A 111,819-nucleotide genomic window follows, 5' to 3' on the forward strand; every position below is an offset into this window, starting at 1 on the left:
GCCTCACTGCAAATGCGAGGGTGCTGGCTTCGCGCCAGGCCGCAGCCATGGAAAGCCACAGCCACGCCCAAAACGCGGCAACGCTGGACAGAAGCGGCAACGCCAACGCGGCGGGCGGGACGTTGCTGGCAGTCCGCAACCTCGGCGAGGGGTTGACCACACTGGCCACCGGTGGAAGCGAGACCCGGCCGCGCAACGTCGCTTATTACCCCCGAATTCACGCTTAGGCTACGCATGGATCCGAGGGTGATAGGCGACGTTCGTCCCACGGGTTTCACCCCCCCCTGTCTGTTCGATGTATGGCAACGAACCACCTGCGGGCCCCTTCTCGTAGAAGTTGTCCCCGCTAGCCTGGCCGCCAGCAAGCGTGTTTGCAGCGCCACCCACAGCGTAGAGCGTCGAGAACGGGGTTGCTGTATTCGTGCCGCGCACCCTGTGACCGTGCAGGCGCAACGCATCGTCCTGACGGCTGGCCATAGCTCTTGCATTTGCAGTGAGGCGGACGTCAAGCGTGAATACGAGGGTGGTAGGCCACGTTGCGCGGGCGCGTTTCAGCGGTGCCGGCGGCGTCGGTTGTCATGCCTGAGCCGTCGAGCAAGGCCCACGCCTGCTCGCCAGTGACGGCCTCAACGCGGTTCTGGCTGACGCGAAATCCGATGCTGTGCGCGTGCGGTTGAACAGCCTGCGCCTGGCGGCTCGCCAGCGCTCTCGCATTTGCAGTGAGGCAGACGTCAAGCATGGATACGAGGGTGATAGGCGGTGTTTCTCGGGCGAGTTTCACTGGCGGTCCTTGCGCCACCAGCGGCGGCCGAAAAGGTCAACTGGTCATCGGCCAACGGGCTTGCGTCCGTGGCCGATACCAGACGCGGCGAAGGGCTGCGCGCGCCGGCAGCGAAGCCAAACGCACCAGTAACTCCACTGTTGCCGACCAGGCTGTTTCCGTCGTTCAGGCGCCGAAACCCCAACGCGCCAGCAATCTGTTGCATCGCATCCGATTGCTTGCTACCCAGCGTCCTCGCATTTGCAGTGTCAGCGTCAGTTCCGGTGAAACGGCGGAACATATCGCGTAAATCAGGCACCCGGAATTGCGTGGCCGAGAAGTCCGAGAACCAATGCGCGCCGCGGTTCGCCTGCCAAATGGCCTCGGTCTTGACCAGGCCCTGCTCCTGGGCGTAGCCCCAGAGGCGGGCGTAGTCCGCTTTCGACAGCAACCCGCCGATCGCGTCGACCTCACTCACCAACGGGGTGGCTGTATGTCCATCCAGCGGTCGACCGCAAAGCGACGATCGGTAGCCGTTGAAATAGGCACTCGCCGACCAACGCCACACCTCTTCGCACTCGGTGACGATGATGGGGCCGATGTCCTGCGTGGGCAGTGCAGTAATGGAGAAGATAGGCGGCCGATTCCCCACGGCCGTGGTGATCAGCTTCTGGATCGCCTTGAGCAGCAAGGTGTTGTCGTTGCGATTCAACGTCTGGCCGCCCCCCAGGATGACGGACACAAGTTCTTCCTGCATACCGTTGAAGGCATAGGCGGGCCACTGCGTTGCGGGCTTGTTGGTAGCGGGGTTGCCGTCGGTCGCCCACCCGGGCGTGCCGGTCGCAGGTGCCGTATCGGCCTGCTCCTTGGTAACGGTGTATGGTGCAATCAGAAGGTCCATTCAGGTCTGCTCCGAATACGAGAAATTGAGCAATGTGTGCGCAGGCTTCGAAGCCAGCAGCTCACATTGCAGGACGTTGTTATTCCAGTAGGCGAAAGGGCCGCCAAACGAATCGCCGAAGTGAAGCCGGTTGACGGTAAAAGTAGGCGCATTCACCTGCCAGGCATGCGCCCAGTCTTCCCCACCAAAAGGCGTGCCGAAACGCTTTCCGAATCGGGATGGCATAAATTGCCTCACGACGACGTCATAGCCCAGACGGTTCGCCAACCCGGTGAAATACGGTATCGACTGCCCGCCCGTAGCCGTAAGCCTCGCGACAAGCTGCGCCCGGCGCGCCTGGATCGTCGGCGCCGGCCCGGCACATGGGTCCGGCAAGCCCAGAGTCAATTCCCACTCTGGAAGGAGTTCGTAGGTCGAGCCAGGAAAGGCATCAACCAGAAGTTGATTTGCGCGTGCCGTATTGACCTCGTAAACCGTTACCAGGCCAAGCAAAGCGCGACTCTGGACGCTGCTTGCATCCCGCGACCAAACCCGCCCCCGCGGCAGGAGGCTCATGAACGCCTGGAGGAAGTCTCCAGCTCGTAGTTTCAAGCCCATCCCTCACCCCTATAGGTACGTGACGCCACCAAGCGTTGGCAGCTGTCCAATCACGTTCGTGACGTTGCCGGGGTATACGGTCACAACGCCATTAACTGTGCCGGCGACCTCGACCAGAAGCCACCCCGAAGCGCCCGAGACGCTGTTAATCGCGCCCTCGATGTCATTGCGGTTGATCGTCCCGCCGCGGGCATCTCCAGTTCGAAACAGCACATCTGCCAGCGCGGCCGAAATCGCGCTTCGCGTCGCCGCACCGGCGCCAGAAAGTCCAGACAACTTGAAATGCAAGCTGTTATCCACTGGCGCGCACGCGAAGACCAGAGCGGTAACGGGCTGCAGGCCGATCAGCGCATCAGCCAACACCAACTGGTCGCCCGTTGCGACGGCGGCACGCGGCAAGCCGTCAGGCCCCTGATCATGCTGCGACACGCCGTTGTTTCCCTGGGGAAATCCACCGTGCGGAGCCTGTGCAGTATCCATCATGAACCGCACGACCACCGTGCCCGCCCCCATGCCGTTGGGCGAGCACCAGGCACGGCTTACCCCCGGGACGGCCAGCGCCCAGCGGACGTAGTCATCCGCGTTGCCACCGTGCGGCGTCTCCTGATAGGCGGCAATGACACGCTCGCTGTATGCGTCCGGGGACTCCACATCGGCGCCGGTAGCGATCGCGCCCACGACTGTGCCAGTGGATTGCAGGCCCGTGATGGTCGATGAAAGGGTCACAGGCGTGCCGGCCGGACAATTCCCCGCCGCTCCAGCCTCTGTAGCACGAAGGACGACAACCGCCTTTCCGTCCAGGCCGACCGCTTGAGTCGCATCGACCGTGTAGGCCGTTCCATCCGCCCGCTTGATTTCGACCCCGGCGCTGATGACCACCCCGGCCGTCCCAGTGAACTGGGCGGAAATCACGGCCGCCACGGCGTCCTTTCGGAATACATTCTTCATCGCCCCCCAGCCCGCCAGGTATTCGTCCGTCGCGGTCCAGGGGACTGCTTGCTTTGAGATCCAGTCGATATAGCCGAAGTGCAGGTGCGCAAGGCCGGCTTGAGCGACGCCCAGCACGCGCAGGACAGCTTTGCGCAGGAGCGCATTCGCTCCATCCAGGGTCGCGTTGATATCCGCCAGAACCTGATTTCTCAGCTCTGACAACGTTGGACGAGAAAATGGCATATCAGTTGATTCCGTTCCAGGCCCAAAGGTATTTCCCCGTGTGCAGGGAATCACCGCCAGGCGAATAGGCAATGATCTGGGCGCCGAGAAAGGACTCTCGGACCCACTCCACGCTGATGTCGAAGCGCGCCACAACCCCGTCGTCGATCAACCACTTCAGCGCCTCGGCCAGATAGTCGTAGGCACGGTTCAGCGTCGTCTGGGTCTGCTTCTCTCGCTGCAGGAGCCAGAGCTTGCTACCCAAAGGCGCGTCAGGGGCGAACTGGTCGCCCCACCAGCCACGAGGATCACCGGTTCCATCCGGGATGACGTCGTCGGGGGCTGCCATTGCGTCAGTGAAGACGCTTACCAGCATGGCCGTCGCAAGGTCCGCGCCGGTGACCAACGCGCCTTCGGACAGCAGCCAATCGCCGTGGGCAACGCCAGCATCCCAAACTGTGCGGATATCGCTCATTGAGCCTCCCCGGGCCTTTCCGATGTCACAGTCGAACCGCCACCCTGAACGTTCTTCACCGGATGATGGTGGTCGTTGTACACATCGCGCATGCCCTTCATGGTCCGATCGTTGGTCTCGAAGTTGTCTTGCATGTCGCCCGACGACTTGACCATAGGCGCCTGCAACTCGATCCCTCCAGGCGCAACGATGGTCAGCTTGCCGCTCAGGTTCCAGGTCACATCTTTCGCGTTGTTCACGACAACGTCCTGTCCGCCGGCATCAACCACGATCCCTCCAGCAGCAGTCAGGTAGACATACTTTCCGTCTTGGCTGTACAGCTTCGTTTCACCGGCCAGCAGACCGCGCGGCCGACTCCCTTGATGGTTGACGCCGACCACCATCGTGGACGATCGGTCGCCCGAAACCGCTGCCAGAGCAGCGTCAGATCCCACCGGAGGATTCGACGTAAGGCCGAATTCCTGCGGACGCACCCGCCTGTCCGCCACTTCCAACCCGCTGGCCCTCACCTGCATCAACTGCACCGGCCCACTGTCGTCCACAGCCGTGACGACACCGCGCCCGACCATCATCTGGAGCCGGCGCCACAGCCTTTCGATTGCTTGTTCCATATCACCCCACCACTTGATCCGGTGCGAATTGAGCCCAGATGAAGGGCTGCTGATAGAAGGCCTGCGGCGGCATCAGCAGAACGTCGCAGGTTGTACCTGCGCGTCCGCGGTTGTAGGTCGTCTCGGCGATCAACCACGAAACGGGAGCGGCCTCTGATCCCAGCTTCAAGGACGGAATCGCAAGGGAAGCCATTGTGTTGGGCGTGTACAGCGCGCCCGACGAGTCCCGCCAGCTGTCGGTGTTCAACCGGACAAAAAAAGACCGTCCCTGCCGCCGAGACATTTCCCACTTCGCCCTGTCTTCAGCCACCATGCTTCCGCCCAGAAGGTTCTCCGACAGCACAACCCGCGGCCGATATCGAGGCACGCTTTCATCCACCAGATGCGCGATCTGGTTCGGGGCGCCACCTACATCGCTGAACTGATCCAGCCCCTGATATATCGCGTAGTAGTCGCTGAACTTCTGATCCATCGAGTACGACGCGACGGCCGAACCGATATTCACGCCCTCCTGAAAGCCACTAGCCGCGGCCTGTAGCCCGATGCCCGACAGCAGAAGATCACCCGACGGTGTGTCGTACAGCAGGAGACCGCGGTATCGGCAAACCCGCTCCAGAATGTCATACGTACTCTCGCCCGCGATGATCACCACCTGCTCGATGGGTGCGCCTTGGTTCGTACCTTCAGCCAGGCTCGCCTTGATCCCGAACGGTGCGCAAAGCGTCTGAGCGATATACAGCGCGCTGGCATTGGTGAGCTGGAACCCATCGAATACCGCAGCGCAGTCCACGATGTCCTGGCACTTGCTGCGGCCCACCAGCGTGACCGAATGTGCGCCGTCGGTGAACGAAGGCACGAAGCGATCGACCCAGCCGGTGGAGACGCGATCGCCTCCGAGGAACACTTCGCAGTAATCCCCGGGCTGTACCTGCATATCCGGTCGCGTCGCGATGGGATAGCGGTCAGTCATCTTCACCAGGAAATCAGAGGGGCATCGCTCGATTCCCCTCGTGAACCGCACCTCCTGCCACCCCCCAAGAACGCGCGTATTGGACAGCTCATAGCCCCGTCCGACACGGGTCGAAGTGGACACACGCAGCGTCAGATCATCACTATTCATTTCGACAGTGCCTCAAACTCGGGCGGCATAAACGCCGGGTGGATAGGATTGACCTGGCGGACCAGTTCTCCGGCTCGCGTCGGATCCCGATAAATTCGGTTTGCCAACGTCAGCGAAGGTTGAGAAGCGTTGAAGGAGAACACCCCCATCTCGGCCAGATCTCCACCCCTCGATTGAAAATCGGCAACGACGGCTTTCCGCAGCTGACGCAGGGCGTCATAGCTGGCGTCGTCGCCGCCGTCACCGGCAATCAGGATCTCGGAATCGAGGATGCCCACGACCTCCGTCTGCACCCGCGATGCATCCTCCTGCGAGAATGGCTGATACTCCGCGGCCACTTGCGCCAGCGCAGCAATGGCCACGCGACGCAGGTGCGCCGAGCATGCGTCGTTCGCCGTCTTGATGGCGATGCCAATGGGAGACTCAGTCGACTCACCCGCGGGCTGGAAGGTGGCGAGTCGGCCGAGCATTGCCATCCCGTCCGCAGGGTCCACCGCGGTCGCGGCAACCGACTGCACAAACGCATTGGCAGCGTCGCCATACGCCGCGGTGTCGGCAATGTTTGCCGCGGCCTGCTGCAGCTTGACGCCAGCGGCGACCACTGCCGCACTTGCGGCCACGTTGGCAGCTAGCAAGTCCGCCGCCGATGCACCGCTGGATGCCTTGCGATTGGAAGTCAGAAAGCCTGAATTTCCACCACCAAACAGCCGGCCGAAGTTGCCGCGAAGGCTCGACACCGCGTTAAATACGCGACGCACACCATTTACGATGCCCACGGCCATCTGGTAGTAGCGCACAGCGGTATTCACAACCTGGCGAACCACCGCAACGCCCTGCTTGATCGCTGCAGCGACCCTGCGCGCCATGTCCAGCAGGCTGCCCTTCCGAACCGCGTCCGCTGCCTTGCTCACCTGGTCACCCGTCGATTCGCCGGCCTGCGGATACTTCCGCTCGCCGCTGACGATGAGCGACATGGTGAACTCGAACACCCGCCCCAGGTCCTTTCGCTCTTCCAGCTCCAGATCCAGGCAGACGACGTTGGCGACAGTCCCCAGCGTGGGATGAACCAACGTCTTCGGACCGGCGGTCTCGCAGACCGTCAGGAAAGCTTCCCGCTGGCCCACCACGCCCCCACCGCCGTATATGGCGCTGTCCTCGATGAGGAACCCATGGATCCGGAACTGCCGGGGCAGCTTCCCCTGATCCTCAGCCCACACTTCATCTCGATATGGGTAGACATGGACGGCCTGGCGGCGTCCGGCGTGCAAGCGCGCCCCGTTCACACCGAACGGGACGCCGCCATAGGACGCCTGCTGTAGCGAAGCTTCCCAGCTGCCGGCACCAGGCCCCAATAGGTCGCCAAGAGCGTTCGCGACGCCACCAATGCTGCCGGCTACCTTTACGACGTCCGAGATCTTCATGGCATAGCCCCCAGGCCCATTGAATAGTTCACGCGCGTCGACATCCCCGTGCCATCCCCACTTGTCGCATCGACGCGTGTACCCGGCGGTGCGGACACGTTGACTTGAAGCGTTAGCTTCTGCAGGGACGCATCGAGCGCATCCTTCAGGCCGTCAAACCCTGGGCCATTGCCCATCCCAGGCGCACCGGCGGCCGCGTTCGGCGGGGTGCTGCCCGATTGCGCAGATCCCGCGGCACCACCGTTCATGGCGCCGAAGATCCGGTCAGCCATAATCCCGCGACGGTACTTTTCCCCCTCCACGTCCGCAGGACGCTCGTGGTACTGCGACACGATGGCCGCGGCCCGATTGGCATCGGTCGCCCGCGCCAAGAGGTCACCCGCGACACGCTGCTGGCCGGGGCCGTTGCGCAGCTCCCAGTCAAAAAACTTCAGCTGGTCGTCCAGCGTGGAATCGCGAATGTCACGCTTGAACACGCGTTTGAAGTCCTCCTGGCGGTCTGGGTGCCACTGCCCGATCCCATACGCCTTGCCGCCATCCCCCACGCTAAAGGGATTTCCGCCGGACTCCTGAAGAATGTTCGCCGCGATACCTGCGGCCTGTTCCTTCGACCAACCCATACCCATGAACTTCTGGGCAATCTCCAGGATTTTCGGATCGCTCGTTCCGCCAGGCGCGTACTCCCCGGGACTCAAATAGCTCTTTCCCTGCGCCCGGCGAGCGCTCGCAAGCGTCGCATCTTCTCCGGCGTTTAGGTCCTTGCTGTAGAAGAGCGCGCCGGCACCAACCGCATACGGATTCAGGAATCGAGCCAGCCACGGCGCGCGTGCCGCAGCAGCTCCAGCGCCGGCGGCACCTGCTGCCCCTGCGCCGGCCGCACCGCCCGCCGTAGCCTTGAGCGCAGCCGCCGCAGCCTCTGCTGCCGTCAGGCTCGCCACAAGCGCCCCGATCGAAAGGCCCCAATCGGCCAACGTCGCCGCAAACTTGATTGCGACGATGCCAGCCAGCACGTTGCCCCAGCCGCCAAATGCATCGGCAATCTGGTTCACGCGGTCGTACCAAGCCCCCCAGTCGACGCTAGTGATCCAGGAAGTCAGTTTCCCGACCGCCTCAGCGAGCCTGTCTGCAATGTTCACGCGGTTCTCGTCCAGCCATGAGGTCAGCTTTTCGATCATGGGAGTCAAGACCGGGATGAGTTTGTCGCCGATGGTGTTTGCAAGGGCGCCCGTGCTGGCCTTCAGGCCGTTGATCTTGTCCTGGAACGCCGACGCGCGTTCAATCGCGTCTTCGCCGAAGATATAGCCACGCCTGCCAGCTTCGGCGCGGTCTGCGTCGAACGTACCGCGCTGAATCATTGGCAGTAAAGCGCCCATCCCGAGCGCATCCGCCGCCGTGCGCTGCCCCGCGGGGTTCTTGATCTTCCCCAGTGCGGCCAGGATGTCGTGCTGCGTTCGCTCGTAGTCGATCTGACCATCCTTGCCGCGGGAAATCCTCACGCCCAGGCGCTGCATCAGCATCATGGCCTGCGGGTTGGCCCCGAGCGCCGCCTCTCGGATGGTGTTCTGCGATGACAGCATGCTCTGGTCGAACTGCTCCGCCGTCACCCCAGCCCGCTTGGCGGCGTAGTGCCATGCTTGTAGCCCGCGCGTCGACATTCCCAGCTGGCGGGACGTCCGCTGCAGGCTCGATCCGAGGTCACCCCACCGCTGCGCCAGAGCGCCAACGCCGGCCGCCCCCGCCAGGCCGACAAGTGCCGACATGCCAGGAATGATCGACGAAATGCGATCAGCAGCAGTCCGGGCGCCCTGCGAAATCGAATTCAGGCCAGACGTGATCTTTCCCAGCGCAGTCGCGCCGGTCTTGCCGATGCTGGTCAGGCGTCCAGACATCCGCGCAGCTCTATCCCCAATACGCGAGAATGAGTCGCCGACCTTGTTGCCTACTTTCGACGCGTTGTCTATCGCCGAAATTCGGAATGCCAGTTCATTGGCCATGTTGTGCCTCCAAGCGCTCTGCCATGTCGTGCCACCACCGCAGCTCACTCAGCTGTAGCCCGAGAACGTCTCGCGGCGGCCAGGCGTAAAACTTCGCCGTCGCCGCCGCCATCAGCCCCCAATCAGGCACTGGCCGGACTACTTTCCCTCGCGGGATTCCTCGTTCTCGGCGTCGGCCTTGTCATCGTCGCCGGCCATGAACGACGTCAGGTAGTTGGCGGCGGTGGTGAAATCGCGCGCCCCGATGCGGTTGATCACCGCAATGGGCGTGCCGGACACTTTGGCGATGAGCTTGCGCAGCGCATCGCCAGCGTCCTTGCCGCTTTCCCTGTTGAAGGAAAGAACTTCTTCCACGATCGGTTCGCGGAGCGGCAGCTCGGTGAACGTTTCGGCGTCGGAGCCCTGGCCCAACGTGACGGGCTTGCGCAGGGTGATGGTCAGTTCGTCGGGGATCTCTTTTTTCGGCATGTCAGTTCGCAGTCTGTTCGGAAACGAGGGGACCTTCGAACTTGACGTCGAAGGTGGCTTCAGTGGTGTCGACCTCCTGCGCATCGACGCAGGCCATGCTGCGGCCCACCACGGTCTTGCCGTTGGCGAGCTGCAGCACCACCGTCGCATTGCGCATGCGGTTGAAGTCATAAACCGTCAGGCTCCCCGCATCGCGGGCAGTGAAGGAAATCGAGCCAGCGACCGGCATTTCCTTGACGCCGTGATAGCCGTCCTGGCCCACCAGGCTGGTGCGGGTAACGGTGGAGGGGCTGTACTTCGCCGCCCCTTCCAACATGTAGGAATTGCCGTCCACCGTGATTTGCGCGGTGCCGGCCAACAGATTCGCCATAATCGGCTCCTATAAATGAAAACGCCGCCCGAAGGCGGCGCTATGCCACAGCCACGCGGGCTTACGCGCTGGCGGCCTCGCTGGCCGGCACGATGTTGCTGAACTGCATGAGCAGGGCGAAGATGCGCAGCTGGTTGATCAGGATCGCCGGATACAGCACGTCCACCCGGTTGGGGTTGGTGCGGTTCTGCTCCACGATCAGGCCCTTGGCGAACACGTCCGCACCCTGCACCCAGCCGCTGTCGTCCTGCATGGACTGGTAGTCCGCAGTCAGGTCGGCACGGATGGTGCTGGGCGTAACGATGTTGGATCCGGGCGCCGGCCGCGTACCATTGGCCGCCAACTTCTTGCGGGCGTACTTGGAAGTCACCACCAGCTTCAGGCGCCGCAGGACCGCCGTCAACGTGTTCATCGTCTCGACTTCCAGATAGCTGTTGTCCGGCTGGCCGAACGCGTTCAGCTGGTAGGTCGTGATGAGGTTTTCGATCGCCACCGTACCGTCGTCCGCCACCGTGAACGTGCTGATGCCCGTATAGAGCAGCGTGTTGCGGTCGGTCAGCTGGAACCGCGACTCCAGCGGCGGCGGCAGGAAGCTCGCCAGCGGCACGGTCTGCATCGGCTGGGCCGGGTCTGCGCGGCACGATATCGCCGCTGCTGCCGTCAGATCAGCGGCCAGGATCCACGAGGGCGTCGGCGAATTGTTGAACCCCATGATGGATACATGCTCGTCGTTCCGGGTGGCGCCAAAGGTATGGCATTCACCCAGCGTTCCGCGGAAGCCGCCGTAGGCATGCCCATACAGGCCCTTGGACCAGCTCCAGCGGCCGGTCGTCGTGGACAGGAATGCCTTGACGGCATTCAGGGATGCGGCGTCGCTGTACGGCATGGCGATGAAGTCGAAGGTCATGTCGCCCAGGTTGGCCAGCGCAGTGGTCAGCGTCGGATTGACCTGACCGCCGGACATCGGGGTGATGGTGACGCCCAGCCCCACCGGGAGCGCTTCGCCACTCAGTGCGCCGTAGAAATTCAGGCGCACGTCGATGTCATTGCCCGATAGGCCCTTGTTCTTGGCCGTCAGGTTCACCTTCGTCGTGGTCCCTGCATCCACCGCAGCCGTCACCGGCAGGTCGGCCGCGGCATTGATCTGTGCCGCCAGAGCCGTCGCCAATTGCGCGGTCGTCATGCTGGGCGTGCAAACCAGCGACACCACCGGCGAACCGGAGAAAGCCGCAATGTAGAGGGACAGCACACCGGTGGCCGTCGCCGCCGCAGTGAAGCTGATAGCGCCCTTGGCTTCGGTGGCGGACGCATCGTCCGCCACAGGGAGATACCAGACCTCACCGAAGCTGTCACGCGCGCGATAGACGGCCGTCATGAGCGCCAGCATCGAACCCTGGCCGCCCAGCACCTTCGCTTCGTTGGCGCCCTGGGAAATCGCCGGCTTGCCGGGAACCGCGGTGCCAGCGGCCGTGATCTGACCGATGATCAGCGCCCGTTGGTTGATCTGACCGGTGTTTGCGCGACTCGGGTCGATATCGGCGTAGAAAAGCGGCACCCGCAGATTCTGCGGGATGTTGGGAAACGGGATCATTTACTTGCCCCCCTTATTGGGCGGTGCCGGCGGCACCTCGTTGGTGGCCGACTTTTGCGCGCCAGGGGCGTCCGCTTCGACCACGTCGCCGTCGCGCAAGCGCGCGGCCCAGTACAGGTCGTTTGCGTCCACGGGCATGCCGTCTTCAGGCATGAATTGTTTGCGTACCGGGTCGAACACCGTCAATCCCGGGCGAGGTTTGATGTACATGCGAAGCTCCTATTGCGGAAGGTCAATATCCAAGCCGGGGACAGCGGTGCCGTCAGGCACCTGAACACGTGTGTCCACCCCTTCAAGCGGGTTTGTGGGCACGGGGAAGAAATCCTCCGGCCCTTGCACGAACTCCAGGCCCAGTTCCACCAGGACGCCTCCCAGGTGTTCTGCGGCGTCTTCCGGCCCTCGCGTAATGCGCGTGCGAAAGTAGGAAAACTGGTTGAGTTCCTGCATGAGCGGCGGGTAGTTGATGACTGCGGCCTTGATCTGGTCCCGCAGCGTCTCCAGCTTGACCTGCAGGGCCGCTGCGCCGGCGTCGTCCAGCTCGCCGGCGTGGGTAGCCCTTGCTTCGATCACCAGCGCCGAGGTCACGGTGAAGGCCGGGGCTCCGCTTCGACCGAACGACACGCCATCCTCATCGTTCGTTCGCACGAACAGGACGGGATACTCCCCATCCCAGGTCGCCTGGTCGCGCGGCGAATATGCCCGCGAGCCCGCGTCAGTGGTGCCGGTCAACGCCTGCACGGCCAACGCACGTAGTTGGTTTGTCGTGGTCATAGCTTCTTCAGTTTCAGGTGAACCCAGCCCATGCCGTCCGGCTGCTGTTCGAAGACGAGGAACGATTCGCCCGTCTTCTTCCGGGTGATGCGGTCATCCTTCGCCGGCGGCCGCGGCAGATCGGCGAGGCGAAAGCCCGCACTCGGTGCGGTCGTCACCCAACCGACGCCGCCCTCGCCGTCCTGGAATGCCGTCTTATAGGCATCGGTAAAGACGCCGGGCACATCCTTGGCTTTGCCGCCGCCTGCAGGTTGATAAACCAGCTCTTCACCAAACGCCGTGTTAATGGCCTGGCTGACCTGGTCGTAATCAACCATGTCAGCCTCGGCGGATCTGCGGACCGGAGCCGGACCCGAAACGCGGACCGTTGCCCCGCTGAATCACCGGCGCATCCGGGTCTTCCAGGAAGCCGAGCTGCCGCAGCCGCTCGACCTCGTCTGCTGGCAGATCGACTTCGTCGCCGGCCACCAGCGACTTTCCGTCTTCAGCCTGCAGGACCCGCCCGCGCGCCACAATGGCCGTTACGGTCTTCGCTCCGGTCGGTCCCTTGTCCTTCTGATTCGTGGCGCCGCTCATCATTCCACCGCCGGATCGCAGACGTTGGCCGACAGGCAGGCATTCACCCGGCTGGGGATGATGATGGGGGACGACTGCATCATCAGCAGACGCTGGGCCGGGTCTTCCTGCACCCAGGTCTTGGGCGCGAACGGCAGCGATTGGTAGTTGAAGGCCGGATCCATGATCTGGCCGAACGCGCGGGTGCCCTGCAGGTTGGGGCCAGACATGATCAGGTCACCGTCGTACAGCATCGGCCGCTCGACGTTGTTCTCGTCCACAAACCAGTCGTTGTACAGCCACAGGTCGAACTGCCCCCACTTGCCCTTGTAAACGGCGCCATGCTTGATCTCGGCGCCAGGGTTGATCGCGTTGCCGAACGGCGCCTGGGCAGGCCAGACGATTGCCCCCTTCAGCGCCGGATCGAGGATGAATCCCGCCCACGAGCTGGGCGTAAACACCAGCTCCGATACCGTCGCGCCCGAGCGCTTGAGGACACGGGTCGCCCACGCCTCGATATCGCGGGTGGGAGAGGCTGTGCCCGCCGCGATGTTGCCGGCAGTCCACTTCCGCCCCAGAGTCAAGCCAACCGTCAGATCCGGCGCCCGGCCGAAGTCCACGATCACGGTTTCGAAACCTTCACCTTCGATGGTGACCTGGCCCAGACGCAGCGCGCTGGCGGCCATCCATTCCAGGCGGCGCGTCAGGATGTCAATCTGGTCCGTCATTTCGGCTTCCAGGTTGGCCATTTCACGCTCGATGCCCTTCAGGTCGCCACCGATTCGCTCGCCGATCATGCGTCGCACCGGCTTGAGCAGATCCGGTGCGCGCTTGTCCTTGATGTAGGCAGGCTTGAAGGTGTTGGTCTGGAAGCGGCGCTGTTCGACCAGCTTGCCTTCGACCAGAGGCGAAACAAACGGCGCCATGCGGCGCATGCCGATGTCAACGTCGATCGCGACCTCTTCGGTATCCGAAGTCACGAGGTTGGGGAAGAACCGGTCCAACAGGAAGGACTGAGCGGTTTTCAGGTTCGGAACGACCCCGATCAGGTCGATCGTGGTATAGGACAAAGAGGACATTCGTCATCTCCAAAAATTCTTGGCGGATACGAAAAAGGCCCCGCTGGGCGGGGCCTTTTCCATGCGTTGCGCTTGGGTTTAGGTCGGGTCGGCGGCCGAAACCGACGACTTGATGTGGATGGCGTACTGCCGCAGCGCCGCAGTCAGCGCGGGCAGCGTCCAGCTCGGGTCGTAGTGCAGCGCGCGGCCGTTGACCTCGACCTGCACATAGGCCCCGGCGTTGACAGGGCCGGCCGTGGCATCGGAGTAATCAGCCAGAATGGCCGAGGGGACCTGGCTGCCGTCGGTCGCCCCCTTCACCGAGAGGACGAACTGACCGACCGCGTCGTTGACGTCGATAACGAACGTGTCGCCGGCCGCGAACGCCGTGGCGCCTGCTGTGATGGTGAACCCCAGGCCGCCTTGCGTGTAGGCCGTCCCCACCGCCGCATTTGCGAGCGTGGTGCCTTCCGGGTCGACCACCTTGAACGTGGTCGCGGCGGTCGCGGTCAGCTGGTAATTCCCCAGCTTCGCACCGGCACCAACGACGACGGCCCCGATGGTTCCATTGCCCGTATTGGTGCCGGCGGCGGTAGCGACCGCGGTACTGCTCGTGATCATGCCCAACACCGCCCCGCGCGGCAGGTTGCCGGCCGCGAGGATGATGGGCTGCGAGACGATCTGCAGGCCGCCCGCGATAAGCTGATCGGGGACGAAGACATCTGCCCGGATGCCGGGCTGTTGGGGACTGTTCCCCACGGGGTTGACGGGAAGCGTCATGAGTATTGCTCCTGAATAGCTGAATTGCGGGGATCAAGCCTCGCCGCGGCGCTTCTTGCCGGCAGCGACGATCTTCTGGGCGAGGGTCATCTGGCTGTCGCCACCACCCGAACCCGGGTTGGGAATGGTCGTGCCTTGCATGCGCTCGGACAGGGTGCGGCGCGCTGACGGCGCCTGATCCGCTCGGCCAGCGTCCAGCGCTGCGATCGCGGCCTTGGACGACATGCCCGTGTCGAACGCGAAAACGCAAGCCTGGCGAGCGACGCCCAGCCGCAAGCCGTGGGCCACGATGCGGGCGCAACGCACCCGCTCGGCGGCCCTCGCGGCCTTCTTCGACTGATCTTTTTCCTTGTCGTCGCCGTCGTCTTCGGATTCGGCATCCGGGTCTTCCCCGTTTTCCAGCACATCGTCGCGCTCGTCGTCTTCGCGGTCGAGTTCTTCCATGCGCTTCGCATAGTCGTCGTCGGACTCGCCCTCCCGCTGCTTGCGCTCGTCGTCGGACTTGTCCTTGTCGTCCTCGTCGTCCTGTTCGGCGCGGGCGCTACGGGCGCGACCCAGGCTCAAGAGCGAGGCAAAGGGGGAAGAAGAGAAAGGTTTCTTCATTGCGGTAGTCTCACAGGTTGTTTACCGGCCCAGCAGGTCCAGCAGTTCAAGAAAAGCGGCGTCGGGCGCCATGACTGCGTCTGCCAAGCCGAGGCTGACGCCGGCCGCCCCCATGAAGCAGGCGGCTTGTGTTTCGCGCACGGAATCCGGCGCGATTTTTCGGTTGCGGGCGACGGTTCCCACGAACAGCTCGCCCATCGTGTTGATCTCGGCCTGAACGCTACTCAGGGCCGCTTCGGATAGCGGCAGCTCGGGGCGAAAATCCGCCTTATGGCTGCCGTAGGTGATGAACGTCACCGCCACCCCCGATGCAGTCAGCGCCTTGGAAAGATCGACGTGCATCACAATCACGCCGATCGAGCCCACCCCGCCGGTGCGAGGCACGATAATGCGGTCGGCGGCGCTGGCGATCGCATACCCGGCCGAATATGCGGATTCGGTCAGGATGGCCCAGATGGGCTTGTCACCCCGCAATCCATAAATGGTGTCGACGAGGTCGAAACAGCCAGCGACCTCCCCGCCCGGAGAGTCCACATCCAGCACGATCGCCTCGACAGCCGGATCCGCATGGGCGCTGAGAATGCTCTGCCTGATACCGTCATAGCCTGTCATGCCCGAGTAGGGCCGAAGCGATCCGAGCTTCTGCACCAGCGTGCCCTGCACCTTGATGCAGGCAACCGGGGTATCGCCCACCATGTCATAGCCAGCGTCCCGGATCGTCTCCCCGGGTTTGACCAGGTCATCGTCATAGTCGTCCCAGGCCATCGGACGCAAGTTCGCGCCGTCCAAGCGCATGATCTGACTGACGCCCAGACGCTCGGCAAGCGCAGCCATAATGACCTCGGCCTTGTCCTGACGAATCGCCAGCGGCGTGTTGAACAGCCGCTGGCCCAAGTGCGCAAAACGCATTTATTTTTCCTCCGGTAGTTGGGCGGCGTCTTTCGAATCCAACCCCTGAAGCACCGCGGGGACAGGCAAGCCCAGTCGCTCGTAGCGTTCGATTTCGATAGCTCGGCGGTCGGCCACGTCGCGCCAGTCGGTGCCGGATATCTCCGCGCATTCATCCTCAAGCGAGGACATGCCTCCGTCGATGCCCAACAACGCGCCCTGACGCTCTTTGACGATGTCGACCAACCCTCGTCCAGGCCCCATCCACTTGGCCCGCGCATACGCTGCACGCGCTTCAATGAATTCCGGGGCATTTCTCGGCATCGGGTAGTCATCCACGTCCATGGATTCCTCCAGCCATGCGCAATAAATCGGGTGGGCCTGGCCGGACGCGAAGCCAATCCGCCGACGGGCGAAGGTCTTCCACGCCTCCAGCATCGCGGACCGATACGCGCTGTAGTTCACTTCCGCCCAGTTCTGGCTGATCTGCTGCGCGGCCAGCCCCGTCCCAGCGGAGAAATGCCGCAACATGGCGCTTTCAAACGAAGCAAAGTTGCCGCTCGGCCGGCTCGATGCAACCGTGCCGATCGTCTCGCCCGGGTAGAGGTGCGTAACCCCGGCATCGCCCAGCCGAGTGCGACGCTCCTGGTGGAATTCCGAGCGCTCGCGCTGATACGCGCTGACCTTGTCCGACCCCGCCAGGGCTTCCTCAACGAGGTCAGTATCGAACGGGCTTTGAATGTACGCGGCAAAAAATGCGTTGATGATGGCCGCATCCAGCTCGGTGCTGTCGTACTTGATCAGCATCTTGAACCGCTGGATCACCGGCGTGAGAAAGCCGACCCCGCGGTGCTGCGACGCCCGATCATGATCGAAGCTATGCACCACAATCGGTCGACCCCAGTTCGTCTCGCGCGCAATGCGATCCCAGCGCACGCTATCACCCGCGCTGAACCAATCCCCCTGATGAGCGCGCCGGATGTGATACCAGGTTGGCACGCCGTAGCTATCGACTTCCACACCTCCGCGCAAAGCCTGTTGATCGAAGTTCTGCTGCGGATTGGATAGGCGGTCCGGGTCGATAATCTGCACCGCCGTCGCATACCTCGCGCGCCCGACCGCGATGCGATCAGGCAACCAATGCAGCATCGAAAGCGCATCACCGTCAATGAGGTGGTGCCGGAAGCCGAGCTGCATCATTTGCGGGAACGAGAGCATGCGCTCCGAATCGCAGTAGAAAAACGGATCATTCGCCCACGAACGCCAGTTCGCTTCCACCGCCTGGCCGAACTCGTCCGCCCAGCGGTGATCAAACGCCTTGATGCCGGTCACCGTGCGCAGCCAGCGATAGTCCGGCTTGGAAATTGGACGGAAATCCGGCCCGATGACATTGTCGACGGTCCGCATCACCGCAGCCGTTGCCCAGCCATCATTGCGGATCAGGTCTCGTGCCCGCGCCGCCAGGCGGTCGCGGTACATATTGACCTCACCGTCCGGCGAGGCGAGATAAGGATGCCAATCGCGAACGTGGCCGCCGTGCTGGTCAGCTGCGTCATAAGGCGCGTTGCCGCCAGGCGCCAGCATGGCCCCACGGCGGCGAACCGCGGGCATCGGCTTACCGTGCCTGTCCAGGATAGAAATTGAGTTTTCCATCAGCGCATCACGAAGTTAATCTGCCGGCGCCCCCGAGGGAGGATGCCGAGCAATTGCTGCAGGAGGGCGATTTCACCCTGGAGACGGCTCAAGTCGGTGGCCCTGTACGTGACCGACTTCGAGCCATCGGATTGCGCGTAGCTGGCGGCGGCCACCTGCTTACCCATCAGGAGTTCAAAATAGGCGGCCTTCAGGGCGGTCAGCCGCGCCTGCATATCCTCCCTGCTCATTCCGTCATAAACGCTCATGGCGTACCTCGTTATGCAAGTTTGCTTACCCGCGAGCGCCCGGAGCCTGCCGACTTGACCCGCACCGTCGGGCCGCTATGGCCCGAGCCAGTCGCGGGCGTCGGCGCGACCGACACCTCGCCGTCCGGCAAGGGCGGCGCCCCGTGTAGAACCTCCGCCAGATCCTCGACGGTTCGATTCAGCTTGAGACCGAAGTGGATCAATGCGCAGAGCGCGGCATATGCGTAGACGCGACAGTCCAACGCCTCGTTGGCGCGTCCCGATGGCAGTTCCCACACGCGGTACTTATGCCCGCTCGCTTCCTTGACCACGATCCGCTCGGATGTGAGCTGCGCGTAGTAGTTCAAGTCACGGTCCGCCGGGAAGTGCATGAATCCCGGACCTGGAGCGTCCTTGTTCAACCGGTTCCGGATCGTGTCCTTCGCCGTGTTGACGCCAATGATGGTCGGGCGATACGTGGCCTTGTTTCGTCGGCTGGGCACCTTCGTGGGCCAAACTGGCGACCGCTGCCCGTTCCGGGCGGATTCCCCCTTGATGGCGTAAATCCGTCTCCCCAATCGGGCCTTGGCGAACTCATACACGCGCTGCGTGTTGTGGCCACCGGAGTCGATACATGCAGCCGAAACGTTGTATGGCCGGCCATCGTGGCGATACCACGTCTTCAACAGGTAGGCGTCGACGCGTGCCCACAGTTCAGGCGTTTCCGGGTCGCCCTCGAATACCTCATAGTCGATAGACCAGCTTTCCTCATCCCGGCCCCAGCCAACCGCCTCGCACTCGACACGGTCAGGCTGGACGTCCAGTCCGGCGGTCACCACCCCAACGCCGAAGGGCACCTGCGCGGCCCAAAGTTCGCCGCGAGCAGCCAGTGTTTCCAGATTCAGATCCTTGCCGCTGTGCGCACGGTAGGGCAAACCCATCTGCGTGTTCCACCATGCCTGCTTCAGATCCTCGTCGTCCTTCGCTGCAAGCCACTTCGCCGCGATGTCCGCCGGCTTATCCTTGGTCCACGGGGAATACAGCTTGCTGGCCTGGAAGCCGGCATGCTGGTTATCAACGCCCCAACTTCCGCAGTCCGGACACTTCGCCCGGTACACCGCGTGGCGATCGCTGGCCCACCAGTCCCACACCGATTCCACTCCGGCGATGCCGCCGCTGCCAGGATCTGCGGCTTCCGCATCGCGCCAGGCGCGGTCGTACATTTCGAGGGGGACATGACGGCTACCGCAGCAGCTGAATGGCCGTGTCTGGTGCCACCGCACGGTTTGAAGTGCCCGCAGTCGATCTCCCTCCGACCAACCCAAGCCGCAGGCTTCACAGAAAATCCGCGCGGTCTTAGGGAAATGCTCCTGCACGACGCCCTTATCGTCCTTGCGCTTCTTCCAGTCGACATGACGGAAGAAGTCCAAGAACTGGCGATGCCCGCAGCTTGGGCAGCACACAGAGGCGCGTCGCTGGTCCGACGCCAGATAGCTCTTCTCGATGCGGCTTTCATCCTGCACGGTCGGCGAGCATGCACGCACCGACAACCAGTTGGCGCCGAAACTCGCGGTGCGTTCTTCCGCCAGCGAGATCGGGTCCCCCTCCCGGGTAACCGGATACTTGTCCACCTCGTCGGCGAGAATCACTCGCACCGGCCGGCGCGCGAGGTTGTCTGGGCTGCCGGCGCCCGCTAGCGCCAAGAAACCACCAGGGAACGACTTGAATAGCAGCGTCTCGTCCGCCGTGCGCGTCTTGCTGGAGCCAACCAGCTCGCGCAGCACGGGCGTCACCCGCACCATGGGATTGATGCGCTCTTTGCTGAACTGCTCCGCTGCGTCTTCCTTGGGCTGCAACAGCAGCATCGGACAAGGATCCAGATGCGCGAAGTACCCGAAGATGTTCTCCAGCAGTGCAGTCTTCAGCATCTGAGTGCTGACCATCGCCGTGATGACATGCACACCGGGTTCAGTGGGCGCGAGCATGGGGCCGCGCGCAACCTCCACCGTGCTGGTCGACCACTTCCCTGAGGTGCTGCCGGCTTCCTTCGCCAGCTTTCTGAAGCGGTCTGCCCATTCCGGCACGCTGATTCGCGGTGGCGGCGTCCACCCCTGGCGAGCCGCCCGCAGCAGCAAGGCGCGCTTATCCAGCGCTGAAGTCGGCGGCGGGTTCGCCAAGGTCTGAGATTTGTTTGTGGACATGCGCAGTCAAAGCCTCGGTGACCCGGTCGGCCTCTTCCAGCCCAAGTTCGGCGGCCAGCAGCGGACCAATCTTCGCGGGCCAGTTCAGCCACGCATCGCGCTGTCCCCGAGAGGCTTCGAAAAGTACGGCCTGGGCCACGGCAAGCTCCACCAGCGCCCCGGATTTCTGTTCATATTCCAGCTGCCGCAGTAGCGCCAGCCAGTTCTCCTTTCGACGCAGGGCCTCGGCGTAGTCGACCCCGGCACCCTCGTTCAACATCCGGGCGGCTTCTGCCTCCAGGGAGTCGTCGTCACCAGACGTCGACTCAGGGGAGCCTTGCGAGCCGACCGGCCGGCGAGACGACACCGGTCGCGCGGGCTTCGCGTCGGGCTTGGTGGCCGTCGCATTAGCTTGACGCCACGGAGAACCGATCAAGACCGGGTCAAGCGTTCCATCCTTCTTCGCCTTCAGCCGTCCCTGCGTGATCGCCCGCCGCACCAGCGTGTCGGAACATCCTTCTCGGCGGGCGAACTCTCGAATCGAAAGGCCCTTTTCCGTTTTTGCCATGGTGCGAACACCTCCAAGTTTCCTGTTCGCACCCCAATTTCAGACGCGATTGCAGCAGCGCGAACCGCTGCAAACCCGCGCAGGCATTGCGTTTCCGCTGACAGCGCGAACGGGCCAGTGCGAACAGAATGCGAATACCAGTGCAAACCGGTGTTCGCACCGCAGGAAATGCCCGAGAGCCGCACAAATGCGCGCTCTCAGCCGCTTTCTTGTGCTGGTGCGAACAGGGTGCGAACACCTTTAACACCTCAGCGCTGGGCACAAAACGCGGCGCGCAATGCCCGCGTTGCTTACCCCCCCAGAGGGGACCCGTCCCCTACCTCGCCGTCTTCAGCGCCTGAGCCAGCGCTGCGTCGAAGTCACCAGGGAAATGCCGCTCGACAATTTCGCGCGCGGTCGTACCGAAGTTCAGCTGCTTCTTGACGGGCAGCGCGTCGCCGAACCGGATCAGCAGCTTCAGACGGCCACCGCGGTTCTGCTGGTTCGCCAGCTGCCCCGTCGTCACCGCCTGGCGCCGCCCACCTGCCTTCACGCCGCGCGCCCGCTTGGGCGCAACACGCTGCCATACCCCATTTACGGCCTGGCCGTTGCGCGTGCGTATCGAGCCTACATAGACATCCGGCCTTGCCTTCAGACGCCCCATTGCGGCGCGCGGCAGGTTGCCGTAGCTATTCAGCTTCACCCCCTTGGGATTGAGCAGCGCCCGGCTGTTCAGCTTGTGGACGCCGCCCGTCTCGTAGGGCAGCAGGTAGGCGGCCGCGATCTTCTTGATGTAGACCACTGCCACCGGTGACGACTTGCGAGCCTTGCTCACCCCGACGGACTTCTGCGTGAATGGCGTCGGGTTTTCGAAGGTCGCCTTGATGTTGGCCTGTTCTGCGGCCTGGACACGCGCGGCAGTTGCGTTGATGGCCTGCGCCATCGCAAACGGCAGCTGCCTCGACGTGAAGGCGTCCATGCGCCGCAGGACATTTTTCAGGTTGGACGTGATCTTGATTTCAAGCACAGCCCCCCCTTTCATATGAGCTTGCCGGGTGCCACCAACTGCACACCGCCCGGCGGCGATGATCCCTACCCCGCGCGTCATGCCCAACGCGCGGCCCTCGGTGGCGAAGGTTCGGATTGAATAGCCCCGTCAGTCGGCCCAGCTCTTGATCAGCAGTTCAGCGCGCGGCACGCCCGCGCCACCGCCAACCGTGTAGCGGATGTCCAGCACCTGCATGGGGAAGCCCTTAAACGCTTCACGCATCTGCGGATGGTCGTTCACACTGACCAACGCACGGCCCTTCATCGAGCGCATGGCATCCGCCATCGCGGCGTACTGCTCGATGCCGAACTCCACGCCATAACCGGCGGTGTCCCAGTACGGCGGATCCATGTAAAACAACGTGTGCGGCCTGTCGTAGCGCTTCACGCAGTCCAGCCACGGCAGATGCTCGACGTAGATGCGCGCCAGTCGCAGGTGCGCGGCGGACAGCGTCTCTTCCATGCGCAGCAGGTTCAGGCCCGGTGGCGCCGTGGTCGCGGTGCCGAAAGTCTGCCCTTCCAGTTTGCCGGCGAAGCAGTTCTGCATCAGGTAGTAGAAGCGGGCCGCGCGCTGAATGTCGGTCAGCGTCTCGGGCCGCGTTTCCTTCTGCCACTTGAACATCTGCCGGCTGGTCAGCGCCCACTTGAACTGGCGCACGAACTCTTCCAGGTGGTGCTGCACCACGCGGTACAGGTTGACCAGATCGCCGTTGATGTCGTTCAGCACCTCGACCTTGGCCGGTTCCGGCCTGGCGAACAGCAGCGCCGCCCCGCCCGCGAATGGCTCGACGTAGCAGGAATGCTTGGGGAAATGGGGAAAAATCTTGTCGGCCAGGCGGCGCTTGCCACCCAACCAGGGAATGATCGGTTTTGCCACTTGTGAGCGTCCATGTAAACTGGCCCCCGCCTGTACAGGTGGGACGGCCTCGGGTCGTTCACGGGCTAGGTCCGTGTATCGGCTGACGGTCCAGCGGTTGCCGCCGTTGGACCGTCGCCGTCTTTTCTAAGCTTCTTGGAGAAATCGACCGTGCGAGACATCCCGCAGGATCACATCGTTACTTTCTTAGGTGGCCCACTTCACCGCTTCACCAATGTCATAGAGCCGAATAGCGGCGCTGCATATCTCGCCTACAGCGACGGCACCGGGAACTATGGGCAGGCAAATCGCGGGGCGCACTATGCCCGGCAAACCATTACCGGACAAACAGCTGAAGGGGACCAGGTGACCCGCGACTTCATGGTGCTGGTCGGCTGGGATGAAGATCCCAACGAATTCATAAAGCAGAATCCAGGCGTCCTTACGCTAACGCCCCTGGATGCCGCGTAAAAGCAAAAGCCCCGCCGGCATCCCGGTCGGGGCTTTTGCTTATCTGGATCGGTCAGGCGAATAGACTGCTCGCCGCGCACCACGCGGCTCCAATCCTAATTTGGTTGTGTGAACAGCGTGGCGGTAAAGATGGCCCCGCCCTGGAGAAAAGCTGCAATCGCGGCCATTCCTGCGGCCCATGCGTTCAGCCGGCCTTGCCGTCGGGCCGTGGCAACAACGTCGATCCACTTTCCGTCGGCCTCAAGCGAAATAGGACCTCTACCGCCGCGGAAGTTGAGGAAGCTCGCGTCCGCCGGTATGGCGCCTTTGTAATCCGAGCGGATGTACACCACCGATGCGCAGAACCACAGCACAGCCGCGGCGAAAGCGAATATCGCGGAACAAACGTTGAGATAGGTGACCATGGCCTGAACGCAATAAAGCCCCGGCTTCTATTCCGGGGCTTTTTGGGCGGACTTCTGAGGAAATCCAATAGAACGGATTTTGAACCCCAAAAGTTCTCGCGTCAAGGATTAAGGAATAAATCCACCGTCGCGCAACAATTTCTCCGCGGCTGCGTGCGCCCCCTGCTCGATCCCATACACCGCAGGCTCGCTGGTCTTGGCCTTGCGCGCCCCCTTGATCCAGCTCGCTGTCTTGGCGCTGGCCCGCTTGCTGGTGGACAGGCTGCAATCATGGCGTTTCGCCAGATCCTCCAACCCCACGCCGTCCTTTCCCTCGAAGTGGCGGCGCAGCAGGTCCATCCGCATTTCGCTGTTGACGCTGGGCATGGCGAGGAATTCCGCCAGCTCGGCGGCGAGCGCACGAATCGCCGTCAGCCATTCCAGATGATCACCAGCGCACCCGCAGTATTTGCAGGGCGACTTGCGCTGACCATACCGGGCGCGCAGCACGGCGAAATGCAACGGGGCGAGGCCGCGCTCCAGGAACTTTCGGGCAGTGCCGGTCTCGGCTGCGCCGTCAATTCCGGAGAACGGCCCGGGTTCGCCCAGGCGTGCGTCCGCAGCTCTTGCCATCGCAGGGCGCCCAGCAGTATGGCGCTCGTCGGTGAAGGCGTAGTCCAGCGCCACGGCTATGCGCGGGAAAGGCGTTGCGCGGTCCATCACTGCCCCTCCACAGTCGGGTCGGGCAGGTACACCGGCTCCGCTTCATCACTGCCCGCCACGATGCGCAGCCAGGTGTACAGCTGTTCGCGCGCATCCGCGTCGTGACGAGGATGGCCCGCCCACATCAACACCCATTGGCCGCGCTCGACTTCGCCCAGCGTCATCAGGTGCTTGGCAAGCAGGCGGTCGTACATGGGCCGGTCGGCGAGCGCCACGCCCCCGCGGCAGCGCCAGCATCGGCACGGGGCGTAGGACGCGGCCAGGCTCCGCAATTGGTTCTGAATGATGCGGCCGGCATCGGCCTGCGGGGTCGGCTTGGGTTCCTCGTAGGGAAGCTCCAGCCAGGTTTCGGGGTCTTGGTGATCGAGCATGATCAATCCTTCAAACGATTCCAGAGTTGTAGGGAGGGACGCGCAACAGCCGCGCCACAAGCTCAACCGCAGAACCGTCCAGGACGGCGCCCTCGGTAAAGCGCAACACCTTCCAGCCCGCGAGGGTGGCGGCGTTGTACTTCTCGCAATCAGCGACGAATCCGGATCCCCGGGTGTGACGCCCGTTCGTCCATACGCCGCCTTCAATCTCAACCGCCACCTTCTGGGCGGGCCACGCAAAATCAATGCGCCACATGCGCGGGGGGGCAAACCGATACTCCCGCTCCGGCGCCGGCACCTTCACCGCACGCAGGTCACGCGCGAAACGCTCCTCCAGTTGGCTGGGCGCCCCCGGGAGGAATCTGGAGGGCTTCTTCGGCGCCGTCGGCCGTGCAGGACGGGTCACCATCACAAGGCCCCCAAGCGCTTCAGCGCCCTGTCGTGGCAGTTCACGAGGATCCCGTGCCATTCGCCCCGCCGATCCCAGTACGTGCGCCGGCACAGGGCGACTTCGTCAAGGTTGAATTCCTTCATCTGCACCAGCTCCGTCAGCCGATTCTCGATCTTGGCCGGCAGCGCCTTTGTGTTCTTCTGTTCCGTCATCTCTTCATTCCCTCTGTAGGCATGAACCCGAGCTGGACAGACCCCGCCTTTCCTGTGGGGCCTTCACATGAACCGTCGCCGTTCCATGACCCGTCAGCCTTTTCGATCCCAGGGTGCTAACCTCGCCGCCCTTGCTCCTGTTTCAGATCTATCCCACGGTAGGAGCCTCTTCCCCGCGTCGCCGCCGTTACGCTATGTCCGACCGACGCGGGTGCTGCCTGCTGGCGCTACGTCGCCATGGCGGCCCTCCTGGCGGCGCCAAGCTTGAGAGCGACCGCCAACAGTCCGGCACGCTGGTGCAGGTCGTTAGCGTCCTCGCCCATCACGTCGCTCATGCAGTACGCCAACCCCGCCGCCTGGACGGCACGCTCACCTGCGCCGCTTTCGTCGTTGTCGGCAAAGGCATACTTGCGCCCCGGTATCAATCCAGCGACGTGCCGCAAATTGATGTCGCTGAAGCACACCAGGACGGACGCATTCAGGCGCATTTGCTTCACGGCCGCGTCAACGGACAGCCCGGTGGCGTACCCCTCGCAAAGCACCGTTTCCAGGGCGCGAGGCGGCCCCAGGCGAAGCACTGCCCCCGTTGCGCGCATGCCATAGGCCATCTTCTTGGCCCACTCACGCTTGTCCCCATCCCACCGGATACGCTGCACCCCAACGATTCGGTTGTCGGACACGTCCCGCATGGGAATCACCAGCGAGTCGTCCTCGGCGATCAGCCCTTTCAGCGCCGGGAACCCTTTGCGATGCAGATAGCCATGCAGGCCGGGCACGCATGAACGGATCAGCGCCTCAGCCTGGAGCGCCGCTCGCTGCTGGCGCGCCTTCTGGCGCTGCTGTTCGGCGGCACGCTTCCGGCCCCAGGCCCGCTTCTCTTCTTCGGTCCAGGGCTTGAACTCGCCCCCGTACCAATGCACCTCGCCGTCGCCGTCCCAGGCCATGACCCATCCGCGCTGGCCGTCCCAGAAATAGGCGCCGTTCTTGCTGCGCTCGTGCGCCGTGGTGGCGCATCGGCGGATGCGTTCACTCGGATAAAGGTCTCCCACCAGGACACCGCAGGCCCGCGCGAATTCGCTAAACGTCTGCATTCGCGCCCCCCTTGGCCTTGCCTTTCAGGTAGGCGAGACGAAGCTGTGTGATCTTGCCCAGCGTGTTGCGGCTGGGCGCTGTGTTCGGCATGTCGTGAAACTTCCAATCCCAAGAGGGCCAATCGCCCGTGATGTCGTGAAAGAGCGCCCGCGCGCGCTTCTCCTGCTTGTCCTCGGTGGACTTCTCGCGGGCGAAGGTGCAAAGCTGCTCGTAGAGGTGGCGCCGGTCATCGGCCAGCTTCTTGTTGCCCAGCATCACCGGCTGCATTTCGCCGGCCTCGACCTCGACCAGGGCCTGTTTCTGCGGCTCGAAGCCGCAGGCCATGCAGCGGCGCGCGAATGGCGTATGGCCGCAGGACGGGCACCCTTCGCGCTCGGCGTCCTTGGTTTCTCGACGGATTTCCTTGTCGAGCTTCTCGCCCAGGTCCAGGGCGATCAGGCCGTTGTAGAAAATGTTCTCGAAATCCTTCAGGAACCGGATGAAGTTGCCGGAGTGGTCCAGCAGGATGCAATCCACCTTGCCCGTCTCGGGCGATCCGCGCAGACCACGCCCCCACATCTGAATGGCCGTGGATAACGACTTTCGCAAGGGGCGGCAGTCGATCACGCAGCCCACGTCCTTGACGTCAAAGCCCTTAGCCAGGGCCTCCACGCTGATCAGTACCCGGATGATCGAGTCGGGCTTCTTGTATTCGGCCAGGAGCATTTCGCGCTCGGCCGGCGTGGTGTTCTGGCTGAATACCGCGGCGTGGACGCCCGCCTCATTGAACTGGCGGCACAGCTCTTCGCAGTGGGCGATGGTCGAGCCAAAGCAGATGGTCTTGCGCCCTTCGCCGTGCCGGATCCATTCCGACACAACGTCGCCGACGATCTTCATACCGCGCTCGGCTGCGGAAGACTCGGTCCACTCGCCCCCGGCGGTGTTGGCGCCTTCCATGTTGATGCGCTTGGCGCTCAACACCCGCATAGGGACCAGGATCCCCTGTTGCGTCAGGTCGTTCATGGTCGCTGCGTTCACCAGGTTGGTGAACAACTTCCCCAGGCCAGGCGAGAACGGTGTCGCGGATAGCCCGACCACCGATGCGGTGCAATTCTGGATATGCTCGGTCCACACGCCCAGCTGCGTGTGCGCCTCGTCGATGATGATGACGTCAGATGCCGGCCAGCCGCGGCTCGCCAAGGTCTGCGCGCTGGCGATCTGAAATGGCAGGCTGGGATTGACACGCCAATGGTTCGCTTGGATGACCCCGTGGTTGCTCAGACCGTAGCTGTCTGCGGCTTCGCTGGTCTGGTTAATCAGCGTCACGCGATCGCACACGAACGTCGCGCGTTTGCCGCGCTGCAGCGCCTCATTGGCGATCCGCAGGCCCAGGTAGGTCTTGCCCGCCCCCGTGGGCGCCATGATCAGCTGGTTCTTGTGGCCGGCCCGGCGGCCTTCCCGTAGCAACTCGTGCGCTGTCTGCTGGAACGGTCGCGGCGGCGGGAAAGACGTGGCAGCTGCGCTGGCTTCGGTCTCGGGAAATAGCGTGTTGTTCATGCCGTGCCCGTCCTCTTTTCCAGCGCATCCAGCTTGCGCTTGTAGGTCTTGGCCGTCTTCACCGCGGCGTCCTTCTCGCCGATCAGGCCATTGACGCGCGTGGTCAGAACCCGGTTTTCCTCCGTCAGACGGACCACTTCCGCCACTGCGGCGGCCAGCCTGTCGTCCGCTTCGAACACGCGGGCCATCATCTGGTTGTCCGCATTCAGCCGCTCGTAGTCCGCCAGCATCTCGGCTTGCGCGTCGTCGCCGCCCGCGCTGTCGGCCTGGCCGGAAATTGGCGGCGCTGCCTCGGGCGCAGCCGGTGCAGCTTTCGCCGCTTTGGAGCGGGCAGCCTTTTTGATCGCCTCCGGGCCTTCAGCGGCGAGCGCAACCTGCTCTTCCTGCGGCAGACTGGCGACAACCGCGGCGTCCTTCAATGACAGCGCGCCCGCCTTCACAGCGTCCTTGATTTCGGGCGCGGCCTTTCGGCTGACACTCTTGGCCTGCTCGATTGACCTGACGCTCACCCCGGCGGACGCCGCCATGTCCGCAGCCGACTTCGCGGCTAATTCCGCACCCGGTGCGGAGTTACGCTCGGCATCCTGATATTCCGCACCGGGTGCGGAATTAGCGCTCGCAGGCTTGCCAGCCGAGCGCCACTGCCACAGCTCGGTCTCAATCAGCGCCCAGGCACCGGCGGACAGGTGGCGGCGTTCCTTGTTCTGCGCCTTCACGAAGTCCACCGGGTCCACGTCGGGCGGCAGCTCGCGCTCGGGGCAAGGCATGCCCAGTTCTTGGCTGGCGCTGTAGCGGTGCCACCCGTCAATCACCATTCCCTCGTGGAGGGTGATCGCGTTTTGCACACCGATGCACTCGATGCTGTCCTTCAGCGCCTGGAAGTCAGCCGCGCTCATCGCCGGGAAGGCGGCGGACAAGGGGTGTTGGTGAAATGTCACAGTGACGAATCTCCACGCACGAGGCGCTTCAGCGGCGCAATGGCGCGCTGAAAGTACCTCTCAATCGTCGTAGTCCATAGGCCACGACTGATCAGCTCTTCCCGAGCCCAGTTCGCGTAATTGAATTCACGACTACGGCGCTCATCCTTCGGTATGCCGCCCTGGTCGTGGGCGCGATGCAGATCCGGGCAAAGGGGAAAGCACAGGCTGTCGCACGCCTTCATGCCACCGCCTTTGTCGAAGTTCGGATGGCACGCCTGCGCCGGCTTGCCGGTGATGAGGCAACCCAAGGCCGCCACGTTGCGGCGGTGCGTTTCGGACCGCAGCAGACTTGCCTCTTTGCGGGCTGCGGGGCGGCCGCCCCCGAGCGCTTTGGTGACCTTGTGGCCCAGGCCCTCAGCGCGCGAAGGCTTGGCACGCTTCATGGGTTGCCGGGCGCGCAGCGGTTGGCCGCGCTTCATGGGTTTCGATCGCTTCAGCATGCGCACCCCGTATTGCCGCGCACCCGTACCCATGGCCTGTAGGCCCAGCCGTAGCCGCCCCCGCGCCGAATGAGACCGGCTCGGGATGCATCGAACAGGAACGAGTCCACCGCATTCGCTGCCGCGAGATCACGCGGGCTGCTCGCCCAGGGACTGACGGCGATCATGTCGGCCGCGACCACGGCCCGAAGGGCAAACACGTCGACCGCGCCCCGCGTGTCGAGAATCGCCTGGCGCACGCGCTCAACCGTTTCGGCGGGAACGCGGTAACCACGGAAGGTATGGAGACACGCTGCCATCACGCGTCACCCGAGCCGATCCAGATCGCACCAGGCGCAGGCGGCGTTCTGGTGTCACCAGGGACGTGATGCGCGAAGGTCCAAGGGCGGAGGCCGGTGTATTGATCCGATTGCGTTTCGGCGCCCGTCGCGACGGGCATACCTGCGTCGGCGGCGCGCTGGCCCTGGGCAAAGTCGGCGCTAGGCATTGGTCGCCTCCCGCTGCCCCACCTCGCGCATCGTGTCCAGCAATGCACGCAGCGCTTCCAGAGTACGGCTACGGACGTCGTTCCGTTTGCCGCGTTCGATGGCGCTTACAGCCCCCTGTGTAATGCCGATCGCCTGACCTATTTCGCTCTGAGACAATCCCGCGTCCCGCAAGCGAACGACTATTTGTTGGGCTTCCATGCCAACTCCAATAGCAAAGTATTGGAGAAAATAATAGCATAGTATTTTTTAAAGGTGGGAGAATGAATACATGAGTACTCTCGGCGATCGGATCAAAGAAGCAAGACTGAGCCTCGGCATGTCGCAGGCGCAGCTCGCTCGCAAAATTGGCGTTTCTCAGGGCGCTATCGGCCACCTTGAGCGCGGGCGCACGCAGGCATCGTCGTTGCTTTTGCGATTGGCGTCGGCGCTCGGTGTCAGTCCCGTGTGGCTGGAATCGGGCGATGTGCCCTTCTCCACGTCGGACGACGAAGCCCTTGCATCCCGCCTCCGCCACGTTTCGGCGCAACCATTTGGCTCTGGCACCAATGTCGCACCAGGGCCTGACCTCTACACGCCCATTCCACTTATCTCGTGGGTTCAGGCCGGCGACTGGTGTACGGTCGTGGACAATTTCGCCCCCGGCGACGCCGAAGAATGGCTGCCGTGCCCCCGCGCTCACAGCCCGTCTGCATTCGCCTTACGAGTACGGGGTGTCAGCATGGAGCCGAAGTACCAAGACGGCGACATCATCTTCGTGGATCCAGAAGTTCAGGCGAATCACGGCCGCAACGTCGTGGTCAGGCTCGACAATGACGAGGCGGCCACCTTCAAGCAGTTGGTCGAGGAAGGCAACAAGCGGTATCTGCGCCCCCTAAATCCCGATTGGCCCGGCCCCAAACTCATCCCCATCAACGGCAATGCAACGATCTGCGGCGTCGTAATCGGGAAGTTTGTTCCGGAGTAGGCTCAGTCCTATCCGACCGTAGCGCCCACCAGGGCGCTATTTTTTTTTGCCAATCAAGTACTTTGGTATTGACTGACTATTAATAGTAAAGTATTGTTCAATACCAAATGAAAGCCCCGCACCTGTTGACGCAGGTCGGGGCTTCGGAAGTACCGCAGTTGACGCTGCGGCCCTCAAACCTGGACTACCTGGAGACCTATCCATGTCCAAGTCAAAAATCCGCCCGCAAGGCGCGGAGGGGATTTCTCATCCTCGCAATGTAGCAAAGTCATCGTTGACCGTCAACGATTCGTCAACGCCCCCGGCCACCTTTGCCCGCCGCACGCGTGGCAAACCCCACTCCACCGCTGGGGGTGCGGCATGAGAAAGTTCCTCACCCTCTCCCATCAGCAATACCGGGAATTCGCGGAATTGTGCAAGACCGAAGCAGGTCAGGCCCTGGAGGTGTCCAGCACCGACGCGATGAACGGAAACTGGGCAATGTCGGGGTTCATGGCCTGGGAGGTCATTGCCGATGTTCGTGCCAAGGAAGCTTCCTTCGCCATGGAAGTCTCCCGAATCGAACTGGCGGATTCCATCGTTGTAGGTGACTTTCGCCGCGCCGGCCGGTCACGCCCCGAGACCAACTGGGACGCGCTGACCGATGACGAGATCTATCCATTCATCGTTTGGCACGAGATCGGACACCGCCGCGACAACTTCAACATGCTCGACGTGATGTTGGCGCGCGGCAACTTCCCGGAGGAAGTGGTCAGGCGGCTTCGGTGGATCAACGAGGTGCTGGCGGACCGCTTCGCGTGGGCACAGATCCGTCCTGGCGAAATGCTGGTCAAGACCGACGCGGGCAAACGCGACGCGCAACTGATCGAAGACACGATCGAGTACCTAGCCCGCTACTGCAAGCGCGCCAAGTTCAAGCCCCGCGCCATCCCTTTGGGCCAGTACGCCCACATCTCACCGCGGATGCTTGAAAGCGCACAGTTGGCAGCCTTCGTCGGCCCCGACGTCCATCCCGAGTTGCTGGCGCACTACATCTTGAAACGCGCCAATCGTCTCGACTACGGCCAGGGCCGACGCGCATCCCGAATCCCGAGTGGCGAGGTGGTTGCATGACGAAGCCACGCAATCCCACCGAGCAACTGGCCGCCGCCACGCGCGGGCGCTCCCTGTACATCCGCCTGTATGACAACGCCACGGCCGAGCTGGGCAAGGCGAAGGCAGAGCTGCAGGACGAGCGCATCCGACACGCGCAGGCCCTCTCCACGCTCGCCAACGTGGCCCACGCCCTGGAGACCGGCACGCCTCCGGAAACCGTTCTGGCTCTCGTCCGCATCGCCTTGCGGCTCGCCCCCAACGGGCAGCCCCTGTAAGCGCCCCACATTCATCTGGATTCGGAGTAAGAAAATGTCTTCGCTGATTTCCTCTGAAAGCGCCAAGCCGCTGAACTACGTCTACACGTCCCGCGCCGCACTGAAAGCGGCCTTGCGTATCGCGGCCAAGCTGGATATCCGCTATTACCTCAACGGCGTCAACATTGAGGCCGACAGTACCTCCACTCGCCTGATCGCCACCGACGGCCACCGGATGCTCATCATCCATCGCGATGCCGAAAACAGCATCCAGGAGCCGGTGTCCTTCATCATCCCGCGCGACATCGTGCGCCAGATCATCGCGGGAGGCGGCAAGGCTCTCGCCAACGTTCAGATCGACATTCGCCCGGAAGGGCCTGGCCTGTGGTCCGCACCTTTGCTGCACATCGGGAATCGGACGCGCCTGACCTTCGCTCAGATCGAGGGGAAATTCCCGAACTGGCGCGCCGTCGTGCCGAAGACGATCAGCGGAAAGGCCGCGCAACTCAATCCTGAATACCTGGCGGAAATGAACGCTGCTGCCGCCGACCTGGGCAGCAGCCACGTCACGGTATCGCATAACGGCACGGAACCCGCTCTGGTTCTTCCGCAATCTCAGATCGCCGAGAAATTCATCGGCATCGTCATGCCTATGCGCGACGCAACCCTCCCCGCATGGACCCCGCCCACTTGGTGCGCAGCGCCCAAAAATTCCCAGGAGCAATCCCAATGAGCAACGCCACCGCACAAGCTTGGTTCAGGAACCTCCGAATTTTCCGCCTTTCGGGCACGTGGCCCCTTTCGGGCGAAGCCCTGGAAGAGGCGCTGAACCGAGCCGCCTTCCAACCCGGCAACAACCTTGAGATGCAATCGTTGGGCTGGGTCCCTCCACGCGAAGGCGGCGGCCTGGCTCACGTTGTCGGCGGACAGATCCTCCTGACCCTGCGCGCCGGCCAGAAGCTGCTGCCGGCCAAGGTGATCAACCAGGTCGCCAAGGCCCGCGCCCAGGAAATCGAAGAGCAGCAGGGCTACAAGCCGGGCCGCAAGCAGATGAAGGAAATCAAGGAGCGCGTCACCGACGAACTCCTGCCGCGCGCCTTCAACGTATATCGCGATACCCGCGTGTGGATCGACCCCGCCCACCGCTGGCTGGTCATAGACGCCGCTGCCTCGGCCAAGGCCGATGAGGTCGTCGGCCTCCTGTCCAAGTGCCTGGATCCGCTCCCGCTCGAAAACCTGTATGTCGTCCAGTCGCCGGCCTCGGCCATGACGGGCTGGCTTGCGGAAGACGAGGCGCCGTCCAACTTCAGCATCGACCAGGACACCGAGCTGCGTTCCTCGGGCGAAAGCGGCGCCGCCATCCGCTACGTCAAGCACTCCATCGACGCAGACGACGCCCGCCGACACATCCAGTCCGGCAAGCAATGCACCCGCCTCGCGCTGACCTGGGCCGACCGTATCTCGTTCGTGCTGACCGAGGAACTGGACATCAAGCGCGTCGCCCCCCTCGACGTCATCAAGGAAGGCCCCGGCGCCATCGCCACCAACGACGACGAAAAATTCGATTCGGATATGGCGCTCATGACCGGCGAACTCGCCAAGCTGTTGGCCGAACTGGTCGACGCGCTCGGCGGCGAAAAGCAATTCTGAGGACTACAACATGGCTAAGAAATCCAAAGATGTGTACGGCGCCGAAGGGCAAAGCAACCTGCTCACCTTCGACCCCGACAAGCTGGTGCTGGTGACCGACGAAGCCAGCCCGCTCTATGACCCCCGCGTGCACCTGCCCGTCGACGAAGCGATGGCGCGCAACATCGACTTCCAGGGCGTGCTGGAGCCGATCGGGATCTCCAAGAACCCGGAGACCGGCGAAACCGAAGTCGTCTTCGGCCGGCAGCGCGTCAAGGCTGCGCGCCTCGCTAACAAGTGGCGCTACGCCCGCGGCGAGGATCCGCGCCTGATTCCGGGCATTGTGTGGCACGGCGAGCGCAAAAACGCCCTGGATGCCATCGTCGGCGAGAACGAAGCGCGCACGGCCGACACGCCGCTCGGGCGCGCAGAGAAGATGCGCCGCCACCTCGCCCTGGGCAAGGGCGAAGACCAGATCGCGGTCATCTACAGCTGCTCCGTCGCCACGGTACGCGACACGCTCGCACTGCTGGATAGCCCGAGGGTAGTGCAGAACGCCGTTGAAGCCGGTCAGATCACCCTCACGCACGCCAAGGCACTTGCCAAGCTGCCGGTCGCCGAGCAGCGCACCAAGGTCGCCGAACTGGTCCAGGCGGGCCAAGGCGTCAAGGCGCACGAGCGCAGCCGCAAGCAAGCCGCCGTCATGGGCGAGCGCCCCCGCGTGAAGTCCCGCAAGCAGATCCAGGCCGCACTGGAACAGGCCCAGGGCGACTATGCCGCCGCCCTGCGTTGGGTTCTGGGCACTGAAGAAGGGGCCGCTGAATGAGCCACCTCAAACTCGCGCTGCCCGCTGGATGCGTGCTGGTGCCGGGGGCATCCCCCTCGGCAATCCTCGACGTCCTTGCGGAACGCCAGCGGCAGATCCAGGCCGAAGGATGGTCCACCGCGCACGACGATGAACACGATGCTGGCGACATGGCCGCCGCCGGCGCCTCCTATGCCCTGAACGCGGCTGACGTGCTGCACCCGTTCAGCCAGGGCGACGGTGGTGGCGACATGCCGGACTGCTGGCCGTGGGCCAGCGTGTGGTGGAAGCCCTCCACGCCCCGACGCGACCTGGTCAAGGCTTGCGCCCTCATCTTGGCTGAGATTGAGCGCATCGACCGTGCAGCCATCGCCGCCCAGCGGCAGGGGGATGCGTGATGGACCAAGCCGTACTAGACCCCTGCTGCGGCGGCCGGATGATGTGGTTTGACAGGAAGGACCAGCGCGCCCTCTTCGGCGATATCCGCAGCGAGAACCACACGCTGTGCGATGGACGGGCCTTCAGCATCACGCCCGACCTGAACATGGACTTCCGCGCGATGCCCTTCCCGGACGAATCTTTCCGGCTGGTGGCGTTCGATCCTCCGCACCTGCGGCACGCTGGACAGGATTCGTGGCTGCGCGCCAAGTATGGAATTCTGGGCGACGACTGGCAGGACGACCTGCGTCGCGGGTTCTCCGAGTGCTTCCGCGTCCTGAAGCCTGAAGGCGTCCTTATCTTCAAGTGGAACGCGATCCAGATCCGCACGCCGCAGATTCTGGCGCTGACGCCGCATAAGCCGCTATTCGGGCATCCCAGCGGGAAGCGGGCCGACACGCACTGGATGACGTTCATGAAGCCTGCCGCCCAGCAGGCAGAACAGGGCGCGGGGGGCTGATCATGCGGACTTATCTCGCCGGCCCCATGACGGGCCACCCCGAACTCAACTTCCCCTTGTTCCACGCCGAGGCCCAGCGCCTGCGCGACTACGGTCACGAAGTGGTCAACCCCGCGGAAATCAACATCGACCCCGCCAAGGGCTGGACCGAATGCATGCGTGCCGATATCGCCGAGCTGGTGAAGTGCGACGCCATCGCCATGCTGCCCGGCTGGCAGCAGTCCAAGGGCGCGACCTTGGAACACCACATTGCAACCCAGTTGGGCTTGGTGGTCATCCATCTGGCGCCCGCTCAAATGGAGCATTCAGAATGCTGACTCCCCAGCTTGTACTCGGCATCTCCGCCAAGATCGTCGTCGACATCTTCGCTGGCGGCGGTGGCTGGTCGACCGCCTACGAAATGGCCACCGGCCAGCACGTTCACATCGCCATCAACCACAATCCGGCCGCCCTGAGCATGCATCAGGTCAACCACCCCCAGGCCAAGCACCTCATCGCCGACGTGCGCGAGGTGTGCCCGCGCCAGGCGACGGGCGGCGCGGAAGTGGGCTGGCTGCACTTGTCGCCGGACTGCACCGATCACAGCCAGGCCAAGGGCGGCCAGCCGCGCAATAGGGCAATCCGCGCGCTCGCGTGGGTAACCGTGCGCTGGGCTGGGACCGTCACGCCCGACATCATCAGCCTGGAGAACGTGGTCCAGATATTGAAGTGGGGCCGGCTGGTCGCCAAGCGCTGCCCAAGCACCGGCCGCGTGGTCACGCTGGACATGGTGCCGGACGCCAGCGGTCGCATGGTGCACCGCGTGGCAGATCCAGGCGAGCGCGTACCGGTCGAGCAGCAGTACCTGGTCCCCGACCCCAAGCAACAGGGCAAGCACTGGCACCGCCTGGTGGCGATCCTGCGCGGCATGGGCTACATCGTCGAATGGCGTGAGCTGAATGCTGCCGACTATGGCGCTGGCACGACGCGCACCCGCCTTTTCATGATGGCGCGTCGGGATGGACAACCGATCGTCTGGCCTGCTGCGACCCACTTCAAGAATCCCAGCAAGGCCCAGCGCCAGCGGCGCGCAGCTGCGGACGGTATCGACTGGACCATCGAGGGCAAGAGCATCTTCAACCGCCCCCGCCCTCTCGCCGACGCCACCATGCGGCGCATCGCCCGCGGCATGAAGCGATACGTGCTGGACAGCGCGGATCCGTTCATCGTGCCGATCGCCAACTGGAGCCGGGACGGCTCCCATGCAGCAAGCCAGCCAATCAACACCATCACGGCAAAGCCCCGGGGCGGCTCGCATGCTGTCGTCGCGCCGGCGCTTGTTCCTGCCACGCACCACGGCGGCGACCGCATGCACGACATTCAGGGATCCGCGCCGACCATCACCGCCGCCCATCGAGGCGAACTGATGCTGTCGACTCCCGTGCTGATTCAAGCAGGGTATGGCGAGCGCAAGGGGCAGGCCCCGCGATGCCTCGACCTCCAACAGCCGATCGGGGTGGCTACGGCTGGCGGCGTCAAGCATGCAGTAGCCGCTGGCTATCTCGTTCAAGCCGGTCACGGCGAGGGCAAGCCGGGCGCCCGTCGCTGGAGTTACGGCTGCAACGACGCTGCCGATCCGGTGGGAACACTCACCGCGAGCAACGGCGGGTTTTCTGTCGCTACGGGCTTCATGGTCCAGGCCAACGGCGGATTCAACGCGACGCCGGCCCATGACCTGCGGCGACCGGCCTCCACGATCACCAACAGCGGCAGTCAGCAGCAACTCATCACGGCGCACCTGGTCACGAACACCAGCGGTCATCCCGGCCGCGGTGCGGCTGACGCGATGCCGACCATCACCACCGGCGGCCATCACGGCGTGGTGGCGGCGCACCTCGCCACCCTGCGGCACCACAGCACCGGCGCGGAACTGGCTGATTCCCTCGGCACGATGGCTGCGGCCGGCCAACACCACGCACTGGTCGAATACGACCTGTCGCCCGAGCATGAGGCGGGCGCCCTGCAGGTGGCCGCGTTCCTGATGCGCTACTACGGCGAAGGCGGCCAGCTGGGGGACCTGCGCGAGCCGGCCAGCACCGTCACCACCAAGGACCGCCTGGCGCTGGTGACCGTCTACATCAAGGGAGCCCCCTATGTCGTCGTGGACATCCGCCTGCGCATGCTCACGCCCGCCGAGCTTTACAACCTGCAGGGCTTCCCGCCGAGCTACATCATCGACCGAGGCCACGATGGCCGCCGGTTCACCAAGACCGAGCAGGTGCATATGGTCGGGAACAGCGTCAGCCCGCCCCCAGCCATCGCCCTGATCACCGCCAACGCCCCCCGCGAACTCTTCTTGAGGATGGCAGCATGACCAAGATGGTGTATAGCATCGGGGATCTGAAGGAACTGATCGGCCTGTCGAAGTGGACGGTTTACGACCTGATCAAGAAAGGCGAGTTTCCCCGGCCGGTTCAACTCAGCACGAACCGGGTGGGATGGCGCGATGCAGACGTCCGCCGGTGGCTTGACGAACGCCCCCAAACAACGGAGACCCTGCCGGGCTGACACATCCTCGACGTACCAACGAAAAAAGCCCCCCGAGTGCTAGGCACCGGGGGGCTTTTTGCAGGTGGTCCACATTTCGGTCCACCTGCGGGTCTATTTTCTGACGCTGGAACATCAGGACCCGCATGGATATTGGTCGGGGCGGCGGGATTCGAACTCGCGACCCTCTGCTCCCAAAGCAGATGCGCTACCAGGCTGCGCTACGCCCCGAGGGTCGCAACTATACCAGATACCGGCGCCCCGCCGTTCGATGCCGATGCCGCCCGGCGTTTCCAGGCCATGCCCGGCGAACCCCTGATTGACACCTATATAGTTGAAGCATAAATTAATTCGACATATCAAATAACGACATTCATCGGGAATCCAATGGCAAATGCCTCCTCTGCGTCCGCCTGGGCCACGCCCACGCGGACCACCTACACCGTGCTGTTCGTCTGCTGGCTGGCGATCCTGTTCGAAGGCTACGACGTCGGCGTCATGGGCGCGGTGCTGCCCGCCCTGGCCGACGACAAGAGCTGGAACCTGACGCCGATCGAACTCGGCATGCTGGGCAGCTACGCGCTGGCGGGCATGTTCGTCGGCTCGTTCGCCGTCGGCACGCTGTCCGACCTGCTGGGCCGCCGGCGCATGCTGCTGGCCTGCGTGACGCTATTCTCGCTGACCATGATCGGCGCGGCCTGGGCGCCGACGCCGACCTGGTTCGCCACCTTCCGCTTCATCGGCGGCCTGGGACTGGGCGGGGTCATTCCGGTGGCGGCGGCGCTGACGATCGAGTATTCCCCGCCCGCCAAACGGGGCTTCAACTACGGCGTGATGTATTCCGGCTATTCGCTCGGCATCCTGTGCTCCGCCGCGGTGGCCATGGCGGTGCTGCAGCACTGGGGCTGGCGCGCGGTGATCCTGGTGGGCGCGGCGCCGCTGCTGCTGGTGCCGGTGCTGGCGCGCCTGCTGCCTGAATCGCTCGAATACCTGCTGGCCAAAGGCGACGAGGCCGGCGCCCGCGCCATGGCGCAGCGCCTGGGCATTGCCTCGCTGGAACCGTTCCGCCCGCGCGAAGTGACGGGCGAAAAAGCCACGTGGCGCGACGTCATGGCCGCGGTATTCGCGCCGCGCCACCTGCGCGCCACGCTGTGCTTCTGGGGCGCGCTGTTCCTGGGCATGATGCTGGTGTATGGCCTGAACACCTGGCTGCCGCAGATCATGCGCAAGAACGGCTACGACCTGGGCTCGAGCATCTCGTTCCTGCTGGTCTTCAGCCTGGCCTCGGCCATCGGCGGCCTGGTGCTGGGCCAGTTCGCCGACAAGAGCGAGCCGCGCAAGATCGTGGCGCTGTTCTACCTGGTGGGCGCGATCGGCATCTACTGCCTCACCTACAACAATCCGCTGGCGGTCAATTACCTGTGGGTGGCGCTGGCCGGCATTGGCAGCATTTCGTCGTCGCTGATCCTGACCGGCTACCTGGCCGGCTACTACCCGGCGCACGCGCGCGGCGCGGCCACCGGCTGGGCGCTGTCGTTCGCTCGCATCGGCGCCATGAGCGGCCCCATCGTCGGCGGCTATCTGGCGGGATTGAAATTGCCGCTGGCGTGGAACTTCATCGCGTTCTCGTGCGCGGCGGTGCTGGCGGCCGTGTTCGTGATCCTGATCCCGGGCCGCTACGCGGGCGGCGCGTCGTCGCGGCCGGCCGCTGGCACGCGGCCCGTGGGGCAGCAGCAGTCCTGACACGCACAGTGTCCGGCGCCGCGGCGCTCGCCGCGGAATCGGACTGGCGGAAACGACAACGGCGCACCCGAAGGTGCGCCGTTGTTTCATGCGGGATCCAAGGCGGATCGCGCAGTCTGCCCGACAGGCAACCGTTTCGATGGACGCTCAGCCGAAACGGCCGGTGATGTAGTCCTCGGTTTCCTTGCGCGACGGCTTCACGAAGATCTGGTCGGTCTGGCCGAATTCCATCAGCTCGCCCAGGTACATGTAGGCGGTGAAATCCGAACAGCGAGCGGCCTGCTGCATGTTGTGGGTCACGATGACGACGGTGTAGTCGTTCTTCAGCTCGGCGATCAGTTCCTCGATCTTGGCGGTCGAGATCGGATCCAGCGCCGAACACGGCTCGTCCAGCAGCAGCACTTCCGGCTTGATGGCCACGCCGCGCGCGATGCACAGGCGCTGTTGCTGGCCGCCCGACAGGCTGTTGCCGCTCTGGTGCAGCTTGTCCTTCACTTCGTTCCACAGCGCGGCCTTGCTCAGCGCCCATTCCACGCGCTCGTCCATCTCGCCCTTGGACAGGCGCTCGAACAGGCGCACGCCGAAGGCGATGTTGTCGTAGATGCTCATGGGGAACGGCGTGGGCTTCTGGAACACCATGCCGACCTTGGCGCGGATCAGCGAGATGTCCGTCTTGGCGGTCAGCAGGTTTTCGCCGTCCAGGATGATTTCGCCCTCGGCGCGCTGGCCCGGATACAGCTCGAACATGCGGTTGAAGGTGCGCAGCAGCGTCGACTTGCCGCAGCCCGACGGGCCGATGAAGGCGGTGACCTTCTTCTCCTGGATCGACATGTTCACATTGCGGATCGCATGGAACTTGCCGTAGTAGAAGTTCAGGTTCTTGACCTCGATCTTGTTCTTGACGGCGGTAGCGGTGTTTTCCATTTGGTTTCCCTAGGTCCGGCGCGGCAAGCGCGCCGGCAAAGCGATCTTTATTTGCGGAACATGTTGCGGGCAATGATGTTGATGCCCAGCACCAGCAGCGTAATCAGGGTGGCGCCGGCCCACGCCAGGTCGTTCCAGTCCTTGAAGGGGCTGGCGGCGTATTGGTAGATCACAACCGGCAGGTTGGCCATCGGGCCGTTCATGTTGGTCGACATGAACTGGTTCGACAGCGCGGTGAACAGCAGCGGCGCGGTTTCTCCCGAGATGCGGGCAATCGCCAGCAGCACGCCGGTGATGATGCCGGTCTTGGCGGCGCGATAGCACACCAGGGTGATCATGCGCCACTTGGGGCAGCCCAGCGCGGCCGCGGCTTCGCGCAGGCTGTTGGGCACCAGCAGCAGCATGTTGTCGGTGGTGCGCACCACCACCGGGATCACCAGGATCGACAGCGCGATGGCGCCGGCCCAGCCCGAGTAGTGCCCGACCTGCGCCACGTACACGGCATAGATGAACAGGCCGATGATGATGGACGGCGCCGACAGCAGCACGTCGTTCAGGAAGCGCGTGGCCGGCGCCAGCCAGCCGCGCTGGCCGTATTCGGCCAGGTAGGTGCCGGCCAGGATGCCCACCGGCGTGCCGATCAGCGTGCCCACGCCCGCCATCATCACGCTGCCGAAGATGGCGTTGACCAGGCCGCCGGACTGTCCCGGCGGCGGCGTGATTTCGGTGAAGAGCGTGTACGACAGCGCCGGCGCGCCCTTGAACAGCAGGGTCTGGATGATCCAGAACAGCCAGAACAGCCCGAACACCAGCGTGGCCAGCGAGATGGTCAGCATGATGCGGTTGACCACCCGGCGCCGGCGATACACGCCGTTCTGCATATTGAGTACGGAGACAGCCATGATCTTTTCCTTGTGGGCCGGGGTCAGGATTTCTTGCCTTCACCGGCCGACAGGCGGACCAGCAGCATTTTCGCCAGGGCCAGCACGATCGTGGTGATCAGGAACAGGATCAGGCCCAGTTCCAGCAGCGCCGACTTCTGGATGCCACCCGCCTCATTGAATTCGTTGGCCAGCGCCGAGGCGATCGAGTTGCCCGGCGAGAACAGCGAACCGGACCACTTGAAGGCGTTGCCGATCACGAAGGTCACCGCCATGGTCTCGCCCAGCGCGCGTCCCAGGCCCAGCATGATGCCGCCGATGACGCCCGACTTGGTGAAGGGCAGCACCACGCGCCACATCACTTCCCAGGTCGTGCTGCCCAGGCCGTAGGCCGATTCCTTCAGCATGGCCGGCACCAGTTCGAACACGTCGCGCATCACCGCGGCGATGAACGGGATGATCATGATCGACAGGATCAGGCCGGCGGTGAAGATACCGATACCGAACGGCGGCCCGGCGAACATGCCGCCAATGATGGGCACGCTGCCCAGCGTGGCGATCAGGAACGGCTGCACGTACTGCTGGAACACCGGCACGAAGACGAACAGGCCCCACATGCCGTAGATGATCGACGGAATCGCCGCCAGCATCTCGACCGCGGTGCCCAGGGGGCGGCGCAGCCAGGTCGGCGACAGTTCGGTCAGGAAGATGGCGATGCCGAACGACACCGGCACCGCGATGATCAGGGCGATGGCCGACGTCAGCAGCGTGCCGATGATAGGCACCACCGCGCCGTAGTTCTGCTTGACCGGATCCCAGTCGTTCAGCCACAGGAACGACAGGCCGTACTTGGCCAGCGATTCGCGGCTGCCGTAGATCAGGGATACCAGGATCGCCGCCAGCAGGATGAACACCAGGAAGGCGAACAGGCGGGTCAGGTTCTTGAACAGCGCATCCATCAGCGCGTTTTTATTTTGCTTCATAGGCGAAGGCGTGCCGGTAGTCACGGAGTCCGCCACGCTGGGCGAAAGCGGCACACTATTATCCATTACCGCGCTCATGGATGGACTTTCCTTAGGAAACCTTGGGGGAAACTACGATTGGGCCCCGGGGGGACCCGCCCCGCCATCCGGCAAGCCGGACAGCAGGGCAGTTGGGCGATGCTGGCGCGCGGCCGGGCCGCCGCGCCAGGCACCCGCTTTTACTTCCAGACCGGCTTGCCGTCGGCGGACTTGACTTCGCCCCAGGCGGCGCGGATTTCCTTGGTCACGGCTTCCGGCAGCGGCACGTAGTCCATGGCTTCAGCCGACTTGGCGCCGTTCTTGAAGGCCCAGTCGAAGAAGTCCAGGACGGCCTTGCCCTGCACCGGCTTGTCTTGCGACTTGTGGACCAGGATGAAGGTGGCGGCGGTGACGGGCCACGAATCGGCGCCCGGCTCGTCCGTCAGCACCACGCCCATGCCAGGCGCGCTCTTCCAGTCGGCGTTGGCGGCGGCGGCGGCGAAGGCCTTCTGTTCCGGCTGGACGAACTTGCCGTCCTTGTTCTGCAGCTGCGTCCAGGCCAGCTTGTTCTGCTTGGCGTAGGCGTATTCGACGTAGCCGATCGAGTTCTTCAACTGGCCGACGTAAGCGGCGACGCCTTCGTTACCCTTGCCACCCTGACCCACGGGCCACTTGACGGCCTTGCCTTCGCCGACTTGTTCCTTCCACTCCGGCGACACCTTGGACAGGTAGTTGGTCCAGCCGAAGGTGGTGCCCGAGCCATCCGAACGGTGCACGACGATGATGTCGGCCGACGGCAGCTTCAGGTCGGGGTTCAGCGCCTTGATGGCGGCGTCGTCCCACTTCTTGACCTTGCCCAGGAAGATGTCGCCCAGGACCTTGCCCGACAGCTTCAGCTTGCCCGGCTCGATGCCGTCGATGTTCACCACGGCCACGGTACCGCCGATGACGGCCGGGAACTGCAGCAGACCGTTCTTTTCCAGGTCAGCGGCCTTCATGGGATCGTCCGAAGCGCCGAAATCGACGGTCTTGGCGATGATCTGTTGCTGACCGCCGCCCGAGCCGATCGACTGGTAGTTCACGGCATTGTTGGTGGCAGCCTTGTAGTCCGACGCCCACTTGGCGTAGATCGGGTACGGGAACGAAGCGCCGGCGCCGGTCACGTCGGCGGCCTGCACGGCGAAAACAGCGGCGCTCAGCGCGACGCCCAGGGAAACTTGTTTGAAGACACGTTTGAACATCTTGGTTCCTTCTGTGCTCGTTGGAGGAGTCTTTGGCAGGCTTTCTACTGCCCGTCTTTCAGCGACCCTCGCATGTTAGAAGTCCAACGTGACAGGATAGTGACAGTCATAAACCCCCCCCGGAGCGCTGCGCGCTTCCCCCCCAGGGGGGCGCCGGTGGCGGACCGGCGGAGCCGGATCCGCGCGGCCTGGATTGGGAGGGGCGCGGTTGGCTTGGGGGGAGGCTTGCTGGTGGGGGATGTGGGGACGGAGTTCGCCCCAGGGGGGGCGCCGGTGGTGGAGCGGCGGAGCCGGATCCGCGCGGCCTGGATTGGGAGGGGCGCGGTTGGCATGGGGAGTGGCTTGCTGGTGAGGGATGTGGGGACGGAGTTCGCCCCAGGGGGGCGCCGGTGGTGGACCGGCGAAGCCGGATCCGCGCGGCCTGGATTGGGAGCGCGCTGCCTTGGGGGGTGGTTTTTTGCCGGTGTTAGGGGTTGGGGACGGATAGAAAAGGCCCCGCTGGGCGGGGCCTGGGGGAAGGACGGGCGAGACTATACGCCCAGCTTCTGCATCAGGTACTGGTGCAGGTTGAAGGGCTCGCGGCGGCTGCGCACGCGGGTGTAGTCGCCGTCGGCCTGTTGCTGCCAGGCCAGCTGGTTGTCACGCAGGGCGAAGGTGAAGGCTTCGTCGATGACGCGCTTCTTGAGGGTCTTGTCGTAGATCGGGAAGGCGATTTCCACGCGGCGGAAGAAATTGCGGTCCATCCAGTCGGCCGAGGACAGGTACACCGTCTCGGCGCCTTCGGCGTAGAAATAGAACACGCGCGAGTGCTCCAGGAAGCGGCCGACGATGGAGCGCACCCGGATGTTCTCGGACAGTCCCGGCACGCCGGCGCGCAGCGCGCAGACGCCGCGCACGATCAGGTCGATTTTCACGCCGGCCTGGCTGGCCTTGTAGAGTTCCTCGATGATCTGCTCTTCCAGCAGCGAGTTCATCTTGGCCATGATGCGCGCGCGCTTGCCGGCCTTGGCGGCGCGAGCCTCGGCGCGGATCAGCGCCACCATGCCTTCATGCATCGTGAACGGCGACTGCATCAGCGACTTGAGCGCGCGCCGCGCGCCCAGGCCGGTCAACTGCGCGAACACCTTGTCCATGTCCTCGCACAGCTTGGGATCGGCGGTCAGCAGGCCGAAATCGGTGTACAGGCGCGCAGTGCGGGGGTGGTAGTTGCCGGTGCCCAGGTGGGCATAGCGGCGCAGGCGGCCCTTTTCGCGCCGCAGCACCACCGCCATCTTGGCGTGGGTCTTGTGCGCCACGACGCCATAGACCACGTGCGCCCCCACCTCTTCCAGCTTGGAGGCCCAGTTGATGTTGGTCTGCTCGTCAAAGCGCGCCATCAGCTCCACCACCACCGTCACTTCCTTGCCGGCGCGCGCCGCGGCCAGCAGGATCTTCATCAGCTCGGAATCCTCGCCGGTGCGGTAGATGGTCTGCTTGATGGCCATCACGTCCGGATCCAGCGCGGCGGCGGTCAGGAAGTCGATGACGGGCTGAAACGACTGGTACGGATGGTGCAGCAGGCGGTCCTGCTCGGCCACGGCCTCGAACAGGTCGGACGGCTTGTCGCCGACGCGGTCGAACGGCGCCGGCACCGGCGCGCGGTAATCGGGGAACAGCAGGTCGGGCCGGTTGGGCGAATTGCACAACTGCATCAGGCGCGACAGGTTCACCGGGCCCGGCACGCGGTAGGTGTCCTCGGCCTTGAGCGAGAACTCGCGCTGCAGGAAGGTTTCCAGCTCGACCGGCGTCAGCTTGTCGATCTCCAGGCGCACGGCGGCGCCGAAGTTGCGCTGCGACAGCTCGCCCTGCAGGGCGTGGCGCAGGTTGGTGACTTCTTCCTCGTCCACGAACAGGTCGCTGTTGCGCGTCACCCGCCACTGGTAGCAGCCCAGCATCTCCAGGCCCGGGAACAGCTCGCCGACGAAGGCGCGCAGCAGCGAGGTCAGCAGGATATAACCTTCCGGATGGCCGGACAGCTCCGGCGGCATCTTGATCAGGCGCGGCAGCGCGCGCGGCGCCTGCACCACGGCGATCGAGGCCTGGCGGCCGAAGGCGTCGGCGCCCGACAGCGACACGATGAAGTTCAGGCTCTTGTTGTAGACCCGCGGAAACGGGTGCGCCGGGTCCAGCCCGATCGGCGTCAGCAGCGGCATCACGTCGCGGTTGAAGACTTCACGCGCCCACTCCTGCTGCTCGGCGTTCCATTCCGACGCATGGTGCAGCGCGATACCCTCCGCCTGCAGCGCCGGCAGGATGGCGTCGTTGAGCAGCGCGTACTGGCGTCCCACCAGCTCATGCACCGCTTGCTGGACGTTCTCGAACGCCTGGTCGGGCGTCATGCCGTCCGGCCCCACCAGGTTGGGCGACTGGCGCTGCTGCTCTTTCAGGCTGGAGATCCGGATCTCGAAAAATTCATCCAGGTTGGAACTGACGATACACACGTAACGCAGCCGTTCGAGCAAGGGGGTGCTCGGGTTTTCCGCCATCGCCAGCACGCGTTCATTGAATTTGAGCAGCGACAACTCGCGATTCAGGAGCAGGGGCTCGGCGGGCGGGCGTGTGGTCATACCGGATTCCATACGTAAGGAAAGCGTGGAGTTTTACTTCAAAAGAGTGACGGTTCTATGACACTGCGCCAAATGCGTAGCGTACGACAAAACCGGGACGCATGGAGCATGGTCTCCCGCACCCAACCCTCTGTTCCATAAGCGAAAACCCGCAAGGGACGGCGCTGTCACATGGGGTCTCTATAATCAGGCCACCTCACAGCCAATATTACGAGCCGCATGGATCAACTTCTGGCCGCCGTGGACCTCGGGTCCAACAGCTTCCGCCTCTCCATCGGACGCATCGTTCAGCAGGACGGTACGCCCCAGATCTACCAGATCGATCGCCTCAAGGAAACCGTCCGCCTCGCCGCCGGGCTGGACGCCGAAAAACGCCTGGGCGATGACGCCATCGAGCGCGCCATCGCCGTCCTGGAACGATTCGGCGACCGCCTGCGCAGTTTCCACCCCAACCGCGTGCGCGCGGTGGCGACCAACACCTTCCGGGTCGCGCGCAATACCCGCGACTTCCTGCCCCGGGCCGAAGCCGCACTGGGCTTTCCGATCGAAGTCATCGCCGGCCGCGAAGAGGCCCGCCTGATCTTCTCGGGCGTGGTCCACACCCTGCCCCCCTCCCCCAACAAACGCCTGGTGATCGACATCGGCGGCGGCTCCACCGAAGTCATCATCGGCAAGGGCCATGAGCCCGGCCTGATGTCCTCGCTCTACATGGGCTGCGTCAGCTACAGCCGCCAGTTCTTCTCGGACGGCATCGTCGATGCCCACCAGATGAAGCAGGCCGAGCTGGCCGCCCGGCGCGAGATCGAGGTCATCGCCAAGCAGTACCGCAAGGCCGGCTGGAAGGAAGCCTACGGCTCGTCCGGCACGGCCAAGGCGTTGTTCGCCATCCTCACGGAAGGCGGCATGTCGGACCGCGGCATCACCCGCGCCGGCCTGAGCAAGCTGAAAGACCGCATCGTGCGCGCCGGCCGCGTCATCCCGTCCGAACTGCCCGGCATCAAGGTCGAGCGCGCCGACGTGCTGCCCGGCGGGCTGGCCATCATGAGCGCGCTGTTCGACGAACTCGGCATCGATGTCATGCACACCGGCGACGGCGCGCTGCGCCTGGGCGTGCTGTACGACCTACTGGGCCGCGACGACGAACACGACAAGCGCGATGAATCGGTGCGCCAGTTCATGAAGCGCTACCACGTCGACGTCAACCAGGCGCGCCGTGTGCACCATGCGGCGCTCAGCCTGTTCGACGCGATGATGCCGGAAGGCGCGGAGCGCGCCGAACTGCGCGCCGCCCTGGGCTGGGCCGCCGACCTGCACGAAGTGGGCCTGTCGATCGCTCACAACGCCTATCACAAGCACACCGCCTACGTGCTCGAGAACGCCGACATGCCAGGCTTCTCGCGCGCCGACCAGCAACTGCTGGCGCTGCTGGCGCTGGGACACCAGGGCAAGCTGAGCAAGCTGGAACCCCTGGTGCGCAACCGCGCCCAGTGGATGGCCATCCTCAGCCTGCGGCTGGCGGTGCTGCTGTTCCGCCGCCGCGGCGAGATCGAACCCCTGCCCCTGACCGCGTCCATGCGCAACGATTCGATCGTGGTGCGCGTGAACCGCGACTGGCTCGCGCAACACCCGCTCAGCGACTTCACGCTGCGCGCGGAAGAAGCGGAGTGGTCGAAGGTCGGATTCTCGTTCGAGCTGCTCGAGTTCTGAAAACAACAAGGCCCCGGGATCCGGGGCCTTGTGCCGTGCGACGGCGAACGCTAGAACGGCGACAGGTCCGTCTGGCGGTCGAGCTGCTTGAGCTCCAGACGGAAAGGCCGCGTGGCCCGCCGTATCAGTTTGATCTTCATACGGCGGAACAGGCGGCGCATGATCAGCGCTGACCGGTGGCGGCGGGTTGATCCAGGCCGAAATGGCGGCGGTAGCGCTCGTCCATGCCGTCCATCTTCAGCAGCACCGGAAAATCGGCCGCATTGAAATCGGGATCCCAGGCCGGTTCGCCGCAAACGGTGGCGCCCAGCTTCAGATATCCCTTGATCAGCGGCGGCACGCGCGCCGGCAAGGTGCTGTTGAGCTTTTCCACCGGATAGCGATGCAACGGCGTGACCCGCGGCTCGCCGTCCCCGGGAATCAGCTTGGACACGGTGCGCCACACTTCGGCCGCCGTGACGCCATCGTCGCGCAGGCTCACGCTGGCGCAGCCCAGCACGTACTGATAACCGCCGCGGCGCAGGTATTCCGCCAGGCCCGACCACAGCAGCATGATGACGGCGCCATTGCGGTAGTCGGCGTGGGTGCAGGATCGCCCCACTTCCACCAGCTCGTCGCGGATGGCGCCCAGGCCGGACAGGTCGAATTCGGATTGCGAGTAGTAACCGCCGGCCTCGCGCGCCTTTTCGGGCGTGAGGATCCGGTAGGTGCCCACGACACGGCCGGTATCGAGCTCGCGCACCATCAGGTGCTCGCAGAAGGGATCGAAACGGTCGTGCTCGATTCCGTCCTGGGCATCCGGGAAGACCGCACCCATGTCTTCGGTGAAGACGTCGTAGCGCAGGCGCTGGATCTGTTCAATTTCCTCGGCCGTGCGCGCCAGGCCGACCACCAGCACCCTCGCGGCGGGGCCGGTCCACGGTTCTGCGGCATTACGGCTTGGGTTGATGCGTGCTAGTTCCAGCATTGCGCGAAGCTCCTAGAGAGTCCAGTCAGTGTGGACGCCCTGTATGTCAAAGACTTGACCAATATGTTACGTGACTATGAAGTTTAGTTCGGTGCAATGCGGCCCAATTCCTGCAAAGCTCGACAAAACTTTACAAACCAATACGCAATGTTCACAAACAATGGCCATTCATCGCAAAACAATGAATGGCCATGTTCGATCGGGGCAAAAAAGACGTTATCCCAAGCTGGCCGCCAGCTTCTCGGCAGAGGAGACGGCCAGGGCCTCGTCCTCGGCCTCGACCATCAGGCGCAGCTTGGGTTCGGTGCCGGACGCGCGGATCAGGATGCGGCCACGGCCGCCCAACTCGGCTTCCACGGCCTTGCGCGCGGCGCTCAGGCCGGGATGGGTCTTCCAGTCCTGGCCCGGCGCCAGGGGCACGTTGATCATCTTCTGCGGATACATGCGCAGGTCCTTGACCCACTCGGCCATCGTGGTCTGGTTGCGGCGCAGCGCGGTCAGCACCTGCAGCGCGGCCACGATGCCGTCGCCGGTCGAGTGGCAGTCCAGGCACAGCAGGTGGCCGGAGCTTTCGCCGCCGTACAGCCAGCCACGCTCCTGCATCAGTTCGAGTACGTAGCGGTCACCCACATTGGCGCGTTCGAAGCCCACGCCCAGGCGCTGCAGCTCCCGCTCGAAACCGAAGTTGGTCATCAGCGTGCCCACCACCCCATCGACCTTGCCGCGCTGCATGCGCTCGCGCAGGATGGCGTAGAGCAGTTCGTCGCCGTTGTAGATGCGGCCGTCGCCGTCCACCACCTGCAGGCGGTCGGCATCGCCGTCCAGGGCGACGCCCAGCTGCGCGCCACGCGCCTTCACTTCCTTGGCCAGCAGCTCCGGATGCAGCGCGCCAACACCCTTGTTGATGTTGAAGCCATCCGGGTGCACGCCGATGGCATGCACTTCGGCGCCCAGCTCACGGAACACGTGCGGCGCGATGTTGTAGGCGGCGCCATGGGCGGCATCCACCACGATCGTCATGCCGTTCAGGTCCAGATCGTTGGGGAAGGTGCTCTTGCAGAATTCGATGTAGCGGCCCTGCGAATCCGACATGCGGCGCGCGCGGCCCAGTCCTTCGGAGCTGACGCAGCCCAGCGGCTCGTCCAGGGCGGCCTCGATGGCGGCCTCGATCTCGTCGGGCAGTTTCATGCCCTGGGCCGAGAAGAACTTGATGCCGTTGTCCTGGTAGGGATTGTGCGAGGCGCTGATCACGATGCCGGCGACCAGGCGCAGCGCGCGGGTCAGGTAGGCCACCGCGGGCGTGGGAATCGGCCCGGCCAGCAGCACGTCGATGCCCGCGGCCGACAGGCCGGCTTCCAGCGCCGATTCCAGCATGTAGCCGGAAATGCGGGTGTCCTTGCCGATCACGACCTGCGGCCGGCTGCCGCCGCGCGCCGCGTGTTCATGGGCCAGCACGCGGCCGGCGGCATAGCCCAGGCGCAGGGCGAATTCGGCGTTGATCACCGCGCCGCCGACTTCGCCGCGCACCCCATCGGTACCAAAATACTTGCGTCGAATCATGAAGTGATTGCTCCTTGTTCAGCCGCCTGCCAGACCTTGAGCGCGTCGACCGTGGCCGCCACATCGTGCACCCGCACGATGGAAGCGCCACGGGCCACACAGGCCAGGGCAGCGGCAATGCTGCCGGGCAGCCGGTCGCCGACCGGCCGGCCGGTGGCCTGGCCGATCATGTTCTTGCGCGACAGGCCGATCAGCAATGGATAACCGCCGCTGCGCAGGCTGGACAGCCTGCGCAGCAATTGGAAGTTCTGGTCGGCGGTCTTGCCGAACCCGAAACCGGGGTCCAGCACGATGCGTCGGGGGTCGACCCAGGCGGCGCGCAGCTTTTGCGCCCGCGATCCCAGGAAGAGCCCGATTTCGCCGATCAGGTCGGAATATTCGGGCGGCGTCGCCTGCATGGTGCGCGGCTCGCCCTTCATGTGCATCACGCACAGCCCGCAGCGCGACTGCGCCACCGCCTCGATGGCGCCGGGCTGCCGGAAGCCGTAGATGTCGTTGATCATGTCGGCGCCAGCGTCGAGCACCGCGCGCATGACTTCGGGTTTGAAGGTGTCGATCGACAAGGGCACGCCGCAGTCGCGCAGCGCCTCGATCACCGGCAGCAGCCGGTCGAGTTCGTCGGCGACCGACACCGGATCCGCGCCGGGGCGCGTGGACTCGCCGCCCAGGTCGAGGATGTGGGCGCCTTCCTGGATCAGCTGACGCGCATGCGCCACCGCGGAATCGGTATCGTCATGCTGGCCGCCATCGGAAAAAGAATCCGGCGTGACGTTGACGATACCCATGACAAGCGGGCGCTCGAGATCAAACTCGAAGCGCCCGCAAAGGAAGTTATTCGCCATAAATCAGGACGAAAGACCTCAGACCGCGGCTGCCGTATTGCCGCCGGCAGCCAGGCCGGTCGGCGGCGTGTCCGACGTATCCGACGGACCTTGCGGCGTCTTCGGGGGACGCGGCGGGCGGCCCTCGATGATGTCGTTGATCTGGTCGGCGTCGATGGTTTCCCATTCGAGCAGCGCGGCGGTCATGGCTTCGACCTTGTCGCGGTTGTCTTCCAGGATCTTGCGCGCGACGCCGTATTGCTCGTCGATGATGCGGCGGATCTCGGAGTCCACCTTCTGCATGGTGGCTTCGGACATGTGCGTGGTCTTGGTGACGCTGCGGCCCAGGAACACCTCGCCTTCGTTCTCGGCGTAGACCATCGGACCCAGCTCGTCGGTCATGCCGTAGCGCGTGACGATGTCGCGGGCGATGGCCGTGGCGCGTTCGAAGTCGTTCGAGGCGCCGGTGGTCATCTGGTTCATGAAGATCTCTTCGGCGATGCGGCCGCCGAACAGCACGGCGATGGTCGACAGCAGGCGGCTCTTATCCATGCTGTAGCGATCGCTTTCCGGCAACTGCATCGTCACGCCCAGCGCACGTCCGCGCGGGATGATGGTGACCTTGTGGACCGGGTCGGTCTTGGGCAGCATGCGCGCCACGATGGCATGGCCGGATTCGTGGTACGCGGTGTTCTTGCGTTCCTCTTCGGGCATGACGATCGAGCGGCGCTCGGCGCCCATGATGATCTTGTCCTTGGCCTTCTCGAAGTCCGACATATCGACCGTGCGGCCGTTGCGGCGCGCGGCGAACAGCGCGGCTTCGTTGACCAGGTTGGCCAGGTCGGCGCCGGAGAAGCCCGGGCAGCCGCGCGCCAGGATGGTCGCGTCGACGTTGGGCGACAGCGGCACCTTGCGCATGTGGACCTTCAGGATCTGCTCGCGGCCGCGGATGTCGGGCAGCGGCACCACGACCTGGCGGTCGAAGCGGCCCGGACGCAGCAGCGCCGGATCCAGCACGTCGGGACGGTTGGTGGCGGCGATCACGATGACGCCCTGGCCCGACTCGAAGCCGTCCATTTCCACCAGCATCTGGTTCAGCGTCTGCTCGCGTTCGTCGTTGCCGCCGCCCAGGCCGGCGCCGCGCTGGCGACCGACGGCGTCGATTTCGTCGATGAAGATGATGCAGGGCGCGTGCTTCTTGGCGTTCTCGAACATGTCGCGCACGCGGGCGGCGCCCACGCCAACGAACATTTCAACGAAGTCCGAACCGGAGATGCTGAAGAACGGCACCTTGGCTTCGCCGGCGATGGCCTTGGCCAGCAGCGTCTTGCCGGTGCCGGGCGACCCGACCATCAGCACGCCGCGCGGGATGCGGCCGCCCAGCTTCTGGAACTTGCTGGGGTCGCGCAGGAAGTCGACCAGTTCCTGGACGTCTTCCTTGGCCTCATCGCAGCCGGCGACGTCGGCGAAGGTGATCTGGTTGGTGTTCTCGTCGAGCATGCGGGCGCGCGACTTGCCGAAGCTGAACGCGCCGCCCCTGCCGCCGCCCTGCATCTGGCGCATGAAGAACACCCACACGCCGATCAGCAGCAGCATGGGGAACCAGGACACGAAGATGCTCATGAGCAGCGACTGCTCTTCGCGCGGCTTGCCCGACACCTGCACGCCATACTTGAGCAGGTCGGAAACCATCCAGAGGTCGCCCGGCGAGGTCAGCGTGTAGGCGCGGCCCGCGTCCGGCGTGACGTAGAGCACGTCGCCGCCAGGGCCACCTTGCACGTCCACCTTGCGGATACGGCCCGCCTTGGCGTCGTCCATGAACTGCGTGTAGGTCACGCCGTCCTGGGTCTGCGCGCGTCCGTCGAACTGCTTGAAGACCGTGAATAGCACCAGGGCTATCACCATCCAGACGGCGACTTTCGAAAATGAATTATTCAAGGTCGATCTCCTGCTTTCGATTCCGACCGGCGACCGCGCACCCGCATATGGCACAGTCACAAGTATGTCAATAGCCCATTCTACCCTGTCGGACCGGGTTGCGTCCTGGGAAGGGGCGGGGCCGCTAAGTTACGTCTGATTCGTGATTTTGCTGGTCTTTGTCTCGGCAGGCCGGCCGTCGTCGGACCGGTAGGTTCTTGTGACACCGGGGCAGGTGCCCCGGCGCGGGTTATTTCAGATCGCGGGCAACCAGAAAGGTTTCGGAGGACTTGTCCCGCGATGCCTTCGGCTTGCGCTCGACCACCCGCTTGAAGTGCTGTTTGTAGGACTCCACGATCTGCGAAAAGCCGGTCCCGTGGAATGCCTTGACGATCAGCGCCCCGTTGGGCTTGAGGTGGGCGAGGGAAAACTCCATCGCCAGCTCGCACACGTGCTGGATGCGCGCGGCGTCGGCGATACCCACGCCTGACAAGTTGGGGGCCATGTCGGAGATTACAAGGTCCACCGCGCGCGATCCGACCATGTCTTCCAGTTGTTTCAAAATGTCATCCTCGCGGAAGTCGCCCTGGATGAATTCGACGCCCGCCACGGGCTCCATGGGCAGCATGTCCAGGGCGATGATGCGCCCGTCCACCACGCCGCCCGGACCCGCCAGGCGCTCGCGCGCCACCTGCGACCAGCTGCCGGGGGCCGAGCCCAGGTCGACGACCAGGTCGCCACGCCGCAGCAGCTTCTCGGTGTCGAGAATCTCGATCAGCTTGAAGGCGGCGCGGGCCCGGTAGCCCTTCTGTTGCGCCATCTTCACATAGGGATCGTTGATGTGCTGGTGAATCCAGTCTTTGGAGAATTTATTCTTGGCCATTACCGTACAATTCCACGCATGCCTATATTAGAACTTACCTCTCGTGAGCGCAGCGACCTTCGGTCCGCCGCTCACCCTCTGCGCCCCGTCGTCCTGATCGGCGACAACGGCCTGACCGAAGCCGTGCTCAAGGAAATCGACCTGGCACTCACTTCCCACGGCCTGATCAAGGTCCGGGCCGGCGGCGACGATCGCGAGGCCCGCGAGGCCATGCTCTCGACCATCTGCGACACCCTGTCCTGCGCCCCGGTGCACCACCTGGGCAAGACCCTGATCCTGTTCCGCCCGCTGGCCGGCAACATCAAGCCGCCCGTGCTGGCTGCCCTTGAGCCGGAACGTCCCGCCAAGCGCCGCGCCTCCGAGCCGCATACGCCCAAGAAGCTGGCCGCCGAAGGCAAGACCCTGGCCAAGCGTCCGCGCCGTTCCGAAACGGAAGAGCCCAAGCCGAAAACCCGATTCGTGCCGCAGGACCAGCTCAACAAGAACGGCAAGCCGATGCGTCCCAGCAACAAGAAGACCGCCTCCGGCAGCCACGGCATCCCGCGCCGCGCCGGCAGCGCGCTGAGCCTGCGCGCCGGGGCACGCAGCGGCACCAGCCGCAAGTCGTCGCCCAAAAGGTAGTCCGGACAGTTCCGCCGGGCACAAAAACGGGCGCTTTACGCGCCCGATCCACCATAGCGTTCCGCAGTGTTGCCGTACCGGATACCCGGCGCGGGCTAGGGTGTTTTGCTGATTTTACCGCTCAGAGCCGGCGTCAGATGTAACGCACGCTCAGTACTTCATATTCGCGAACGCCGGCCGGGGCCTTGACCTCGACCACATCGCCTTCGCTCTTGCCGATCAGCGCGCGGGCCACGGGGCTCGACACGGAGATCAGGTTCGACTTGATGTCGGCTTCGACGTCGCCGACGATCTGGTACGTCACGCGATCGCCCGAATCCAGGTCTTCGATGTCGACGGTGGCACCGAACACGGCGCGACCTTCGGCCTCGAGCGAGGTCGGATCGATCAGGTGGGCATTGGAAAGCGTGCCCTCGAGCTCGGCGATCCGGCCTTCGATGAAACCCTGGCGCTCGCGAGCCGCATCGTACTCGGCGTTCTCCGACAGATCGCCCTGCGCGCGCGCTTCGGCGATAGCGTTGATGACGGCGGGACGTTCCACGGTTTTCAGCCGCTGGAGCTCTTCTTGCAAGCGCTCGGCCCCGCGCACGGTCAAAGGAATGGCAGACATGTCGTTTCCCAAACAAAAGTAGAAAACGCCCCCGACGGAGCGTTCTCGGTGTGAAGGTCTTGGACCTGACGCATGGGCGCCGTCGGAAGCGGACTCGTGACGGGCATCGCCAGGAACGGAACGGCCAGGGGCGGGCAAAGCTGAACCCGATGGATCCCCTTGCGCCCGCTCGGGCCGGCCCGCCGGACGAATGCGGCAAGCTGCGACCAAAACAAAACCCCGGCTCGGGTCGGAACCGGGGCAATCAAGGTCATATTGTGGTCAAAGTCCGCCGGAATTGCAAGCCACCGGAGAAACCGGCGTTTTCGGCGCATTTCGCCGCCGTAACCCGCTAGAACCCGTCGTTTGCGCGCCCCCGCCCGGCGTTGCATAAAAGATACTCGACGGTAGGGATAAACCCGGTCACGGGGGATTATCCAGGGGCCACATGTAAAAACGGCAGGTCGTATTCAATAAAAAAGGTATAACCGACAAACTGGCCCATTAATAACAATTAAATACATGCCGGTATGCGCCGGCATTTTCTGTTTTTAGCGAGGGGATGCGCGGGCCGGCCATTTTCCGGCCACCGCGTATCGCGATTGATTGTGCGTGTTGCAGGTTTGGCGGGCGCATCGCAGTCATCCGGCTCGACGTCCGTCCCTCTGTCGCAGCGCCCGCGGGCAAGGGTCCGCGCCTGTGGCGGAGCGCGTTCAAGACCGGGAGATCCCATGCTGGAAAAACTGAAAGTCCGTACGGGCATGATGCTGGTGCTGGCCTGTTTTGTCATTACCCTGGCACTGGCCTGCGGTTTGAGCTGGATGAATGCCGAAAACAGCGTCCGGGAAATCGAGGACCTGAATAATGTGGCCGTGCATCAGGTCGATCCGCTTTATGAATCCAATGCCGCGCTGCTGCATACCCGGCTGTCGCTGGGCACGGGCATCGCCGACCTGCAGGCCGGCGCCAACGATCAGGCGGCCAGCGCGCAAGCCGCGGCCGCCGAGCAGCTGAAACTGGCCCGCGAGCGCTTCGACCGCTACATGGCGGTGCCCAAGAGCGAGCGCGGCCAGGAGCTGGCGAGGGTCCTGCAGGGCCGCTTCACCGCCTACGCCGCCGCGCTGGACGAACTGGGCGCGGCGCTCAAGGAGCGCTCGGTGGCGCGCTACCAGCAGAACGAAGCGCGGGTGCGCCAGGCCGATGCCGAGTTCGCCAAGGACATGCAGGTGTTCCTGGCGCGAGTCCAGGAACGCAGCGACAGCGTGCTGGAGCGCTCGCAGACCACCTATTCGACCGCCCGCATCTCGGCCATCACGCTGCTGTCGGTGGCGCTGCTGCTGGCGGTGGCGTGCTGGGCCTTCATCCGCCGCGGCGTGCTGCTGCCGCTGCAGGACGCGGGCCGGCATTTCGACCGCATCGCCGCCGGCGACCTGACGCAGCGCGTGGAAGCGCGCTCCAATAACGAGATCGGCACGCTGTTCTCGGCGGTACGGCGCATGCAGGAGGGCCTGACCCGCACGGTGACCACGGTGCGCCAGGGCGTCGACGAAATCAACGTCGGCGCGGCCGAGATCGCGGCCGGCAACGCCAATCTGTCGACCCGCACCGAGGAACAGGCGGCCGCGCTCGAAGAGACCGCCTCGACCATGGAAGAGCTGGCCGCCACGGTCAAGCAGAACGCGGAGAACGCCGCCCAGGCCAATCAGCTGGCGGCGGTGAGCATGGAGGTGGCGCAGCGCGGCGGCCACACCGTCGGCCAGGTGGTGGCCACCATGCAAGGCATTTCGGACAGTTCACGCCGAATCGCCGAGATTGTCTCGGTGATCGACGGCATCGCCTTCCAGACCAACATCCTGGCGTTGAACGCCGCTGTGGAGGCGGCCCGGGCCGGCGAACAGGGCAAGGGCTTCGCCGTGGTGGCCGGCGAGGTGCGCACGCTGGCGCAGCGCGCCGCGCAGGCGGCCAAAGAGATCAAGGCGCTGATCGAAACCTCGGTCGATACGGTCGCGGCCGGCTCATCGCAGGTCGCGGCCGCCGGACAGACCATGGACGAAATCGTGACCTCGGTGCAGCGCGTGGCCGACATCATGGGTGAAATCTCGGCGGCCTCGGCGCAACAGGCCGGCGGCATCGACCAGGTCAGCCTGGCGGTATCGCAGATGGACGAGGTGACGCAGCAGAACGCCGCGCTGGTGGAGCAGGCCTCGGCGGCCGCGTCGGCGATGGAGGATCAGGCCCGGCGCCTGGCGGAGGCAACCGCGGTCTTCAAGACCCAGTCGGGCCAGGTGATCGAGGCGGCCCCGGTGCAGGTGGGCGGCCGGACGCCGGCGTCGCGGCTGTCGCGGTCCTGAGCGGCGCCGGCCAGTCGCGCCCGGCCAGCGAAGGCTGCCGCCTCGCGGCCGGCCGCCGCGGGCCGGGCGCGGCGCCCATGGGACGGGCGCCTGGCAGGACAACCGCCCCGCCCTATTTCTTGCGGCGCAGCAGTGCGTACAGGATGATGGCGCCGAAGGTCGCGGTGCCGATGCCGCCCAGCGTGAAGTTGCCCAGCTTGACGGTGAAGTCGCCCGCGCCCAGCACCAGCGTGACCGCGGCCACGATCAGGTTGCGGTTGTCGCTGAAGTCGACCTGATTGACGACCCAGATGCGGGCCCCGGCAATGGCGATCAGGCCGAAGACCACCACCGACATGCCGCCCAGCACAGGCGCGGGAATGGTCTGGATCAGCGCGCCGAACTTGGGCGAGAAGCCCAGCACGATGGCGATCAGCGCGGCGATCACGAACACCAGCGTCGAATAGATGCGGGTCACCGCCATCACGCCGATGTTCTCGGCGTAGGTGGTGACGCCGGTGCCGCCCACCGCGCCCGAGACCATGGTGGCCACGCCGTCGCCGACGAAGGCGCGGCCCAGGTAGCGGTCCAGGTCCTGGCCGGTCATGGCGCTGACCGCCTTGACGTGGCCCAGGTTCTCGGCGACCAGGATGATGGCCACCGGCACGATCAGGCCCATGGCTTCGGCCTTGAAGACCGGCGCGGCGAAGTGCGGCAGCCCGAACCAGGCGGCGGCCGACACGGCCGAGAAATCCATCGGCTTGCCCAGGCCCATGCCGTTGGCGAAGATCGCATACACCACGCAGGCCAGGATCAGGCCGACCAGGATCAGCAGGCGCTGCACCATGCCCTTGGTGTAGACGGCGATGCCGCCCACGCACAGGATGGTGACGATCGCCATGGCGCTGTCGAAGCCCGAGGCGCCCATGGCGCCCTTGGCGGCGATGGGCGCCAGGTTCAGGCCGATCACCGCGACCACCGCGCCGGTCACCACCGGCGGCATCAGGGCGTCGATCCAGTTGGCGCCGCCGCCGGCGCGGCCATTGGCGATCCAGACCAGGACGCCGATCAGGGTGTAGGCCAAGCCGCAGGCAATGATGGCGCCCAGCGCCACGCCGATGTTGGCGTTGGCCCCGCCGCCGGCATAGCCGGTGACGGCGATGACGCCGCCGATGAAGGCGAAGCTGGAGCCCAGGTAGCTGGGCACGCGGCCGCCCACGAACAGGAAGAAGATCAGGGTGCCGATGCCCGACATCAGGATGGCGACGTTGGGGTCGAAGCCCATCAGCAGCGGCGCCAGCACGGTGGAGCCGAACATCGCCACCACGTGCTGGGCGCCCATGGCCACGTTCTTGGGCCAGGACAGCCGTTCGTCGGGCGCAATGATGACGCCGGGCTCGGCGTCGTCCGCCAGGCGCCAGCGCGGAAAATAGGAATTGGACATGGAATCCCCGGGAGTGATTGGTGTGAGCGGGCGCCAGTGTAAAGGGGGCCGGGAAGGGGCGGCAACTTAAGTTCCTGGCCGGAATGCCGTACTAGTGGAAACCCCCATTCAATCCTTCGCCCCCCCGGAGACCTCCATGGCCATCGATTCCATCAGCGGCACCTCGCGCATCGGCAGCATGGCCGACCTGTGGGCACAGAAGATCCAGGCCAACAAGGAAGCCAAGGACGCCAAGGCCGGCGACCCGGGCGTCAGCGTCACGCCAGACGGCAAGATCCGCGTCAACAGCGCGGGCGCCAAGAAGGTGGGCCAGGCCGAGGAAACCGAATCGTCCGGAAACGACGACTATTACACCCAGGTGATCAAGGAACTGCAACGCCAGCTCAAGCGCGTCATGGAGCAGATCGCACGCGTGCGCGACAGCAATGCGTCGGCGGAACAGAAAGCCACCCAGCTGCAGGCGTTGAACGGACAGGCGCAGCAGATCATGGGCCAGATCCAGAAGGTGATGACCGAGAAGATCAAGGCGATGGCCAAGGCCAACGGCGGCGTCTCGGCCACGGCCTAGCTTCCTTCCCGCGGGTTCTCCCGAATGCCCGCCACACTGATGGCGCGCATCAAAATTTGTGATTGGACTGGCGGCGCACGCAGCCGCTAAGGTCTCCGGACAAATCGAAAAACCACGGAGACAAACCATGCATGCAATGCGCACAGCCCTTGCAGGGGCGCTGCTGGCCGCCTGCGCCGCCCCCGCCCTGGCGGGCACCGTCACGGTGATCACGTCGTTCCCGAAAGATTTGACCCAGGCCTACAAGACCGCGTTCGAGAAGGCCAACCCCGGCATCACGCTGGAAATCCTCAACAAGAACACCGTGTCCGGCATCGCCTACGTGCGCGAGACGCCGGCCGGCCAGCGCCCGGAAGTGTTCTGGGCCAGCGCCCCGGACGCCTTCGAGGTGCTGGGCCGCGACAAGCTGCTGGCCAAGTCCTCGGACGTCGCCAACAAGGACGTGCCGGACAAGATCGGCAACTACCCCATCAACGACCCGGGCGGCATGTACCTGGGCCAGGCGCTGGCCGGCTACGGCATCGTCTACAACACGCGCTACATCGCGGCGCACAAGATCCCCGCGCCGGTCGAATGGAAGGACCTGCTGGCGCCGCACTGGTTCGGCCACGTCGGCATCACCTCGCCCTCGCGCTCGGGCACCATGCACCTGACGGTCGAGACCATCCTGCAGGGCGAAGGCTGGGACGACGGCTGGAACACCCTGCTGCGCATGTCGGGCAACAGCAGCGCCGTCACCGAGCGTTCGTTCGGCGTGCCGGACGGCGTCAACAACGGCCAGTTCGGCGCGGGTCCGGTGATCGACTTCTTCGGCCTGTCGAGCAAATACTCGAAGTTCCCGGTGGAATTCGTCTATCCCTCCGAGACCGCCATCGTGCCGGCCAACATCGCGCTGATCGACGGCGCCAAGAACACCGAGGAAGGCAAGAAGTTCATCGCCTTCACGCTCAGCCAGGCGGGCCAGGAACTGCTGCTGGAGCCGAAGATATCGCGCCTGCCGGTGCTGCCGTATTCGGCGCTGGGCGGCAAGGTGCCGCAGGGTTATCCGGATCCGGCCGAGATCGCGCGCCGCAGCAAGGTGCAGTTCAACGCCGACCTGTCGCAGACGCGCTATTACGTGGTGCAGTCGCTGTACGACCAGACCGTCACGTTCCGCCTGAAGGAACTGCAGGCGGCGACCAAGGCGATCTACGACGCCGAGGCCAAGCTCGGCGACAAGGGCAAGAGCGGCAAGCCGGCCGAACTGCTGGCGCAGGCCCGCAAGCTGGCCTGGGCGCCGCTGGTGGACGGCAAGCAGGCCGCCGATCCCGAGTTCCTGAAGATCTTCAGCGGCAACAAGAAGGACGCCGCGGTCAACCAGCAGATCACCAAGCTGGAAGGCGAATGGAACGGCACGGCCAAGAGCAATTATGAGCAGGCCGTGAAGCTGGCGCGGGAAGCCGCGGCGCTCTGAGCCCGGCTCGCGCCGGACGGGGGGCTCGCCCCGTCCGGCCGCCGCCCCGCCGCGGGCGGCCTGTCTTGAACCACTACGGGAATCTCGATGAATCTTCCGGGCCATTCACGCCTGCCCGCCGGCCCCGTGCTGGCCGCGCTCCTGGTGCTGGGTTTCCTGGCGCTGTTCCTGGCCGTGCCGGTGGGCACGGTGTTCTACAGCGCCTTCGTCAACGCCGACGGCGGTTTTACCATCGGCCACTTCGGCGCGTTCTTCAACCAGCCGCTGATGCTAGAGGCATTCTTCAACAGCCTCTACGTGGCGGGCTGGTCGGCGCTGCTGGCCTCGCTGATCGCGGTGCCGCTGGCGTACTTCACGGTGCGCTTTGATTTCCGCGGCGCGCTCATCATCCAGACGCTGGGGGTGCTGCCACTGATCATGCCGCCCTTCGTCGGCGCGGTGGCGATGCAGCTCATCTTCGGCCGCTCGGGCAGCGTCAACCTGCTGCTGAACGACTGGTTCGGCTTCACCATCCCGTTCATGGAAGGCCTGAACGGCGTCATCTTCGTCGAGGCGCTGCACTACTTCCCGTTCATCCTGATGAACCTGGTGGTGGCGCTGCGCAACATCGACGGCGCCATGGAGGAAGCGGCCTTCAACCTGGGCGCGCGCGGTTTCCGGCTGTTCCGCCGCGTGATCTTCCCGCTGGCGCTGCCGGGCTACGTGGCCGGCACCTCGCTGGTGTTCGTCAAGGTGTTCGACGACCTCGGCACGCCGCTGGTGCTGGGCACCACCAACATGCTGGCGCCGCAGGCCTACCTGCGCATCACCCAGGTGGGGCTGGAGGATCCGCTGGGCTACGTCATCAGCGTCATCATGATCGCCTTCTCGATCCTGGCGCTGTGGCTGTCGGCGCGGGTGCTCAAGGGCCGCGACTACTCCACGCTGCAAAAGGGCGGCAACTCGATCCAGAAGCGCAAGCTGCGCCCGGCCGAAAGCGTGCTGGCCTATGGCTGGATCATCCTGGTGCTGCTGCTGGTGTTGTCGCCGCACATGGGCGTGCTGCTGCTGTCCCTGGCGAGCGTCTGGAGCTTCGCGCCGCTGCCGGACGGCTACACGCTGGCGCACTACAGCGCGGTGTTCAGCGAATCGCAGGGCATGATCGCCAACACCCTGCTCTATTGCGGCCTGGCGGCGGGCGTGGACGTGATCCTGGGCACCGCCATCGCCTACCTGATGCTGCGCACCCGGCTGCCGGCGCGCCAGTGGCTGGATTTCCTGGCCTCGGCGGCGCTGGCGATCCCGGGCATCGTGCTGGCGATCGGATTGCTGCGCACATTCCGCGGGGTGGAGATCCCGGGCACCGGCACGCTGCTGACCTCGTCGTGGATCCTCATCATGATCGCCTATTCGGTGCGGCGGCTGCCCTACGCCTTGCGCTCGTGCGTGGCCGCGCTGCAGCAGATCAACGTATCGCTGGAGGAAGCGGCGCAATCGCTGGGCGCGACCCGGATGCGCACCATCCGGCGCGTGGTGGTGCCATTGATGGCCGGGGGCATGCTGGCCGGCTTCGTGACCAGCTTCGTGACGGCGGCGGTGGAGCTGTCGGCCACCATCATGCTGGTCACCAAGGACAGCCAGGCGCCGATGAGCTATGGCATCTATCTGTACATGCAGAGCGCGGCCGGCCGGGGTCCGGGCGCCGCGCTGGGCGTGCTGGCGGTGGCCGCGGTCGCGGTCGGCACGTATGTCTCGCACCTGCTGGTGGAACGCGCCCAGGCGCGCCAGCGCCCGGCGCGTCACGACGAGACGGCCTGAATCAAGGGGAATCGACATGAAGAAAGTCAGCGTTGAATGCCGCAACATCCGGCTCTCGTATGGCAAGACGGAAGTGCTCAAGGACGTCAACATCCACATCGAGCCGGGCGAGTTCTTCGCCCTGCTGGGGCCGTCGGGCTCGGGCAAGTCCACCCTGCTGCGCCTGATCGCGGGCTTCAACCGGCAGGACGCCGGCCAGTTGCTGGTGGATGGCAAGGACATCAGCGCCATCCCGCCATGGGACCGCAATATCGGCATGGTGTTCCAGAACTACGCGCTGTGGCCGCACATGACGGTGTGGGACAACGTGGCGTTCGGGCTGGTCGAGCGCAAGCTGCCGCGCGAGCAGATCCGCGCCAAGGTCGAGGCCGCGCTGGAGCTGGTGGGGCTGTCGCAGTACGCACGCCGGCGCCCCAACCAGCTGTCCGGCGGCCAGCAGCAGCGCGTGGCGCTGGCGCGCACCATCGTGATCGAGCCGCAGGTGCTGCTACTGGACGAACCGCTGTCCAACCTGGACAAGAAGCTGCGGGTGCAGATGCGCCAGGACCTGCTGAGCCTGCAGCGGCGGCTGGGCATCACCACCATCTTCGTCACCCATGACCAGGAAGAAGCCATGACCACCGCCGACCGCATGGCGGTGCTGGACCACGGCGTGGTGCAGCAGATCGGCGCGCCCAGCACGCTGTTCGACTATCCGGTGAACCGCTTCGTGGCCAACTTCGTCGGCACCATGAACGTGCTGGAGGGCGAGGTGCGCGAGCGCACCAGCGGCAGCGTGGTGCTGGCGGTGGAAGGCGTGGGCGACCTGCACCTGCCACTGGCGGCCGAAGCGCCGGCGGCGCAGCGGCTGGCGGCGAGCTTCCGGCCGCACACGGTGCAGATCGAGATGGCCGACGGACTGGGCGACGCGCGCTACGTGTGGCTGCCGGGCGTGGTGGAAAGCAGCGAGTTCCTGGGCGAATTCACTCGCTACCAGGTGCAGATCGGCGAACAGCGCCTGACGGCCGACCAGTCGCACCTGGCGGGACTGTCGCCGTTCCCGGTGGGCGCGCCGGTGTCGATCGGGTTGGAGCCGACGCAAGTACGGCTGCTTGCCGCCTGAGCCCGCTTCCCCTACAAAGGCGGCATGGAAATCTATCAGATCCGCGCCTTCGTCACGGTTGCCCGCCTGGGCAACCTGACGCGGGCCGCCGAAGCGCTGTCGCTGACCCAGCCTGCCGTCACCGCGCAGATCAAGGCGCTGGAACAGAGCCTGGGCGTGGCGCTGTTCGACCGCAGCGGCGGACGCCTGGCGCTGGCCAAGGCCGGCGAGATGCTGCTGCCCACCGCCGAATCGCTGCTGGTGCTGGGCGCGCAATTCAAATCGGAGGCCCAACAGCTGCAGGGCAGCCTGCAAGGCGTGGTGGAACTGGGCCTGCCCAGCGAAAAGCCCGACTTCCTGCGGCTGGGCGAGCTGGCGGCGGCCATCACGCAACGGCTGCCCCTGATCGAGTTGAAGACGCAGATCCAGCCCACCGCCGTGCTGGCCGAGCAGGTCAGCACCGGCCGGCTGCCGGCGGCGCTGACCATTGCCGCGCACCCGCCGCGCGGCGTTCTGTGGCTGCCGCTGCGCAGCGTGCGCTACCGCATCGCGCTGCCGACCGAACACGCCGCCGTGCTCAAGCGCGGCGGCTGGCGCGAGGTGGCGCAATTGCCGTGGCTGGACGGCCCCGCCGGCAGCCACACCCACCTGCTGTTGCGCGACATGTTCGAGCGCCACGGCCTGTCGCCACGCATCGCCATGCAGAACGACGACCAGGCCAACCTGGAGGCGCTGGTGCGGGCCGGCGCCGGTTGCGCGCTGCTGCGCGAGGAGACCGCGCTGGCCGGCGCGGCCTCGGGCGATTTCATGGTGTGGGGCCAGGCGCGCGCCGACGCCACGCTCGGCTTCATCCTGCCCTACGAACGCGCTAGCGAGCCCGCGCTGGTCGCGTTAAGCTCGGTGATTCAAGCCATCTGGAAGCCGCGCGCGCCCGTCGCGCCCGAGCCGCTCTGAGCCGGGTCGGTCCGCCACCCGCGCCCTTCCCCACCCTATCGACACCGCAATGACTGAAATCTGGTTCATCCGCCACGGCGAAACCGACTGGAACCGCCAGCGCCGCCTGCAGGGCTGGCAAGACATCCCCTTGAACGAATTTGGCCGCAACCAGGCCGGCCTGCTGGCCTCGCGCCTGCGCGAAGACGCGCGCAACACGCCGATCGACGCCATCTACAGCAGCGACCTGCAGCGCGCCCACGCCACCGCCACGCCGGTATCGGAACAACTGGACCTGCGCGTGCGGATCGAGCCCGGCATCCGCGAGCGCGGCTTCGGCGTGCTCGAAGGGCTGGACCTGGACCGCATCGATGTGCTGGCGCCGGAAGCGGCGGCCGCCTGGCGCAGCCGCGATCCGCTGCGCCCGCTGGACGGCGGCGAGACGCTGGGCCAGTTCCAGTCGCGCGTCATTGCGACGGTCGACGACGTGGCCAGCCGCCACATCGGCGAGCGCATCCTGATGTTCACCCACGGCGGCGTGCTGGACATCATCTGGCGCCATGCCAGCGGCGTGCCGCTGAACGCGCCGCGCGACGCGGCGCTGCTGAACGTCAGCATCAACCGCGTCGGCGTGCGCGGCCGGCAGTGGGAAGTGCTGGATTGGGGCGACGTGGGCCACGTGGACACTGAAGTCGGCAACGACGTCGTACCGTGATGACCGGCGTCCGGCGCAAGCCGGACGCCCGAGCTGCTGCCGCCCGGCCTGCGCCCGCCGGCGCTCGCTCTCTGCACCGCCGGCGGACCGCCCCCCCCCGGCACGCGGGCTCATCCCGCCGTATCCGCCTTGCGCGGCTTGCGCGGCGCGTTGCGCGCCAGCCGGTCGTAGAGCGCGTTGGGCAGCAGGCGCATCAGTTTCGCCACCACGCCCATCTGCCACGGGATCACCGTGTACGACGTGGCGCGCCCGATGGCCGCATGGGCGCGCTGCGCGAACGTGTCGGCCTCCATCAGGAACGGCATCTTGTACGGATTGTGGGCCGTCATCGCGGTCTTGATGTAGCCCGGCGCGATGGTGACGACGCGGATGCCGTCGCCCCATAGCTCCAACCGCAGGCTCTCGCAGTAGGTCACCACCGCCGACTTGGAGGCGCTGTAGGCGCCCGCCCCGGGCAAACCGCGCACGCCGGCGACACTGGCGATGCCGACCAGCCGGCCGCCACCGGCGGCTCGCATCGGCTCGACGAACGGCTCGAAGGTCGCCACGGTCGCCAGCAGGTTGGTGTCGACGATGGCCTTGAAGACCTCGTAGTCCTCGTGCTGCCCGGTCAGCGTGCCGGCGCTGATGCCGGCGCTGGCGATGACCACGTCCACCCGGCCCTGGCAGAATGCGATGAAATCCTGGGCGGCCGCGTGCAGCGCCTGGCGGTCGCACACGTCCACGGCGTAGCAGCGGTGCTGGCCGGGCAGGCTGGCGGCCAGTTCCCGCAGCGCGTCCTCGCGCCGGCCCAGCAGGCCGAGCGTGGCGCCGGCGGCGGCATAGCGCTGCGCCAGGGCGCGGCCCAGTCCGCTGCTGGCGCCGGTAATGAATACTCTGTCCATGGAGGCTCGCCCCGGGTCGGATGAAAAAAGGCGGAGCCTCTCGCAAGAGAGGCCCCGCCCGCTATGCTACAGGAAGGTCGGCGCGAGTCTTACAGGAAGATCAGCGCGAAGATCGCCGCCACCAGCGCCCACTTGGACAGGTAGTACAGCGGCTTGCTCTTTTTCTTGAGCGCCTTGCCGAAGCGGCGCACGGCATACACCGCGCCGAAGATGCGGTTGATGCCGCCAGTGGCGTCGCCTTCCTGGTTGGGCGCGGCGGCCGCGCGCAACAGGAAGCCCCCGACCACGCGGTTGAACGCCTGGGCCCAGCGGTAACGCATGGGGCGCTCGACGTCGGCGAACAGGATGATCCGGTTCTGGTCGGTCTTGTTTTCGGCGTAATGGATGAAGGTCTCGTCGAACACGACCGCCTCGCCGTCGCGCCAGTAGTATTCCTGGCCGTCGACGTTGATGTAGCAGTCGGGGCTGTTCGGCGTGATCAGGCCCATGTGGAAACGCAGCGAACCGGCGTACGGATCACGATGGCGCGGCAGGCGGCTGCCCGGGGGCAGCGAGGCGAACATCGCGGCCTTGATGGTCGGGATGCCCGCCAGCAGCTTGGTCGTGACCGGACAGAGGGCCTCGGCCGACGGATGGTCGGCGTCGTACCACTTCAGGTAGAAGCGCTTCCAGCCCGTCTTGAAGAACGAGTTGAAGCCTGCATCGTTGTACTTGTCCGACGCCTTGATGTGACCGTCCCCGTACAGATTGACAGCCTCGGCGCGGATTTCCTCGCAGCGGTCCAGCAAGACCTTCAGTTCCGGGAACTGGTCCAGGTCGAGATAGGGCTTGTTGGGCACGCTGGAGAACGCGTACATGAAACAGTTCAGCGGGGCGGTGAACGTGGAATGATCCAACGCCTGCCGCGAGAACTTGTGTCGGACGCGGCCACGGTAGTGAACTACCGTGGCGCATACGATGAATAACGCCAGAATGAACCACTTCATTCTTTTGTCCTCAATTCACTTGCGACGCGCCCTCCGCGCGTCCAAGCGCTATTTGTCCAACAACGACGCGTGAAGTTCCTGCAGCGGATACACCTGCAGGCCGAGGCCTTGACGCAGGTACTGCATGCCCTCGACCGCGGCACGCGCACCGGCGATGGTGGTGAAGAAGGTCACGCGCGCGGCCAGCGCCTGCGTACGGATGGTACGCGAGTCGGCGATGGCGTTGCGACGCTCTTCGACAGTGTTGATGACCAGCGCGATCTCGCCGTTCTTGACCATGTCGACGATGTGCGGACGGCCTTCCGTGACCTTGTTGACCAGCTGCACGGGAATGCCCGCCGCTTCGATCTCGGCCGCGGTGCCGCGCGTGGCCACCAGCTTGAAGCCCAGGGCGTGCAGGCCGCGCGCCACTTCCACGGCGCGGGGCTTGTCCTGGTTCTTGACGCTGATGAAGGCCGTGCCGGATTCCGGCAGGCGCACACCGGCGGCCAGCTGCGACTTGACGAAGGCTTCGCCGAAGCTGGTGCCCACGCCCATGACTTCGCCGGTCGACTTCATTTCCGGGCCGAGGATGGTGTCCACGCCCGGGAACTTCACGAACGGGAACACGGCTTCCTTGACCGAGAAGTAAGGCGGCACGACTTCGCGGGTGATGCCCTGGGCCGCCAGCGTCTGGCCGGCCATGGCGCGCGCGGCGATCTTGGCCAGTTGCAGGCCGGTGGCCTTGGACACGTAGGGCACCGTGCGCGAAGCGCGCGGGTTCACTTCCAGCACGTAGACGTCGCCGCCCTGGATGGCGAACTGCACGTTCATCAGGCCGCTGACGTTCAGGGCCTTGGCCATCATGCCGGTCTGGCGCTTGATCTCGGCGATGACGTCGGCCGACAGCGAGTACGGCGGCAGGCTGCAGGCGGAGTCGCCCGAGTGCACGCCGGCCTGCTCGATGTGTTCCATGACGCCGCCGATGAAGACGGTTTCGCCGTCGGCCAGGCAGTCCACGTCGACTTCGGTGGCGTTGTTCAGGAAGCGGTCCAGCAGCACGGGCGAGTCATTGCTGACCTTCACGGCCTCGCGCATGTAGCGTTCGAGGTCCTGCTGCTCGTGCACGATTTCCATGGCGCGGCCGCCCAGCACGTAGCTGGGACGCACCACCAGGGGGTAGCCGATCTCGGCGGCGTGGGCCAGGGCCTCGCCTTCGGTGCGGGCCGTGCGGTTGGGCGGCTGGCGCAGGCCGAGCTTGTTCAGCAGCTTCTGGAAACGCTCGCGGTCTTCGGCGATGTCGATGGATTCCGGGCTGGTGCCGATGATCGGCACGCCGTTGGCTTCCAGCGCGCGCGCCAGCTTCAGCGGGGTCTGGCCGCCGTACTGGACGATCATGCCGACCGGGTTTTCCTTGTGGACGATTTCCAGCACGTCTTCCAGCGTCAACGGCTCGAAGTACAGGCGATCGGACGTGTCGTAGTCGGTGGAGACGGTTTCCGGGTTGCAGTTGACCATGATGGTCTCGTACCCGTCGTCACGCAGCGCCAGCGCGGCGTGCACGCAGCAGTAGTCGAACTCGATGCCCTGGCCGATGCGGTTCGGGCCACCGCCCAGCACCACGATCTTCTTGCGGTCGGTGGGCGCGGCTTCGCACTCTTCCTCGTAGGTCGAGTACATGTAGGCCGTGCGGGTGGCGAACTCGGCGGCGCAGGTGTCCACGCGCTTGTAGACCGGGCGCACGTTCAGCTGGTGACGCAGCTTGCGCACTTCGGATTCGACCGTGTCCAGCAGGAACGCCAGGCGGCGGTCGGAGAAACCGCGACGCTTCAGTTCCCACAGGGTGGCGTGGTCCAGGTCGGACAGCGTCTTCTGTTCGAGCGCCAGCTCGATGTCGACGATTTCCTTGATCTGCGACAGGAACCAAGGGTCGATGTGCGTGATGTTGTGCACTTCGTCCAGTGTGAAGCCCTGCGCGAAGGCGTCGCCCACGTACCAGATGCGTTCCGGACCGGGTTCGCCCAGCTCGACCTGCAGCTTCTCGCGGTCGGTGGTCTTCTGGTTCAGGCCGTCGACGCCGACTTCCAGGCCGCGCAGCGCCTTCTGGAACGATTCCTGGAAGGTGCGGCCGATGGCCATGACTTCACCCACGGACTTCATCTGGGTGGTCAGGCGCGCGTCGGCGGTGGGGAATTTCTCGAAGGCGAAACGCGGCACCTTGGTGACCACGTAGTCGATCGACGGTTCGAACGAGGCGGGCGTGGCGCCGCCGGTGATTTCGTTCTTGAGCTCGTCCAGCGTGTAGCCCACGGCCAGGCGCGCGGCGACCTTGGCGATGGGGAAACCGGTGGCCTTGGACGCCAGCGCCGACGAACGCGACACGCGCGGGTTCATCTCGATGACGATCATGCGGCCGTTCTTGGGGTTGACCGCGAACTGCACGTTCGAGCCGCCCGTGTCCACGCCGATCTCGCGCAACACCGCGATCGATGCATTACGCATGATCTGGTATTCCTTGTCGGTCAGCGTCTGGGCCGGCGCCACGGTGATGGAGTCACCGGTGTGCACGCCCATGGGGTCCAGGTTCTCGATGGAGCAGACGATAATGCAGTTGTCCGCCTTGTCGCGGACCACTTCCATCTCGAATTCCTTCCAGCCCAGCAGCGACTCTTCGATCAGCAGCTCGCTGGTGGGCGAGGCTTCCAGGCCGCGGCGGCAGATGGTTTCGAATTCTTCGGCGTTGTAGGCGATGCCGCCGCCCGAGCCGCCCATGGTGAAGCTGGGGCGGATCACGGCGGGGAAGCCCGAGGTGCCGACTTCGGCGGCGATGCGGCGCTGCACTTCCCAGGCTTCGTCCATGCTGTGGGCGACGCCCGACTTGGCCGATTCCAGGCCGATGTCGGTCATGGCCTGCTTGAACTTCTGGCGGTCCTCGGCCTTTTCGATGGCGTGCTCGTTGGCGCCGATCAGTTCGACGTTGTGCTTTTTCAGCACGCCGTGGTGGGCCAGGTCGAGCGCGCAGTTCAGCGCGGTCTGGCCGCCCATGGTGGGCAGCAGCGCATCGGGCTTTTCACGCTCGATGATCTTTTCGACGGCCTGCCAGGTGATGGGCTCGATGTAGGTGACGTCGGCCGTTTCCGGGTCCGTCATGATCGTGGCGGGGTTGCTGTTCACCAGGATGGTGCGGTAACCCTCGGCCTTGAGCGCCTTGCACGCTTGCGCGCCGGAATAGTCGAATTCGCAGGCCTGCCCGATGATGATGGGGCCGGCGCCGATGATGAGAATGCTTTTTAGGTCTGTACGCTTGGGCATGATGCAATCTTTACTTTTGGCCGGACATCAGGCTGATGAACTTGTCGAACAGCTCCAGGATGTCGTGCGGACCGGGGCTGGCTTCGGGGTGGCCCTGGAAGCAGAAGGCCGGACGGTCGGTGAGCTCGAAGCCCTGCAGCGTGCCGTCGAACAGCGAGACGTGCGTGACGCGCGCATTGGCCGGCAGGCTGGCCGCATCGACCGCGAAACCGTGGTTCTGGCTGGTGATGAAGACGCGCTTGGAGGCCAGGTCCTGCACCGGGTGGTTGGCGCCGTGGTGGCCGGTCTTCATCTTGAGCGTCTTGCCGCCGACGGCCAGGCCCATGATCTGGTGCCCCAGGCAGATGCCGAACACCGGCAGCTTCTTGTCCAGGAACACGCGGGTGGCGTCGATGGCGTAGTCGCAGGGCTCGGGGTCGCCGGGGCCGTTGGACAGGAACACGCCGTCGGGGTTGAGCTTGAGGACGTCCTCGGCGCTGGTCTGGGCCGGCACCAGCGTCAGGCGGCAGCCACGGTCGGCCAGCAGGCGCAGGATGTTGGACTTGATGCCGAAGTCGTAGGCGACGACATGGAATTTGGACTGGTCGGGCTGGGTGTAGCCTTCGCCCAGTTGCCAGGTGCCCTGGGTCCAGGTGGTGCTGTCCTTGATGGACACGACCTTGGCCAGGTCCTGGCCGGCCATGCCGGCAAAGCCACGGGCCAGTTCGACGGCGCGGTCGGCATCCGAACCAACGAAGATGCAGGCGCCCTGGGCGCCCTTTTCACGCAGGATGCGGGTCAGCTTGCGGGTGTCGATGCCGGAAATGGCGACGATGCCCTGCTCGGACAGGTACTCGGGCAGCGATTGCGTGGAACGGAAGTTCGACACGCGGGCGGGACAGTCGCGCACCACCAGGCCGGCGGCGTAGACGCGATTGGCTTCGACGTCCTCGGCGTTGACGCCGGTGTTGCCGATATGCGGATAGGTCAGCGTGACGATCTGGCCGCTATAGCTGGGATCGGTGAGAATTTCCTGGTACCCGGTCATCGCGGTGTTGAACACCACTTCGGCAACGGTATGCCCAGGCGCACCGATCGACACGCCTCGAAAAATGGTACCGTCCGCCAGAGCCAGAATTGCAGGAGGGAAGCGGTTGATCCCCTCGGGAAAGAGTTGCGGCAGCACAGTAAACCCCGGTTTTAGAATCGATAATCAAACCTTGGAATTATACCTTGAGCGGGCGTTTTTCCCGGGGAACCGCGCCAAATAAGGCTGAGATCGGAGATTTCGGCCGCCGCGCCAGGCCGATCACGGCCCGCCGCCGGCCTACCAACGGTGACAGCGCCGTCGGCGGCTCGGTGATACGCTAAAGCACCTTCAACCCTGATGCTGCGAGCCGTATTGTCCATGTCCAGCCAACTTGACGCCCTGCGCAATCACACCACCGTCGTCGCCGACACCGGCGATTTCGAAGCGATGAAGGCGCTGCGTCCCACCGACGCCACCACAAATCCGTCCCTTATTTTGAAGGCCGTGCAGCAGGACGCCTACCGCCCGCTGCTGGAAAAGACCGCGCGCGACCACCGCGGCGCCCCCACGCCCGAATTGATGGATCGCCTGCTGGTCGCCTTTGGCCGCGCCATCCTGGACATCGTGCCCGGCCGCGTCTCGACCGAAGTGGACGCGCGCCTGTCGTTCGACACCCGCGCCACCATCGAGCGCGCCCGCGCCCTGATCGCCCTGTACGAAGCCGCCGGCGTGCCGCGTGAACGGGTGCTGATCAAGATCGCATCCACCTGGGAAGGCATCCAGGCGGCCCGCGCGCTGCAGGCCGAGGGCGTGCGCTGCAACCTGACGCTGCTGTTCTCGCTGCCGCAGGCGGTGGCCTGCGCCGATGCCCAGGTGCAGTTGATCTCGCCGTTCGTCGGCCGCATCTACGACTGGCACAAGAAGGCCGCGGGCGCCAATTGGGTCGAAGCCGACCACGCCGGCGCGCGCGACCCCGGCGTGCAGTCGGTGACCCGCATCTACCAGTACTACAAGCGTTTCGGCATCGCCACCGAGATCATGGGCGCCAGCTTCCGCAACGTCGGCCAGATCCTGGCCCTGTCGGGCTGCGACCTGCTGACCATCAGCCCCGAGCTGCTGACCCAGCTGTCGCAGACCGAGGGTGACGCGCCGGCGCAACTGCGCGCCGACGCGGTAACCGGCGATATCGCCCGCATCGCCTCGGATGAAGTGGCGTTCCGCACCCAGCTCAATGACGACGCCATGGCCAGCGACAAGCTGGCCGAAGGCATCCGCGCCTTCGTGGCCGACGCCATCAAGCTGGACGCGCTGATCGAGGCGCAGCGCGCCTGACGTTCCCGCCCGGCCGCGCGGCCGTCAACGGTGATCGTGCGAATGCACCTGCAGCGCTTCCAGGAAGCGCGACACCATGTTGTAGGCGGCCACGGTGGCGGTGAGTTCGACGATCAGCTTTTCGGACCCCATGGCGGCGCGCGCCGCCTGGAACACCGGCTCGGGCACCTGCACCTGGCGCGTCATGGCGTCGGTGTAGGCCAGCACGGCGCGTTCGCGCTCGCTGAAGAGGGACGAGGTCTCCCAATCGGACAAGGCGTCCAGCTGGGCTTGCGACACGCCCTCTTTCAGCGCGATCGGCGCATGCTGGTCGGCCTCGTAGGGCGCGCCGTTGATCGCCGCCACTCGCATGATCACCAATTCGCGGAGGTCGCCCGGCAGGGTCGACAACTGCCGGATCGAGGTCAGGTAGTTGAGCCAGCCGCCGGCCACGGCCGGGCTGTGCAGCAACATCTGGTACAAGTGCAGCACGCTGCCGCGTTCGGCGACGATGCGCTCGACCAGGGGTCGCGCTTCGGGATGGGACAGATCGGCGTAGGGAAGACGCGCCATGAAAACTCCGGAATAATCCGGCCGCTTGCGCCAAACGGCCAGGGGGATGGTGGACGCCCAAAAGACGAGGCGGCGCGCGCCAAAATCCCCGACGCTGCATATGCACACATTCGCAAGAACTTTGACATAATGACAACACATTGCGCACCTCCAGGACAAGCCTAGAATGAATGCGCCCACCCAGTCGCACCCGCCTGTCACGCTCGCGAACTGCGACAGCGAACCGATTCACGTCCCGGGCGCGATCCAGCCCCTGGGCGCGTTGCTCGCCTTCGATGCCGCGGGCGTGTTGCGCTACGCCAGCGAAAACGCGCCGCAGGTGCTCGGGATGCCGGTCGCATTGGGCTATCGCTGCGATCCGGCTTCGCTGCCGCCGGGCCTGGCGCGGAACCTGCCGGGCTGGCTGTCCCAGGACGATCCTGTCTTCGATCCGCTCAGCATCTCGCTGGACGGGCACGCCTACGACGTCATCGCCCACCGCAACACCGACGACCTGACGCTGATCGAACTCGAACGCCGCGGCAACGACGCCGGCATCGCCGATCCGGCGCTGATCTACCGCAGCATCGAGCGCGTGCGGGCGCAGCGCGACATCGCCGGCCTGCTGGAGCGCGCCGTGCAGGAGGTGCAACGCGCCACCGGCTTCGACCGCGTCATGGCCTATCGCTTCCATCCCGACGACAGCGGCGAGATCGTGGCCGAGCGGCGCGGCGATCCCGCGCTCGAAGACTGGGTCGGGCGCCGCTATCCCGCCGGCGACATTCCGGCCCAGGCGCGCCGCCTGTACACCGTGAATACCTTGCGCCAGATCGCCGACGGCCAGTATCAGCCGGTGCGGGTGCTGGCGCAGGACGGCATCGAGGCGCCGCTCGACATGAGCTTCTCGGTGCTGCGCAGCGTATCGCCGGTCCATCTGGAATACATGGCCAACATGGGCGTGCGCGCCACCATGAGCCTGTCGCTGGTGATCGGCGGCAGGCTCTGGGGCATGATCGCCTGCCACCACCATTCGCCGCGCCTGGTCCCCTACCCGGCCCGGCTGGCCTGCGAAGCCCTGGCGCAGGTGCTGTCCGCGGCGCTGGCGACCATCGAGGGCAACGACCGCGCCGCGCAGACACGGCGCAATGCCGCGCTGGTCAGCCGGCTGACCGAGCGCGCATCGGATTCCGAAAACATCCACCAGGCCCTTTCCGGCGGCCCGGAAACGCCCGCCTCGCTGATCGCCAACGACGCCGCGCTGTGCCTGTGGGGCAACAGCGTCACGGTGTTCGGAGGCATCGCGCCGCGCGGCGAACTTGCCGGCATCCTGTGCGCGCTGGACCAGAGCGGGCAACGTGTCGTCCACACCAACCACATCGCGCGCGACTATCCCGAGCTGCAGACCGACCTGGTGCCCTACGCGGGCCTGCTGGCGTGCAAGTTCGACCCGATGAACAACGGCTGGCTGATCTGGTTGCGGCGCGAACAGATCGAGACCGTGGTGTGGGGCGGCAAACCCGAAAAGCAATACGCGGTGGGCAACCTGGGGCCGCGCCTGACCCCGCGCGGCTCGTTCGACGCCTGGCGCGAGGTCATGCGCGACACCAGCCCGCCCTGGCTGCCGGCCGAACTCGAGGCGGCCGACAACCTGCGCGACGAGCTGTCGCACATCGCCACCAGCCGCGCCGCCGACGTCGACCGCGCCCGCACCGCGCTGCTGGCGATGCTGGGCCATGACCTGCGCGATCCGCTGCAATCGATTTCCATGGCGGCCACGCTGCTTTCGCGGACCGACGCCGGCGCCCGCATGGGCGAGCGCATCCGCTATTCCAGCGGACGCATGCAGCGCCTGATCTCGCAGGTGCTGGATCTTTCGCGGCTGCAGGGTGGCATGGGGCTCGGCATCGAAAAGCGCGAATGCCGCCTGTCCGACCTTTTGAACGGCCTGATCGAGGAAAAGCGCCAAGCCTATCCCGGCCTGCTCATCGAGCCGGACGTGCACCCCGACCTGGTGCTGACGGCCGACACCGACCGCATCGCCCAGGTGGTCACCAACCTGATGAGCAACGCCCGCCAGCATGGCGCGCCGCGCATGCCGATCCACGTCAGCGCGATGCCGCGTGGCGACGCCATCGAACTCACCGTGGCCAACCATGGCGCGCCAATCCCCGACGAGGTCATGGCGCACCTGTTCTCGCCCTTCAAGCCCGAATCCCTGGGCCAATCGCGCAACCGCAACGGCCTCGGGCTCGGCCTGTACATCGCCGAGCAGGTGGTGCGCGACCACCAGGGCGAGATCGCCGTCGACTGCCGCGACGGTCTGGTCATTTTCACCGTTACCCTGCCGCGCGACCAGGATGCGCCGCAGGTCCCCGAATCTGGAGACACCCCTTGAACGACGAGCGTGCCCTACGCGTCCTGCTGGTTGACGACAATGAAATGGGCTCGGAACTGCTGGCCGAATTCCTGGCGCTGTCCGGCCTGGAGGCGCGCTGCGCGGGTACCGGCGAAGACGCGCTGCGGCAGGCCGCCACGTTCGCCCCCGAAGCAGTGCTGGTTGACATCCTGCTTCCCGACATGGACGGCTACGAGCTGGCCCGCCGGCTGCGCGAACGCAATGTGTCATCGCGCATTTACGCCCTGAGCGGCCTGGCGCGGCATGAACGGCACGAAGACGCCTCCGCCCTGTTCGATGGCTGGATCGAAAAGCCCGCCGACCCCGATGCGCTGCTGACCGTGCTGCGCCAGGCGGGCTGACACCGCCATGCAAGTCGATATTTCCGCCCAGGCGCTGGCCGCGCAAGGCGTAAGGCTGAAGGTGCTGGCGCAGATATTCCCGGTGCTGCGCCACGAGGCCATCGCGCCGCTATCGAATGCCACCTTGGCGGCGGCCATGCTGAGTCACGCGCCGGAAGGCGCGGATGCCCAGGCGCGGCAGCAGCGCTGCGAACGGCTGGCCGGAGACCTCAACGACATGCTGGAAGACAGCGTCAGCGTGATCCGCGACCTGGACCAGTGGTTCAGCGACAACGGCGCGACGCTGCCGCTGGCGACGCTGCTCAAGGAATGCCGCAAGCTGCTGTTCTCGCAATTGATGTGGTCCAAGCGCCGGGTCCGCTGGCCCGAGGACCCGGGCGCGCTCGAACTGCCCGCTTTCAGCAGTCGTTATCTGCTCATGGCCTGGCTGCTGTGCCTGGTGGCCTGGCTGCCCGAAGGCGCCGAAGTGGAGCTCGACACGGCCGACCCATCGGCATGGCATGCCCGCTTCACCGTGCCCGCGCAGGCGCCGGACGGACCCGCGCTGTTCGACACGCGCGACATCGAATGGCTGGCCGCCGATTCAGGCTGGCGCTTCGAGCGGCAGCCGCAGAGCTGGTCGTTGCACCGCGCCGCCTCCGGCAAGGAACCCGCATGATCTCCCCGGTGCACCAATTCCTGCGTGATGGCACGCGCGACCGCCACGAGGCCCTGGATCAGGGGCTGGCGCTGGCCGATGGCAACGTCAGTCCGGCCCGCTATGTGGCGTATCTTCGCGCCATGCTGGGCTGGCTTGAACCGGTGGAAAACCGGCTGTGGCAACTGGACTGGCCCGCCGCGCTGCGGGCCGAAGAGCGGGACGGAAAGAGCGCGCTGATCCGCGCCGACCTGCGCGCGGCGGGCGACAGCGCGCCGGTTCCGCAATGCCCCGATGCGCCGCGCCCGCGGGCGGCCGACGCCTATGCGCTGGGCGTGGCCTACGTGGTCGAGGGTTCGCAACTGGGCGGACGCTTCCTGGCCAAGCGGCTCGAAGCCGCCGATCCGCCGTTGCCGCTGCGCTACCTGCGCGGCTATGGCGATGAGGTCGGGCCACTGTGGAAGGGTTTCCTGCAACACCTGGACGTGGCGGCGCAAGGACAGGAAGCGCAGGCGCTGAAAGGCGCGCGCGACGCGTTCGACAGCCTCGCCGCCTGGCTGCGGGACCAGGGCGCCCAGCAGAGCCCGGGCCAGCGATAGCCGCCGGACCGCGCCAGCGCGCGGCTCCAGGACGGCCAGCGGGTCAGATCTTCTCGGTCTCGCCGGACTTCGGCTGCCACTTCATCAAGCGCTTTTCACCGATCCCGACGATGTAATCCAGCACCAGCGCGAACGCGGTCAGCACCACGATGCCGGCAAACACCGTGTTGACGTCGAAGGTGCCCTCGGCCTGCAGGATCAGGTAGCCGACGCCGCTGGCCGAGCCCAGGTATTCGCCCACCACCGCGCCGACGAAGGCCAGGCCCACCGAGGTGTGCAGACTGGAGAACACCCAGCTGGTGGCCGACGGCAGGTAGACGTGGCGCAGTAGCTGGCGGCGGCGCGCGCCCAGCATGCGGGCGTTGTCCAGCAGCGTCGGGCTGACTTCGCGCACGCCCTGGTAGACGTTGAAGAAGACGATGAAGAACACCAGCGTCACCGCCAGCGCCACCTTGGACCAGATGCCGAGCCCGAACCACATGCCGAAGATCGGCGCCAGGATCACGCGCGGCATCGAGTTGGCCGCCTTGATATAGGGATCGAGGATCGCGCTGGCGCGCGGCGACAGGCCCAGCCACAGGCCGAAGGCCAGGCCGGCTATGGTGCCGATGAAAAAGGCCAGCACGGTTTCGGTCAGCGTGACCCACAGGTGGGTGTAGATGTCGGCATTGGTGACGAACCAGGCCCAGATGCGGCCCCACACCTTGAGGGGCTCGCCGAAGAAGAACGCCACCTTGGAATCGCGCGAGGCGAAATGCCACACGCCCAGGATGACGACGAGCAGCAGCAACTGCCAGAAGCGCAGGCTGGCGGAACCCGGTTTGAACGACTTGGACATGGTCAGGGCCTGTTCGATGGGAAGCGGGCGCGGCCTGGATCAGGCAGGGGCCTCAGGCCCGCTTCTGTTGTTGGGCATAGCCCTTGAGCACTTCCTCGCGCAGCACCGCCCAGATGGCCGCGTGCAATTCGACGAAGCGCAGGTTGTTGCGCACTTCGGCCACGTCGCGCGGACGCGGCAGGTCGATGGCGAACTCGCCGATGGGATGCGTGCCCGGCCCGGCCGACAGCACCACCACGCGGTCGCTCATGGCGATGGCTTCGTCCAGGTCATGGGTGATGAACAGCACCGCCTTGCGCTTGGCCATCCACAGGTCCAGCACCTCGTTTTCCATCAGCTGTCGCGTCTGGATGTCGAGCGCCGAGAACGGCTCGTCCATGAGGATGATGTCGGGGTCGCGGATCAGCGTCTGCGCCAGCATGGCGCGCTTGCGCATGCCGCCCGACATCTGGTGCGGATAGCGGCTCTCGAAGCCGCCCAGGCCGACGCGGCGCATCCAGTCGCGGCCGCGCTCGAGCGCCTCGTCGCGCGGCACGCCGGCGAAATCCAGCCCGGCCACTACGTTGTCGAGCGCGCTGCGCCAGGGCAGCAGCGCCTCGCCCTGGAACATGTAGCCGGCGCGCGAATTGATGCCCGACAGCGGCTGGCCGAAGACCTTTACCTGGCCCGACGACGGCGCCAGCAGGCCGGCGCTGACGTTGAGCAGGGTGGACTTGCCGCAGCCCGTGGGGCCCACCACCGACACGAACTCGCCCGGCGCGATGGCCAGGCTCGTGTCGCTGACGGCGGTGTAGCGCTGCGAGCGGTCGTCGCGGGAGACGAAGGTGCAGCTGATGTTTTCCAGCGATAGCGCGGCGTCAGCCATTGGGGTACTTCTCGTTGGCGCGGCGGGCGAAATCGTTGGTCCAGACCTTGGACGGATCGATCTTGGCGCCGTCGAAATCCGCCTGGTACGCGGCCAGGGCCTTGAGCGCGGTGGCGGCGCCGTCCTCGGGGATCATGCCGTCGGGCGACAGGCCCTCGAGGCTCTTGCCGATGGCGGCCTTGTACACCGCCGGGTCGCCCAGCAGGTAGGTTTCCGGCACGACCTTGGCGATCTCGTCGGGGCCGGCCTTCTGGATCCACTTGTCGGCGCGCACCATGGCGTTGGTGAGCGCCTGCACGGTATTGGGATTGGCGTCGATGAACGCCTGCGGCGCGTACAGGCAGCCGGCCGGCATGTTGCCGCCGAAGATGTCCTGCGTGTCCTTGAGCGTGCGGGTGTCGACGATGATCTGGATGTCGCCCGGCATTTCCAGCATCGACACCACGGGGTCGGTGTTGGAGATGGCGTCGATCTGGCCGCTGCGCAGCGCGGTCACCGCGCCGGCGCCGGCGCCCACGCCGATGATGGAAACGTCGGAAGCCTTCAGGCCGTGCTTGGCCAGGAAGAAGCTGACCACCATGTTGGTGGACGAGCCCGGCGCCGTCACGCCGATCTTCTTGCCCTTGAGGTCGGCCGGGCCCTTGTAGTTGGGCAGGTTCTTCTTGGAGACGCCCACGCCGATCATCGGCGCGCGGCCCTGCAGCACGAAGGCGCGGTAGGCCTGGCCCTTCGATTGCATGGCAAGGGTGTGCTCGAACGCGCCCGAGACCACGTCGGCGCTGCCGCCCACCACGGCCTGCAGCGCCTTGGAGCCGCCGGCAAAGTCGGCGATGGAGACGTCCAGACCCTCGTCCTTGAAGTAACCGCGCGCCTCGGCGATGGACAGCGGCAGGTAATAGATCAGGGGCTTGCCGCCCACGGCGATCTGGACCTTGGTCTTCTCCAGCTTCTGGGCGCGCACGATGGCGGGGGCCATGCCCATGACGCCGGCGGCGCCGGCCATCTTGAGCAGATCACGGCGTGTGACTGACATGTGTTGTCTCCTTGGGTGCGGGGATACCGATAGCGCCGGTCTGCGCCAGCTTGTCGATAGCCGCTGAATCATACCCCAGCGATTTCAGGACTTCCTCGGTATGTTCCCCTAATGACGGACCGATCCAGCGGGTCCCGCCCGGGGTTTCCGAGAGCTTGGGCACCACCGCAGGCAGCTTGACCGGACTGCCGTCGGCGAAGTGGTGCTGCTCGATCATGCGGCGCGCCAGGAACTGCGGATCGCTGAACATGTCGGCCACGCTGTAGATCTTGCCGACCGGCACGTCGGCCGCCTTCAGGGTGTTGAGCGCTTCCTCGATGCCGCGGCCATCGCACCATTGCTGGATGGCGCCGTCGATCTCGGCGACCCGGCGGGCGCGGCCATCGTTGCGCACCAGGTCCGGGGCCGAGGCCAGGTCGTCGCGGCCGATGGCCAGCATCAGGCGGTGGAAGATCGCATCGCCGTTGCCGGCGATGACGATGTTCTGGCCGTCGCGCGTGGTGTAGGTGTTGGACGGCACGATGCCGGGCAGCGCGCCGCCGGTGCGTTCGCGCACCACCCCGGCCACGTCGTACTCGGGCACCAGGCTTTCCATCATGTTGAACACGGCCTCGTACAAGGCCACGTCGACCATCTGGCCCTGCCCCGCCTGGCACCCTTCGCCCTGCACGCCGTTCCAGCGCCCGCCGGTGGCGTCGCGGTGGCGCAGCGCCATCATGGCGCCGATCACGCCATGCAGCGCGGCGATTGAATCGCCGATCGAGATGCCGACCCGCAGCGGCGGCCGGTCGGGATGCCCGGACACGTAGCGCAGGCCGCCCATGGATTCGCCGATGGCGCCGAAGCCCGGCTGATCCTTCATCGGGCCGGTCTGGCCGTAGCCGGACAGGCGCACCATGATGAGGGCGGGGTTGATGGCGCGCAGCTGCTCAAACCCAAGCCCCCACTTTTCCAACACGCCGGGGCGATAGTTCTCGACCACCACGTCGGCGTCCAGCGCCAGTTTGCGGGCGATTTCGCGGGCCTCGGGATGCTTGAGATTGAGGGCAATGGATTGCTTGTTGCGGGCCTGCACGGTCCACCACAGCGAATTGCCTTCATGCAGGTGGCGCCAGCTGCGGATGGGGTCGCCCCCGCCCGTGCCGTCGGGGCCGTGCGGCGTTTCCACCTTGATGACGTCGGCGCCGAATTCGCCGAAGATGCGCGCGGCGAACGGGCCGGCGATGAGCGTGCCGAGTTCCAGGACCTTCAGGCCGGTCAGGGCTGACATGTTGGTTGTCTTCCTCTCGTGGAGGCCGCGCCGCGCGGGCGGGCCGTTTTTCCAATGCCCGCCGGTACATTGCCGGCGCGCTATTGTGGGGGCGTGTCAGGTGGTCTTGCGCTCCATCAGCGCCCAGGCGATGGTGCCGGCGTCCACGTATTCCAGCTCGCTGCCGGCCGGCACGCCGCGCGCCAGGCGCGTGACGCGCAGGCCGCGTTCACCCAGGGCCTCGCCCAGGAAATGCGCGGTGGTCTCGCCTTCGGCGGTGAAGTTGGTGGCCAGGATGACCTCCTGCACCACGCCGTCGGTGGCGCGGCGGATGACGCGGTCGAAATCCAGCTCGCGCGGGCCGATGCCCTCGAGCGGCGCCACCCGCCCCATCAACACGTAGTACAGGCCGCGGTAGCCGTGGCTGGACTCGATCATGTTCTGGTCGGCCGGCGTCTCGACGATGCACAGCAGGGAAGGATCACGCTTGGGATTGGCGCAGGTGGCGCACACATCCTCTTCGGCGAAGCTGTTGCAACGCGAGCAGTGGCGCAGGTCGCGCACCGCTCCCGCCAACGCGCGTCCGAGCATGTCGGCGCCCTGGGGGTCGTGCTGCAACAGGTGATAGGCCATGCGCCGCGCGGAACGCACACCCACGCCGGGCAGGCGCCGCAGCGCCTCGATCAGCGAGACCAGCGGTTCGGGTTCGGGCAGTAGAGGGTCCATGACACGACGGCAACTTGCGGACGGCAAAGGCCGCGCCGCCCGGGGCGGCGGCGGCCGGAACGTTCGATCAGAACGGCAGCTTCATGCCCGGGGGCAGCGGCATGCCGGCGGTGACGGACGCCATCTTTTCCTGCGAGGTGGCTTCGGCCTTGCGCAGCGCGTCGTTGAAGGCGGCGGCGACCAGGTCTTCCAGCATGTCCTTGTCGTCGGCCAGCAGCGACGGATCGATTTCGACGCGCTTGACGTCGTGGCGGCAGGTCATGGTGACCTTGACCAGGCCGCCGCCGGAGGCGCCTTCGACCTGGATCTCGGCCAGCGCGTCCTGCGCCTTCTTCATGTTTTCCTGCATCTGCTGCGCCTGGCGCATCAGGCCGGCCAGTTGTCCTTTCATCATGATGGAGCTTCCTTGAACGAGGGAATGTAGGGATTGGCCGGCGCGTTACGCGGCGGCGGAGGGAGAGTCGACGTGGCGGATCGAACCGGCCACGACATGGGCGCCGAAGTCCGCCACCAGCGCCTGCACGAAGGGATCGACGGCGACCGCGTCCTCGGCGGCCTGCTGGCGCGCCGCGCGCTCGGCCTGGGCCACGGCGTGGGCCGTGGCTTCACCGACCGCGCCGACGTCCACGTCCAGCCGGATGCCCTGGCCGAAGTGTTCGCACAGCACCGTCTGCAGGCGCACGCGGCTTTCGCTTTCCGCCAGTGTCTTGACGGCCACGCGCAGGATGATGGCATCGCCCTGCACGCCGGCCCATTCACTCTGGCGCGCCAGCTCGGCGGCCAGGCCGGTGACCGGCAGGCGCGCGGCCAGCTCGGGCCACGCGGCGGAGGTCATGTCGGCCAGGCGCGCGCGCGACTGGCGCTTGCGAGCCGGGGCCGGGCCTTCGCGTCGGGCGGGAGCCGCCGGCGGGGCGGGCGCGGCCGAGGGCGCGCTGGCCAGCGTTTCGAAATCGTCGTCGGGGTCGGACGTGAAACCGCCGTCGGACGCGAAGCCAGCATCAGGCACGAAGCCGCCTTCGGCCTCGAACGGGATTTCTTCGTCGACCCAGGACGGCGGACCGTCGTCATCGGCGGCCGGCGCGACCGCGGCGGCCGCGGGCGTCACGGCCAGCGGGGCCGACTTGGCGGGCGCCGGGGTGGCGGAGGCATCCGTGGCTGGGGCATCCGCGACGGCGGGCGCGGCACCGGGCGATGCCGTGGCCGGCACGCTCGGCGCGGCGGTATTCATGGGGGACGACGGCTGGGCAGCGGCGTCGACGGCCGCCTGGGCGGAACCGGCGGCGGTCGGCGCATCTTCCCAAGGCGGCACGCTGGCAGCGGCCGGCTGGGCGGGCGTGGCGACGGGTGCGGCAACCGGCGCTGCAACAGGCGGCGTGGCCACCGCCGTGGGCGCAACAGCCGCGGGCGCGGCAGCCGGCGCGGCGTTCGCTTGCGGCACGCTGGCGGGGGAGGACGGCGCGGGGGCTGTCGCCACGGGGGCCGGCGCGGGCGCGACCGGTTGCGCCACGGGTACGACGCGTTCCACCACCGGCGCGGCGGCGACCGGCGCCGCTTGCGGCGGCTGCGCGGTGGCCACGGCGGGCTCGGCCGTCTGGCGGGCCGGCGTGGCGGGCGCTTCGATGGCGGTCTGCGGACCGGCGTCACCGTTGAGCGCCAGCATGCGCAGGCAGGCCATGATGAAACCGGCGTACTCGTCCGGCGCCAGCGTCAGTTCGCCGCGGCTGTGCACCGCCACCGAGTAGAACAGTTGCACAGCGTCGGGATGCAGGGTCTGCGCCAGGCGGGCGATGTCGGCCGCCAGCGGATCCTCGGCCGGCATCACGCCGGACACGCGCTGCTCGATGGCGACGCGCGACAGCAGCACCGCCAGGTCGGCCAGCGCGCCGGCGTACGACAGGCCGCGCGTGGCGAGTTCGTCGGCCACCGCCAGCACGCCCTTGGCGTCGCCCGTGGACAAAGCGTCCAGCAGGCGCACCAGGTGGCGCTGGTCGATGGTGCCGAGCATGCCGCGCACGGCGTCCTCGGTGAGATTGCCGGCGCTATAGGCGATGGCCTGGTCGGTCAGCGACAGCGCGTCGCGCATCGAGCCCGACGCGGCCTGGCCGATCAGCCGCAGGGCGGGCACTTCGAAGCCGACCTGTTCCTCGCCCAGCACCGCCTGCAGGTGGCCCACGATGGAGTCGGCCGGCATCTGCTTCAGATTGAATTGCAGGCAGCGCGACAGCACCGTGACCGGGATCTTCTGCGGGTCGGTGGTGGCCAGGATGAATTTGACGTGCGGCGGCGGCTCTTCCAGCGTCTTGAGCATCGCGTTGAACGCGTGCCCGGTGAGCATGTGCACTTCGTCGATCATGTAGACCTTGAAGCGGCCCGCGCCCGGCGCGTAGACGGCCTGCTCCAGCAGCTGGGTCATTTCCTCGACGCCGCGGTTGGAGGCCGCGTCCAGTTCGAGGTAGTCGACGAAACGGCCGGCATCGATCTCGGTGCAGGCGCGACAGACGCCGCAGGGCTTGGAAGTGATGCCGGTTTCGCAGTTGAGCGATTTGGCCAGGATGCGCGACAGCGTGGTCTTGCCGACGCCGCGGGTGCCGGTGAACAGCCAGGCGTGGTGCAGGCGCTGGGTGTCGAGCGCATGCGTCAGCGCGCGCACCACGTGATCCTGTCCCACGAGGGTATCGAACGATCGCGGCCGCCACTTGCGGGCCAGTACCAGATAAGTCATGGCGGGATTGTAGAGCCTTTGCAAGAGCCTATGCGATTGCCGGCGCGAAATGCAAAGGGGACGGAATCATCTTCCGGGGAAATCCCCTTGGAAAACAACCCCGTCCCCTTTGCGAAAACCGGTTGGCGAGCCTTACTCCGGCACTGACCCTAAACGACTATGGCTGCTTCGTTCCCGACCTGACCAGGTTCACCGTCGAACCATGCGAAGGGGCCCGCCAAGCAAGATTCTAGCAGAGCTTCGCGTTGCTCGCTCGGCTAGCCTCTTGCTTGGCGGGCCCCGGGGGGCTGTATGTGCGCCCCCTCCCCGGCCCTCCCCCCGAGGGGGAGGGGGAGAAGACGTTGCTTCGCTTGTCTTGGCGGCTCGCTTCGCTTTGCCTGGCTGGCTCGGTTGCTTTGGCTCGCTTGCTTTGGCTTGGCTTGGTTTGCCTTGTCTGGCGTTGCCTGGCTCTGCCTTGGCTTGCCTTTACTTTGCTTGGCTCGCTTCGCTTTGCCTGGCTCTGCCCTGGCTTGCCTTTACTTCTTTACTTCGCTTGGCTCGCTTCGCTTTGCATGGCGTTGCCTGGCTCTGCCTTGGCTTGCCTTGCTTTTACTTCGCTTGGCTTGCTCCGCTTTGCCTGCCTCGCTTGCTTTGGCTTGGCTTGCCCTGGTTGGGCAGGGGGGCTGCTACAGGTCTATCCAGGCGCGGGCGCGGGGGAAGTAGAGGGCGGCGCGGGCTTTGCGGCCGTCCAGGGCGGTGACTTGGGCGCAGTAGCGCAGGAGTTGGTCGCCGTGGCGTTGGCGCATGCGCTGGGCGAAGGCGGCGGGGGATTCGTTGGGTTGGGGGCGGCCTGTTTTGTAGTCGACGATGAGCCAGCCGTCTTCGGTGCTGAGGGCCAGGTCGATGACGGAGACCTTGCCGGCGGCGTCGATGAGGGGCCATTCGCGGCGGGCGCCGGATTGGGAGAGGAGCCAGAGGCCGCGGTCGTCGGCCAGGGTGGACTGGAGCGTGTCCAGGACGGCCTCGGCGGCGGCGTCGGCCTGGCTGGCGGGGATGCCGGCGCGGGTCAGTTGGCGGCGCATGGCGGGCAGGCGCTGGGCCAGGGCGTCGGCCGGCCAGGCCGCGATGCCGTCCTGGCCGATGCGGGCCAGCCAGGCGTGGGCCAGGGTGCCGATGGCGGCGTCGTAGCCGGATTCGAGTTGCCAGGCCGGATGCTCGGCGCTGTCGCCCCAGGCGCCGCGCGCGGCGGCGGCGAAGCCGGGGCTGATGGCGACGTCGGCCTGCCGCGCCAATTGCGCCAGGCCGTCACGGTGCAGCCGGCGCAGCGGTTCGCCTTGCCACTCGGGCGCGTCGGCCACGGGCTCGGCCGTGTCGCCATCGGCGGCCGGCGGCACCGGTGTCGCCAAGCAGGGCCAGAGGCGGCCCAGCAGGCTCGCGGAGGATGGCGTCTTGGGCTGGCCGCTGGCCTCGTCGACGCTGACGTGGCCGACCAGATGCAGGCGCTTGCGGGCGCGGGTGGCGGCGACGTACAGCAGGCGGTCGATCTCATAGGAGGCGCGGCGGGCCTCGCGCGCGCCCAGGTAGCGCGACACGGGATCGGCCTCGGTTTCGGCGCGCGGCTTGACCGGGCCGAACAGCACGCGGCCGCCGCTTTGCTCGAACCGCACCAGCGGCGGCTGGTCGCCGCGCGGCGCGCGATGCAGGCCGTACAGGATCACGGTCTCGAACTGCAGGCCCTTGGACTTGTGCATGGTCATGATCTCGACCGCGGCCTCATCGTCGGCGGCGTCGGGCGCGGCGAACAGGCGGGCGATGCCGGTATCCAGCGCGGCCGCGTCGATGGCCCCGTGCGGCGCCAGGCGCTCGACCAGCTGGAACAGGCTTTCGGCGTCGTTGGCGACCGACGGGCCGCTGTAGAGCGCCGGCCCGCCCAGGCGGCGCCACAGCGTCTCGACCCAGGCCGCGAACGGCATCGCGCCCGAGGCGTTGCGCGTATCCAGCAATATCGCCGCCACCTGCCGCAGGCGCGCGTATTCCTCGGGGCGCAGCACGGCCTCGGCCGAACGCGGGGTATCGGCGCCGCTGAACGAAGGCTCGCCATCGCTGGCCGCGATCGGCATCAACGCCGGATCAGCGCGCGAGGCATCAGGCGCCGCATCGTCGAACAAGGCCCCTTGCGCCGGGTGCTCGGTGTCGTCGAACAGCGATCCCTGCCGCGCCGCCGGGGCGGTGGCCACGGGCGCCGCCACGGCCTTCGCCGGCGCCGGGCGCAACAGGCGCTCCAGCAGCACCGGCACCGGCGTCACGTGATCGGCGCCGAACAGGCGCTGCAGCGATTCCAGCGTCAGGCCGCAGAACGGCGCGCGCAGCACCGACAGCCACGCCAGCCGGTCGCCCGGATGCGACAGCGCCCGCACCAGTTGCACCAGGTCCGCCACCACCGGCCGCAGCGCCAGCGGCACCAGGTCCACCGCGCGGCAGCGGATGCCTTCCTGCGCCAGCCGGCGCGTCAGGTTGCCCAGGTGGCTGCGGGCCCGCACCAGGATGGCGACCGGGTGCTTGCTGCCCGCGTGTTCGGCCAGCGCCTGCCGCACCAGGCCGACGGCGATGTCCTCGGCCTGTTCCTCGGCCGGCGCGGCGCCGGCGCGCGACCAGGCGGGATGGAAGCGCACCGCCGGATCCGGCAAGGCCTCGTGAAAAGCCGTGGACGGGCTGTACTTGATGGCGCCCGCGGCGGCGTCGCTACGCTTGGGCAAGAGTTGCGCGAACGACTGGTTGACCCAGTCGACGATGCCGGCCTGCGAGCGGAAATTGTCGGTCAGGTTGAGGAAACCCGGTTGCAGTTCGCCCACGCCCGTTTCCGCGACTTCGAGGAACAGCCCCACCTCCGCCTTGCGGAAACGGTAGATCGACTGCATCGGATCGCCCACCAGGAACAGGCTGCGGCCGTCGCCCTCCTGCCAGCCGGAGGTCAACGTTTTCAACAGATCGAGCTGCGTCTGGCTGGTGTCCTGGAATTCGTCGATCAGCAGGTGGCGGATGGACGCGTCGAGCTTGAGCAGCAGCTCGCCCGGATCGTCGGCGCTGCCCAGCGCCGAGGCGGCGCGCTGCGAGATCTCGATGAAATCGACCTCGCCGGTGTCGGCAAAGCGCAGGCGCAATTGCGCCACCGCCAGCGCCAGCGTCATCAACTGCGCGCCCAGCACTTCCCATTGGGCATCGCTCAAGCGCGGCGCGGGGATATCGCGCACCGCGGCCAGGCGCCGCACCCACGGCGCGTCGCCATCGGCGCTCTCGAGCCAGGCGACGAAGGGTTCTTTGTGCGCGCACTTGGGCGGAAAACCGAGTGTCTTGGTGACGGTCTTGCGCAGCGAACCATTGCCGGTGAGCAGCAGATGCGCAACGGCGCGCCACTGGTCCAGTACCTCGGCGTCGGCCGGCAGTTCCTCGGTCCAGTCGAGCAAGGCCGCCAGGCGGTCGTCCTCGCCGCCGTCCCGCAATTGCGCCGCGGCCAGCCGCGCCGGGCCGCACAGCGCGTCGGCCCAGCCGTAGGGCATGGCCTCGCACAGCGCGTCCAGGTCCTCGCCGATGGCCTCGGCCAGGGTTTGCTCCAGCGCCTCGCGGTCGGAACCATGGCGCAGCAGCGGCAGCCACTGGTCGCGCTGGCCGAGCATGTCGGCGATGGCGTCCTTGGCCGCCTGCACGTCCACGTCCATGTGCTGCAGCAGGATGCGGACCGCGTCGTAGTCGTCCGCCAGGTCGAGCGTGGCGCGCGCCGCCGCTTCGTAGTGGGCGCGGGCGTCGTCGGTGATGTCGGGCATGCCGCCCAGTTCGGATAGCCACGGCATGCTGCGGACCAGGCCGGCGCAGAACGAGTCGATGGTGCGGATCGCCAGCCGCGCCGGATGCTCCAGCAGGTGCCATTCCAGTTCGGCGTTGCGCGCCAGCGCGGCGCGCGCCAGTTCCCAACTGAGGCGTTCGTGGGCGGCCTCCGGCGGCGCGTCCAGGCCGCGGCGCAACTTGCTCAACACGCGCGCATGCATCTCCGACGCCGCCTTGCGCGTGAAGGTGATGGCGACGATTTCCTCGGGGCGGTTGACGGTGGCCAGCAGCGCCAGGATGCGGTCGGTCAGCAGTTCGGTCTTGCCGGAGCCGGCGGGCGCCTGCACCAGGAAAGAGCGTGCGGGGTCCAGCGCCGCCGCGCGCGCGGCATGGTCCTGGGGCTGGCGTTCCATATCGGCCATGGCTCAGGCGTCCTCGTCATCCAGGTGCAGGCGCAGGAAAGGCAGCGCGTCGCAGTATTTCAGGTCGTCGCGGCGGTAAGCGACGTTGGCGGCATGGCCCGCCACGTATTCATCGGCCAGCGACTCGATCGCGGCGCGCCAGCGCTGGCGGATCTCGGGCCAGGACAGGCCGTCGAAGTACTTGCTCTCGGCCGCCAGCGTCACGCCTTCCATGCCCAGGTCTTCGTCGGCCAGGCCCTGCGCCGCCACCTGGCGCGCATGGATCTGGGCCAGCACCAGGCCAGCCACTTCGCCGCCGGCGGCATCGGCCAGCACCGAGGCGTAGAACGGCAACTGCACGTTCACCGGACGGCTGCGCGACCAATCGGGCTCGGGCTTGGCGGCGGCCACGCCGGTCTTGTAGTCGACGATGACGTTGCGGCCGTCGGCCAGCGTGTCGATGCGGTCCAGCCGCAGCTTCAGGTGCAGCGGGCCATGGCGCCATTCATGGTTCTTCTCGACCTGCGCCACCGCGAACGGCAGGCGCTGGGCTTCCATGTCCAGCCACGACGCCAGCACCGTCCGCGCGCGGGCGCATTCCAGCGCCTTCAGCGCCGGCGCATACTGCTGCAGTTCTTCCTCGGCGGCCTGCGCCACCGCCTGCTCCAGCAAGGCGGGCAGGCGGCCGCCGGCCAGCGTGTCATGCAAGGCCTCCTGGTCGGGCAGCATGCCCCACACCAGTTCCAACGCCTTGTGCAGGAACTGGCCGCGCACGTTCACCGTGGCCGCGTCGGCATAGGCCGCGAGTTCGCGCCCGCCCAGCCGGTGGCGCACGAACGCCCACAGGGGGTTGCGCGCCTGCGTGTCCAGTACATCCAGCCCGCCGCCGCCATGGTCGTGGGAGGTGAGGGGCGGCCCTTGCGCGTCGTCCAGCGTTTCCTGCGGCAAGGCGGCCACGGCGGCGGCCGGCGCCGGCCGCCAATCGGTCAGGGCGGCCTCGGCGATCAGCGGCGACGGCCGCAACTCGCGTTCGCCATCCATATGCGCGTGGCTGACGATGACCTCCGGCGCGCAGCGGCACAGCGCCGCGTAGATGCCCTCGGCCCACTCGCGTTCGCGCTCGGGCGTGGCGCGCGGCGCCTTGGCCTGGCGCAGCACCGCCAGCGGCAGCAGCGGGTTCGGCTTGGGCGAGGCCGGCAGCACATCGTCGGTCAGGCCCAGCATCCACACGCCGTCCCAGAAACCGCCTTCGGCTTCCAGCAGGCCCAGCACATCCAGGCGCGCCAGCGGGTCGCGCTGCGGCTGGAACGCGGCCGAGCGCGCCACGCTCTGGAGCAGGTTGACCGCCGCCACGCCGCCCAGCTTGCCGGCGGCCGGCGCCAGCGCCGAGAAGCCGCCCAACGCCTCGCCGAACGCGCCCAGCACCTGATAGCCGACGCTGTCCAGCGCGCCCTCGCCGGGAAAGCCGAGGGCCGTCAGCGCCGCCTTCATACGCAACATCCAGACATCGCTGGTGGCGCGCGCGCCCCCCTTGGTCCAGATCTCCATGGCCTGGTCCCAGGCCTGCGCCAGCGGCGGCAACTGCGACAGTTGCTTGCGCCATTCCGTCGCGGACAGGCGGATCTGGCCGCGACGGCGCCAGCGCGCATCGAGCGCGGCCATGCCGGCGCGGTCGCTGACATCGCCCGCGCAGTGGCCCGCCAGCAGCGCGGCGCCCAACACCTCGACGCCGCAGCCCTTGCCGGCCGCGCATTCGGCCAGCGCGCGCAGCCACGCCAACGCGGCGCGCGCCAGCGGCCATTCGTCCAGCGGACGGCCGACCGCCACGTTGAAGGCGAAGGCCGGCGCGCCGTCATGGCCAGCCAGCGCCTGACTGATGATGCGCCGCGCGAACGGCGATTCGGCTTCGAGCTGGGGCGAGACGATGGCGTAGCGGCCGCTGGGATGACGCTTGAGCTGGCTGGCGGCCCACTCGGCCGCCGCGCGCCATTCTGCGCCCTGGTCCGGCGCCTCGTAGCGGCGCGGCGCGGCGGGCGCGCGCTGCGTGTCGCGCCATTGCGCAATCAGGCAGCCCTGTTCCTCGAACGCCCGCAGCAGGCGCCGGAAGCGTGGCGACATGTCGGTGAACCCGGCCAGCACCAGATGGCCCGGCACGGCCAGCCGGCCGTCCTCGAGCGCCCGCAACACGCGAGCATAGCCCTGGTTGGCGTCCTCGGCGTCGATGGCGGCCAGGGCCTGGCGGTAACGTTCGCGCCAGCGCGCGAAACCGCGGTATTCGTCGGTGTCGGCGCCGGACGGCACGCGCAGCGCCCACTCGTCCATGAGCTGGTCCGCGTCCATCGACAGGCGCGCGGCCTGGCTCGCGTCCAGCAGCACGCGCTCGGCCTCCTCGGCGCGTATGGCTTCGGTCCAGACCAGCTGGGTAGCGAAGCCGTCAAGCCGGTAGGCCGGCACGTCGTCATCGGTCTCGAACGCCAGCTCATTGGCGGATTCGGCCAGCCAGGCGGACAACGGCAGGATGCGCGGCAACTCGCTGACCTGGCGCTCCTGGCGCAGCAACCCGGCCAGCTCGAGCGTGAGCCGGCGCGACAGGCGGTTGTTGACTGTCAGCACCAGCATGTCGGCGGCAGGCATGTCGCCGATGGCGGACAGGCTCAGGTCGGGGTAGGAAAGCGGGTCGTCCTGCATGGGCGGCGTGAAAACGCGGTACGGAAGCACGGCGTGGAATCGATTACCGCCGTAGGATACCGCGCCCTCGCCCCACCCGCGCGGCTAGAAACCACACAGCGACGCCAGGTTTTCCCAATGGATCTGCATCTCGGGCTGGGTGTAGCCCCAGAAGGCCAGGCCCAGCACCAGGGCCAGCGCCCCCCAGCCCGCCAGTCGCCAGACGCGATGGCGGCGGGCGGGCGATGCGGAGGGCGAGTCGGTCATCAGGGTCACCCGCGTATCAGGCGGTCGCCGGCTGCGCCAGCGGCTGCTCGCGCACCGGCAGGCACAGCAGCGCGGCGGCCACCGCCAGCGCCACGCCCAGCCACCAGACCAGGTCGTAGTTGCCGGTCTTGGCATAGGCATAACCGCCCAGCCACACGCCGATGAAACTGCCAACCTGGTGTCCCAAAAAGACGATGCCCGACAGGGTCGCGGCATAACGCAGGCCATAGATCTGGCCGATCAGCCCCTGCGTCAGCGGCACCGTACCCAGCCAGAACAGCCCCATCCAGGCCGCGAACGCATACAGCACCCACGGCGACAGCGGCATCCACAACAGCAGCAGGATGCCGAAGGCGCGCATGCCGTAGACCACCGCCAGCAGGCGCTTCTTGCTGTACTGGCCGCCAAGCTTGCCGGCGTAGAACGACCCCAGCACGTTGAACAGCCCGATCAGCGCGATCGCGGTGGCGCCCTGCCCCGGCGTCAGGCCGCCGTCGGTGACGTAGGCCGGCAGGTGCAGGGTGATGAACGCGGTGTGGAAGCCGCAGACGAAATAGCTCCAGAACAGGAAATGGAACGACGGATGCCGCACCGCCTGCCGCACCGCCGCCGTCAGCGATTGCTGCGGCCCGCCGTGGGCCTGCGGACGGCCGCGCAGGTAATAGGCCAGCGGCGCCGCGCAAGCGACGAACAGCGACAGCACCCACAACGCGCCCGGCCAGTCCAGGCCGGTAATCAGCGCCTGCCCGGTCGGCACCACGGCGAACTGACCAAGCGAGCCGCCGGCGCTGGCGATGCCCATGGCGGTGCTGCGGTAGGCCGGCGGCACGGCGCGCGCCACCACCGGCAGGATCACCGGAAACGTGGTGCCGGCCTGGCCCAGGCCGACCAGCAGGCCGGCGCTCAGGTACAGCGTGGTTTCGTCGGTGGCGAAGCGGGTGCCGATCATGCCCAGCATGTACAGCGCCGCGCCCAGCGCGATGGTGCGGCCGGAGCCATAGCGGTCGGCCAGGATGCCCATGAAAATGCAGGCCACGCCCCAGACCAGATTCTGCAGCGCGAAGGCCATGGAAAACACTTCGCGGCTCCAGCCATGGGCCAGGCCCATCGGCTGCATGAACAGGCCAAAGGTGGCGCGCACGCCCATGGCCAGCAGCACCACCAGGGTACCCAGAATGATGGTGCGCACGTAACGCGTATCGGTAGTGCTCGACATGATTGTTCTTATTGATGGAGAAAGGCGTCCCCTCCTCGGGACGGCCGGGCCGTGAGCCAGACGCGCACATCATAAACAAATAACCCGGAGCCACCGGCAATACCCGTGTCGCCGCATCGCGTATCACGCCAGGGCTTGCGCCACACCCAACAATATAGTTGATTTTATCAACCAATTATTCCAGAATGGGATTTTCCCCATCCTGATCAGCCATGACTCTGCAAACTCCGCTGACCCGCCTGCTGGGCACGCGCTATCCGATCATCCAGGGCGGCATGAGCTGGGCCTCGTCGAACGCGGCGCTGGCGCTGGCCGTATCGCGCGCTGGCGGGCTCGGCGTGATCGCCGCCGGCCCCATGTATCCCGAGGCGCTGCGGGCCGCCATCCGCGCGGTTCGCGCCGGCACCGAGGCGCCTTACGCCGTCAACATCCCGCTCTACAACAAGCGGGCGCAGGAACACATGGACATCGCCCTGGCCGAAGGCGTGCCGGTCATCATCGCCTCGCAGGGCGGCCCCCAGAAACACATTGGGCGCGCGCGCGACGCTGGCGCAAAATGGTTGCAGGTGATCGCCAGTCCGGAGCATGCCGCCAAGGCCGAAGCGGCCGGCGTGGACGCGGTGATCGCGGTCGGCCTGGAAGCCGGCGGCCACCCAGGCCCCGACGAGATCGGCTTGCAGGTGTTGCTGCGCGCGGTGGTGCGACGCGTGTCGGTGCCGGTGGTGGCGGCCGGCGGCATTGCCGACGGCGCCGGCATCGCGGCCGCGCTATGCCTGGGCGCGGCCGGCGCGCAGCTGGGCACGCGCTTCCTGCTGACGCCCGAGGCGGGCGTATGCGACGCCTACAAGGACGCGGTGCTGGCGGCGGGCGTGGCCGACACCACGCTGGTGGGACGCGGCCGTTCGCCGGTGAGAATGTTGCGCAACGCCTTCGCCCGCGACTATCTCGCGGCCGAACACGGCGGCGATCAGGCCATGCTGGAGACCCTGTTCGCCGGCAGTTCCTTGAAGCAGGCCGCCTTCGACGGCGACGTGCAGGGCGGCAAGGTCGAGGCTGGCCAGAGCGCGGGCCTGATCGACAGCCTGCAGCCGGCGGGCGCGGTGGTCGAGCAACTGGTGGCGCAAACGCGCGAAGCGCTCAGGCGCGCGGCGCTGCTGGCGGAGTAAAGCGCGGATCGAGCCCCACATCCGCACGAAGGTCGCCGCGGTTTCAGCCCTGCCCCGGTATCGCCCGGGCGGCGGCGGGATTCACGCGCCGGCTTCCCAGGGATTGACGATGACCACGCCACAACCCGAAAAATCAGACACGTTCCGGGTGACCAGCGTCATGCCGTGCACCAGGGCGGTGGCGGCAATGAACGCATCCCGCTCGGGACGCATATCCGGCACGTGCAACCTGGCGCAGCGCAATGCCACCGCCCCATCGAGCGGCAACGTCCTGTCGGAGAACTCCGGCAGGACGTGATCACGCATCCACTCGCGCAACCGCGCGCCTTGCCCGACATCGCGTCGCTCCATGCGCAGAATGCCGATCTCCAGCTCCATGAGCGTTATCGCGGAAACGTAGAAATTCGCCGCATCCTCATCCGAGAGCCAGGCAGTCACGTTCTTGTCGGCCTTGCCGTCGCCCACCTTGCGCAGTTCGGAAAGCACGTTGGTATCCAGCAGGAACATCACGCGACGTCCGCCGGGCGAGGCAGCTCGCGTGAGCGGGGAGCATCGAGTTCGATGTCGGCAAGGCCGGGCATCGACAGCGCGCTGACGATACTTCGCTTTTTGCCGACCAGGCGCCAGTAGTCCTCGATGGCGAGCAGGACATGGGACGGCTTGCCTCGATCCGTGATGAACACGGGCCCCTTGAGGGCCGCCTTCTTCGCCTTGGTCACGTCCTGATTGAGTTCGCGGCTGGAAAGTGTGGTGATGGACATCGCGCATCCTTTGATCCTTGCTTAATATGTAGTAACGTTACTACATTAAAAGTGGCGGGACAACCCCCGGCAGCCGAGGCCGCCCAGGAATTCTCCCGCGCGTCAGGATCAGCCAAGGGCCACCACGCGCCCTCGCATCCAGCCAGAATCGTCCTATTTCTTCATCAACCCCGCCGCCTGCACCAGCTTGCGCATGGCGGCCTGGTCTTTCTCCACGAAGGCCGTGGCTTCCTGCGGCGTCATGTTCCACAGGTCCACCCCCTGCGCCTGCATCAGCTTGCTGTATTCCGGATTGGCGTTGACCTTGGCCACCGCGTCGTTCAGGCGCTGCAAGATCTCCGGCGGCGTGCCCTTGGGCGCGGCCAGGCTGTACCAGGAGGCGGACTCCGCGCCCTTCACGCCGGATTCGGCCAGTGTCGGCACGTCGGGCAGCAACGGCGAGCGGTGGTCGTTGGCGTAGGCCAGCGCCTTGAGCCGGCCGCTGCGGATGAATTGCAGGCTGGCGGCCAGGTTCAGCACCGCCATGTCCACCTGCCCGCCCACCAGATCGTTGATGGCGGGCGCCGCGCCGCTGTAGGGGATATGGACGATGTCCACGCCGGCGCGTTCGCGAAACAGCTCGGCGCCCAGGTGCGGCGAGCTGCCGGGCCCGGCCGAGGCATAGTTGATGCGGCCCGGCTCCTTGCGCGCCATCGCGATCAACTGCTCGACGCTGTCGGCCTTGAGTGTGGGCCGCACCACCAGCATGTTGGGCTGGTTGGCGACGATCGAGACAAAGGCGAAGTCCTTGATGCCGTCGTACGGCGTCTGCTGCATCAGCGGCGTCACCACGTGGGCGGCCGACGTGCCGAGCAGCAACGTGTAGCCGTCCGGCTTGGCGCGCGCCACGAAGTTGGCGCCGATGGCCGCGCCGCCGCCGGCCTTGTTCTCGACGATGATGGTCTTGCCCAGCTGCTTTTCCAGCTCGCGCGCCAGCGCCCGCCCCAGCACGTCGGCGGGACCGCCGGCGGCATACGGGTTGACCAGCGTGATCGGCTGCGAGGGATAGGAATCGGCGGCGACGGCAGGGGCGCACAACGCGCCGGCCACCGCCGCGCCGCACAGCAGGCGCTTCAGAGTCTTCATGGTTTGTCTCCTGGGATATTGTGTTTTATGTGTGGTGCGGGGAAAGGCCCCGGGGCTCAGGGCCCCGATGGCTAGATCGCGCCCTGCGCGCGTAACGCCTCGATCTGCGCAGGCGACAGGCCCAGCCGGCCGGCCAGCACGCTGTCGGTGTGCTCGCCCAGCAAGGGCGGGCGCTCCAGCCTCGGATCGTCGAAACCGTCGAACTTGAACGGCACCGGCACCGCGCCGAAGCGGCCGATGGACGGATGCTCGTAGCTGGCCACCATGCCGCGCGCGAGCACGTGCTCGTTGTGCAGGATCTCCTCAACATCCAGGATCGGGCCGGCCGGCACGCCGCGCGCATCGCAGCGGCGGCACAGTTCGTCGCGCGTCAGCCGCGCGGCGGCCGCCGACAGGCCGGCCATGACTTCGTCGCGGCGCGCCACGCGCACGGCGTTGCGCGCCAGCTCCGGATCGTCGGCCCATTGCGGCAGCTCGAGCGCCTCGCACAGCGGCTTCCAGTGCTGGTCGCTGCCGGTGATCTGCACCCAGCGGCCGTCGCCGCACTCGAACGCCGCGGAGGGCACCCGGCCGGGATGCTCCGTGCCCAGCCGCGGCGGCACTTCGCCCAGCGCGAAATAGCGCGCCGCCGCCAGCGACAGCAGGCCCACCTGGCCGTCCAGCATGGAGAAGTCGATATGGCAGCCCTGCCCCGAGCGCGCCCGTCCCACCAGCGCCGACAGGATGCCGATGGCGGCCCACAGGCCCGAGGTCAGGTCGCTGACCGGCAGGCCCGGCTTGACCGGACCGCCGCCCCGCTCGCCGGTCAGGCTCATGATCCCGCCCATGGCCTGGAACACGGTGTCATAGCCCTTGCGCGGCGCGTACGGTCCGGTCATGCCGAACCCGGTGCACGAGAAATAGATCAGGCCGGGGTTGTCCGGCGCGATGTGCTCGCGGTCCAGGCCGTACTTGGCAAGCGTGCCGACCGGGAAGTTCTCGACCACCACGTCGCAGGTCTGCGCCAATCGCCGGATCAGGGCCTGCCCCTCGGGATGACGGAAGTTCACCGTGACCGACTGCTTGCTGCGGTTAAAGGCCAGGTAGTATGCCGACTCGGTGCCGCCCTCGCCTTGCACCTTGGGTTCAAAGCCGCGCGTCTCGTCGCCGCCTCCGGGCTGCTCGACCTTGATGACCTCGGCGCCCAGCTCGGCCAGGATCATCGAGGCGAACGGGCACGCCAGCACGCGCGACAGGTCCAGGATGGTGACGCCTTCAAGCGGCCTCATCGCGCCGCTCCCTGGCGAAAACCCCGCATGATGACGTTGGCGTCGCGGCCCACGCCCAGCGCCTCGCCCAGCCCGAGGTCGGCCGCGCGGTGGAAGGCGCGCTTGGTCAGCCCCATCGCGGCCGGTTCCCAGCCGGCCAGGCGCTGCGCCATCGCCAGCGCCTGGTCCAGCACCTGCGCGGCGGGCGCGACGCGGTTGGCGATGCCCAGCTGTAAGGCGCGCGCGCCGTCGATCGGCTCGGCCATCGCCACCAGCTCGAAGGCATGCTTGCGGCCGACCTGGCGCACCAGGTTGGCCATGACCACCGCGGCCACGATGCCGTGGCGCAGTTCCGGATAGCCGAAGCGCACGTCCTCGGCCATCACCGTCAGGTCGCAGGCCAGCGCCAGCCCCGCGCCACCGCCAAGCGCGTTGCCATGGACCGCGCCGATCACGGGTTTAACCATGCGCGAGAACACCAGGTGCAGGTCGGTCGTCAGGTCGGCGCGGCGCAGCACCGCGTCCGGCTGTTCCGGCGTCAGGGCCGAGAACTCGCCGGTGTCGGCGCCCGCGCAGAACGACTTGCCATTGCCCGTCAGCACCACCGCGCGCACCGCGTCGTCGCGATCGGCCTGGCGCAGCGCGTCCAGCAGCATCGTCGTCAACGCGGTGTTCAGCGCGTTGTGCTTTTCCGGACGGTTCAGGCGCAGCAGCCGTACCGCGCCCAGGTCTTCAATGATCAGTTCCGACATCACGGATATCCTCTTCCAATGGCGACAAGCAAATTGATTGATTAAATCAACAATAGGGGTAAAAAAAGGCGCGGACGCGCCCCCGCGCGTTCAGCGCGGCTGCACGCCGCGGCCGCGACGCGCCGGCACCTCCGCCTTGCATTCATTCAGCATCTCCAGCGCGTGTGCCGTCAGCTTGTCCAGCATGCGCTCCATGGCCTCGCGCTCGGCCTCCGACAGCACCGACAGCATGTCCTCATTGCGCTCGATCGCGGCCGGGAAGATCTCTTCGTACAGGGCGCGGCCGGTGCGCGTCAGGTCCAGGCTGACGCCGCGGCCGTCCTGGCTGTCGGCGCTGCGCTGGATCAGGCCGCGCTCGATCAGTTCGGACACGGTGCGGCTGGCCTGGCTCTTGTCGATGTTGGCCTCGCGAGCCACCGCGTTCAGCGACATGTCCGGCGCCGCGCCCAGCAGCGCGATGATGCGCCACTCGCGCGGGCCCACGCCATAGCGGCTTTCGTTCAGGCCGGCGGCGATGCGGCTGGACACGTAGGCCAGCCGGTTCAGGCGGTACGAGAACAGTTCCTTCAACGCCCGGGGTGCGGGACGCGCGGCGGTGGCTGACTTGGATGCGGTTCGGGTGGCCATGGGCGGACTCTTCAGATGCGGAAAAAAACGGCGTGCGCGCGCGTCGCGCGCCGCTGCCCGCATGATATACAAACGCGGCCGGCGATCCTCATGCGGCCGCCTCCCGCGCGACGCCGAGCAGCGGGTTCAAGCCGCTTTGCGCCACGCGGCTGTGCAGCGCGCGCCCCAGCACCGCCTCGCAATGCCGCGACACCGCGTCCATCGCCGCCAGATCCAGGCCGGTGCGCACGCCCATGGACTCGAACAGGTTGACCAGGTCTTCCGTCGCCACGTTGCCGGTATGACCGCCGCCGTAGCGCACCTTGGCCGGATGGCCGCCGACGCCGCCGAAAGCGCAATCGAAGTGCCTCACGCCCGCCTCCAGCGCGGCCACGTAGTTCACCAGGCCGGTGGCGCGCGTGTCGTGGAAATGCGCCACCGGCGTCACCTCGGGCACCTCGCGCGCCATCCGGCCATACAGGTCGCGCACCGAGGCCGGCGTGGCCATGCCGGTGGTGTCGCCCAGCGTCACGATGCCCACGCCCAGCGCGGCGAAGCGCCGCGCGTCGGCCATGACCACGTCGGGGTCGACCGCGCCTTCGAAGGGACAGCCGAAGGCCACCGAAATCGTGCCGATCAGGCGAAAACGGCCGTTCGCCAACCGCGCCATCTCGGCAATGTTGTCCCACTGGGCGGCGCGTTCGCGCTTCAGGTTGCGCGTCGAATGCGATTCGCTGGCCGAGACCAGCAGGCTGATCTCGTTGGCGCCGATACCGGCATCCAGGTCAACCAGCGCGCGCTCGACGGCGCGCGCGTTGGCGCAGGTGGCCTTGTACCAGACGCCCGCGCGCCGCGGCAGCGCCGCCAGCAGGTCGGTGGCGTCGGCGAATTGCGGCACGACCTTGGGATTGGAATACGAGGTCGCCTCGATCCGTTCAAAGCCCAGCGCCGCGAAACGGTCGATCAGGTCGGCCTTGATCGCCGTGCCGATGAAGTCGGGCTCATGCTGCAGCCCATCGCGCGCGAAGCATTCGCACAGCACCACGTCGCGCGCGCTCATGCCTGTTGCTCCAGTCCGAACAGCGCCAGCGCGTGGGCGCGCAGCTTGTTCTTCTGCACCTTGGAACTGCCCGTCATGCCGATGTGCTCGAAGCTGTCGACGATCTCGACATAGCGCGGCACCTTGAAGTTGGCGCAGCGCGCCTTGCACCAGGCCGTCAGTTCCTCGGCCGTGCAGTCCTGCCCGTCCTTGAGCAGCACGAACGCCGCCGGCACTTCGCCCAGGCGCGCATCGGGCACGCCGACCACCTGCGCCATGCGCACGGCGGGGTGGCCGTGCAGGGTCTCTTCCACCTCCGCCGGCGCGACGTTCTCGCCGCCCACGCGGAACATGTCCTTCAGGCGGCCCACCATGCGCAACCGGCCCGCCGCGTCCATTTCGCCCAGGTCGCCCGTGCTGAGCCAGCCGTCCGCGCCCAGCGCGCGGGCGGTGGCCTCGGGCATGTTGTAGTAGCCCTTCATCACGCTCCAGCCGCGCGCCTGGATCTCGCCCTGCATGCCGGCCGGCAATGGCTCGCCCGTGCCCGGGTCCACCACCCGCACCTGCATGCCGGGATGCGGCAGCGCCCAGCCCATGGCGCGCAGTTCAAAGGGATCATCGTGCGCCGACAGCGTGATGTTGGGCGAGGCTTCGGACTGGCCGTAGGCATTGCAGATGCCCGGCACCCCCATCACGTCGCGGATCTTCTGCATCACCTGCGGGCCGGCCGCCGCCCAGCCGCCGCGCAGATGGATGCGCGCGCGGTCGAAATCGGGATGGCCCATCAGCATGAGAAAGATGGTGTCGTTGCCGGATGTCAGGGTGCAGCGCTCTTCGTCGAGCATGCGCAAGGCGTCGGCCACGTCGAACTTGGGCAGGGTCAGCAGGCAGCAGCCGCTCATCAGGCTGACCAGGATCGACAGCGTGGTGCCGGCCACATGGAAGTAAGGACGGATGCTGAAATAGCGATCGTCCGGCCGCACGCCGATGCGCTGCGCCGCGGCCCAGGCATTGGTCAGCATGTTGGCGTGCGTCAGCATCACGCCCTTGGGAAACGACGTGGTGCCCGAGGTGTACTGGATCAGCAGGACGTCCTCCGGAGCCACCGCATCCATGCAGGCCTGCAGCGCCGCATCGTCGACGGCCTCACCCGCCCGCAGGAAGTCCGCCCAGGCGCGCGCGCCGCGCGGGCAGCGCTCGCCCAGCACCACCACCTGCCGCAGCAGCGGCAGCGCCGCGCCCGGCAGGGCCTGGTCCAGCGCCGGTTCCACCTGCGTCAGCAGATCGAGGAAAGCGATGCCCAGGAAGGTATCCGCCGTCAGCAGCACTTTGACGTCGGCCTGCTTCAGGCAGAACGCCAGTTCATCGGTCTTGAAGCGCGTGTTGACGGGCACCGTCACCGCGCCGAGCAGCGCGCAGGCGTAAAACACCTGCACCCAGGTGCCGCCGTTGCCCAGCAGCACGCCGACATGGTCGCCATGGCGCACGCCGGCCGCATGCAGGCCACGGGCGATGCGTTGCGCGCCGTCTTGCAGCGCCGCCCAGGTGTGACGCTCGCCAGGCGCGACGAAGGCCTCGGCCGCGCCGCGCTGGGCCACCTGGCGCGCCAGCGCCTGCGACAGAATCGTGGGGCCGATCATGCCTTGTCTCCCGCCACGCCGAAGCCGGCGATGGCCTGCTTCCAATCGGTGCCGCGCAGGTTTTCCTCGATGGCCAGCAATTCGATCGCCATCGCGCCTTCGCGCGTGGTCGCCAATCCCTGATCGATGCTGCGCTTGGTCAGCCGGACGGTGAGCGGCGCGGCGCGAGCGATGGCCGCCGCCATCTGCGTGGCTTCACCCGCCAAGGCCTCGGGCGCGTACACCTGATTGACCAGGCCAATCTCGCGCGCCTCGGCCGCGTCGAAGCGGCGGCCGGTGAACAGCAGTTCCTTGGCCTTGCGCGCGCCGGCCACGCGCGGCAGCCGCTGCGTGGCGCCGACCGTGCCCCAACCCACTTCCGGATAGCAGAACGTCGCGTCGGACGAGGCCAGCACAAAGTCGCACGCCGCGGCGATCTCGCAACCGGAACCGAACGCCGCCCCCTGCACCACCGCGATCACCGGCTGCGGCATGCGTTCGATGGCGGCATAGGCGGCAAAACCCTGCACCCGGCGCGCCGTCATTTCCGCGTTGGACATGCTCTTACGCTCCTTGAGGTCGGCGCCGGCGCAGAATGCCGCGCCGGCGGCGGCGATCAGCACCACATGCGCGTCCGGATTGTCAGCCAATTGCTGCATAGCCTGCACCAACTCGGCGCACATGAGGGAATTGAGCGCGTTGCGGCTGTCGGGCCGGTTCAGCGTCACCGTGGCGACACGGTCCTGCACGTCCAGCAGGATCGTGTGGAAAGTCGGGGTCATGCCTGCTCCTGGATGTTCTAGGTATGGGGCCGGGGTCCGCGCAAGGCGCGGCGCCCCTGGCCATGCCAGGCAATATAGGGCATATAGTTGATTTAATCCACTAATTTTCGGTTGTTATCCAATGGTGTTACACTTGCGCCCCTGGTCTTTCCCTGGAATATCAAGGCACTAGACGCCCCGCCGGGCCTGTGCGATTCGCAGGAGGGGCCACGCCGCCCGTCTCGCCGTAGTTAAATGGATATAACCGGCCCCTCCTAAGGGTCAATTGGTGGTTCGATTCCACCCGGCGAGGCCACCCATCCCCCGGCCCGGCTCTCCAGGCCATCGCAAGAAAACTCCCCGCTTCCAGCCAGATGAGGGTTAATCCGGGCTACGCTCACGCGCGGCGCGCCGGTAGCGTCTCGGGACGCGTTTGGTGACCAATACGCCATCCGTCAATACGGCCCCAATAATTTTTTGGGCGAAGATAGCGAATCGCCTTGCGCGCCACTTGAAATTACTGTTTAAATTCGACGCGTAAGCCTCTAATTCATCTGGACTTTTCCCGAACCGTCGCAAGCTCGACCGGGGAAATAATTCTTCACAGCCTGATAAGCCTGCTTAAACCATGGCATTTAACTGGAAACGTGCAATTGCGAACGCGATAGCGCCGGCGGCGCTGGCGATGTGCGCGCTCCTGCCCTCTGCCGCCTTCGCCGCGAAGACCACCGACCCTTGCAAGACCAACGCCAAGTCGGCCGCTTGCAAGGCGCAACAAGCCAAGAAAGCCCCCGCGCCCGCCAAGAAGGCTGGCGCCCCCAAACAGAGCGCGGCCAAAGGCGCGCCCAAGGCCGCCGCCGGCAAGCAAGCCGCGCCGAAGTCGGCCGCCGCAAAATCCACGCCCAAGGGCGCCTCGGGCAAACAGGCCGCGGCCAAGGGCGCGCCCAAGCAGGTTGCGGGCAAGAAAGCGCCGCCCAAGGGCGGCAAGCAGGCCGTCGCCCAACAAGGAACATCCAAGAAGGGCGCCGCCGGCAAGAACGGCAAGCCGAACAAGCCGTCGCGCGCGCAGCGCACGGCTGCCGCCGCGGCCGCGGCGGCCATGCCGCCGCCCGCCGTGTCGGTGCGCGCCGAGGCCGCCGCGCTGCGCTCCAGCACCGCGTACGTGCAGGATCTGGCCACCTCCACCGTGATCTTCGCCAAGAACGAGAACGTGGTGCGTCCCATCGCCTCGATTTCCAAGCTGATGACCGCGGTGGTGGTGGTGGACGCCAACCAGCCGATGGATGAAATGCTCGAGATCACCGATGAAGACATCGACGGCCTCAAGCACACCACCTCGCGCCTGCGCGTGGGCACCAAGCTGTCGCGCGGCGACATGCTGCACCTGGCGCTGATGTCGTCCGAAAACCGCGCCGCCAACGCGCTGGGTCGCCATTACCCGGGCGGCCTGCCCGCGTTCGTGGCCGCCATGAACGCCAAGGCACAGTCGCTGGGCATGACCAGCACGCATTTCATCGAGCCCACCGGCCTGTCCAGCGACAACGTGTCGTCGCCGCACGACCTGGCCCGCCTGCTGCGCGCCGCCTCGCAGCGCCCGCTGATCCACCGCTACTCCACCGATACCGAGTACGACGTCGAGATCAACAACCGCACGCAGACGTTCCGCAACACCAACCTGCTGGTGCGCAAGCCCGACTGGGACATCAAGGTGTCCAAGACCGGCTACATCAACGAAGCCGGCGAATGCCTGGTGATGCTGGCGCGCATCAATGGCCGCGACCTGGCAATCGTGCTGCTGGACTCGCAGGGCAAGCTGTCGCGCATCGGCGATGCCGTGCGCATCCGCCGCATCGTGCAAAGCGAAGTGGCCATGGCCTCGGCCCAGCCGGGCGGCTGATCCAGGCGCCCTCCGGCCACGAAAAAGCCCGATCGTCGATCGGGCTTTTTTACGTCTGGCGGCAGGGCTGAATACGGGCGGAAGCAGGCCGCGAGTGGCGCGCCCCGGTGCCGCCGACGCGGCGCTACGCCGCCACCGGACGCTTGGACCGCAATGGCTGCGGGTCGTACATCGACGGCGGCAGCCCTTCCAGCACCGCCCGCGGATTGAGCGACCGGATCGGCACCGCGGCATCGGCCGGGATGCGGCCTTCGGCCTGCAGCAACTGATAGCGCAGGCAGCACACGCGCAGGAACGAGGTGAAGTTGGCGGCCTCGCCGCGGTATTCCACCAACTCGTCGTAAAGGCGCTCGATCAGCTGCGTCACCCGCATACCGTCGCGCGCCGCGATTTCCTCCAGCACCTGCCAGAACAGTTGTTCCAGCCGCAGGCTGGTGGCCGCCCCGTGCAGGCGCAGGGAGCGGGTTTCGGGCGCGTAGGACTGTTCGCTCGCGCGGATGAAGATTTCACACATGGGAGCTCCTGGGGCGGACACGAGGCTTGCGGGCCACTGTACGACGATAGCCGCCAGCCCGGCAAGACGCCTCTGCAGCGGGGCGATCCCCCAGGCAATGCCCCTCTGTCCCGGGGTATTCCCGCCCATTCTGCAACGATAAGTTTCTTTCGTCCGGCTCGTCCGGAAGCCGTTGATATAAATCAAGGTCTCGGACGCGTCGCCATCCGAGCATGCTAAGACTGATCTGACTTCGGAGGTAGCAATGAACAAGACCATGAAGGCCGCCGTGGCTCGCGCATTCGGCAAACCCCTGGAAATCGAAGAAGTCGACGTGCCGCGCCCCGGCGCCGGCGAACTGCTGGTGAAGATCGAGGCCTGCGGCGTCTGCCACACCGACCTGCACGCGGTCGAGGGCGACTGGCCGGTCAAGCCCAATCCTCCCTTCATCCCCGGCCACGAGGGCGTGGGCCACGTCGTGGCGGTGGGCGAAGGTGTGACGCACGTCAAGGAAGGCGATCGCGTCGGTATCCCGTGGCTGTATTCCGCCTGCGGTCATTGCGAGCATTGCCTGGGCGGCTGGGAAACGCTGTGCGAGCAACAGCAGAACGCCGGCTACTCCGTCAACGGCGGCTTCGCCGAATACGCCCTGGCCGCTGCCGACTACGTGGGCCTGTTGCCGAAGAACGTCGGCTTCGTCGACATCGCCCCGGTGCTGTGCGCCGGCGTCACGGTCTACAAGGGCCTGAAGATGACCGACACGCGGCCCGGCAACTGGGTGGTGATCTCCGGCATCGGCGGCCTGGGCCACATGGCGGTGCAGTATGCGCGCGCCATGGGCCTGAACGTGGCGGCGGTGGACATCGACGACGACAAGCTGGCCTTTGCCAAGCGCCTCGGCGCGGAAGTGGTCGTGAATGCCAAGACCACCGACCCGGCGGCCTATCTGAAAAAGGAAATCGGCGGCGCCCACGGCGCGCTGATCACGGCGGTCTCGCCCAAGGCCTTCGAGCAGGCGCTGGGCATGGTGCGCCGCGGCGGCACGGTGGCGCTCAACGGCCTGCCGCCGGGCGACTTCCCGCTGTCGATCTTCGACATGGTGCTCAACGGCGTGACGGTGCGCGGTTCGATCGTGGGGTCGCGCCTGGACCTGCAGGAGTCGCTGCAGTTCGCCGAGGAAGGCAAGGTGCATGCCACAGTGGCCACCGAGAAGCTGGAGAACATCAACAGCGTGTTCGACCGCATGCGTCGCGGCCAGATCGAGGGCCGCATCGTGCTCGACATGGCGGCTTGATCCACGCGCCGTGTCATGCAGCAAGGCGCCTGCCGCGGCAGGCGCCTTTTTTTGTGGCGGCACGGAACGCCCCCATGGCGTGGCAACGCCCCGCTTTCAGGGGCATGCGGCGCCGGCGCGCGCGTGGCAGCGCCCACGGGCGCTCGCCGCGCGGCCCAGGCTCAGTGCGTGATTCTGGTCCCAAGCACGGCCAGGAACTGCGCCAGCCACGCCGGATGCGCCGGCCAGGCCGGCGCCGTCACCAGGTTGCCGTCGGTGTAGGCCTGGTCGATGCCGATCTCGGCGTAGGTGCCGCCGGCCAGCCGCACTTCCGGCGCGCACGCGGGGTAGGCCGAGCAGGTGCGGCCTTCCAGGATGCCGGCGGCCGCCAGCAGTTGGGCGCCGTGGCAGACGGCGGCGATCGGCTTTTTGGCCTGATCGAAGGCGCGCACGATCTCCAGCACCTTTTCGTTCAGGCGCAGGTATTCCGGCGCGCGGCCGCCGGGGATCACCAGGCCGTCGTACGAGCCGGCCTCGACGCGCTCGAAATCGTAGTTCAGCGCGAAGTTGTGGCCGCGCTTCTCGCTGTAGGTCTGCGCGCCTTCGAAATCGTGGATGGCGGTGGCGATGCTCTCGCCGGACTTCTTGCCAGGGCAGACCGCGTGCACCGTATGGCCCACCGCCAGCAGCGTCTGGAACGGCACCATGGTTTCGTAGTCTTCGGCGTAGTCGCCGACCAGCATCAACAGTCTCTTGCTCATGATTGTCTCCTGGGGATGGGGGATCGCCGACTGAAGCGCCCGAGGGCCGGGCGGCCGGTTCTTGATGTTCTGCGGTCCATTGTGCTCCTACCCGCGCAGGCGAGGGTGGTAACGGGATACCACGCCAAGGTGGATGCCCCGAAGCGGGACCGCGCCCGCCCCCGACATGCATGCGCGGCCGCGCGCGGCGCCGGGCAGTGGCAGGCGCCCTACTCCAGCGCCACCGTCACCGGCTTGGCGCCCAGGAGGCTCACCAGCACGTTCGGATCGATACCCACCAGGTAGCCGCGGCGGCCGCCATTGATGTAGACGACCGGGTATTGCAGCACCTCGGCCTCGACCCACACCGGCATCTTCTTGCGCGTGCCGAACGGCGAAGTGCCGCCCACTTGATAGCCGGAGTGGCGTTGCGCGACCTCGGGCTTGCAGGGCTCGACCTTCTTCAGCCCGGCCTGGCGCGCCAGGTTCTTGGTGGAGACTTCCCGGTCGCCGTGCATCACCACGATCAGCGGCTTGGCCGATTCGTCTTCCATCACCAGCGTCTTGACCACCGCGTGCGGATCCAGCCCCAACTGGCGCGCGGCCTCGCCGGCGCCGCCATGATCGACGTAGTCGTAGGTGTGCTCGGTGTACGCCACCTTGTGCTGCTTGAGGAACTGGGTGGCGGGCGTTTCGGAAACGTGGCGGGCTTTGCTCATGGCATTGCTGTGGAAAGGCGAAGGCAAAAGTGTAGGCACGCGGGCGGCGGCGCGCAAACGCTGGCGTCAACCGCGCGGATGATGCGTGGCGTGCAGCGCCTTCAGGCGTTCGCGCGCGACGTGCGTGTAGATCTGGGTGGTGGAGATGTCCGCGTGGCCCAGCAGCATCTGCACCACGCGCAGGTCGGCGCCGTGGTTCAGCAGATGGGTGGCGAAGGCGTGGCGCAGCACGTGCGGCGACAGCGGCGCGTGCACGCCGGCCAGCACCGCGTATTTCTTGACCAGTTGCCAGAACGCCTGGCGCGACATGGCCTCGGCCCGGCCGGTGATGAAAAGCGCGTCGCTGACGCGGCCGGCGGCCAGCTCGGGGCGCGCGGTCTTCAGATACTGGTCAATCCAGTGCGCCGCCTCCGCGCCCAGCGGCACCAGGCGGTCCTTGCCGCCCTTGCCCTGCACCACGCGCACCACACCCTCGTTCAGGCTGACGTCCAGCGCCCGCACCCCGACCAGTTCCGACACGCGCAGGCCGGTGGCGTACAGCGTTTCCAGCATGGCGCGGTCGCGCAGGCCGCGCGGCTGGCCCAGGTCGGGCGCGCGCAGCAGGGCATCCACCTGCTGCTCGGACAGCGTCTTGGGCAGGCGCGGCGGCTGCTTGGCGGCGACCAGCGTCAGACAGGGATCCTGCGCCGCGCGGTGCTCGCGCAGCGCCCAGGCGTAGAAGCGCCGCAGCGCGGCCAGGCGGCGGTTGGCGGTGGTGGCGCGGGTTTCCTCGTGGCGGAAGGCGAACCAGGCCTCGATGTCGGCCTTGCCGGCCTCGGCCAGCGCCTTGGCGGGACCGGCGGGCTGCGCCTGGGCCGAAGCCGCCTCGCCGTGGCGGTCGGCCATCTCGCGGGCGTAGGCCTCGGGGTCTTCGAGCCAGCGCGCGAAGCCGGTCAGGTCGCGCCGGTAGGCGGCCAGGGTGTTGGCCGACAGGCCGTCCTCGAGCCAGACGGCGTCGATGAAGGCGTCGATATCGGCCTGGGAAGCGAGCGGTTGGCGGGAATCGGACATGGAACGGAAATCAAGGCATCAAGAGAGGTGCCCGGCGGCGGACAGCGCCGGCGCAGGCGCGCGCAACCTTGCGGCGTACGCCGGCCACGCCAGGGGGATGGGCCACATTCTACGGCGACGCTTGCGCCATGCCCTCAGCGCCCCGCCACCGCCGCGGCGGCCGACTTGAGCCAGGTCTCGAACAGCTTCAGCGCCTCGGAACGCTCGCTGCGCTGCGGATAGCCGAAGTAGTAGCCCTGGCTGACCGTCAGCGACTGCGCCACCGGCATCGCCAGCGTGCCCTGGTCCAGCGCCGGCTGCGCCAGGAACCGCGGCATCAGGCCCACGCCCAGCCCGGCCTGCACCGCCGCCATCACCATGGTGAACAATTCGTAGCGCGGACCGCCCGCCGCCTGGGGGCCATACAGGTAATTGTTGGCGCCGTACCACTGGCGCCAGGCGTCGGGGCGGGAACTCAGATGCAGATGGGTCATGCCGGCCAGCGCGCCGGCGCCGGCGCCGGCCTCGGTGACGCGGGCGGCCAGTTCGGGCGCGCAGACCGGCACCAGCTCGCGCTCCGGAAACAGCAGCACGCCCTGGGTGCCGGGCCACAGCGTGTCGCCGTGGTACAGCGCGCCGTCGAACGGCTGGTCCTTGAATTGGAACGGCAGCGTGCGCACCGACAGGCTGACGGTGATGTCCGGCTGCTCGCGCTGGAAATCCGCCAGCCGCGGGATCAGCCAGGTGGTGGCCAGTGTCGGCACCACGGCGATGTGGATACTGCGGCCCATGCCGGTGCGGCTCACCAGGCCGAAGGTGTCCTTCTCGATCTGGTCCAGGTGATGGCGGATGCGTCCCGCATATTCCGCGCCATGGTCGGTCAGCACGATGCGGCGCCGCACCCGCGTGAACAACTGCACGCCCAGCCGCGCCTCCAGGCTGGCGACCTGGCGGTAGACCGCGCTGTGGGTCAGGGACAGCTCTTCGGCCGCCCGGGAAAAACTGCCCAGGCGGGCCGAGGCCTCGAAGGCCTGCAGGGCGCTGAGGTTGGGAATGCCGTTTCTCATGGAGCGGGAACCGCCAGGAAGGAACCGAAGATCGCCGGAAACACCCGCCGCGCCTGCCGCGGCGCAACATCCGGGTCGTGCCGGCGGGTCACTAGATTGTGCAATTTTATCAATTGCGTTGTGCGATCAAGGAACATTATGCTCGGGTGTCTTAATCTCGGCTCATCCTGACACCCACCATGTCCCAGCAAGCATCCCGCCTCGGCGGCCACATCCTCGTCGACCAGCTCGTCGCCCAGGGCGTCAAACACGTTTTCTGCGTTCCCGGCGAGAGCTACCTGGCGGTGCTGGATGGCCTGCACGACGCCGACATCAAGGTCACTGTCTGCCGCCAGGAAGGCGGCGCGGCCATGATGGCCGACGCCCATGGCAAGCTGACCGGCGAACCCGGCATCTGCATGGTGACCCGCGGTCCTGGCGCCTCCAACGCGCTGGCCGGCGTGCACATCGCCAAGCAGGACTCGACCCCGATGATCCTGTTCGTCGGCCAGATCGAGCGCGGCATGCGCGAGCGCGAGGCTTTCCAGGAAATGGACTACCGCGCCGTGTTCGGCACGCAGGCCAAGTGGGTCACGGAAATCGACCAGGTCGAACGCATTCCCGAACTGATCTCGCGCGCCTTCCACATCGCCACCTCGGGCCGCCCCGGCCCGGTGGTGATCGCGCTGCCCGAGGACATGCTGGTGGAGGCCGCGCAGGTGGCCGACGCGCCGCGCTACGAGGTCATCGACGCCGCCCCCACCGCCGGCCAGCTGGCCGACCTGGAGCAACTGCTGGCCAAGGCCAACAATCCCGTCGCCATCCTCGGCGGCACGCGCTGGGACGCGCGCGCGGTGCAGCAGTTCGCCGATTTCGCGCAGCGCCACGCGCTGCCCACGGCGGTGTCGTTCCGCCGCCAGATGCTGTTCCCGGCCGACCATCCGTGTTTCATCGGCGACGTCGGCCTGGGCATCAACCCCGCCCTGCTCAAGCGCGTGGCCGACGCCGACCTGGTGCTGCTGGTCGGCGGCCGCATGTCGGAAAACCCCAGCCAGGCCTACACGCTGCTGGACATCCCGGTGCCCAAGCAGAAGCTGGTGCACGTGCATCCGGACGCCGCCGAACTGGGTCGCGTCTATCGCCCCACGCTGGCCATCAACACCTCGCCCGCCGCCTTCGCCCAGGCGCTGGCCGGCCTGAAGGCCCCCGCCCAGCCGGCCTGGGCCGAAGGCACGCAGGCCATGCGCGAGTCGTACCTGAAGTGGAGCGACCCGACCACCGTGACCACCCCGGGCGCGCTGCAGATGGGCCAGGTCATGGCCTACCTGGAAAAGACCCTGCCGGCCGACGCCATCATGACCAACGGCGCCGGCAACTACGCCACCTGGCTGCATCGCTTCCACCGCTTCACCCGCTTCGGCACGCAGCTGGCGCCGACCTCGGGCTCGATGGGCTATGGCCTGCCGGCGGCCGTCGGCGCCAAGCGCGTCTGGCCCGACAAGACCGTGGTCTGCTTCGCCGGCGACGGCTGCTTCCTGATGCATGGCCAGGAGTTCGCCACCGCCGTGCAGTACGACCTGCCCATCATCGTGGTGCTGGTCGACAACGGCATGTACGGCACCATCCGCATGCACCAGGAAAAGCACTACCCCGGCCGCATTTCCGCCACCGAGCTGAAGAACCCTGACTTCGCCGACTACGCCCGCGCCTTCGGCGGCCACGGCGAACGCGTCGAGACCACCGAGCAGTTCGGCCCGGCGTTCGAGCGCGCGCTGGCCAGCGGCAAGCCGGCCATCCTGCACTGCTTCATCGACCCGCAGACCATCACGCCGTCGACCACGCTGGACAAGATCCGCGACGCGGCGCTCAAGGCCCGGCACTGATACCCGAGAGGCGACGGCAACCCCACGGCGACGCGCCCGCGCGCGTCGCGTAAACCCCGGGTTGCCGCGCCAATTATTTTAGGTTTAAACTTTCCAGATTCCGAAAACGGAAATCCATAGCGGAGACCCAGCATGTCCTCGAATCCCTCGTTCCATTGGCAAGATCCCCTGTTGCTGGACCAGCAGC

109 protein-coding genes, 2 tRNA genes, 1 other RNA gene and 1 pseudogene (1 of these 113 only partly in view) are annotated in these 111,819 nt (G+C 66.4%); 34 read left to right on the forward strand and 79 right to left on the reverse strand.

All coding sequences use genetic code 11. From position 1 onward, the window contains the following. Window positions 1–227 (forward strand): annotated as a pseudogene (locus HV742_RS32105) (phage tail protein); the annotation flags it as partial. A 504-nt stretch (window positions 228–731) separates the two neighbouring features. Here HV742_RS32105 and HV742_RS14115 read toward each other — a convergent pair. The 25 genes from HV742_RS14115 to HV742_RS14235 form a co-directional block, all read right to left on the reverse strand. Then, window positions 732–1,661 (reverse strand): phage tail protein, encoded by a 930-nt coding sequence (locus HV742_RS14115; RefSeq protein ID WP_175145744.1) that lies wholly within the window; start codon window positions 1,659–1,661, stop codon window positions 732–734. Then, the gene (locus tag HV742_RS14120; protein ID WP_175145745.1) at window positions 1,662–2,258 is read right to left on the reverse strand and encodes a YmfQ family protein; all 597 of its coding nucleotides are present in this window, start codon (window positions 2,256–2,258) and stop codon (window positions 1,662–1,664) included. A 9-nt stretch (window positions 2,259–2,267) separates the two neighbouring features. Continuing rightward, window positions 2,268–3,431, reverse strand: a complete 1,164-nt coding sequence (locus HV742_RS14125) for a baseplate J/gp47 family protein (RefSeq protein ID WP_175145746.1) — start codon at window positions 3,429–3,431, stop codon at window positions 2,268–2,270. Window position 3,432: 1 nt separating this feature from the next. Beyond that, complete coding sequence (locus HV742_RS14130; protein WP_175145747.1) at window positions 3,433–3,885, reverse strand: phage GP46 family protein; 453 nt, start codon at window positions 3,883–3,885, stop codon at window positions 3,433–3,435. Then, window positions 3,882–4,496 carry a phage baseplate assembly protein V gene (locus HV742_RS14135; protein WP_175145748.1) on the reverse strand — a complete coding sequence of 205 codons (615 nt, stop codon included), beginning with the start codon at window positions 4,494–4,496 and terminating at the stop codon, window positions 3,882–3,884. Before HV742_RS14135 ends, HV742_RS14130 begins: the two co-directional genes overlap by 4 nt. 1 nt (window position 4,497) lies before the next feature. Next, entirely contained in the window at window positions 4,498–5,616 is a 1,119-nt protein-coding gene (locus HV742_RS14140) for a phage baseplate assembly protein (RefSeq protein WP_175145749.1), read from the reverse strand. Continuing rightward, entirely contained in the window at window positions 5,613–7,037 is a 1,425-nt protein-coding gene (locus HV742_RS14145; protein WP_175145750.1) for a DNA circularization protein, read from the reverse strand. Before HV742_RS14145 ends, HV742_RS14140 begins: the two co-directional genes overlap by 4 nt. After that, window positions 7,034–9,031, reverse strand: a complete 1,998-nt coding sequence (locus HV742_RS14150) for a phage tail tip lysozyme (RefSeq protein WP_175145751.1) — start codon at window positions 9,029–9,031, stop codon at window positions 7,034–7,036. Before HV742_RS14150 ends, HV742_RS14145 begins: the two co-directional genes overlap by 4 nt. A 138-nt stretch (window positions 9,032–9,169) precedes the next feature. Beyond that, window positions 9,170–9,499, reverse strand: coding sequence for a phage tail assembly protein (locus HV742_RS14155; protein ID WP_175145752.1), 330 nt, complete (start codon window positions 9,497–9,499; stop codon window positions 9,170–9,172). Window position 9,500: 1 nt separating this feature from the next. Continuing rightward, window positions 9,501–9,869 carry a phage tail tube protein gene (locus tag HV742_RS14160; protein ID WP_063568679.1) on the reverse strand — a complete coding sequence of 123 codons (369 nt, stop codon included), beginning with the start codon at window positions 9,867–9,869 and terminating at the stop codon, window positions 9,501–9,503. 61 nt (window positions 9,870–9,930) lie between these two features. Then, on the reverse strand, window positions 9,931–11,460 hold the full coding sequence (locus tag HV742_RS14165; RefSeq protein WP_175145753.1) for a phage tail sheath subtilisin-like domain-containing protein: 1,530 nt from the start codon (window positions 11,458–11,460) through the stop codon (window positions 9,931–9,933). Continuing rightward, a complete protein-coding gene (locus HV742_RS14170) occupies window positions 11,461–11,670 on the reverse strand; it encodes a DUF2635 domain-containing protein (RefSeq protein ID WP_175145754.1) in 210 nt (69 codons plus the stop codon). A gap of 9 nt (window positions 11,671–11,679) precedes the next feature. After that, entirely contained in the window at window positions 11,680–12,231 is a 552-nt protein-coding gene (locus HV742_RS14175; protein ID WP_175145755.1) for an ATP-binding protein, read from the reverse strand. Continuing rightward, window positions 12,228–12,548 carry a head-tail joining protein gene (locus HV742_RS14180; RefSeq protein ID WP_175145756.1) on the reverse strand — a complete coding sequence of 107 codons (321 nt, stop codon included), beginning with the start codon at window positions 12,546–12,548 and terminating at the stop codon, window positions 12,228–12,230. The genes HV742_RS14175 and HV742_RS14180 overlap by 4 nt, the downstream gene beginning before the upstream one ends. Before the next feature lies 1 nt (window position 12,549). Continuing rightward, complete coding sequence (locus HV742_RS14185) at window positions 12,550–12,810, reverse strand: hypothetical protein (protein WP_175145757.1); 261 nt, start codon at window positions 12,808–12,810, stop codon at window positions 12,550–12,552. Next, the gene (locus tag HV742_RS14190; RefSeq protein ID WP_175145758.1) at window positions 12,807–13,865 is read right to left on the reverse strand and encodes a major capsid protein; all 1,059 of its coding nucleotides are present in this window, start codon (window positions 13,863–13,865) and stop codon (window positions 12,807–12,809) included. Before HV742_RS14190 ends, HV742_RS14185 begins: the two co-directional genes overlap by 4 nt. Window positions 13,866–13,943: 78 nt before the next feature. After that, complete coding sequence (locus tag HV742_RS14195; RefSeq protein ID WP_175145759.1) at window positions 13,944–14,624, reverse strand: head decoration protein; 681 nt, start codon at window positions 14,622–14,624, stop codon at window positions 13,944–13,946. Between the two features lie 33 nt (window positions 14,625–14,657). Further along, window positions 14,658–15,227 (reverse strand): hypothetical protein, encoded by a 570-nt coding sequence (locus HV742_RS14200; protein ID WP_175145760.1) that lies wholly within the window; start codon window positions 15,225–15,227, stop codon window positions 14,658–14,660. Window positions 15,228–15,248: 21 nt separating this feature from the next. Further along, entirely contained in the window at window positions 15,249–16,136 is an 888-nt protein-coding gene (locus HV742_RS14205; protein ID WP_175145761.1) for a S49 family peptidase, read from the reverse strand. Then, window positions 16,137–17,768: a phage portal protein gene (locus HV742_RS14210; protein ID WP_217482402.1), complete on the reverse strand. Its 1,632-nt coding sequence runs from the start codon at window positions 17,766–17,768 to the stop codon at window positions 16,137–16,139. Then, window positions 17,768–18,016 (reverse strand): gpW family head-tail joining protein, encoded by a 249-nt coding sequence (gene gpW, locus HV742_RS14215; RefSeq protein WP_175145762.1) that lies wholly within the window; start codon window positions 18,014–18,016, stop codon window positions 17,768–17,770. Before gpW ends, HV742_RS14210 begins: the two co-directional genes overlap by 1 nt. A gap of 11 nt (window positions 18,017–18,027) precedes the next feature. Beyond that, window positions 18,028–20,196, reverse strand: coding sequence for a phage terminase large subunit family protein (locus HV742_RS14220; RefSeq protein WP_175145763.1), 2,169 nt, complete (start codon window positions 20,194–20,196; stop codon window positions 18,028–18,030). Continuing rightward, a complete protein-coding gene (locus HV742_RS14225; protein WP_175145764.1) occupies window positions 20,138–20,743 on the reverse strand; it encodes a hypothetical protein in 606 nt (201 codons plus the stop codon). The genes HV742_RS14220 and HV742_RS14225 overlap by 59 nt, the downstream gene beginning before the upstream one ends. A gap of 316 nt (window positions 20,744–21,059) precedes the next feature. Next, the gene (locus HV742_RS14230; protein WP_217482403.1) at window positions 21,060–21,749 is read right to left on the reverse strand and encodes a hypothetical protein; all 690 of its coding nucleotides are present in this window, start codon (window positions 21,747–21,749) and stop codon (window positions 21,060–21,062) included. 129 nt (window positions 21,750–21,878) lie between these two features. Then, window positions 21,879–22,646 carry a DNA adenine methylase gene (locus HV742_RS14235; RefSeq protein WP_175145765.1) on the reverse strand — a complete coding sequence of 256 codons (768 nt, stop codon included), beginning with the start codon at window positions 22,644–22,646 and terminating at the stop codon, window positions 21,879–21,881. 150 nt (window positions 22,647–22,796) lie between these two features. Between HV742_RS14235 and HV742_RS14240 the strand changes: the two genes are divergently transcribed. After that, window positions 22,797–23,096 carry a hypothetical protein gene (locus HV742_RS14240; protein ID WP_175145766.1) on the forward strand — a complete coding sequence of 100 codons (300 nt, stop codon included), beginning with the start codon at window positions 22,797–22,799 and terminating at the stop codon, window positions 23,094–23,096. A gap of 95 nt (window positions 23,097–23,191) precedes the next feature. Here the strand turns inward: HV742_RS14240 and HV742_RS14245 are convergent, their stop codons facing one another. From HV742_RS14245 to HV742_RS14290, 10 genes are all read right to left on the reverse strand, one after another. After that, window positions 23,192–23,500 carry a hypothetical protein gene (locus tag HV742_RS14245; RefSeq protein ID WP_175145767.1) on the reverse strand — a complete coding sequence of 103 codons (309 nt, stop codon included), beginning with the start codon at window positions 23,498–23,500 and terminating at the stop codon, window positions 23,192–23,194. A 108-nt stretch (window positions 23,501–23,608) separates the two neighbouring features. Continuing rightward, entirely contained in the window at window positions 23,609–24,199 is a 591-nt protein-coding gene (locus HV742_RS14250) for a hypothetical protein (RefSeq protein WP_254601134.1), read from the reverse strand. Further along, entirely contained in the window at window positions 24,199–24,573 is a 375-nt protein-coding gene (locus tag HV742_RS14255; RefSeq protein ID WP_156351054.1) for a hypothetical protein, read from the reverse strand. Before HV742_RS14255 ends, HV742_RS14250 begins: the two co-directional genes overlap by 1 nt. Window positions 24,574–24,583: 10 nt before the next feature. Next, window positions 24,584–24,982 (reverse strand): putative endonuclease domain-containing protein, encoded by a 399-nt coding sequence (locus HV742_RS14260; RefSeq protein WP_217482404.1) that lies wholly within the window; start codon window positions 24,980–24,982, stop codon window positions 24,584–24,586. Beyond that, a complete protein-coding gene (locus HV742_RS14265; RefSeq protein WP_054461537.1) occupies window positions 24,982–25,176 on the reverse strand; it encodes a hypothetical protein in 195 nt (64 codons plus the stop codon). The genes HV742_RS14260 and HV742_RS14265 overlap by 1 nt, the downstream gene beginning before the upstream one ends. Window positions 25,177–25,403: 227 nt before the next feature. Continuing rightward, window positions 25,404–26,267 carry a primase/helicase family protein gene (locus tag HV742_RS14270; protein WP_175145769.1) on the reverse strand — a complete coding sequence of 288 codons (864 nt, stop codon included), beginning with the start codon at window positions 26,265–26,267 and terminating at the stop codon, window positions 25,404–25,406. Beyond that, entirely contained in the window at window positions 26,254–27,804 is a 1,551-nt protein-coding gene (locus HV742_RS14275; RefSeq protein ID WP_175145770.1) for a DEAD/DEAH box helicase, read from the reverse strand. Before HV742_RS14275 ends, HV742_RS14270 begins: the two co-directional genes overlap by 14 nt. After that, window positions 27,801–28,721, reverse strand: coding sequence for a ParB N-terminal domain-containing protein (locus HV742_RS14280; protein WP_175145771.1), 921 nt, complete (start codon window positions 28,719–28,721; stop codon window positions 27,801–27,803). Before HV742_RS14280 ends, HV742_RS14275 begins: the two co-directional genes overlap by 4 nt. 17 nt (window positions 28,722–28,738) lie before the next feature. Beyond that, window positions 28,739–29,224, reverse strand: a complete 486-nt coding sequence (locus HV742_RS14285) for a hypothetical protein (protein WP_175145772.1) — start codon at window positions 29,222–29,224, stop codon at window positions 28,739–28,741. 479 nt (window positions 29,225–29,703) lie between these two features. Then, on the reverse strand, window positions 29,704–29,910 hold the full coding sequence (locus HV742_RS14290) for a helix-turn-helix domain-containing protein (RefSeq protein WP_175145773.1): 207 nt from the start codon (window positions 29,908–29,910) through the stop codon (window positions 29,704–29,706). Window positions 29,911–29,980: 70 nt separating this feature from the next. On the opposite strand from HV742_RS14290, the gene HV742_RS14295 reads away from it, so the two are divergent. From HV742_RS14295 to HV742_RS14345, 11 genes are all read left to right on the forward strand, one after another. After that, window positions 29,981–30,676, forward strand: a complete 696-nt coding sequence (locus HV742_RS14295; protein ID WP_175145774.1) for a LexA family protein — start codon at window positions 29,981–29,983, stop codon at window positions 30,674–30,676. 360 nt (window positions 30,677–31,036) lie between these two features. Beyond that, the gene (locus tag HV742_RS14300) at window positions 31,037–31,789 is read left to right on the forward strand and encodes a hypothetical protein (protein WP_175145775.1); all 753 of its coding nucleotides are present in this window, start codon (window positions 31,037–31,039) and stop codon (window positions 31,787–31,789) included. Further along, a complete protein-coding gene (locus tag HV742_RS14305) occupies window positions 31,786–32,046 on the forward strand; it encodes a hypothetical protein (RefSeq protein WP_175145743.1) in 261 nt (86 codons plus the stop codon). Before HV742_RS14300 ends, HV742_RS14305 begins: the two co-directional genes overlap by 4 nt. Before the next feature lie 34 nt (window positions 32,047–32,080). After that, window positions 32,081–32,758 carry a DNA polymerase III subunit beta family protein gene (locus HV742_RS14310; RefSeq protein ID WP_175145776.1) on the forward strand — a complete coding sequence of 226 codons (678 nt, stop codon included), beginning with the start codon at window positions 32,081–32,083 and terminating at the stop codon, window positions 32,756–32,758. Next, window positions 32,755–33,675 (forward strand): recombination-associated protein RdgC, encoded by a 921-nt coding sequence (locus HV742_RS14315; protein WP_175145777.1) that lies wholly within the window; start codon window positions 32,755–32,757, stop codon window positions 33,673–33,675. Before HV742_RS14310 ends, HV742_RS14315 begins: the two co-directional genes overlap by 4 nt. Window positions 33,676–33,685: 10 nt before the next feature. Then, complete coding sequence (locus HV742_RS14320; RefSeq protein ID WP_175145778.1) at window positions 33,686–34,480, forward strand: ParB/RepB/Spo0J family partition protein; 795 nt, start codon at window positions 33,686–33,688, stop codon at window positions 34,478–34,480. Beyond that, window positions 34,477–34,857, forward strand: coding sequence for a hypothetical protein (locus HV742_RS14325; RefSeq protein WP_217482405.1), 381 nt, complete (start codon window positions 34,477–34,479; stop codon window positions 34,855–34,857). The genes HV742_RS14320 and HV742_RS14325 overlap by 4 nt, the downstream gene beginning before the upstream one ends. Then, window positions 34,857–35,357: a class I SAM-dependent methyltransferase gene (locus HV742_RS14330; RefSeq protein ID WP_175145779.1), complete on the forward strand. Its 501-nt coding sequence runs from the start codon at window positions 34,857–34,859 to the stop codon at window positions 35,355–35,357. Before HV742_RS14325 ends, HV742_RS14330 begins: the two co-directional genes overlap by 1 nt. A gap of 2 nt (window positions 35,358–35,359) precedes the next feature. Further along, on the forward strand, window positions 35,360–35,674 hold the full coding sequence (locus HV742_RS14335; protein WP_175145780.1) for a DUF4406 domain-containing protein: 315 nt from the start codon (window positions 35,360–35,362) through the stop codon (window positions 35,672–35,674). After that, a complete protein-coding gene (locus HV742_RS14340) occupies window positions 35,668–37,710 on the forward strand; it encodes a DNA cytosine methyltransferase (protein WP_175145781.1) in 2,043 nt (680 codons plus the stop codon). The genes HV742_RS14335 and HV742_RS14340 overlap by 7 nt, the downstream gene beginning before the upstream one ends. Continuing rightward, window positions 37,707–37,904, forward strand: a complete 198-nt coding sequence (locus HV742_RS14345; protein WP_175145782.1) for a helix-turn-helix transcriptional regulator — start codon at window positions 37,707–37,709, stop codon at window positions 37,902–37,904. The genes HV742_RS14340 and HV742_RS14345 overlap by 4 nt, the downstream gene beginning before the upstream one ends. 133 nt (window positions 37,905–38,037) lie before the next feature. Here HV742_RS14345 and HV742_RS14350 read toward each other — a convergent pair. Continuing rightward, window positions 38,038–38,114: transfer RNA gene (locus HV742_RS14350), tRNA-Pro, on the reverse strand. A gap of 156 nt (window positions 38,115–38,270) precedes the next feature. Between HV742_RS14350 and HV742_RS14355 the strand changes: the two genes are divergently transcribed. Continuing rightward, window positions 38,271–39,626, forward strand: a complete 1,356-nt coding sequence (locus HV742_RS14355; protein ID WP_175145783.1) for an MFS transporter — start codon at window positions 38,271–38,273, stop codon at window positions 39,624–39,626. A gap of 147 nt (window positions 39,627–39,773) precedes the next feature. Here the strand turns inward: HV742_RS14355 and pstB are convergent, their stop codons facing one another. The 5 genes from pstB to ppk1 all read right to left on the reverse strand — a co-directional run bounded on the left by pstB (window position 39,774) and on the right by ppk1 (window position 46,279). Next, window positions 39,774–40,550 (reverse strand): phosphate ABC transporter ATP-binding protein PstB, encoded by a 777-nt coding sequence (gene pstB, locus HV742_RS14360; protein WP_006385463.1) that lies wholly within the window; start codon window positions 40,548–40,550, stop codon window positions 39,774–39,776. Window positions 40,551–40,597: 47 nt separating this feature from the next. Continuing rightward, entirely contained in the window at window positions 40,598–41,452 is an 855-nt protein-coding gene (gene pstA / locus HV742_RS14365) for a phosphate ABC transporter permease PstA (protein ID WP_080977466.1), read from the reverse strand. A gap of 23 nt (window positions 41,453–41,475) precedes the next feature. Beyond that, on the reverse strand, window positions 41,476–42,492 hold the full coding sequence (gene pstC / locus HV742_RS14370) for a phosphate ABC transporter permease subunit PstC (RefSeq protein ID WP_049075365.1): 1,017 nt from the start codon (window positions 42,490–42,492) through the stop codon (window positions 41,476–41,478). Window positions 42,493–42,632: 140 nt separating this feature from the next. Then, entirely contained in the window at window positions 42,633–43,673 is a 1,041-nt protein-coding gene (gene pstS, locus HV742_RS14375; RefSeq protein WP_059272255.1) for a phosphate ABC transporter substrate-binding protein PstS, read from the reverse strand. A gap of 530 nt (window positions 43,674–44,203) precedes the next feature. Further along, complete coding sequence (gene ppk1 / locus HV742_RS14380) at window positions 44,204–46,279, reverse strand: polyphosphate kinase 1 (RefSeq protein ID WP_175145784.1); 2,076 nt, start codon at window positions 46,277–46,279, stop codon at window positions 44,204–44,206. A gap of 219 nt (window positions 46,280–46,498) precedes the next feature. Between ppk1 and ppx the strand changes: the two genes are divergently transcribed. Beyond that, window positions 46,499–47,986: an exopolyphosphatase gene (gene ppx, locus HV742_RS14385; protein ID WP_049075372.1), complete on the forward strand. Its 1,488-nt coding sequence runs from the start codon at window positions 46,499–46,501 to the stop codon at window positions 47,984–47,986. 163 nt (window positions 47,987–48,149) lie between these two features. Here ppx and HV742_RS14390 read toward each other — a convergent pair whose 3' ends face one another. The 5 genes from HV742_RS14390 to HV742_RS14410 form a co-directional block, all read right to left on the reverse strand. Then, window positions 48,150–48,953 carry a GNAT family N-acetyltransferase gene (locus HV742_RS14390; RefSeq protein ID WP_049075374.1) on the reverse strand — a complete coding sequence of 268 codons (804 nt, stop codon included), beginning with the start codon at window positions 48,951–48,953 and terminating at the stop codon, window positions 48,150–48,152. A 216-nt stretch (window positions 48,954–49,169) separates the two neighbouring features. Next, complete coding sequence (glmM, locus tag HV742_RS14395) at window positions 49,170–50,513, reverse strand: phosphoglucosamine mutase (protein WP_059272256.1); 1,344 nt, start codon at window positions 50,511–50,513, stop codon at window positions 49,170–49,172. Further along, window positions 50,510–51,355 (reverse strand): dihydropteroate synthase, encoded by an 846-nt coding sequence (gene folP / locus HV742_RS14400; protein WP_054418683.1) that lies wholly within the window; start codon window positions 51,353–51,355, stop codon window positions 50,510–50,512. Before folP ends, glmM begins: the two co-directional genes overlap by 4 nt. An 18-nt stretch (window positions 51,356–51,373) precedes the next feature. Then, window positions 51,374–53,272 carry an ATP-dependent zinc metalloprotease FtsH gene (gene ftsH, locus HV742_RS14405; protein WP_049075378.1) on the reverse strand — a complete coding sequence of 633 codons (1,899 nt, stop codon included), beginning with the start codon at window positions 53,270–53,272 and terminating at the stop codon, window positions 51,374–51,376. A gap of 229 nt (window positions 53,273–53,501) precedes the next feature. Next, complete coding sequence (locus HV742_RS14410) at window positions 53,502–54,134, reverse strand: RlmE family RNA methyltransferase (RefSeq protein WP_006385473.1); 633 nt, start codon at window positions 54,132–54,134, stop codon at window positions 53,502–53,504. Between the two features lie 18 nt (window positions 54,135–54,152). Here HV742_RS14410 and HV742_RS14415 point away from each other — a divergent pair, with 18 nt between their 5' ends. After that, window positions 54,153–54,755, forward strand: coding sequence for a YhbY family RNA-binding protein (locus HV742_RS14415; RefSeq protein ID WP_049075379.1), 603 nt, complete (start codon window positions 54,153–54,155; stop codon window positions 54,753–54,755). 133 nt (window positions 54,756–54,888) lie between these two features. On the opposite strand, the gene greA is transcribed toward HV742_RS14415, so the two are convergent. Continuing rightward, complete coding sequence (gene greA, locus HV742_RS14420; RefSeq protein WP_006385475.1) at window positions 54,889–55,365, reverse strand: transcription elongation factor GreA; 477 nt, start codon at window positions 55,363–55,365, stop codon at window positions 54,889–54,891. Between the two features lie 710 nt (window positions 55,366–56,075). Between greA and HV742_RS14425 the strand changes: the two genes are divergently transcribed. Beyond that, window positions 56,076–57,695 (forward strand): methyl-accepting chemotaxis protein, encoded by a 1,620-nt coding sequence (locus HV742_RS14425; protein ID WP_175145785.1) that lies wholly within the window; start codon window positions 56,076–56,078, stop codon window positions 57,693–57,695. A 112-nt stretch (window positions 57,696–57,807) separates the two neighbouring features. Here HV742_RS14425 and HV742_RS14430 read toward each other — a convergent pair whose 3' ends face one another. Next, window positions 57,808–59,118, reverse strand: coding sequence for a solute carrier family 23 protein (locus HV742_RS14430; protein WP_049075381.1), 1,311 nt, complete (start codon window positions 59,116–59,118; stop codon window positions 57,808–57,810). Between the two features lie 136 nt (window positions 59,119–59,254). Between HV742_RS14430 and HV742_RS14435 the strand changes: the two genes are divergently transcribed. From HV742_RS14435 to HV742_RS14460, 6 genes are all read left to right on the forward strand, one after another. After that, window positions 59,255–59,686 carry a FlxA-like family protein gene (locus HV742_RS14435; RefSeq protein WP_054418690.1) on the forward strand — a complete coding sequence of 144 codons (432 nt, stop codon included), beginning with the start codon at window positions 59,255–59,257 and terminating at the stop codon, window positions 59,684–59,686. A 127-nt stretch (window positions 59,687–59,813) separates the two neighbouring features. After that, window positions 59,814–61,139 carry an ABC transporter substrate-binding protein gene (locus tag HV742_RS14440; RefSeq protein ID WP_049075384.1) on the forward strand — a complete coding sequence of 442 codons (1,326 nt, stop codon included), beginning with the start codon at window positions 59,814–59,816 and terminating at the stop codon, window positions 61,137–61,139. 87 nt (window positions 61,140–61,226) lie between these two features. Next, window positions 61,227–62,936: an ABC transporter permease gene (locus tag HV742_RS14445; protein WP_059272261.1), complete on the forward strand. Its 1,710-nt coding sequence runs from the start codon at window positions 61,227–61,229 to the stop codon at window positions 62,934–62,936. Window positions 62,937–62,952: 16 nt separating this feature from the next. Then, entirely contained in the window at window positions 62,953–64,038 is a 1,086-nt protein-coding gene (locus HV742_RS14450; protein WP_006385482.1) for an ABC transporter ATP-binding protein, read from the forward strand. A 24-nt stretch (window positions 64,039–64,062) separates the two neighbouring features. Continuing rightward, a complete protein-coding gene (locus HV742_RS14455; RefSeq protein WP_006385483.1) occupies window positions 64,063–64,971 on the forward strand; it encodes a LysR family transcriptional regulator in 909 nt (302 codons plus the stop codon). A 49-nt stretch (window positions 64,972–65,020) separates the two neighbouring features. Then, on the forward strand, window positions 65,021–65,665 hold the full coding sequence (locus tag HV742_RS14460; protein WP_054418700.1) for a histidine phosphatase family protein: 645 nt from the start codon (window positions 65,021–65,023) through the stop codon (window positions 65,663–65,665). 110 nt (window positions 65,666–65,775) lie between these two features. Here the strand turns inward: HV742_RS14460 and HV742_RS14465 are convergent, their stop codons facing one another. From HV742_RS14465 to carA, 4 genes are all read right to left on the reverse strand, one after another. Further along, window positions 65,776–66,549, reverse strand: coding sequence for an SDR family oxidoreductase (locus HV742_RS14465; RefSeq protein ID WP_054418702.1), 774 nt, complete (start codon window positions 66,547–66,549; stop codon window positions 65,776–65,778). Window positions 66,550–66,638: 89 nt separating this feature from the next. After that, window positions 66,639–67,535, reverse strand: coding sequence for a lipid A hydroxylase LpxO (gene lpxO / locus HV742_RS14470; protein ID WP_059272267.1), 897 nt, complete (start codon window positions 67,533–67,535; stop codon window positions 66,639–66,641). Window positions 67,536–67,583: 48 nt separating this feature from the next. After that, complete coding sequence (gene carB, locus HV742_RS14475) at window positions 67,584–70,826, reverse strand: carbamoyl-phosphate synthase large subunit (protein ID WP_049075393.1); 3,243 nt, start codon at window positions 70,824–70,826, stop codon at window positions 67,584–67,586. Between the two features lie 10 nt (window positions 70,827–70,836). After that, window positions 70,837–71,991: a glutamine-hydrolyzing carbamoyl-phosphate synthase small subunit gene (carA, locus tag HV742_RS14480; protein WP_049075395.1), complete on the reverse strand. Its 1,155-nt coding sequence runs from the start codon at window positions 71,989–71,991 to the stop codon at window positions 70,837–70,839. Between the two features lie 222 nt (window positions 71,992–72,213). Between carA and tal the strand changes: the two genes are divergently transcribed. Further along, entirely contained in the window at window positions 72,214–73,167 is a 954-nt protein-coding gene (tal, locus tag HV742_RS14485; RefSeq protein ID WP_049077998.1) for a transaldolase, read from the forward strand. Window positions 73,168–73,191: 24 nt separating this feature from the next. Here the strand turns inward: tal and HV742_RS14490 are convergent, their stop codons facing one another. Next, window positions 73,192–73,719, reverse strand: coding sequence for a carboxymuconolactone decarboxylase family protein (locus HV742_RS14490; protein ID WP_059272269.1), 528 nt, complete (start codon window positions 73,717–73,719; stop codon window positions 73,192–73,194). Window positions 73,720–73,885: 166 nt separating this feature from the next. On the opposite strand from HV742_RS14490, the gene HV742_RS14495 reads away from it, so the two are divergent. From HV742_RS14495 to HV742_RS14510, 4 genes are read left to right on the forward strand one after another with little or no spacing between them, the layout of a single operon-like run. After that, a complete protein-coding gene (locus HV742_RS14495) occupies window positions 73,886–76,093 on the forward strand; it encodes an ATP-binding protein (protein WP_059272271.1) in 2,208 nt (735 codons plus the stop codon). Then, on the forward strand, window positions 76,090–76,455 hold the full coding sequence (locus HV742_RS14500; protein WP_020926775.1) for a response regulator: 366 nt from the start codon (window positions 76,090–76,092) through the stop codon (window positions 76,453–76,455). Before HV742_RS14495 ends, HV742_RS14500 begins: the two co-directional genes overlap by 4 nt. Window positions 76,456–76,462: 7 nt before the next feature. Continuing rightward, window positions 76,463–77,113, forward strand: coding sequence for a hypothetical protein (locus tag HV742_RS14505; protein ID WP_054418710.1), 651 nt, complete (start codon window positions 76,463–76,465; stop codon window positions 77,111–77,113). Then, window positions 77,110–77,691 carry a biliverdin-producing heme oxygenase gene (locus HV742_RS14510; RefSeq protein WP_175145786.1) on the forward strand — a complete coding sequence of 194 codons (582 nt, stop codon included), beginning with the start codon at window positions 77,110–77,112 and terminating at the stop codon, window positions 77,689–77,691. Before HV742_RS14505 ends, HV742_RS14510 begins: the two co-directional genes overlap by 4 nt. 43 nt (window positions 77,692–77,734) lie before the next feature. Here the strand turns inward: HV742_RS14510 and HV742_RS14515 are convergent, their stop codons facing one another. From HV742_RS14515 to HV742_RS14570, 12 genes are all read right to left on the reverse strand, one after another. After that, window positions 77,735–78,529 (reverse strand): ABC transporter permease, encoded by a 795-nt coding sequence (locus HV742_RS14515; protein ID WP_049075402.1) that lies wholly within the window; start codon window positions 78,527–78,529, stop codon window positions 77,735–77,737. A gap of 52 nt (window positions 78,530–78,581) precedes the next feature. Further along, window positions 78,582–79,394 (reverse strand): ABC transporter ATP-binding protein, encoded by an 813-nt coding sequence (locus tag HV742_RS14520; protein WP_049075403.1) that lies wholly within the window; start codon window positions 79,392–79,394, stop codon window positions 78,582–78,584. Continuing rightward, window positions 79,387–80,427, reverse strand: coding sequence for an ABC transporter substrate-binding protein (locus tag HV742_RS14525; protein WP_049075404.1), 1,041 nt, complete (start codon window positions 80,425–80,427; stop codon window positions 79,387–79,389). Before HV742_RS14525 ends, HV742_RS14520 begins: the two co-directional genes overlap by 8 nt. Beyond that, window positions 80,408–81,697, reverse strand: coding sequence for a CaiB/BaiF CoA transferase family protein (locus tag HV742_RS14530; protein WP_175145787.1), 1,290 nt, complete (start codon window positions 81,695–81,697; stop codon window positions 80,408–80,410). Before HV742_RS14530 ends, HV742_RS14525 begins: the two co-directional genes overlap by 20 nt. Window positions 81,698–81,793: 96 nt before the next feature. Then, window positions 81,794–82,402, reverse strand: coding sequence for a recombination mediator RecR (recR, locus tag HV742_RS14535; protein WP_006385499.1), 609 nt, complete (start codon window positions 82,400–82,402; stop codon window positions 81,794–81,796). A gap of 67 nt (window positions 82,403–82,469) precedes the next feature. Further along, complete coding sequence (locus HV742_RS14540; protein WP_006385500.1) at window positions 82,470–82,796, reverse strand: YbaB/EbfC family nucleoid-associated protein; 327 nt, start codon at window positions 82,794–82,796, stop codon at window positions 82,470–82,472. A gap of 45 nt (window positions 82,797–82,841) precedes the next feature. Beyond that, entirely contained in the window at window positions 82,842–85,124 is a 2,283-nt protein-coding gene (gene dnaX / locus HV742_RS14545; RefSeq protein WP_175145788.1) for a DNA polymerase III subunit gamma/tau, read from the reverse strand. A 121-nt stretch (window positions 85,125–85,245) separates the two neighbouring features. Next, window positions 85,246–85,343, reverse strand: an RNA gene (ffs, locus tag HV742_RS14550) — signal recognition particle sRNA small type. Between the two features lie 446 nt (window positions 85,344–85,789). Further along, on the reverse strand, window positions 85,790–89,347 hold the full coding sequence (locus HV742_RS14555) for a UvrD-helicase domain-containing protein (protein WP_175145789.1): 3,558 nt from the start codon (window positions 89,345–89,347) through the stop codon (window positions 85,790–85,792). A 3-nt stretch (window positions 89,348–89,350) separates the two neighbouring features. Further along, entirely contained in the window at window positions 89,351–92,014 is a 2,664-nt protein-coding gene (locus HV742_RS14560) for a PD-(D/E)XK nuclease family protein (protein WP_175145843.1), read from the reverse strand. Window positions 92,015–92,098: 84 nt separating this feature from the next. After that, complete coding sequence (locus HV742_RS14565; protein WP_175145790.1) at window positions 92,099–92,260, reverse strand: hypothetical protein; 162 nt, start codon at window positions 92,258–92,260, stop codon at window positions 92,099–92,101. Window positions 92,261–92,276: 16 nt separating this feature from the next. Beyond that, a complete protein-coding gene (locus tag HV742_RS14570) occupies window positions 92,277–93,476 on the reverse strand; it encodes an MFS transporter (protein ID WP_175145791.1) in 1,200 nt (399 codons plus the stop codon). A 212-nt stretch (window positions 93,477–93,688) separates the two neighbouring features. On the opposite strand from HV742_RS14570, the gene HV742_RS14575 reads away from it, so the two are divergent. Next, complete coding sequence (locus tag HV742_RS14575; RefSeq protein ID WP_175142522.1) at window positions 93,689–94,642, forward strand: NAD(P)H-dependent flavin oxidoreductase; 954 nt, start codon at window positions 93,689–93,691, stop codon at window positions 94,640–94,642. A gap of 81 nt (window positions 94,643–94,723) precedes the next feature. Here the strand turns inward: HV742_RS14575 and HV742_RS14580 are convergent, their stop codons facing one another. The 9 genes from HV742_RS14580 to HV742_RS14620 form a co-directional block, all read right to left on the reverse strand. Next, window positions 94,724–95,152: a type II toxin-antitoxin system VapC family toxin gene (locus HV742_RS14580; protein WP_197487190.1), complete on the reverse strand. Its 429-nt coding sequence runs from the start codon at window positions 95,150–95,152 to the stop codon at window positions 94,724–94,726. After that, window positions 95,149–95,403 (reverse strand): type II toxin-antitoxin system Phd/YefM family antitoxin, encoded by a 255-nt coding sequence (locus tag HV742_RS14585; RefSeq protein WP_049075417.1) that lies wholly within the window; start codon window positions 95,401–95,403, stop codon window positions 95,149–95,151. Before HV742_RS14585 ends, HV742_RS14580 begins: the two co-directional genes overlap by 4 nt. Window positions 95,404–95,556: 153 nt before the next feature. After that, window positions 95,557–96,528 carry a Bug family tripartite tricarboxylate transporter substrate binding protein gene (locus tag HV742_RS14590; RefSeq protein ID WP_049075421.1) on the reverse strand — a complete coding sequence of 324 codons (972 nt, stop codon included), beginning with the start codon at window positions 96,526–96,528 and terminating at the stop codon, window positions 95,557–95,559. A 71-nt stretch (window positions 96,529–96,599) separates the two neighbouring features. After that, on the reverse strand, window positions 96,600–97,796 hold the full coding sequence (locus tag HV742_RS14595; RefSeq protein ID WP_054417197.1) for a CaiB/BaiF CoA transferase family protein: 1,197 nt from the start codon (window positions 97,794–97,796) through the stop codon (window positions 96,600–96,602). Beyond that, the gene (locus HV742_RS14600) at window positions 97,793–98,527 is read right to left on the reverse strand and encodes an enoyl-CoA hydratase/isomerase family protein (RefSeq protein ID WP_054417196.1); all 735 of its coding nucleotides are present in this window, start codon (window positions 98,525–98,527) and stop codon (window positions 97,793–97,795) included. The genes HV742_RS14595 and HV742_RS14600 overlap by 4 nt, the downstream gene beginning before the upstream one ends. Window positions 98,528–98,617: 90 nt before the next feature. After that, a complete protein-coding gene (locus HV742_RS14605) occupies window positions 98,618–99,154 on the reverse strand; it encodes a MarR family winged helix-turn-helix transcriptional regulator (protein ID WP_068952171.1) in 537 nt (178 codons plus the stop codon). An 88-nt stretch (window positions 99,155–99,242) separates the two neighbouring features. Further along, window positions 99,243–100,193 (reverse strand): hydroxymethylglutaryl-CoA lyase, encoded by a 951-nt coding sequence (locus HV742_RS14610; protein WP_175145792.1) that lies wholly within the window; start codon window positions 100,191–100,193, stop codon window positions 99,243–99,245. Then, on the reverse strand, window positions 100,190–101,812 hold the full coding sequence (locus HV742_RS14615; RefSeq protein ID WP_175145793.1) for an AMP-binding protein: 1,623 nt from the start codon (window positions 101,810–101,812) through the stop codon (window positions 100,190–100,192). The genes HV742_RS14610 and HV742_RS14615 overlap by 4 nt, the downstream gene beginning before the upstream one ends. Continuing rightward, window positions 101,809–102,573 carry an enoyl-CoA hydratase/isomerase family protein gene (locus HV742_RS14620; protein ID WP_175145794.1) on the reverse strand — a complete coding sequence of 255 codons (765 nt, stop codon included), beginning with the start codon at window positions 102,571–102,573 and terminating at the stop codon, window positions 101,809–101,811. Before HV742_RS14620 ends, HV742_RS14615 begins: the two co-directional genes overlap by 4 nt. A gap of 220 nt (window positions 102,574–102,793) precedes the next feature. On the opposite strand from HV742_RS14620, the gene HV742_RS14625 reads away from it, so the two are divergent. Together HV742_RS14625 and pbpG are read left to right on the forward strand one after the other, a co-directional pair. After that, window positions 102,794–102,868, forward strand: a tRNA-Arg gene (locus HV742_RS14625). A 312-nt stretch (window positions 102,869–103,180) separates the two neighbouring features. After that, a complete protein-coding gene (gene pbpG / locus HV742_RS14630) occupies window positions 103,181–104,449 on the forward strand; it encodes a D-alanyl-D-alanine endopeptidase (protein WP_407061276.1) in 1,269 nt (422 codons plus the stop codon). A 124-nt stretch (window positions 104,450–104,573) separates the two neighbouring features. Here the strand turns inward: pbpG and HV742_RS14635 are convergent, their stop codons facing one another. Continuing rightward, complete coding sequence (locus HV742_RS14635; protein WP_049075427.1) at window positions 104,574–104,963, reverse strand: ribbon-helix-helix domain-containing protein; 390 nt, start codon at window positions 104,961–104,963, stop codon at window positions 104,574–104,576. Window positions 104,964–105,207: 244 nt separating this feature from the next. Here HV742_RS14635 and adhP point away from each other — a divergent pair, with 244 nt between their 5' ends. Further along, entirely contained in the window at window positions 105,208–106,236 is a 1,029-nt protein-coding gene (adhP, locus tag HV742_RS14640) for an alcohol dehydrogenase AdhP (protein WP_049075429.1), read from the forward strand. 161 nt (window positions 106,237–106,397) lie between these two features. Here adhP and HV742_RS14645 read toward each other — a convergent pair whose 3' ends face one another. From HV742_RS14645 to HV742_RS14660, 4 genes are all read right to left on the reverse strand, one after another. Next, window positions 106,398–106,976 carry a DJ-1/PfpI family protein gene (locus tag HV742_RS14645; RefSeq protein WP_059272295.1) on the reverse strand — a complete coding sequence of 193 codons (579 nt, stop codon included), beginning with the start codon at window positions 106,974–106,976 and terminating at the stop codon, window positions 106,398–106,400. A gap of 209 nt (window positions 106,977–107,185) precedes the next feature. Then, window positions 107,186–107,674, reverse strand: coding sequence for a Cys-tRNA(Pro) deacylase (gene ybaK / locus HV742_RS14650; protein WP_054501069.1), 489 nt, complete (start codon window positions 107,672–107,674; stop codon window positions 107,186–107,188). Window positions 107,675–107,740: 66 nt separating this feature from the next. Continuing rightward, window positions 107,741–108,724 (reverse strand): site-specific tyrosine recombinase XerD, encoded by a 984-nt coding sequence (gene xerD, locus HV742_RS14655; RefSeq protein ID WP_049075436.1) that lies wholly within the window; start codon window positions 108,722–108,724, stop codon window positions 107,741–107,743. Between the two features lie 134 nt (window positions 108,725–108,858). Next, complete coding sequence (locus HV742_RS14660; RefSeq protein WP_049075438.1) at window positions 108,859–109,770, reverse strand: LysR substrate-binding domain-containing protein; 912 nt, start codon at window positions 109,768–109,770, stop codon at window positions 108,859–108,861. Window positions 109,771–109,949: 179 nt separating this feature from the next. On the opposite strand from HV742_RS14660, the gene HV742_RS14665 reads away from it, so the two are divergent. Together HV742_RS14665 and HV742_RS14670 are read left to right on the forward strand one after the other, a co-directional pair. After that, window positions 109,950–111,632 carry a thiamine pyrophosphate-binding protein gene (locus HV742_RS14665; RefSeq protein ID WP_175145795.1) on the forward strand — a complete coding sequence of 561 codons (1,683 nt, stop codon included), beginning with the start codon at window positions 109,950–109,952 and terminating at the stop codon, window positions 111,630–111,632. 132 nt (window positions 111,633–111,764) lie between these two features. Then, on the forward strand, window positions 111,765–111,819 hold the 5' end (the start) of the coding sequence (locus tag HV742_RS14670) for an acyl-CoA dehydrogenase (protein WP_006385528.1). 1,139 nt of this gene lie beyond the right edge of the window; 55 of the gene's 1,194 nt are visible here — the first part of the coding sequence; its start codon is at window positions 111,765–111,767; its stop codon lies off the right edge, out of view.

Source organism: Achromobacter ruhlandii, from assembly GCF_902859695.1.
Taxonomy (GTDB): domain Bacteria; phylum Pseudomonadota; class Gammaproteobacteria; order Burkholderiales; family Burkholderiaceae_B; genus Achromobacter; species Achromobacter ruhlandii.

What these genes read in the sequence shown, in the direction of transcription:
- HV742_RS14265 (WP_054461537.1), bottom strand. Translation starts at nt 25,176, where the DNA reads ATGACGGAACAGAAGAACACAAAGGCGCTGCCGGCCAAGATCGAGAAT.
- HV742_RS14390 (WP_049075374.1), bottom strand. Translation starts at nt 48,953, where the DNA reads ATGCTGGAACTAGCACGCATCAACCCAAGCCGTAATGCCGCAGAACCG.
- HV742_RS14150 (WP_175145751.1), bottom strand. Translation starts at nt 9,031, where the DNA reads ATGGCCAATGAACTGGCATTCCGAATTTCGGCGATAGACAACGCGTCG.
- HV742_RS14290 (WP_175145773.1), bottom strand. Translation starts at nt 29,910, where the DNA reads ATGGAAGCCCAACAAATAGTCGTTCGCTTGCGGGACGCGGGATTGTCT.
- HV742_RS14300 (WP_175145775.1), top strand. Translation starts at nt 31,037, where the DNA reads ATGAGAAAGTTCCTCACCCTCTCCCATCAGCAATACCGGGAATTCGCG.
- HV742_RS14160 (WP_063568679.1), bottom strand. Translation starts at nt 9,869, where the DNA reads ATGGCGAATCTGTTGGCCGGCACCGCGCAAATCACGGTGGACGGCAAT.
- HV742_RS14635 (WP_049075427.1), bottom strand. Translation starts at nt 104,963, where the DNA reads ATGTGTGAAATCTTCATCCGCGCGAGCGAACAGTCCTACGCGCCCGAA.
- pstS (WP_059272255.1), bottom strand. Translation starts at nt 43,673, where the DNA reads ATGTTCAAACGTGTCTTCAAACAAGTTTCCCTGGGCGTCGCGCTGAGC.
- HV742_RS14320 (WP_175145778.1), top strand. Translation starts at nt 33,686, where the DNA reads ATGGCTAAGAAATCCAAAGATGTGTACGGCGCCGAAGGGCAAAGCAAC.
- HV742_RS14355 (WP_175145783.1), top strand. Translation starts at nt 38,271, where the DNA reads ATGGCAAATGCCTCCTCTGCGTCCGCCTGGGCCACGCCCACGCGGACC.
- HV742_RS14465 (WP_054418702.1), bottom strand. Translation starts at nt 66,549, where the DNA reads ATGGACAGAGTATTCATTACCGGCGCCAGCAGCGGACTGGGCCGCGCC.
- HV742_RS14505 (WP_054418710.1), top strand. Translation starts at nt 76,463, where the DNA reads ATGCAAGTCGATATTTCCGCCCAGGCGCTGGCCGCGCAAGGCGTAAGG.
- HV742_RS14570 (WP_175145791.1), bottom strand. Translation starts at nt 93,476, where the DNA reads ATGTCGAGCACTACCGATACGCGTTACGTGCGCACCATCATTCTGGGT.
- HV742_RS14460 (WP_054418700.1), top strand. Translation starts at nt 65,021, where the DNA reads ATGACTGAAATCTGGTTCATCCGCCACGGCGAAACCGACTGGAACCGC.
- dnaX (WP_175145788.1), bottom strand. Translation starts at nt 85,124, where the DNA reads ATGACTTATCTGGTACTGGCCCGCAAGTGGCGGCCGCGATCGTTCGAT.
- HV742_RS14250 (WP_254601134.1), bottom strand. Translation starts at nt 24,199, where the DNA reads ATGGACCGCGCAACGCCTTTCCCGCGCATAGCCGTGGCGCTGGACTAC.
- pstB (WP_006385463.1), bottom strand. Translation starts at nt 40,550, where the DNA reads ATGGAAAACACCGCTACCGCCGTCAAGAACAAGATCGAGGTCAAGAAC.
- HV742_RS14415 (WP_049075379.1), top strand. Translation starts at nt 54,153, where the DNA reads ATGCCTATATTAGAACTTACCTCTCGTGAGCGCAGCGACCTTCGGTCC.
- HV742_RS14130 (WP_175145747.1), bottom strand. Translation starts at nt 3,885, where the DNA reads ATGAGCGATATCCGCACAGTTTGGGATGCTGGCGTTGCCCACGGCGAT.
- HV742_RS14245 (WP_175145767.1), bottom strand. Translation starts at nt 23,500, where the DNA reads ATGGTCACCTATCTCAACGTTTGTTCCGCGATATTCGCTTTCGCCGCG.
- HV742_RS14135 (WP_175145748.1), bottom strand. Translation starts at nt 4,496, where the DNA reads ATGGAACAAGCAATCGAAAGGCTGTGGCGCCGGCTCCAGATGATGGTC.
- HV742_RS14455 (WP_006385483.1), top strand. Translation starts at nt 64,063, where the DNA reads ATGGAAATCTATCAGATCCGCGCCTTCGTCACGGTTGCCCGCCTGGGC.
- HV742_RS14520 (WP_049075403.1), bottom strand. Translation starts at nt 79,394, where the DNA reads ATGGCTGACGCCGCGCTATCGCTGGAAAACATCAGCTGCACCTTCGTC.
- HV742_RS14115 (WP_175145744.1), bottom strand. Translation starts at nt 1,661, where the DNA reads ATGGACCTTCTGATTGCACCATACACCGTTACCAAGGAGCAGGCCGAT.
- HV742_RS14510 (WP_175145786.1), top strand. Translation starts at nt 77,110, where the DNA reads ATGATCTCCCCGGTGCACCAATTCCTGCGTGATGGCACGCGCGACCGC.
- pstC (WP_049075365.1), bottom strand. Translation starts at nt 42,492, where the DNA reads ATGAGCGCGGTAATGGATAATAGTGTGCCGCTTTCGCCCAGCGTGGCG.
- HV742_RS14185 (WP_175145757.1), bottom strand. Translation starts at nt 12,810, where the DNA reads ATGATGAGCGGCGCCACGAATCAGAAGGACAAGGGACCGACCGGAGCG.
- HV742_RS14335 (WP_175145780.1), top strand. Translation starts at nt 35,360, where the DNA reads ATGCGGACTTATCTCGCCGGCCCCATGACGGGCCACCCCGAACTCAAC.
- HV742_RS14410 (WP_006385473.1), bottom strand. Translation starts at nt 54,134, where the DNA reads ATGGCCAAGAATAAATTCTCCAAAGACTGGATTCACCAGCACATCAAC.
- HV742_RS14220 (WP_175145763.1), bottom strand. Translation starts at nt 20,196, where the DNA reads ATGTCCACAAACAAATCTCAGACCTTGGCGAACCCGCCGCCGACTTCA.
- xerD (WP_049075436.1), bottom strand. Translation starts at nt 108,724, where the DNA reads ATGTCCGATTCCCGCCAACCGCTCGCTTCCCAGGCCGATATCGACGCC.
- HV742_RS14330 (WP_175145779.1), top strand. Translation starts at nt 34,857, where the DNA reads ATGGACCAAGCCGTACTAGACCCCTGCTGCGGCGGCCGGATGATGTGG.
- HV742_RS14430 (WP_049075381.1), bottom strand. Translation starts at nt 59,118, where the DNA reads ATGTCCAATTCCTATTTTCCGCGCTGGCGCCTGGCGGACGACGCCGAG.
- HV742_RS14125 (WP_175145746.1), bottom strand. Translation starts at nt 3,431, where the DNA reads ATGCCATTTTCTCGTCCAACGTTGTCAGAGCTGAGAAATCAGGTTCTG.
- HV742_RS14225 (WP_175145764.1), bottom strand. Translation starts at nt 20,743, where the DNA reads ATGGCAAAAACGGAAAAGGGCCTTTCGATTCGAGAGTTCGCCCGCCGA.
- HV742_RS14180 (WP_175145756.1), bottom strand. Translation starts at nt 12,548, where the DNA reads ATGGTTGATTACGACCAGGTCAGCCAGGCCATTAACACGGCGTTTGGT.
- HV742_RS14310 (WP_175145776.1), top strand. Translation starts at nt 32,081, where the DNA reads ATGTCTTCGCTGATTTCCTCTGAAAGCGCCAAGCCGCTGAACTACGTC.
- HV742_RS14275 (WP_175145770.1), bottom strand. Translation starts at nt 27,804, where the DNA reads ATGAACAACACGCTATTTCCCGAGACCGAAGCCAGCGCAGCTGCCACG.
- HV742_RS14145 (WP_175145750.1), bottom strand. Translation starts at nt 7,037, where the DNA reads ATGAAGATCTCGGACGTCGTAAAGGTAGCCGGCAGCATTGGTGGCGTC.
- HV742_RS14495 (WP_059272271.1), top strand. Translation starts at nt 73,886, where the DNA reads ATGAATGCGCCCACCCAGTCGCACCCGCCTGTCACGCTCGCGAACTGC.
- gpW (WP_175145762.1), bottom strand. Translation starts at nt 18,016, where the DNA reads ATGAGCGTTTATGACGGAATGAGCAGGGAGGATATGCAGGCGCGGCTG.
- HV742_RS14515 (WP_049075402.1), bottom strand. Translation starts at nt 78,529, where the DNA reads ATGTCCAAGTCGTTCAAACCGGGTTCCGCCAGCCTGCGCTTCTGGCAG.
- carB (WP_049075393.1), bottom strand. Translation starts at nt 70,826, where the DNA reads ATGCCCAAGCGTACAGACCTAAAAAGCATTCTCATCATCGGCGCCGGC.
- HV742_RS14530 (WP_175145787.1), bottom strand. Translation starts at nt 81,697, where the DNA reads ATGTCAGCCCTGACCGGCCTGAAGGTCCTGGAACTCGGCACGCTCATC.
- HV742_RS14490 (WP_059272269.1), bottom strand. Translation starts at nt 73,719, where the DNA reads ATGGCGCGTCTTCCCTACGCCGATCTGTCCCATCCCGAAGCGCGACCC.
- HV742_RS14255 (WP_156351054.1), bottom strand. Translation starts at nt 24,573, where the DNA reads ATGCTCGATCACCAAGACCCCGAAACCTGGCTGGAGCTTCCCTACGAG.
- HV742_RS14170 (WP_175145754.1), bottom strand. Translation starts at nt 11,670, where the DNA reads ATGTACATCAAACCTCGCCCGGGATTGACGGTGTTCGACCCGGTACGC.
- HV742_RS14140 (WP_175145749.1), bottom strand. Translation starts at nt 5,616, where the DNA reads ATGAATAGTGATGATCTGACGCTGCGTGTGTCCACTTCGACCCGTGTC.
- HV742_RS14610 (WP_175145792.1), bottom strand. Translation starts at nt 100,193, where the DNA reads ATGAGCGCGCGCGACGTGGTGCTGTGCGAATGCTTCGCGCGCGATGGG.
- HV742_RS14615 (WP_175145793.1), bottom strand. Translation starts at nt 101,812, where the DNA reads ATGATCGGCCCCACGATTCTGTCGCAGGCGCTGGCGCGCCAGGTGGCC.
- HV742_RS14190 (WP_175145758.1), bottom strand. Translation starts at nt 13,865, where the DNA reads ATGTCCTCTTTGTCCTATACCACGATCGACCTGATCGGGGTCGTTCCG.
- HV742_RS14585 (WP_049075417.1), bottom strand. Translation starts at nt 95,403, where the DNA reads ATGTCCATCACCACACTTTCCAGCCGCGAACTCAATCAGGACGTGACC.
- HV742_RS14425 (WP_175145785.1), top strand. Translation starts at nt 56,076, where the DNA reads ATGCTGGAAAAACTGAAAGTCCGTACGGGCATGATGCTGGTGCTGGCC.
- HV742_RS14645 (WP_059272295.1), bottom strand. Translation starts at nt 106,976, where the DNA reads ATGAGCAAGAGACTGTTGATGCTGGTCGGCGACTACGCCGAAGACTAC.
- lpxO (WP_059272267.1), bottom strand. Translation starts at nt 67,535, where the DNA reads ATGAAGTGGTTCATTCTGGCGTTATTCATCGTATGCGCCACGGTAGTT.
- HV742_RS14605 (WP_068952171.1), bottom strand. Translation starts at nt 99,154, where the DNA reads ATGGCCACCCGAACCGCATCCAAGTCAGCCACCGCCGCGCGTCCCGCA.
- HV742_RS14205 (WP_175145761.1), bottom strand. Translation starts at nt 16,136, where the DNA reads ATGCGTTTTGCGCACTTGGGCCAGCGGCTGTTCAACACGCCGCTGGCG.
- HV742_RS14165 (WP_175145753.1), bottom strand. Translation starts at nt 11,460, where the DNA reads ATGATCCCGTTTCCCAACATCCCGCAGAATCTGCGGGTGCCGCTTTTC.
- HV742_RS14565 (WP_175145790.1), bottom strand. Translation starts at nt 92,260, where the DNA reads ATGACCGACTCGCCCTCCGCATCGCCCGCCCGCCGCCATCGCGTCTGG.
- HV742_RS14595 (WP_054417197.1), bottom strand. Translation starts at nt 97,796, where the DNA reads ATGAGGCCGCTTGAAGGCGTCACCATCCTGGACCTGTCGCGCGTGCTG.
- HV742_RS14525 (WP_049075404.1), bottom strand. Translation starts at nt 80,427, where the DNA reads ATGTCAGTCACACGCCGTGATCTGCTCAAGATGGCCGGCGCCGCCGGC.
- ppk1 (WP_175145784.1), bottom strand. Translation starts at nt 46,279, where the DNA reads ATGACCACACGCCCGCCCGCCGAGCCCCTGCTCCTGAATCGCGAGTTG.
- pstA (WP_080977466.1), bottom strand. Translation starts at nt 41,452, where the DNA reads ATGGCTGTCTCCGTACTCAATATGCAGAACGGCGTGTATCGCCGGCGC.
- ybaK (WP_054501069.1), bottom strand. Translation starts at nt 107,674, where the DNA reads ATGAGCAAAGCCCGCCACGTTTCCGAAACGCCCGCCACCCAGTTCCTC.
- HV742_RS14440 (WP_049075384.1), top strand. Translation starts at nt 59,814, where the DNA reads ATGCATGCAATGCGCACAGCCCTTGCAGGGGCGCTGCTGGCCGCCTGC.
- HV742_RS14325 (WP_217482405.1), top strand. Translation starts at nt 34,477, where the DNA reads ATGAGCCACCTCAAACTCGCGCTGCCCGCTGGATGCGTGCTGGTGCCG.
- HV742_RS14270 (WP_175145769.1), bottom strand. Translation starts at nt 26,267, where the DNA reads ATGCAGACGTTTAGCGAATTCGCGCGGGCCTGCGGTGTCCTGGTGGGA.
- greA (WP_006385475.1), bottom strand. Translation starts at nt 55,365, where the DNA reads ATGTCTGCCATTCCTTTGACCGTGCGCGGGGCCGAGCGCTTGCAAGAA.
- HV742_RS14195 (WP_175145759.1), bottom strand. Translation starts at nt 14,624, where the DNA reads ATGACGCTTCCCGTCAACCCCGTGGGGAACAGTCCCCAACAGCCCGGC.
- recR (WP_006385499.1), bottom strand. Translation starts at nt 82,402, where the DNA reads ATGGACCCTCTACTGCCCGAACCCGAACCGCTGGTCTCGCTGATCGAG.
- HV742_RS14600 (WP_054417196.1), bottom strand. Translation starts at nt 98,527, where the DNA reads ATGTCGGAACTGATCATTGAAGACCTGGGCGCGGTACGGCTGCTGCGC.
- HV742_RS14665 (WP_175145795.1), top strand. Translation starts at nt 109,950, where the DNA reads ATGTCCCAGCAAGCATCCCGCCTCGGCGGCCACATCCTCGTCGACCAG.
- HV742_RS14210 (WP_217482402.1), bottom strand. Translation starts at nt 17,768, where the DNA reads ATGGAAAACTCAATTTCTATCCTGGACAGGCACGGTAAGCCGATGCCC.
- HV742_RS14345 (WP_175145782.1), top strand. Translation starts at nt 37,707, where the DNA reads ATGACCAAGATGGTGTATAGCATCGGGGATCTGAAGGAACTGATCGGC.
- HV742_RS14575 (WP_175142522.1), top strand. Translation starts at nt 93,689, where the DNA reads ATGACTCTGCAAACTCCGCTGACCCGCCTGCTGGGCACGCGCTATCCG.
- adhP (WP_049075429.1), top strand. Translation starts at nt 105,208, where the DNA reads ATGAACAAGACCATGAAGGCCGCCGTGGCTCGCGCATTCGGCAAACCC.
- HV742_RS14445 (WP_059272261.1), top strand. Translation starts at nt 61,227, where the DNA reads ATGAATCTTCCGGGCCATTCACGCCTGCCCGCCGGCCCCGTGCTGGCC.
- HV742_RS14260 (WP_217482404.1), bottom strand. Translation starts at nt 24,982, where the DNA reads ATGGTGACCCGTCCTGCACGGCCGACGGCGCCGAAGAAGCCCTCCAGA.
- pbpG (WP_407061276.1), top strand. Translation starts at nt 103,181, where the DNA reads ATGGCATTTAACTGGAAACGTGCAATTGCGAACGCGATAGCGCCGGCG.
- HV742_RS14120 (WP_175145745.1), bottom strand. Translation starts at nt 2,258, where the DNA reads ATGGGCTTGAAACTACGAGCTGGAGACTTCCTCCAGGCGTTCATGAGC.
- HV742_RS14285 (WP_175145772.1), bottom strand. Translation starts at nt 29,224, where the DNA reads ATGCTGAAGCGATCGAAACCCATGAAGCGCGGCCAACCGCTGCGCGCC.
- HV742_RS14155 (WP_175145752.1), bottom strand. Translation starts at nt 9,499, where the DNA reads ATGCCGAAAAAAGAGATCCCCGACGAACTGACCATCACCCTGCGCAAG.
- folP (WP_054418683.1), bottom strand. Translation starts at nt 51,355, where the DNA reads ATGGCGAATAACTTCCTTTGCGGGCGCTTCGAGTTTGATCTCGAGCGC.
- HV742_RS14450 (WP_006385482.1), top strand. Translation starts at nt 62,953, where the DNA reads ATGAAGAAAGTCAGCGTTGAATGCCGCAACATCCGGCTCTCGTATGGC.
- HV742_RS14200 (WP_175145760.1), bottom strand. Translation starts at nt 15,227, where the DNA reads ATGAAGAAACCTTTCTCTTCTTCCCCCTTTGCCTCGCTCTTGAGCCTG.
- HV742_RS14560 (WP_175145843.1), bottom strand. Translation starts at nt 92,014, where the DNA reads ATGCAGGACGACCCGCTTTCCTACCCCGACCTGAGCCTGTCCGCCATC.
- HV742_RS14435 (WP_054418690.1), top strand. Translation starts at nt 59,255, where the DNA reads ATGGCCATCGATTCCATCAGCGGCACCTCGCGCATCGGCAGCATGGCC.
- ppx (WP_049075372.1), top strand. Translation starts at nt 46,499, where the DNA reads ATGGATCAACTTCTGGCCGCCGTGGACCTCGGGTCCAACAGCTTCCGC.
- glmM (WP_059272256.1), bottom strand. Translation starts at nt 50,513, where the DNA reads ATGATTCGACGCAAGTATTTTGGTACCGATGGGGTGCGCGGCGAAGTC.
- HV742_RS14315 (WP_175145777.1), top strand. Translation starts at nt 32,755, where the DNA reads ATGAGCAACGCCACCGCACAAGCTTGGTTCAGGAACCTCCGAATTTTC.
- HV742_RS14340 (WP_175145781.1), top strand. Translation starts at nt 35,668, where the DNA reads ATGCTGACTCCCCAGCTTGTACTCGGCATCTCCGCCAAGATCGTCGTC.
- tal (WP_049077998.1), top strand. Translation starts at nt 72,214, where the DNA reads ATGTCCAGCCAACTTGACGCCCTGCGCAATCACACCACCGTCGTCGCC.
- HV742_RS14590 (WP_049075421.1), bottom strand. Translation starts at nt 96,528, where the DNA reads ATGAAGACTCTGAAGCGCCTGCTGTGCGGCGCGGCGGTGGCCGGCGCG.
- HV742_RS14175 (WP_175145755.1), bottom strand. Translation starts at nt 12,231, where the DNA reads ATGACCACGACAAACCAACTACGTGCGTTGGCCGTGCAGGCGTTGACC.
- HV742_RS14540 (WP_006385500.1), bottom strand. Translation starts at nt 82,796, where the DNA reads ATGATGAAAGGACAACTGGCCGGCCTGATGCGCCAGGCGCAGCAGATG.
- HV742_RS14305 (WP_175145743.1), top strand. Translation starts at nt 31,786, where the DNA reads ATGACGAAGCCACGCAATCCCACCGAGCAACTGGCCGCCGCCACGCGC.
- HV742_RS14555 (WP_175145789.1), bottom strand. Translation starts at nt 89,347, where the DNA reads ATGGCCGATATGGAACGCCAGCCCCAGGACCATGCCGCGCGCGCGGCG.
- HV742_RS14620 (WP_175145794.1), bottom strand. Translation starts at nt 102,573, where the DNA reads ATGACCCCGACTTTCCACACGATCCTGCTGGACGTGCAGGACCGTGTC.
- HV742_RS14295 (WP_175145774.1), top strand. Translation starts at nt 29,981, where the DNA reads ATGAGTACTCTCGGCGATCGGATCAAAGAAGCAAGACTGAGCCTCGGC.
- HV742_RS14660 (WP_049075438.1), bottom strand. Translation starts at nt 109,770, where the DNA reads ATGAGAAACGGCATTCCCAACCTCAGCGCCCTGCAGGCCTTCGAGGCC.